Source organism: Stenotrophomonas sp. SKA14, from assembly GCF_000158575.1.
In the GTDB taxonomy this organism is placed as follows: Bacteria; Pseudomonadota; Gammaproteobacteria; order Xanthomonadales; family Xanthomonadaceae; genus Stenotrophomonas; species Stenotrophomonas forensis.
The window spans coordinates 2,809,726-2,924,038 of the sequence record NZ_DS999412.1; the positions used below are offsets into that span (position 1 = coordinate 2,809,726).

Sequence of the window (114,313 nt, forward strand, 5' to 3'; positions counted from 1 at the left end):
GAACGAGGGACTGCCGGCCAGCGGCCGGCACTCCCCGCAGCCAGGCATGGCTCTATCGATCGGGTTTCACCCGGGCCACGCGTCGTCGATAGTCATACACGTTGTCACCGCGGATGCGCTTCTCCTCGGTGCCGGTGATCCGGTCCACCTTCTGGTCCGAGCCGGTGACCGGTTGCGCCTGGATGTCGGTCTCGTGCTCGAAGGAATGCGATTTGTCGGTGTTGCGGTAATAGCGGTACAGCGCCCAGTACAGCGCAGTTGCGCCGGCCGGACCTGCCGCCAACAGCCAGAGGCCACTGTCGTCGCTCATGTCGATGCCACCAGGAAGGCAATTGCGAGGGCTTCAATGACGGTGCCGGTGGCCAGTGCCGCCAGCAGCATCTTCCATTGCTGTACGGGCACGCTGCCCATGGTTTCGCCAGTACGGCCGTTCACTGCGATGTAGTGCAGCATGCCGCCGTTCTTGCCGGGCTGATGGTAGGAGTACAGCCACACCGGCAGGTACATCGATACCCATCGGGTGCCATGCACCTCCAGCTGCTCCTGCTCCCAGCGCACGCCGCGGTTGTAGCGCTTCACCGAACCCTCCACCTGCGCGCGGGCGATCGACAGCAGCTGGTCTTCCAGCCGCGGACGCAGCTTCTCCACGTCCAGGTTGCGCTTTTCCGAGGTGAAGCCGGCCAGGTACGAGGCGTTCCACTTCACCGCGTTCTTGGTGTCGAACGGCAGGATGGTGTTGATGATGTTGTTGGTGTTGGTGCGGATATCCAGGTTGCCGCGTTCGGCCGACGATTCCAGCGGCAGGTCATCGACGGTGAAGTCGACCTGGCGCTCGACCTGGTAGACATCGGCATCGTAGAGGGTGCGCTTGTTCTTCTCGCTGCCCACGGTGTACTGCCGGGTCTGGATCTCGCCCTTGCCGGCCACGGCCGCACTGACATTGCCGTCGACGATCATGTAGGGCAGGAACACGCCCACCACGTTTTCCGGGGTGAACTCATCCTTGAACGCCTTCAGCGCGAACATCCTGCGCTTGTCGACGAACTGGCGGATGCGCGCGACCGCATCGTCCTTCTTGATATGGAAGGGAAGGACGGCATCGGGCACCGCGCCGTTGCTGATCTGCTCGTTGACGCCGAACACATGCCGGCACCAGTGGCAGCGCGCCGTCATCGTGCTTTCGGTATTGACCGTGACCTCGGCGCCACAGCCGGTGCACTTGAAGGTCATCAGCGCCGAGGTATCGGCGTCGATGTCACGCGCGCCGGAGGCGATGATGGTGCCGCGCAGCTGGTCGATGGCTTCGCCCAGCCCGAATTCCTCTTCGACCCGCGCGCCATGCCATTCGTGACGGCAGTACAGGCAGACCAGGATGTCGGTGCCGGCCTTGGGCCGGATGTCGGTGGCGCCGCACTTCGGGCAGCGGTTGAGGCCGTCCTTCAGCTCGCTGGCCGAAGTGTCGATGGCGACCGGGTCCGGGGCTTCCACTTCATCGCGGATGGCCTGCGGCAGCGTCGAGGTGTCCAGCGGGAAGCTGCCGGGCAGGGGAGGGACGTCCTGCGGCGAACCCGGTCCATTCAACGACACCGCCGGCAAGGGCGGCGGCGTCGCGGGAGCGGATCCGGGCAGCGGCGGGGGGCCGTTTCGGGGATCGGACATGTTCGTTGCGTGTCCTGCCGTTACAGGCCCAGTGCCTTGGCCTTCAGGGCGTCGTAGTCGCTCTGGGTGATCAGGCCCAGGTCCAGCATTTCCTTGGCCTTCTTCAGCTTGGCCACCGGATCGTCCGCGGCCGGCGTCACCGGCTGCTGCATGCCGCCGACACCGAACATGCCCGAGGCCATGCCGACGCCGACCAGGCCTGCCGCACCGCCGTTCTCGCCGGCCGACTGGATGCCCTGGGCGACGCTGGCCTGCAGGTTGGAGTTGCCGCGCGAGCCGGACAGCGCGTCGGCGCGCTGCACGGTCTTCAGCAGCTCGCGGGTGTTGGCGTCGTACTCGATGGAAACGATGGCGGTCTTGACGATGGCCAGGCCGCGATCGCTCTGCCACTGATACGCCTGCTCGACCGCAGCCGACAGGCTCTGCGCGAAACCGATCGAATCCTGCTGTAGCTTGGTGATGCGGTTGCCCTTGCCGGGATCGTTCGTGTACAGGCTGAACGCCGGGGCCAGCGAACCGACCACTTCATTGAACAGCTGGCTGGCGGCGGCGTTGTCCAGGTCGGTGAAATCGAACACCTGGCCCGGCTGCAGGTAGCTGGCCGGCACGAAGTTCTTCACGAACAGGATCGGGTCGACGATCTTCAGCGTGTACGAGCCACGGGTGACCGCGCCGACCTGGGTGTTGAGGAAGCCGTCGTCCCAATAGATCTCCGACTGGGTGCCAAAGCGGTTGTCCGGCAGTTCCTTCAACGACACGAAATAGGCGGCCTGCTGCGAGCCGGGCTGGCCGCCGAACTTGAAGCGTTCCCAGCTCTGCTTGATGAAGGTGCTGACCAGCCCATCACCGGCGAAGATCGACTGCGAGTTCAGATCGTCCGAACGCCACTCATAGCCGCCTGCTTCGGCAACGAACGCGGTGATCGCGCCGTCCTGGAACAGCAGCAGGCCGTAGCCTTCCGGCACGATGATCTTCGAGCCGTTGCTGATGATGTTGGACGAGCCGCTGGTGTTGGAGCCGCGGCCGGCATTGGTGCCGTGCGGCACCGCTGCGAACAGGGCCGCCGTGGACGGCAGGCCCGTGGGCACGGTGTAGAAATCCTTCCACTGGTCGGCCAGCACACCGCCTACCGCACCCTTCACCGCCTGTACCAGACCCATGTCCAACTCCCTGTGATTCGAGGGCAGGCACCGTGCCTGCCGAGCGTGGCTGAATATAGCAGCGGCCGGGGACGGCAGGAGTGCCGGAAGATGAATCCGGGTCAGCGCCGGCCGGCAGCGTCGGGCCTGGCGCGGACCACCTCCAGCACGGCGGCCATGTCCAACGCGCCCAGCCCGGCGTGCTGTGCCTGTGCGAACAAGGCATCGCTGGCCTCGATCAACGGTGCATGCATGCCTGCCTCGCGTGCAGCGGCGGCCACCAGCGCGCTGTTCTTGTACACGTCGGTGATCGAGGCCTGCACGGCAAAATCGCCACGGGCCATCTTGTCCAGCTTGATCCGTGACACGTCACTGGCCATCGGTCCGGCATTGAGCACCTGCGCGAAGCGTTCCAGCTCGATGCCGTGGGCTTCGGCGAAGTGCACGGCTTCGGCCAGACCGGTGACCAGCGTGATGAGGTACAGGTTCACCGCCAGTTTCATGCGCAGGGCGGACGGCACGCTGCCGCAGCACACCGTCTGCCGGCCCATCGGTGCCAGCAGCGGCGCCGCCACGGCGAGATCGGCATCGGTGCCGGCCAGCAGGATGACCAGCTGCGCCGCTTCGGCCTGCACCCGTGAGCCGGAGACGGGCGCTTCCACGTAACGGCCGCCCGCGGCATGGATCTGTTCGCCCAGCGCCTGCGAATATGCCGCCGAACTGGTACCCATGTTGATCAGCAGGCGGCCGTGCACGCGTTCGCCGAACGCGCTGCCCTGTCGATCGAGCACGCTGTCGATGGCTTCATCGTTGGCCAGCATCAGGATGAGGGTTTCGCAGGCTGCGAATACGTCCTCCAGCTGCGCGGCCACCTTCACCCCGCCACTGCGTGCCGCCGCGGCAGTGCGGCCGGAACGGGACCAGCCCAGCACGGGGTGGCCCGCCCGCGCGAGATGGCCCGCCATGGGCGTTCCCATGACACCCAGGCCGATGAATCCCAATGACATGGCAGGCTACCCGTGGTGGCAAGGCGCCCATCATGCCGCAGATCGCTGCGCGCAGGCCGGTGGTGTGGCGCGGGCTGGGATCACTGGAAATGCGGCGTCACGATGTCATGCCCCGTTGGGCAGCGCATGGAAGCGGTATTCACGTGATTATCATCACGATTTTCTTGAAACTGCCTTTTGATAATCCGGATTCCGCGCGTGCCGTTGGGCGCGGACGAGGCCGGATCCGTCCAACGTCCGCATCGTCGACCTGCCGACGGCAATCCCCTGGGGGCATGGGAGCGGACTGCGTGCGCGTTCACCTGCGTGTCCGGCGGCTGGCACGAGACACGGCGAGGGCGTCGCAGCATCACGCAGTAAAACCGGGACGGTAGCCACTGCGCGATCGCCTGGTGCGTCTGCACCGGGTTGCCATTCGAAAGGGGAGTTTCAATGCACAGGCAAGTCAGTGAGATGTTGCAGCGCGCCTATCGACCCCACCGGTCCCTGACCGATCTGCTGGGTGCGTTCGTCAAGGAGTTTTCGCAACACCATGCCCTGCGTGGGGGCCGTGTCCATCTGCATGGACCAGACACCGCCCCTGGCCAGGACGCTTCGCTGCCCACGCGCAGCCATCCGGCGCGGGCCAGCCAGCGCCTGCCGATCCGCTACGGCGGCGAGGTACTCGGCGAGCTGCAGCTGGAAGGCGAGGCGGGTGGACTGGACAGCAGTGCGCTGGCGCTGGGCGAAGCGTTCGCGCATCGGTGTGCACACCTGATCAAGCGCTATGAAGCGCAAGCCTGGGCCGAACAGGCCCTGAGCCGTCCGTTGCTGCTGGTCGGTGCCTGCGACGCGTTGAAGCGGATGGAGGAGTTCGTCGAGCGCGCTGCCGCCAGCCAGCTGCCGGTTCTGTTGCGCGGCGAGTTCGGCACCGAGAAGATGGAACTGGCCGCCGCCCTGCACAGCTGCGGTCCGCGGCGGCGGGGGCCATTCGTCGAGGTCAACTGCGCCCACCCACAGGACACGCCTGCGGACTGGTTCGCACGCGCCCGCGGCGGCAGCCTGTACTTCCACGAGGTGGATGAACTCCCTGTTCCCTTGCAGGCGCAGCTCTCGCATTGCATCCGCGACCTGGAGACGGCCACGGTCCAGTCCGGCCAGGCCCGCGCGATCCGGGTGATTGCCTCCACCAGTGCCGACCTTGAACAGCGTGTGCGCGAGCGGCAGTTCTCGCGGGCGCTGCTGGCCGGCCTGGAGTTCCTCACCGTGGACATTCCCCCGTTGCGCGAGCGCATCGACGACATCGACGCACTGGTGGCGCGCTCGCTGCAGATGCATGGGTTCAACCCGCAGGTCATCAGCGAGGACGTGCTGGACGCGCTGCGTGGCCATGACTGGCCCGGCAACCTGCTGGAGATGGAACGGGTGGTGGTGCGCCTGGCGGTGATGACCGGCGGACGCAGCATCCGCCGTGAGGACCTGCTGCGGCATGCGCCTGGCCTGATGTTGGGCGAAGCGGCGATGGACGCGGATCGTCCGTTGCCCGAGGTCGAGGCGTTGCAGGCGGTCGGGGCAGCAGCGCAGGCCACGGCTTCGACGGCACCTGCGCCGTCGCACGACGGCCTGCACGATGGCCTCAAGCGCGCGCTTGCCTACCTGAAGGATCATGCGGCCGAGCCGGTCACGCTGGGCGATCTGGCGCGCCAGGCGCATGTGAGCCAGTCGCACCTGGGCTTCCTGTTCCGCAGCGAACTGGGCACCACCTTCAAGCTGCTGCTGCAGCAGCAGCGCATCGAGCACGCCAAGCAGCTGCTGCGGGGCGGGCAACGCCTGCGCATCACCGATGTCGCGCTGCAGGTTGGCTTCGGCGATCTCAGCCATTTCGAAAAGAGCTTCCGGCGCCTGGTCGGGGTCAGCCCGCGCAGCTATCGGCGCATACCGGAACAATGAAAAACCCCGGCGCAGGTTCAGGCCTGCCCGGGGTGTGCGCATCACCGCAGCGGACGCTACCTGGCGTTCGCTTCGGCGGCCCTGCGTACGGCTTCCTCGGCGGCCTCATCGGCGCGCCGGGCGGCTTCGGCGGCGGCTTCGACGGCCTGCTGCGAGACCATCATCGCCTGGCGGATGCCTTCCTCGCTCGCCGCCATCGCGGCGTCGGCCAGTTCCTGCGCAATCTGCATGGGGGTTTTGCCGCCCGGACGGTCCGGCGTGGGGAACGGAGAGGGTGGGATCGGGAAGGTCATCGCAGGAACTCCTTCTGGGGCTGGGGAGGAGGAGGCGTCGTTGCGCTCCCCCAGGATGTGGCGCAATGCCGCCTGGGCATCGGCCAGGATCTTCTGTGCCTGCTGCCGCGCGGCCTGACGGCCGGCGGCCACGGCCACGTCGGCGGCCGTGGCCAGCGCGGCCGTGGCTGCCTGCACGCCATCATCGGGCCCGGGGGCGGGTGAGGGCGGGCTCACAGCGCGTCTGCCTGGTAGCCGATCTCGGCCTCATCCTCGGCGAAACGGCGCGTTCGGCGGTAGTCCTGCAGGGTGATGACGTTGTCCTCCACCTGGATGCGCGCCTGTTCCTTGGAGCCATCGATGGCGAACAGCACGCTGGCACCGTCCTGGCCCAGCTGGCCGCGCGAGACCGGATGGTTGTCGAGGAAGGCCTGTGCGCTGCGCAGCTGCCGGCGCGCGGCCTCGCGCCATCGTTCGCCATCCAGCTGCAGCCCACCGCCATCGCCCAGGAACATTGCGACCTGCTGCGCGGCCAGCGAAATGCGGGCGTAGCCGATGTGGCGGTTTGCCGCCAGTGTTTCGGCAATGGCGGCGCGCACCTGCTCGGGGGATGGAAGATGCGAAAGCTGGGGCCCGTCCAGGTAGCCGAACAGCATCGGCAGCAGGGTCTGCAATGCGTGCGTGGCGCGTTCCAGGCGCAGGTCGCTGTTGCCCCCCGGCCGATAAGCACGCAGGTAGAAGCGGAAATAGTCGGCGAATTCGATCGGCCTGCGTGCGTGCTGCAAGGCGAAACGGGCTGCTTCGGCCTGGGCCTCGCTGGGCGGGCTATGGCCGCCCTGTTCCTGCGCCAGCTGGTACAGCGCCAGCGATTCACGGAAGTCGAGCTGCTGCAGCAGCGGCGCGTCGCCGACGCCAACGGCCGCGAGGAAGGGCCGGTATGCGCCCAGTTCCTTGTTGCTCAGCAGGCCGTGCCGGACCAGCACACTCTGCACTTCATTCGACAGCAGGTTGCTGGGCGGACTCGTTTCCAGCTGGCGCAAGGCTTCAAGTTCGTCAGTGTGAAGGCTGAGCAGCTTGACCGGGCTCACCTGCAGGCCAGCATTGGGAAGCCAGGCCATGCGTGAACCATGCAGGCCCTGCTGCACGCCTTCGAGCATCGCGCCTTCGTCTGCAAAGGCGTATCGATGCTCGTGTGAATCGATGGCCCACTGCAGCCAATAGTGGCCGCCATCGACGAACGGCAGCACGCGCTTGGTTCGCGAACTGAACTGGCCGGGATGGGGAACGGGGCGACCGTCGATGAAAACGCTCATGCGTGGCTCTCCTGGCGGCCTCACTGGGCCGGAAAATCCTTGAGGACGGTCGCAGCGGCGCTGCCGACGCGGGTAAAGTCGTCGGTGGCCCCCTGCATCATGGTCTGCGCCTGCGTGAGCACCCTCGCATATTTTTCGTCTCCCGTCGCCAGGTATTGAGCCATGGCCACGCCGGCGGCGGTGGTTGCGATGGTGGAAACGTTGCGCAGCGCGTCGGCGGCGTCCTGCACGGCAATCGCCGCGGACTGGGCCACCGACTGGTAGGCCTTGCCGGCGCCACTGGTCTTGACCACGGTCGTGGCCATGGTGGCCGTCTGCACCTGGTTGATCACATCGATGACCTGGGCGTTGACGTTGCTCGGGTCCATACGGGCTCCTTGATGGGCGGGGGCGGCCGGAATGCAGCCGCGGCACGGTCACGGCGTGGCGTCGGTGCCGTCGGCGGCCGCGGTGGAGGGGGAATCTGGCGCGGGGTCGTGGGCGGGACCCGCTGCCGGTTCCGGACCGGGCGTGGAGTCGGGCGCAGGGCCGGGCGCGGGCGCCGCGCCGTCGCCTGCAAGCTGTTCGAGCGTGTGCAGGCTGGCGGTGGCGGCCGCAGCGTCGGCACTGGCACCGTGGGTCTGTGCCTGCAGGACGCTGATGGCGGTCTTTCCTTCTGCGGTAGCCGCGGCGATCACCGCCGCGGGCGAAGGCGGTGCCGGCACCGGTCCCGGCAGGGGAATGACCTGCGGCGGCGGCGGCGGCGGGGGAAGCGGAGGCGGCGGTGGCACCGGCCAGGGGGCATTGATCATCTTCGCGCAGGCGGCGGTGACCGCGGCGTTGCTGACCATGCCCGCGCCCTGCTGGCGCGCAACCGCGTTGTGCATGGCCGTGCCCAGCGTCTCCAGCATCACCATGTCGAGCATGCTGAAGGACTGCGCCGGCCCCTGGGCCACCAGCAGGGTCGAGGCGGCACTGACGCTGTCGACGATCTGGCTGTTGACGGTGTTCTCACTGCTCATGATGGAACGGCTCCCTTCTGGATGATCAGGGCCAGGACCTGGGCCAGGCTGGCGCCGGCGGTGACCTGGCCGCGTTGCTGGTTGGCCACGGCGTTCTGCATGGCCAGGCCAAGGCTGTCGGCCATCGCCAGGTAAGTGGCGGACATCGCGAATGACGGGGCGAGGGCGATCGCCAGGCCCGAGCCGGCGCTGGCAGCGTCCAGCAGGTAGCCGGTGGCAGGCGATGCGGCCATCAGACAGGGGCCCGGCGTGACGCCGCCCGGGCGGGGGCGCTGAGGGGGGCGTCACGCCGGGCCGACACGTCAGCGCAGACCCAGGATTTCGCGGGTGGCCACGCCGTTGGAGGCAGTGTCGATGGCATACAGCGTGGACACGCCCTGGGTGGTCGAGGCCTGCATGGTCACGTAGGACTGCTGCTGGTTGTTGGTGGCGTTGTGCGCGGCGTTGGACAGTGCCTGGCTGGTGGCCACGAACAGATTGCCCATTGCGATGGCCGGCGCATCACCAAGGACCTTGGTGTTGACCTGCGAAACCGAATCGGTGATCTGGCTGTTGACGGCGGTGGGAAATGCCATGGTGGAAACTCCTTGGGTGGACAGCACTACAGGAACGGAGACTGCCGGCACTTAGTGGAATCAGCCGAGAATCTTCCGGGTGGCGGCGCCGGTGGCGCCGGTATCGACGGCGTAGAGCAGTGCAACGCCCATCGTGGTCGCGGCCTGCGCCGTGACGTACATCTGCTGCTGGGCGAGCGTTGCGTTGTGGGCTGCATTCGCCAGGGCCTGTGCCGTGGCCTGGTACAGCGTGCCCATCGCCGTGGCGGGGGCCACGCCCAGCACCTGCAGGTTGGCCTGGCTGACCGAATCGGTGATCTGGTCGTTGACGGCCGTGGGAAATGCCATGGCTCAGCTCCTTGCCTGCCGGCGCATCACGCGCCGAGGATCTGCTTGGTGGCCACACCCGTGGTGGCGGTATCGATCGAGTACAGCGTGGCCACGCCCATGGTGGTGGCCGCCTGCGCGGTCACGTAGGACTGCTGCTGGGCGTTGGTGGCGTTGTGGGCGGCGTTGGCCAGCGCCTGCGCGGTGGCCTGGTACAGGTTTCCCATGGCGACGGCGGGCGCGTCGCCCAGCACCTTGGTGTTGGCCTGGGTGACCGAATCGGTGATCTGGTCGTTTACAGCGGTCGGGAATGCCATGTCGAGCTCCTTGAGGTTGGCGGATCAGCTACGGGACGACGGATCAGGAACCGAGGCCGCGGACGCGGGTGCTGAGGATTTCCTTGCTGGCCACGGCCGTGGTGGCGGTGTCGATCGAGTACAGCGTGGCCACGCCCATGGTGGTGGCCGACTGCGCGGTCACATAGGACTGCTGCTGGGCGTTGGTCGCGTTGTGGGCCGCATTGGCCAGCGCCTGTGCGGTGGCCTGGTACAGATTGCCCACCGCCACGGCGGGCGCATCGCCCAGCACCTTGGTGTTGGCCTGGGTGACCGAATCGGTGATCTGGTCGTTTACCGCGGTTGGAAATGCCATGTCCTGCTCCTGCGAAAAGGTGGAAGTGCGTGGTATCCAGTGTCACGGTGCGTGGTGCGTAACTGCGTGTGCTTCACCGTGGATGCAGAGTAGAAACAAGCGCTGCTGCTGGATTGGTGGAATCGACGGAGAATGCGGGGGAAATGGTGTGAAGAAGGCTGCGGTGATGCGGGCGGTGCCGTCACGGCATCATCGATTTCTCCGCATCCACGTCGGCCGCCTACTGCTGTTCAATGTAGCGCGCCATGCGCAGGTACCAGTCGATGGACTGGGACTCGGCAAAGCGTCGCTGCCTGCGCTCCCACGCCGCAAGGGCTAGCCCTCCGGCGGGCATCGGCACGGGCACCGGCCGCAGCGTGTCGGGAATCGAGACGGGCTGGAGTGTCCCCAGAGAGCTGCTCAGCTCGTGCTGCGCCACGGTGCAGACCGCATCCAGTTCCCAGTCCTCCACCGACCCGGCGGTCGGCCGATTGAGCCAATCGGTCTGGGCCATCAGGTTCGCGTTGATCCGTGTCACCAGGTCCGCGATGTCCTGGCCGCCGGGCAGGTCAAAGCAGACCAGGTAGAAATCGGCGCCTCCCGGCGCGGTCTGGAACAGCGTGTGGTAGGCCATCACATAACCTGCGTCCAGCTCAACCCCGGTTTCTTCCTGGAATTCCCGCCTGGCCGCCTGCTCGGCGGTTTCCGCATCCGACATGCGTCCCCCGGGCAGTGCCCACTGCCCGGCCTGGTTGACCAGGCGCGGCGATTGCGAGCCGGCCCAGCCCGAAATGCGCCGCTGTGCGGCGTTGACGGTCGCCTGCAGGTTCGGGTCCGGCCATGCGGGGATGCCTACATTTTGAAGCTGGACCCAGGCCGGCACGGCCCCTCCACCCGCGACCCAATCGGCCGCCCCCATGGCGGCGGCCCGGTCCACGGCGGCCAGTACCGTCGGCAGTGCTGCCTGTAGCTGCGCCAGGACCTGGCCGGCGTTGTTGACCGCAACGGCCGCTAGATTGATGGCATCCCGCGTGGCGACGCCATTGGCGACAGCCCCCGCAGGCCACGCAGACGTCGCTGCAAGCACGGCATTGACCAGCGACGCGTTGATGGCGGCGACCGCGCCGGCATTGACGGCGCTGCCTGCGGCAACGTTCACCACCGTGGTCAGGGCGGACGCCGCCTCGGCCACCAGCACCGGCGCGGCATAGCCGCTCCACCAGGCATTGGTGATCTGCTTGCGTGCGATCAGGTACTGATCGTCCGAGCGAAGTGTTGCGTAGACCTGTGTCATTTCGTTTCTCCGATTGGAACAGCGTCGTGCCTGTCGCAGTGGATGGAAGGGCGGCAGCGCGGATCAGGGCGATGTGTCAGTGGTTGCGATGCTCGATCAGGTAGGTGAATTCGTTCCGCGTGTTCTCACGCGGTGCAATGGGCGGGAGGAGGGTGTCGTAGCGGGCCTCCCACGCCGGGGTATTGCGCCGATCGAGGAACGGCCGATCCTTCTCGTCAGGGAGATCCGGTGGCCCGGGCTTGTCCGGGGACAGGTGTTTCAGATGCTCGGCCAGGCTTCCGGCCACCTCGACCACCTTGTCGTAGAGCACCTGCCGTCGCTCAGGCTCGGCGAACTCTTCCAGGTCGGTCCATTCGATGGTCGATCCCATCGCCTTGATCCGCTCCATCCCTTTCCAGTTCAGAAGCGCGTTCTCCCACACTTCGGTCCTGGCCAGCACCCGCGGCAGCTCGGTGACGGCCCAGGTATAGGTCTGCAGGTTCTGGGTGCGCATCACATCCATCAGCGAGGCCTTCAGCCAGATGCCGGTGAGGTCTTTCAGCGCACTGTGGTACGGGGCCCAGTCACCCAGGGCCACCTCCGGCTCGTCGGCATCGATCGCGCGGGTGGAGCCGGCATCCCAGGCCTTCTGCTGCAGCTCCAGCTGCGGCGCTTCCCCGAGTTCGGCCAGGGCGCCGGTCAGCAGTTTTCCAACCACCAGGTAGAGCAGGGCGGAGCGACCAATCGCCTCTGGCGAGAACAGCTTCCTCGCCTCCGGTTCCACACCGAGTGCACGCTGGTATCGGCACCACGCCTGCAGCAGCACATGCCGCCAGTACCAGGCCGTCAGCTTCTGCCCGGCCTTTTCGCCGCTCAGCTTCTGCTGTGTACGAACCGCTTGCGAGTAGTGCTTGTCGTGGGTCTTGTACATCATGTACAGGAAGTAGCCGCTGAGCGTCATCGGCAGGTTCATCTGCGAGGCGTAGCCTTCGGACCAGAATTTGCTGCAGCGGGCCAGGATGATGCCCGGGGTATAGCTTTCCCAGTCGAGCTTGCGCAGCTTGTGGCACAGCAGCCCGGCGGGAATGTTGATGCCATCGTCTACATTGCCGACGTTCAACCCTTCGCCCACCTCCTTCCAGCTGGCATAGTCGATGGCCTTCAGTGCCACCAGCTCCAGCTTCAGCTGGCCCGTGTTGATGTGGGTGTTGAGCAGTTCGACCAGCTTGGGTGCGAACTGTCCCGCCCAGTCGCCGAGCGTGATGGCGTTGACGCCTTGCGTCTCTGCTTTCTGGATGGACGCCTGCAGCATCGCCACAAGCTGTTCCTTGAAGGCGTAGGCTTGATCAATGGCGCCGAAGCGCAGCGGCGGCGTGACGAGTTCGAAGACGTTGCCGGAATCGGATTCGAGCTTCCATGGCTCGGTGCCGGCGATGTCGAAGCAAGCTGCGACCACGTGGGTGAACGCGAAGATCACGCTGTCGTGGGTGCAGAACTCGATCTCGATGCCATACGTGTTGTCGGGCAGCGCCTCGCCGCCCTTGCCGATGTCGATGCCCTGGACCGTCGGGCGCTTGCTGACGATCCAGCCAAGCTGGCCGTCTTCTGCGATGTTTGCCATGCGAATGCCCCTGCACGAGTGCGCGACCGGGAATGGCCGGCTCAGGGGCATGCTAGAAACGGGGAGACTGCGGGAATCGGCCGAATCGACGCGCAATGCGGTGCCAATGCGCGGATCTTCGCCGATACGGCGGAATCGACGACGGCGGGCCACAGCCGCGCCGTCGTCGCCCACGAGGCTAGAGCATGTAGGGGATCTTGAAGGCCAGGGTGAAGTCCGGGGCATCCGGGGTCAGGCCGATGCCAAGCAGGGTCACCAGGGTGGTGTGCTGGTTCAGCGCGTAGGTCACGCCAAGATTCAGTGACGCCGCGTTGGCGTCGCTGCCGATCACCTTCATCCACTTCCCCCCTTGGAAGCGGGTCGAGGCGCGGGCGCTGATGCGGTCGCTGAAGGACAGGCTGAGGCTGGTGCGTTCGTTGAACGCGAACGCCACGCCGGCGCCGAAGTACACCGAGCCGCCGAGCTTCACATCGCCAGGATTTACGGTGTCGGGATTGCTGTCGATGTCGTTGAAGCCGCGCGGGAACGAATGCACATAGCCCAGATTGGCGAACAGGATGGCCGGGTCGGCGGTCTTGACCATCGACAGGCCCACATTGGCCTGCCAGACGCCGTTGCCGGTGGGCTGCTTTTTCGGCACGGCAAAGCGGATGTAGTCATCGTCGTCGCGCTCGATCACCTTCCAGTCCAGGCCGTAGGGCGCGCGCCCGGTGGGTGCGGTCACCCCGGCGGTAAGCACGGTTTCCGGCCGCCAGCCGCGCTCACCGAACAGGCGGTAATTCGCGCTCAGGCCGATATCGCCCAGGCCATTGCCATTGGTCTCTTCCTGGGCGATGGCGGCGGCCGCACCCCCGGCACCGCCTTTCTGGTACACCGTGCGCCGTGCGAGATACGGCACGTCCAGGTTGAGCGTGAGGTTGGGGCTGACGCCCCAGCGTGCGGCCAGGTTGTAGGTGAGCGAATCGGATTCGACGTTCTCGATGGCGATGTTGCCGAGGAAGATCGCATCCAGTGCCAGGAAGCCGTTGAGGGTGAGCTGCTTGCGGTCGTAGCGGGCGTAGGTGAGGCTGTTTTCGATGGTGAAGCGGCGCGAGAACAGCGCCGATTGCTGCTGTTTCACATCATCCACGCTGCGCCGCGATTCCTGCCTGGCCTGTTGTGCTTCAGCAGCGGTGCTGGCATAGCCCTCACCACCCGGCGCTGTCTGTCCCGGCGCTGCCTGTGGAGTCGAGCCATGCTCGACTTCCGCGCCCGTGCCTGTGCCCGTGCCGGTTGCCGCCGCCGTTGCCGGCCCGGTTGGCCCCGTGCGCCCACTCAATCGCGCCTGCATCGCCTGCACCTGCATGTCGAGCTCGCGCAGGCGCCGGACTTCCTGCGCATAGTTGCTCTTCAGCTGTTCCAGCTGGTTGGCCAGGGCCTGCACGTCGGCATTGTCGTCGGCCGTCGGCGGCGCGGCGAGGGCGGTGCCCGCCAGCGCCGCCAGCGCCAACGGGGTGATCCTCAAAAGGGTATGCATGTTCGTGTCCTGCGTTGTGGAACGCGTCCCCCAATGCCGCGCCGTACTACTGGCCCGGCCCCATGCCGCGGTTCAACGCAATCGCCTGGGCCACGTTCTGGCTCAACGGCAGGTTGCCGCCCGCGGTGTTGCGTACCAGCTCCAGCCGCAGCTGGTTGCTGGCTGCCTGGCCGTCACCGGCCAGGGCAATGCCCTGGCCGACGCTGCCATTGCGTATCCATTGCTGTACCAGGCCCTGGCCATCCACCTGCAGCTGCAGGCGTGCCTGATTGCCATCGAGCACGGCGCTGGCGCTGACCCCGGCCTGCTGTGTGCTGGCCGAGTGCACGCCATCGGACTGCATCGCGGGAACGTCGCCGTCACGCACCAGCAGCGTGGTGGTGTTGCGCGCGGCGTTGCCATCGCCGGCGACCTGCACGCTCTGCACCAGCCCACTCACGTTGGCCAGGCCGCTGCTGTCGATGCTGCGACCCGGTGTGACAGGCAGCGGCGCGTCTGCGGCGGTGACATGCACTCTGGGCTGGAAGCTGAGCTTGGGTGCACCACCGCCGCGGAAATCCATGCCCAGGGTCAACGTTCCCTGCAGGGCGGTGCCATTGCTGGCCTGCCACTGCGAAACCATCGTCACCCCGAACCAGGCAACGCTGTTGCCGCCCACCGTGTAGCGGCCGCGCATCAGGTTCAGTTCGGGGTCGGGAATTTCCTTCAGGCCGCGACCCGGCGCTGCGTCTGCCGCCTGCACCGGCAGCGCAGGAAGCACCAGCAGCAGGGTCATCAACAGGGGAAGACGGATCATGGCGAAGCCTCCTTCAGAACAGGTCGGCATGGCTGAAGCCGAAGTCGACCAGCTCGGCATCGGTGATCGGCCCCTGCCGCGCATAGAGCGCGCGGGCACTGGGCCGTTCGCTGGGTTGCAGCAGTACCGTGTTGCGATCGAAATCACTGCCGATCACCACGAACACGGCGCGTGACGGCCAGGCGGCGAGGAAGTCCGGCAGTGCCAGGCTGCGGTTTCCGAGGATCGGATCGGCCACTTCGACGATGCCCTCGCGCACTTGCTTGAGGACCACGAAATGGCGGAAACCGCGCACGTCCATCAGCACCAGCCCGGGCACGCGCAGGGTACGCAGGCGGGCTTCGTCGATGCGGTAGCCGCGCCCGCGCATGCCCAGTGATTCGACATAGCGCTTGATGTCCAGCAGCGAGAAGCCGCGCTCGGCCACCAGTGCCGGGTCGGAAACCCCCATCATTCCCTGGATCACCGTCGCCTCGTCGGTGTCCAGGTGGTAGGCATGGCGCAGGATGGTGGCCAGTGCGGCCGCGCCACAGCTGTAATCGGTGTGCTGGCGCACCACGTTGCGGTAGCGCCGCTCCTGCATGCTCTCCACTTTCTGCTGCAGCAGGGCGCCATTGGGCAGTACCCCGCTGAAGCGCACCTCGCCCGCCCACGCGGGGTTGATGCCCAGCAGCAACAGGCACGCCAGCAGCCAGATTGAAGGTCGGCAGCGGAACATCGCGTTCTCCGGCAGCAGGGGGGAGCCCCTGTTCCAAGGGGGAGGAGGGACAGGGGCTCCCGGAACCCGGTCATTGGCGGATGGCCGGGGTGTTGCGCTTACTCGCCGCTGCCACCACCGCCGCCGGTGCTGGGCTGGGCGACGGCCAGGGCGAGGCTGTTGGCCTGCAGGTTGCCGGTGCCCGATGCCACGTTCACGCCGATGTTGCCGGAGGCGCCGGAGAAGGCACTGCCCGACAACGCTGAGGTGTTGGTGGCATCGACGTTGACCCAGCGCGTGGTGCTGACCGTGCCGCTGAGGCTGGCATACAGATCGGCCACGCCCAGCTCGACGAACTGGCTGGTACCGCTCTCACGCGTGTCGAAGCCCAGGCCGCCCACCCCCGGCCGGTTGGGGTTCATCGTGGCGTTCTGGATCTCGTTGTCCAGGTCGATGTGGCCGGTGCTGTTGCCACCCGGATGCGGCAGTGCGCCGTTCCAGGTATCCAGGTAGTAGTTGGCCATCTGGTAGGCATTGCCGGTGCCGCGATAGGTGCCGGCGCCGTAGCCCAGGGTCAGGCCGCTGACGCTGCCGCGCATGCCCACCTGTACGGTGTCGGTGTAGGACTGCACGAAGCCGGCGTTGCTGACGGTGTTGCCGGTGGAGACCTGGTTGGAGCTGATGCTGGATTGGGCCACGGCGGTGGTCGCCACCGAGGCGGCCAGTGCGTTCTTCTGCTCGTTGTTGTTGCCCGACGCGATGTTCACGCCGATGTTGCCCGAGGCACCGCCGAAGGCATTGCCGCCAAGCGTGGCCGCATTGGTGACGCCGGCGTTCTGGGTGACGTTGCCGAACCCGGCCTGGTTGACGAATACCTCTGCGTCGGCCATGCCGAAGCTGAAGGACGCATCCGCCGCCGACAGCGATGCGGCGTTGTCCTGCGCGTTGTTGTCGCCGGACACCACGTTGAAGCCGAGATTGCCGGACGCGCCTGCGCCTACGCTGTCGCCGATCGAGGCACGGTTGGTGACCAGGCTGTTGCTGGTGGCGTTGTTGCTGATCGACTGGCGGTTGTCGATCACCGCGATGGCCGCCGAATCAAGGTCGATGTCGCCGGTGATGGTCGGGTCACCGGAGAAATTGACGTCGGTGCTCAGGCGCAGATCCTTTTCCAGGTTCACGTCGACGCCGTGATTGTTCTTTTCCTTGCGTTCGTCGGCCTGGATGGTGCTGTGCTTCTGCACATTGACGTTGACGGTGCGGTTGCGTACGTCGTTGTCGGTGTGATTGTGGGTGTCGTTGCGGGTTTCGCTGACGGTGTGGTTGTGGTTGATGTTCGCGTTGGCGTTCTGGTTGTCCCAGCCATTGGCCGCAGCGGCGGTCGAGGCAGTGGCAATCGCCATGGCGAGCATGGTCCGTTTGACGGTCGCTTTCATGGTGCCCTCTCTCTCATCGGATGGTGCATCGGTGGGTGGTTGTCACGGGCGGTCCTGCACGACCAGGCCCAGTACGTTGGCCGTGTCGTTGCCGCTGCCCGCGATCTGATTGAGTTGCAGGACCCCGTCGAATCCCCGCAGTGCGGTGCTGGCTACACCGGCGCTGCGGGTTCCGGTCGCAGCGCCGCGATCGACGCCGTCCCGCCCCCCTGCCAACGCGGAACCTTCGGCGGCCAGGGCCGTGTCGTCGGTTTCGCGTATGCCCTGTCGGGCCAGCGTCGCGCTGACGACGTTGAGCGTCGTGTTGGCACTGCCGCTGGCCTGGTTGATCGAAGCAATGCCGCTGGCGCCTGCCAGTGCCTCACCGCCGATGTGCGCGGCGGCATGCAAGGATGCTGACAGCACGCGGTTGCCGTTCTGCAGCTGTTGCGCGCTGATGGCCACTTCGGCGCGTTCAGCGCGGGCGATGCCGCGAAGATTGGCCTGCAGGTTGAAATCGCCTGCCGCCTGGTTCACCGCGATGGCGCCGCTGGCACCAGCCAGTGCGCGGCCCTCGATGCGGGTCAGGTCCAGGTACGCGAGCATGCCGCTGTAGTCGTCGGCCGATGCGGACAGCGGCGCGGCGATCACCGCCAGCAGTGGCCAGGCCAGGGCCTTCACTTGCCACCTGCCGGGGCGGTGCCCTGCAGCGGGAACTGGCCCAGCGCGCCGCGCACCGTATCGGCGATGCCACGAGTGCTGTTGCCGACCGCGCCCAGCGGGCCACTCATTGCGCCGCCAAGACTGCTGCCGACCATGCCGTCGCCGTTGCGGCCCAGCGTGCCGCCCAGGGCCTGCTGGGTAACACGTTCAACGGTGGTACCGCCCGGTGTCGCCGTGGGAGTGCTATGGCCTGCCCCCATTCCCGCGTAGTCGGCATCGCTGAGCTCATCCATTCCGGAGGCCGGGTCACCGCTTCCGAGCGCCGCGGCGACCTCACGCTGCGGCTTCGGATCGGCGATCAGCGCGATGCCCGGTGGCGCCATGCGGTAGGCTGGCCGGGCCGCGACATCGCGCAACAGGACTATTTCGCCCGGTTGTGCCTTCACCCCCTGGCGGGCGCCGGACGCGCCTGCACCTGTGGCGACGGCCAGCAGGGCAAGGGCCAGCGATGCAGCCAGGCCACGAATCAGGGTGGTGCCGTCCATGCCGATCTCCCGCGATGGGTGCGGCGGAACCACGCATCAACCGTGCCAACTGCCAAAGGCTGGTGCAGCAACCGATGCCGGCGGTGCGGCAAGGTGGGGTGCTGCCGGGGCGTTACAGCGGCGTCGGGAAATTGTTGGGATTGCGCAACCCGCAGGCGCCACAGGGCAAGGGGACGGGCGACTGTCGCATTGTTGTTACAGGTGCCGTCGCGGACTGCAACGGTGCCGCTTCAGCCGGTGATTTCTTGACGCGCTGCTCATTGCGCCGCCGTTTAGCGCGGCGCTAGGATCCGCCCAACAAAGGCCGCCGAGGTGGCCGTGGAAGTCCCGGCGGAGGGCGGCACGCCGACGATCGACTGACAGCCCGCCGACGGTGTCCGGATGCTGGGGGAAGCATGGCGGCGGTCCCGGAAGCTTCAAGCTCGCGCTGTGTGCTGTGGTTTGGCCAGCCGCTGCCGAACGAGCGCAGTGCGCTCGCGGCCGCAGGCTGGTACGTGCGCAGCATTCAACCCGACCCTGCCATGGCGATCGGGCTGCGCGGCCGTGATCGATTGCTGGCCGTGCTCGATCTTCGCCACCTGGACGCAACGGCGTTGCAGCTGCTTGCGCCATGGATCGAACAGCACCTGCATCTGCCCTGGCTGGCAGTGCTGCCGCCAGGCGCAGGCGCCACACCGTCGGCATGGTTGCCCGTGCTGCAGCACTGTCCTGCACGGTTCACCCTGCCATTCGGCCTGCAGGACCTGGTCTGCGCGATGCGCAGCCAGTTCGAGGCGGATGATCCACCCACCGACGAGGCCTGCGCAGGGCAGGGGCCACGCGCATTGATCGGCGAAAGCCCGGCGCTGCATGCGGTGCGCACGGTACTGCACAAGTTCGCACCGGTGGAGCTTCCGGTACTGGTCACCGGCGAAACGGGCACCGGCAAGGAGCTGGCCGCGCATGCGCTGCATGCGCTGTCCGGGCGTGCCGGCAAGCCTTTCATCGCAGTGAACTGTGGTGCGATTCCGACCAATCTGGTGCAGTCGGAACTGTTCGGGCACGAGCGCGGCTCCTTTACCGGCGCCGACAAGCGCCAGATCGGCGTGTTCGAATCCGCGCAGGGCGGCACCGTGTTCCTGGATGAAGTGGGCGATCTGCCCGCCGAGGCGCAGACCAGCCTGCTGCGGGTGTTGCAGGAGGGGACGTTCGAGCGTGTCGGCAGCAGCCAGTCGCTGCGTGCCGATGTCCGCGTGCTGGCCGCGACCCACGTGGAACTGGAACAGGCCGTGGCGCAGGGACGGTTCCGTAGCGATCTCTATTACCGGCTCAACGTACTGCGCCTGCTGATGCCGCCGCTGCGCGAGCGCGGCGCCGATGTACTGCTGCTGGCCGAGCACTTCCTGCGTTGCTTCCGGCGGCGCCACACGGTGCGCGCTCGTGGCTTCTCGCCCACTGCGAGCCAGGCAATGCGGCGCTTTGGCTGGCCCGGCAATGTGCGCGAACTGCTCAATCGCGTGCAACGGGCGGCGATCATGGCCGAGGGCGAGCTGATCAGCGAGCGTGACCTTGAACTGGGCGAACCGGCAGAGGCGCTGCCCAGCGCGATGCTGCACGATGCGCGCGGCCAGGCCGAACGCGATGTACTGCTGCAGACGCTGCGCCACACCGGCTACAACGTGTCCGAGTGCGCACGGCAGATGCAGATCTCGCGGGTGACGGTGTACCGGCTGTGTCGCAAGCACCGGCTGGAGCTGCCCGCGCAGCGCTGAACCGGGTTGACGCCGCCGCCCGTACCACCCAGTCTGCGGCCAACGACCGCCGCCCTTTGCCCTGTGCGAATGAACCAGAGCCCCGAACTGCTGCGCCGCCTGCTGCGCGCCAAGGACCGGATGGACCAAGCCAGCCATGAAGACTGGCCGGTTGCCCGCCTGGCCAAGGTCAGCGCGGTCTCTCCCGCCCACTTCGCGCGCTCCTTCAAGCAGGCCTTCGGCCTGCCACCGCACCGTTACCTGCTCAGCCGGCGCATCGAACGGGCGGTGGCGCTGCTGCGCGAGACCGAGCTGGCGATCACCGAGATCGCGGCGCAGACGGGCTGGACCAGCCTGGGCACCTTCGGCCGGATCTTCCGCGACATCACCGGTGACAGTCCCGGCAACGTGCGTGATCGCGAGCGTGCAGGGCACGCCGTGGCGGGGAGCGTGCCCGAATGCCACGTGCGAGCGGCGAAGCGGCCTGACCTCAACATCGCAGTTTTGGAGAAGCGCCGCCGCCAGGCCGTTGCTAACGTGGACCGCACCTGAGGGAGGTCCCATGACGAATACCGTGAACACGGTCGGCCTGTATGTACGCGACCAGGATGAAGCACTCGAATTCTACGTCGGCACGCTCGGTTTCGAGGTGCACACCGACGTGCGCAATGGCAGCTACCGCTGGTTGACGGTGCGCAGCCCTGGCCAGGACGGTTTCCAGCTTGGCCTGTTCGTTCCCGGCCCGCCGACCCATGACGCAGCTACGGCGCAGGCGCTGCAGCAGCTGGTGGCCAAGGGGGCGATGCCGCCGTTGGTGCTGGCGGTGGACGACTGCCAGGCACGCTATGCGCAATGGCAGGCAAAGGGCGTGGAGTTCATCCAGGCACCGGTCGAGCGCTTCGGCGCCATCGACGCCGGATTCCGTGATCCGTCCGGGAATGGCTGGAAGATGATTGAAGCCCGCTCCGAAGCGAGGCGTCGTCAATGAGTCGCGGTGGCTGGGCGCGGCCGGTGCACCGTTGGACCTCGATCGTGTTCACCCTGGCAGTGATCGCCAACTTCGTGGCGCGCGCGATGGGGCAGGGTGAACCTGCGGCGTGGATCACCTACTCACCGCTACCCCCGTTGTTCCTGCAGCTGTTCACCGGCCTGTACCTGTTCGCGCTGCATTACGCGGGCAAGCGCCGCAGCGCCTCGCTGGGCGCTGCGGGCTGAGCGTGGATCAGGCGACTGCGTCGACCGCGTAGCCGGCAAGCAGGGCCGGCAGGTCTTCCATGCGCTGGAAGATGACCTGGGCGCCGGCCGCGCGCAGCGCCTCCGGCGTGCTGTGGTGCGGGCCACCTTCGCTGAAGCCGAACACGGTGGCACCGGCCGCCACACCCGCAGTGGCGCCGGTCACGGTGTCTTCAATCACCGCGCAGCGCTTCGGGTCCACGCCCAGCGCGGCGGCGGCCGCCAGGTAGACATCCGGGTGCGGCTTGGTGTTCGGCATGTCCTGGCCGCTGTAGACGTGGTCACCGAAGGCATCGAGGATGCCGACCTTGCCCAGCTGCAGCTGCACCTTGTGCAGGTCGGCGCCGGAGGCACACGCAATCCGGCCGCCGGTGGCCGCCGCGATCGCACGCACCGCCTCCGGCGCGCCCTGGATGGCCTGCAGGTCACGCTCCAGCGCGATGTTTCGCTGCAGGCGGAACTCTTCCAGCCATTCCTCGGTGAACGGCTTGCCGGTGCGTTCCTCGATCAAGCCGGCCAGATGGGCCACCGACTGGCCGAGGAAGACTTCACCCGCCTGTGCCGGCGTCAGTGCCCAGCCACGCTCGGTGAGCATCTCGGAGAGCACGCGGGCCACCAGCGGCTCGGAATCGACCAGCACGCCGTCACAGTCAAACAGCACGGCATCGAAGGGGTAGGGGGACATCAACAGCTCCTTGCAATTGCAATCATGGGGCGACAAGCCGGCTATCTTCCCACGGGGGGACGGGCAGGAACGCATCCACCAACGCATCCACCGCCGCACGTACCTTCGGAGCAAGGTCCCGGGTGGTGGGCCAGATCGCATGAATGGGTCCGCTCGGCGTGCTGTCTGCCGAAATCACGCCCACCAGCTCGCCACTGCGAAGTTCCTCTCCTACCAGCCAGGTGGTCGCCTCACCAATACCGAGGCCCGCCAGCAGAGCAGATCGCAATGCCTCGCCATCGCTGATGCGATGCCGGCCCTGGATGCGATGGCGGACGACCGTGCCGTCCGGGCCCGGCGTTGACCAGGGCAGCGCATGTCCCTGCCTGCCAAAGGTGATGCAGTCGTGTCCGGCCAGATCGGCCATGTCATGGGGTACGCCGCGCGCAGCCAGATAGGCTGGCGCCGCACATATCACCGAGTGTTGATGTCCCAGTGCGCGCGCGGACAGTGAGCTGCTCTCGGCCAGCGTTCCCAGTCGCACCGCCAGGTCGATGTTTTCCTCCAGCAGATCCACGGCGCGGTCGGTGAAGCTGACGTCCAGCTGCAGACCGGAATGACGCTGTGCCAGCGCGACCAGGATTGGCATTACCCAACGTTGGCCGAACGCAACGGGCAGGCTGACCCGCAACATGCCTGCCGGCTCCTGCCGGCGCGATGCGGCACGGGATTCGGCCTCGTCCAGTTCCGCCAGGATACGGCGGCAGACCTGGTAGAACTCCGCGCCCTCTACGGTCAATGCCAGGCGCCGGGTGGTGCGATCAAGCAGGCGCGTACCCAGCCGCCGCTCAAGGGTCGCCACACTCTTGCCCACGGCGGACTTGCTCAGGCCCATGCGGAGCCCTGCAGCGGTGAAGCTGCCGGCATCCACGGCCTGCACGAATACGCTGATGCCCTGCAGCCGCGCCGCACTGTACGTGGTCATGACGTCTTGATTGTGGAAATGATGGCTCCAGTCTAGATCGAATATTCCGCAACTGATCACTTCAGGGCGTCAATAGACTGGATGGGCGCACTTCCGCGCCGTTACGAGAAGCGCTGTGTCCACTTCAACGATGAATGCCTGGGAATTGACCGGTCCGGGAGTTGCCCGACTCCGTTGCGTTCAGCGCCCGCTGCCAACGCCCGGGCCTGGGGAGGTGCTGGTCAGGGTAGGAGCGGTCTCCCTCAACTATCGCGACGCCCTGATGGTGGACGGCGCGCTGCTTCCGGCCCCCCTGCCTGCGCACTTCGTGCCGGCATCGGATATGGCCGGAGAGGTCGTCGACGTTGGCGAGGGCGTGCGCCGCTTCAGCGTGGGCCAGCGGGTGATGGGCAATTTCTGGACGCAGTGGCTTGATGGGCCGCCGCCCGATGCGATCCTCCAGCACGGTCTCTCCCTGGGCGGACCGCTGCCGGGGATGCTGGCCGAGTATGTGGTGCTGCCGGAGGACGTCGCCGTCGCAACGCCGCCGTCGCTGTCGGATGTGCAAGCGTCCACATTGCCGGTGGCGGCACTGACGGCGTGGTTCGCACTGGTTGAAACAGGCCGGCTGGCGGCAGGGCAGACCGTGCTGGTGCAGGGCACCGGAGGTGTTTCGCTGTTCGGCCTGCAGTTCGCGCAGGCATTGGGCGCGAAGGTCATCGTGACCTCGCGCAGCGAGGCCAAGCTGGACAAGGTGCAGCGACTGGGTGCGTGGGCCGGGATCAATACCGGCAGGGACCCAGAGTGGGCCGCCCGTGCAGTGGCGTTGACCGAGGGCAGGGGCGTCGATCATGTGCTGGAGGTGCTTGGCGGCGGCAATCTGGTGCAGAGCGTGCAGGCGCTGGCCATCGGTGGCCAGATCCTCCAGATTGGCTTCCTGCAGGGACGTGATCTGCAGGTGCCGGCCCTTCCGCTGATGTTGCGATGTGGCGCGCTGAGGGGAGTTTCGGTCGGCCATCGCACAAGCTTCGAGGCGATGAACGCCGCCATCGAACGCGCAGGCATCCAGCCTGTCATTGATTCAGTCCATGCGTTTCCCGATGTGCTGGCCGCATTCGCACGGCTCCAGCAGGGGCCGTTCGGCAAGGTGGTGATCCGGGTGAACGAACCTTGATCGAGTGACAGTGCGCCTGTGCGGCGCGGGAGGCGCACGCACAGGCAGATGGGATGTCAGCTCAGGTCGCAGCCCGCCGGCTGCGGCCAGGTGGTGGCCGGCAGCATGTTCTTCAGCGAGGCCGGCGCGTTGATCGCCACGTAGCTGGCACCCAGCAGCTCTTCCAGGTCGGCGATGGTGACCAGGTAGTTGTCGAGGCTGCCGAGATTGGCTTCATTGGGGATGATCCAGCTGATCGCCTTGGCGGTGCCGGTGTTCGGGTCGCGGGTAATGATGGTCTTCCAGAAGAATTCCGGCGTCGGGATGCCATGGCTGGCCAGGAAGTAGTCGTTGGAGGCGTCGCCGTAGACCACGCCGCCGTAGACGTCCACCGGCGCGATGTCGCGGTAGCACTCGGCCACGTTCTCGGCCTTCACCCAGATGCCCTGGTTGAAGCTGGACACCTGCGGCACGATGTTGGTCATGTAGTTGGCGCGGCGGATGTAGGTCGCGTCGTAATCCATGTGGTTGGAGGTCACCAGGTGGCCGCGGTCATAGCCGGACCGGATGCTGGCATACGAAGCGGTGCTGGTCTGGCCGAGGCAACCTGCCGGCAGGTCCGGGTCCTTGTAGAAGCTGGACGGACGCGCAGCCGAGCCGGTGTCGGCGATGAGCGTGTATTCGTAGCGGGTGGCGCTGTGGATGCTGCAGTCGTAGGTCAGTACGAAGCCGCCCTTGTTGAGGGTGACGACCTGGGCCTGGGCCGCGCCGGCGAAGGCGCTGAGGACGAACGCGAAGAAGAAGCTTGCAAGACGCATTTCGGTGCTCCAGCAGAAGATTCAGGGCGCAGCCGTCCGCCACGACCAGGCCGGTGCGAGGTCGGGGAAGGAGGGTGCGGAGAGAGGTGCTGCGGACTGCGGTGAGACGTGACCGCGATGACAGGGCCGCAGAGGCCGTGCGGTGTCGTAAGCGTCACAAGCTGGCGTCTTTCGGTCAATGACGAAACGACGAAGCTGTGACAGCGCGCAAGCACTGGCAATGTGTCAGATGGAGGAGGACGTCGCTGAAACGCAGGCGTGCTAGGGCGTGGCGATGCCTGTGGCCGTTGTCAGGGGTTCGCCTTCAACAGGTAATCACCCTTGCGTGCTCCCGGCACCAGCGACCACCCCGGCTTCAGCGCCAGCGACCATCCCGGACCCTGTAGCGGCGGGTCTGCGCTTGCCGGTGCCTGCACGAATACGGCCTTCCAGTCGCCCTGCATCAGCGCGCCGTCAGCGACGTCCAGACTGCCCCAGGTGTCGGTCAGCCGCATCGTTGGATACACCGTGCCATGGCCCGGCAATGGCTGCATCGTGTTGGGGTTGAACTGGATGCGCATGCTGTGCAGATCCAACCGCAGGACCGGGCCTGTCACGAAGCGCGCACGGTTGTGTTCCAGCTGTGCAAGGCGCTGTTGTTCGCGGAGCGTTTCGGCTTCGTGCAGTAGCGGCCCGTCATGGCGCGCGGCAGCGGCGCGCAGCGCGGGCGCATCCACCTGCATGGGGATGCGTGCCGCTTCGGCCAGGTGCGTACCGAGATCCCGGGCGTGGCGGGCCAGCTCGCGGCGCCAGCCAGGCGCCGCCTGGTCCAGCAGCAGGCCATACGCCGGGCCGGTTGCATAGGCGAATGAGCGGACGAAGCTGCGATCGTCAACGTGCGCGCGAAGGTCATGCAGTGCCGCCTGGATCCGTGCCGATGGCGTTGGATTGCCGACGAACACACCGGTGTACTCGGCCAGGCCCTCGTTCAATTCCAGCGCCGCTTCTTCCTGCGCGGCCGCTGGGAAATGGCGGTATCGCTCGGCGCGGAATGCCAGCGCATCCGTCATCGCGCTGCGCAGTGCCACCGCATCGGTGGCTTCGAGTGCGTGCGCAAGTGCGCGCCATTCCAGCTGCAGCCAGTAGCGCCCTTCAAGCGTGTCCAGGTGTTCGTTTCCGCCCTCGGTCGGCGCGATGATGGGCAACGCCGGTTGCAGGCGGTGGAACATTTCGTGAGCGAGCAGCGTGCTGCGGCGGGACGCGTCCTGCGGCAACGGCCAGAGCAGCTGCGTCCAGCGTGTACCCGACCAGTCCACGGCGGTGTTGGCGACGATTGCATCCGCCGGAAGCTGGCCTGCGAACACGTTGCCACGTTCCTTCAGCATGCCCTGTGCGTCTGCATGCGAGGCGATGACCTGCCGGGTCTTTGGATCAACCAGCATCATGGGCCCGCACAGGGATTGCCCCCATAGCTGGCCCCGGTCTCCATCGCAGAGCTGTTCGGCGTGCTGGAAGACCGTGTGTGCCGCCGCGTCGGATAGTTCCTGTTCGCTGGCCATCGCGGTGCGCAGGGCACCTAGCGCCAGCGCAGCGAGAAGGAAGAGGTGTGGCCTCATGACGTCGATCCATCCTTGGTATTCAGCGCTTCTAGCATCGATCCAGAGGGTGGGCAATGCAGCAAACGTCATGCTGCGTCGCAAGGTGCCAGCCACCATTCGCACTGGTACGGTCCGAGCCGTTGCACCACCACCGACGGGGAGAGACGACGATGCGCAAGGTATTGCTGCTGTTGATCCTGCTGACCGGCCTGGCGCCTGGCGCCTGGGCCGCCACGGTCAAGACCACCCACCGGACCATTCCCAGCTGGGATGGAACGCCTCTCGGGGCCTTCGTCATCGAACCGCAGGATGCGGGCAGCGGCCGGTACCCGCTGCTGGTGATGCCCAGCAGCTGGGCCGTGCCCAGCGTCGAGTACGTGGGCGTGGCGCAGGCGCTGGCACGGCGCGGCTATGTGGTCATCAGCTACAGCTCGCGTGGCTTCTGGGAATCCGGCGGCAGCATCGACATCGCCGGGCCGGCCACGGTCGAGGATGTCAGCGCGCTGATTGACTGGGCGCTGGACAACACCCGCGCCGATCCGGCCCGCATCGGGGTTTCGGGCATCTCCTACGGCGCCGGTACCAGCCTGCTGGCGGCGGCACGCGATCCGCGCATCAAGGCGGTGGCCGCGCTCAGCGGCTGGGCCGATCTGCAGGCCTCGCTGTACAGCAACGACACCCCCAGCGCGCAGGGCATCGCCCTGCTGGTAGCGGCCGGATTGGCCACCGGGCGCCCGGGGGCAGAGCTGGCCACCATCAACCGCAATGTGCTGGTCGGCAATTACCAGGGCGCAGTGGACTCGCTGCTGCCGGTGGCGGCCCAGCGCAGTCCTGCGGCCAGCATTGACGAGATCAACGTCAACCAGCCGGCGGTGTTCCTGGCCAACGCGTTCAACGACAGCCTGTTCCCACCGGGCCAGCTGGTGGACTTCTTCAACCGCTTGAAAGGCCCCAAGCAGCTGCAGCTGCGCCACGGCGACCATGCGCTCAACGAAGCGTTCGGGGCACTGGGCATTCCCAACGAGGTCTATAACCAGGTGGGCGACTGGTTCGATCATTACCTGAAGGCGGTGGCCAATGGCATTGACCGCCAACCGGCAGTGCAGCTGAAGTCACAGAAGGGCAGCTGGAGCCGCTATCCGGACTGGAAGGCGACCAGCGACGGCGCCGTCAGCTACGGGCTGACCGCACCCTCGGGCCTGCTGCTGCCGACCGGCGGCCTCGCCGAAAAGGGCGGCACGACCGGCTGGAACTACCGCATCGGCAGCGGCCTGCTGACCGCGGCCAATTCCGGCGTGGCGATGGCCTCCGGCGCGCTGCAGATGATCAACCTGCCACCCGGTGCCTATGTGCCGTTCGTTGGACGTAGTGCCGCCGGGGTCTGGCAGGGGCCGGTGCAGTGGAGCGCGCGACGCCTGGACGGTGCGCCGGAAGTGCGCCTGACCGTCACCCCCAGCCGTGCCAACACCACGCTGTATGCCTACCTGTACGCCGAGGATGTGCTGGGCAATGGCCAGCTGATCAGCCACAAGCCGTACACGCTGCGTGGCGCCACGCCAGGGCAACCGAAGACACTCGACCTGCGCCTGGAAGCGAGCAGCTGGAACCTGCCGGCCGGCAGCCGCCTGACCCTGGTGGTCGACACCGTGGACCTGCGCTACGCCGGCATCAGCCAGCTGGGGGGAACGGTGACCTTCAGCTCGCCGGCCAACGCGCCCTCGGTATTGAAGGTGCCGTTGCATTGAAACTGGCCTGGGCAGGGATGGACCCATGACCATCGCGTGGCTGCTGCTGGCAGCGGGGCTTGTTGCGCCAGGCGCGGCAGACGCAGCGACGGATTGGCGGGGCACGCTGTTGACCGACCTGGATGCTGCCGACGCGGCGATGCGCGGCAGTCATCCCGGCTCGGTGGACCGGCAGAACCCGGGATTCGTGGTCCAGTTGCGGGACGCGCTGGCCGTTGCGCGGTCACGCGCGGACACGGTCGACAGCTTCGCCGGCTACTGGTGGGCCATGAAGGGTTACGCCGCCTCGTTCAATGATGGCCATGTCAGCCTCAACGCGCGTGCCGCAGCGCCGGAGCTGCCGACGCGGTGGCCGGGCTTCCTGACCGGCTTCGATGGCGACGCGCAGGTGGTGATGAGCGTGGACGATGGCCCGGGCCATCCGCCGTTGGGTGCACTGCTGTTGTCCTGTGACGGTGTCGATGCGGCGACGCTGGCCGTGCGCAGGGTGGGCCACTTCAGTGGACGCTGGAACCTTCAGGCCAGCCGCATCCAGAGCGGTGGCGAAGTACTGCTGGAGCAGGGCAACCCCTTCCTGCCCACACCGCGCAGCTGCATGTTCCGCACCGATGGGCGCGAAAGCACCTATGCATTGCAGTGGGCGCCACTCGATCCTGCGCAGCGCACGCAGCGGCTGGCCGATACCCGTCGCAGTTTCCGGCCGGCCAACGGTTGGCACGCTCTGCCCGGGGGCGGCTACTGGATCACCACCAGCAGCTTCAATGCCGATCCGGCGGCGCAGAATTTCAAGGAGCTGACAGCGCTGCTTGAAGCGCTTGCGCGGCTGCCCGAACCGCTGCAGCAGGCACCGCTGGTGGTGCTGGATGTGCGCGGCAACACCGGTGGCGCGTCGCAGTGGAGCATCGAGCTGGCGCGATTGATCTGGGGGCGTGCCGCAGTCGACGCGCTGCCGGACCACAGCTGGGTGGAATGGCGGACGTCGGATGCCAACATCGCGCAGCTGCGCGGCTTCCTGCAGAAGCTGGAGCAGGCGCCGGATGCATCGCCGGAGCTGGTTCGCATGCTGGAATCCGTGACAGCGGGAATGGCACAGGCACGCGGGCGGGGGGAAGCCCTGTGGCGTGAGCCGCCGGAGGCAACTGCAATGCCCTCGGAATACCAGGTCGTATCCACGCGCAAGGGCAGGGTGGTGATCGTGGCCGACGCCGCCTGTGGTTCGGCCTGCCTGGATGCGCTGGATCTTTGGAAACGATTGGGCGCGGTGCAGGTGGGCGTCGAGACGTCCGCCGACAGCCTCTACATGGACGTGAGGCCGGAAATGCTGCCAAGCGGCCTTGCCAGGATTTCGGTGCCGATGAAGGTCTTCCGGGGGCGGATACGGGGTTCGAATGAACCTCACCTGCCGGATCGAGGCTATGGCGGGGACATGCGGGATACTGCGGCACTTGAGGTATGGGTCCTGCGCGATACGGGGGCACGGGACGATTTCATCCGTTGACGGTTGACGGGCAGGAACTCCTTCTGAATGCGCTCGTTGCGCCATGCCTGTCGCGCCCGGTGTCGATCGGGCCGATGACAATGCGGTCGTCGTCCATCTTTCACTCCGGGACGGACGTGCAGGACCATCGGCGCCACGCCGATTGGACGTGTCGCTGGTACAGGGCAACCCGGGTTTCTTGATCGGCGCGTTATGGCGGCACCGCGCCCGCCAGAAATCGAGCACACCGCTGCGCCGGCAGCTGCGCGCAAGCTACAATCCCGTTGTTCAAAGCACGAACGGAATCCCAGGGGGAACAATGAAAAATGGAATGCTTGGTGCGTCCCTGCTGCTGACGGCAGCGCTGGCCGCACCTTTTGCCTGTGCGGCACAGGGCGGTTCGCTCAAGAGTGACGCAAAGGCGACTGCCAAGGAGCTGCGTGCGCTTGGCGAGCCGATGGACCGGTGCAGCCTGGCGGCCATCACCAGTGACGCATCGGTCGTCACGGGTACCTACGGTGGCAGCGTGCTGCGGCCGGGCGACCGCATCCTTTCAATCAATGGGCAGGATGTTGCCGGCCAGTCCAGCAGCGTGCTGAGCGCTGCACTGAGGCGCATCGCTCCCGATGCAACCGTCGCTGTTGTCGTGGAACGCGCTGGCACGCGCACGGATCTCTCGCTGCCCTGTGGAAACTCGAGATCACGGATGGAAGCGCTGTTGAACAGCCTGGATGCTGCGGCGCGCGGCAACTACGGCGCGTGCATCAATGCCCTCGGCGATCGCAAGGATCTGGGTGCTCAGGGCGCCATCCTGCGCGCCCGTTGCGCCACAGCTGCCAGCAGCGTGGGCCCTGCAGGGCAAGCCGAGTGGACCTATGAAGCATTGAAGCTCGGCATCGCCGAGGCCCAATGGGATGCTGGCGCTCGAAGCAATCTCATTGACGTCATGCGCCGACAGCAGGTCCAGATCAACAAGTATCTTGGCGAAGACCGCTATGCGGCGCTGGTGGCCGGTACCGAACGCTGGCCTGGCGCGGAAACCCTGTACAAGCGCACCGATGTCGACCAGGGCCAGCTGCGCCGCATCGCCCAGGATGCGGTGCGCGGCCGGCTTCTGGACCCGGATTCGGCCCGTATCGACATGCCCTACGGCTTCCTGCGCGGCAGCTGGAGGCCGATGCTCCAGAAAGAGGTGGATGGCTACTGGACCTGCGGCACGGTCAATGCCAAGAACCGGATGGGTGGCTACGTCGGTTCCACTGCCTTTGTCGTGGTGCTTGGCCAAGAGGGGCAGGTGAAGTATGTGGAGCTCGGCAACGGCCGTGATCTGGATATTCTCGGAACACAATGCGCCAAGGCCGTGGCTTATCTGCCACCGGCACCGGTTGAGCACGAGGCGCGCGCCAGCAGCGGCAGCCCAGGCTCACTGGCCGATGAGTTGAAGCAACTGGCCGAGCTGAAGGCAAGCGGCGCGTTGACCGAGGCGGAATTCGAGGCCGCCAAGCAGCGCGTGCTTTCCAGTGGCAAAACGCCCTGACGGTAGATCGGCGTTGTGCGCGTGACATGACCCACCGTCCCTGCAGGCAGGGACGGCTGGGCACGCGCGGTCAGCCCACGCGGGCACCTGCGGCCGGATCATGCAGCCCACGCAGCTTCTTCTTGTTGATCTTGCCCACGCTGGTACGCTCGATTGACTCAACGAAGCTGACGCGTTCTGGAATCGCATAGCGCGAGATATCGCCCGAGCGGCTGCGGGCGGCGACGAGTTCAATGATTTCCGCTTCCGTGACGACGCTGCCGGCCTTCCTGACCACCAGTGGCAGCGGTCGCTCTCCCCATTTGGTGTCTGTGATTCCGATCACGGCCACTTCGCTGACCGCCGGGTGCAGCGCGATGATGTCCTCCAGGGCGAGCGAGGAGATCCACTCGCCGCCGGTCTTGATCACATCCTTGATGCGGTCGGTCACGCGCAGGTAGCCGCCTTCGTCGATGTTGCCGATGTCCCCGGTATGCAGGTAGCCGCCCGCCCACAGCGCCTCGGACGCCGCCGGATGGTGCAGATAGCCTTCGGTCAGCCAGGGCGCGCGTACCACCACCTCGCCGGTGGCAATGCCATCGTGGGCAACCTCGTTCATGTCCGGGTCGACGACGCGCAGCTCGACCAGCGGCACCGGTATGCCGGCCTTGGTGCGCAGCGAGAGAGCCTCATCCGCATCGGTCACGGCCTCGGCATCGATCTGGGCGACGGTCAGCAGCGGACAGGTCTCCGACATGCCATAGCCACCGAAGATGTCGATGCCGCGTGCCAGTGCCCGTTGCGCCAGTGCACGCGGCAGGGCCGCCCCACCGATGATCACCTTCCAGTGGGCCAGATCGGTGTCCGCTGCAGCGGGATGCTCCAGCAGCATGTGCAGGATGGTCGGTACGCAGTGCGAGAAGGTCACCTTCTCGCGCGCGATCAGTGCCAGCAGGTTGGCGGGCAGGTAGCGTCCCGGGTAGACCTGCTTGATGCCCAGCAGTGTGGCCACGTAGGGCAGGCCCCAGGCATGCACATGGAACATGGGGGTGATCGGCATGTAGACATCACCGCGATGCAGGCGCCCCTGGGTGGCCGCACTGCCCAGCGCGGCCATGCCGGTCAGCGAATGCAGAACCAGTTGCCGGTGGCTGAAATGGACTCCCTTGGGCAGGCCGGTGGTGCCGGTGGTGTAGAACACCGTGGCACGGGTGTTCTCATCGAAGTCCGGGAACTGCGTGACTGCAGGGGCGGCGCGCAGGCCGGCCTCGTACTCGGTCACGAAACCCTCTGGCAAGGGGCCGGCGGTATCCTCCAGCAGGATGCGCGTGCGCAGATCCGGCAGCTGTTCGTCGATGCCGCCTAGTATCGGCAGGAACTCGCGATGGGCGAGCAGCACCCGCGCGCCGCTGTGGTTGAGCGTGTAGGCAATCTGTTCGGGGGCCAAACGCACGTTCACCATCATCAGCACCGCGCCGATCATCGGCACGGCGAAGTAGGCCTCCAGGTAGCGGTTGCTGTCCCAGTCCATCACCGCCACGGTATCGCCGTGCCGGACCCCGAGCGAGGCCAACAGCCCGGCCAGTTGGCCGATGCGCGCCTGCAGCGTCCGGTAGTCGAAGCGGACCGAATCGCCGTAGACAATCTCCTGGCCTGGGTTCACCGCCAGTGGCGTGTGCAGCAGCTGCTTGATCAGCAGCGGACAGGTGGAGGCGCCGGCAGCAGGGGGGAATGACATGGGGTGTCCTCGTGGACGACGTATCGGTGGCCGCCCTTCATACCGCCACACTAGCCGCACGCCGACGCGGCGCCAGCGTACCTAGGTACGCCTCCTCAAGGGAGAGCGATTTGCTACTCTCGCCTGCACATGCCAACCCTGCTCATCGCCGACGATCACCCCTTGTTCCGAGCGGCCCTGCATCGTGCGGCCGAAGAGGCGGTGGCCGACCTGCAGATCAGTGAAGCCGATTCACTGGGCGGCGTGCTCGACGTGCTCGAGCGCCAGCCGATCGACCTGATGCTGCTGGACCTGCACATGCCGGGCAACCACGGCCTGGCCGGACTGGCTACGCTGCGCGCGTTGCAGCCGGGGCTGGCGATCATCATCGTTTCGGCCAATGAAGAGCCGCAGGTGATCCGCCGTGCCATCGACCTCGGCGCCGCCGGCTACCTGCCCAAGAGCTCAGGCCTGAACGAACTGCAGTCCGCGCTGCAGTCCGTGCTGGAAGGCGAACGCTGGATACCTTCACTGCTGCGCGAACCGGTTGCACGGGTAGCGGCGTTCAGCAAGGACGCCGACCTGGCCGCGCGCCTGGCCAGCCTGTCCGCGCATCAGTACCGGGTGCTGAGCCTGGTGGCCGAAGGCCTGCTCAACAAGCAGATTGCCGACCGGCTCGGGGTGCAGCTGCGCACCGTCAAGGCGCACATGACACGGATCATGGAGCGGCTGGGAGTCCGCAATCGGGCGCAGGCGATCCGCGTTCTGCATGAAATGGGCCTGGCCGATCCCTCCCGGCAGATCGAAGACGCAGCAGAGCGCTGACTGCTCAGGGCGCTGCCGCTGCGGCAGAGGCCAGCAGGTGGTTGATCGCCCAGCGCAGCGCCAGTGGCCTGAAGGGCTTGCTCAACAATGACAGCCCCGCGCCGCGCACCGCCTCACGGGTCTCGGCGCCGGTGTCGGCACTGAGGATCACCGTGGGCCGTGGCCCTTGCGCTGCGGCCAGGCGCGTGAACAGTGCCACGCCGGTATCGCCGTCATCGAGGTGGTAGTCGAACAGCCACAGTGCCGCATCGTGCGCCGACGCATCGATGCCTTCGGCGCCGCGCACGGCGATGACATCGCAGCCCCAGGACAACAGCAGCTGCTGCATGGCCGCCAGGGCGTCGGCATCGTTGTCGACCACCAGCACGCGGGTGCCCCTGAGGGTGCTGCCGGCGTTGGCAGGCGGTTCGACCCGCGGTGTCGCCGGTGCTGCACTGCGCGCCACGCTGACCGAGAACACCGAACCGCGATTCACCGCGCTGCGCAACTGCAACGGTGCGTGCAGCAAGGCCGCGATGCGGTGCGCGATGGTCAGCCCCAGCCCCAGTCCTTGGCCATTGCTGCGGTCCACACGATGGAATTCCTCGAACACCACCGCCTGCTGCTCGGTTGCGATGCCGGGGCCGGTGTCGTGCACGCCGATGGACAGGCATTCGCCGTGGCGACGCACCCCCAGCAGAACGCCACCGTGCCGGGTGTAGCGTATGGCATTGGCCAGGAAGTTCTGCAGCACGCGGCGCAGCAGCAGCGGATCGCTATGCACCCAGGCGCGGGTGCGCAGGTAACGGAACTGCAGGCCGCGCGCCGCAGCCAGTACCGAAAATTCCTGCGCCAGCGGGTCCAGCACGGTTGAAAGTGCGAACGGGCGCGGATCGGCCACCAGCCCGCCGGCTTCCAGCCGCGAAATGTCCAGCAGGCCGGACAGCAGGTCATCGGTGGAATCCAGCGCACCGCGGATCTGGCGCAGGAAACTGTCCAGAAAGGAGGATTCGATGTGCTGCGACATGGCATCGGTCAGCAGCTGTGCCGCGTGCAGGGGTTGCATCAGATCGTGGCCGACGGCGGTCAGGAACCGGGTTTTGGCCGCATTCGCGCGCTCGGCATCCTGCACCGCCTGCTGCAGCCGGGCGGTACGGTCCTGCACGCGGCGCTCCAGTGTTTCGTTGCTGCGCTTCAGTGCATCCTCGGTGCGACGGAACGCGGTGACATCGGTGAAGGTGGCTACGTAGCCGCCACCGGGCATCGGGTTGCCTCGGATCTCGACGATGGTGTTGTCCGGGAAGACCCGCTCGGAGAGGTGCGGGGTGCCGCGTTGCATGTGCGCGACGCGCCGCTGCAGTGCCTGCTGCGGAGAGTCAGCGGGGCCCTCGCCGATCTTCAGCTGCGCCAGTGCCCAGGCGGTGAGGTTGACCACCGGCTGCCCGACCTGCAGCAGTTCTGGTGGAAAGCGGAACAATGCAGCGTAACGGCTGTTCCAGGCCACCAGCTGCAGCTGCGCGTCGACCACGCTGATGCCCTGGCTCATGTTTTCCAGCGCGGCTTCAAGCAGGCGCTGGTTGAAGCGCAGTACCTGGGTCGCTTCGCCGACGGCACGGGTCACCGCTTCCAGTGGCGCGGCGCCGCCGTCGCGGGCGGCCTCGACCAGCAGGCGCGCCATGCCGGCACCTACCACGGCGGTCAGCTCACGTTCGACGGCAGTGACCCGGTCGTCATCCAGCAGCTGCCCGGCATCTCCCGCCATCAACTGGCGCGCACGCTCCTGGCCGAGGAAGCGGCCGGCGGTCTTCCGCAGCGAGGCCGCTGCCACCGCGTCGCGCCGACGCGGCAGCGAAGGGCGCACCGCCCGCGATACCAGGGCAACGGTGAGCAGGTTGACCGCCAGGCTCGCGCCCATGCTGATGGCGATGTGGCCGGGCTGCATCCGCAGCGAGACCACCGTAAGCCAGTGCAGGCCCTCGACGCTGGCGGCCGGTGCAGGGGCAGGGAGCACCATCGGCAGCAGTACCAGCCACAACCAGGCCAGTGAACCCAGCACGATGCCCGCAACGATGGCCGGCGAGGGCGTGCGTGGGCGGTACACCGCCAGCAGCACCGCCGGCGCCAGCTGCGAGAGCGCGGTGAAGGACATCAGGCCGAAATCACTGAGCGCCTCGGTATCGCTCATCGCGCGGCTGTACAGCCACGACATCAGGAACACGGCCAGGATGCCGGCACGGCGGAACGCCAGCACGCGCGGACGCAGGTCGGCATGCGCCACGCCGCCCTCGAAGCCACTGATCAGGCGCGAGCCGAAGCCGTGGTTGCCGAGCATGATCGACAGGGTCAGCCCGGACAGGATCATCATGCCGGTTGCCGCGCTCAGGCTGCCCAGGTAAGCCAGCAACGCCAACAGGTGGTGGCCACCGGCCTGCGGCAAGGCCAGCACGTACAGGTCGGGCGTCACCGACGCCGGCAGCTGCGCCGCTCCGGACAGCGCCATCGGCACCGAGGGCAGGCCGATCAGCAGCAGATAGACCGGAAACATCCAGCGTGCGGTTTTCAGGTCCGAGCTCTGGCGCAGCTCCACCACCCCGACATGGAACTGGTGGGGCAGGGTGAAGGCGGAGATCGCGCCCAACGCGACCATCGTGAGGTAGTCCGGGACGATGGCCGGTGGCGGCAGCTGCGCCATCCTGTCCAGCAACGGCATGCCGGACCGGTGCACCGACAATGCCGCATACAGGCCAATGGCCAGCAGCGCCGCCAGCTTCAACAGTGACTCCAGGCCCAGTGCGACCACGATGCCTCTGTTCGGTTCGGTGGCCGATGCCTTGCGCGCGCCGAACAGCAGGGTGAAGGCCGCCATCGTCAGCGCGAACCAGAACGACATGTCCAGGTGCGCGCCGGCCGGTGCGAAGCGATCGCCAAGCAATGCACCGAGGCCCTGGCTGACGGCTTTCAGCTGCAGCGCGATGTAGGGAATGATGCCGAACAGTGCAACCAGGGTGATGGTGAAGCCGAGGCCGCGATCTGCGCGCAGCCGCGCCACCACCAGGTCGGCGATGGTGGCACTGTTGTGCTGCTTGGCCAGACGTCCCAGCCGCACCAGGAAGGGCAGGCCGAAGGCGAAGATCAGCGCCATCCCGGCCAGGGTCGGTGGAATCGGAAAGCCCCACTGCTGGCCCTGCGAAGCGGCGCCGTAGTAGGTCCATGCGGTGCAGTGCACTGCCAGCGACAGCGCATAGATGGCCGGCCAGGCGCGGGCCAGCCGGTGCCCCTGGCGCTCGCCCCACAGGGCCACGCCAAACAGCAGTACGGTCCACGCAATACAGGCGAACAGGACGACAGTAGGCGTCAACATCGCTCCAGTGTAGGCAGGGAGCCGGGCAGGCGGGTGCTACGGGGCAAGCACGATCAATGACAGCTGCTCAGCAACCAGTGCCAGCTCGCCATCGTCAACGCGTTCGACGGCCTTGCGCTGGGTGAGCAACCACTGCCCCGCCTGGCGTGCATCCAACGACACCAGTTGCGAGCGCACGCGTACGTCGGTGCCGCTGGATACCGGCGCCAGGAAGCGGACCTTGTTCAGGCCGTAATTGAGTACATGGGCAATACCGGGAAACCCGGCCAGGGCCGCCACGTCGTCCTGCACGGTGAGCGAGAGCAGCAGGAAGCCATGCGCGATGGTGCGCCCACCGGGCAACTCCGCCTGCGCGCGCCGCGGATCGACGTGGATCCAGTTGTGGTCGCCAGTGGCGTCGGAAAAGGCGTCGATCGTTGCCTGCGTGATGCGCATGCCGGCGCCCACGCGTTCCACTGCCGCCCACCGCTGCAAGGCCTGCAGTACACTGGGCAGCGCCTCCGCCACAGGCCCGGTGCTCATCGCACACGCTCCAGCAGCGCCAGGATCGCATCGCGTGCTTCAGGCTCGGACAACATCGGGGCATGGCCGACGTCGGGCACTTCAACCAGGCGGGCACGCTCCGATGTCGCCGCCATCTGCCGGGCAACATCGGCCGGCAGGATATCGGACAGCGCACCGCGCACCACCAGCACCGGCACCCGCGCGGTCAGACCGCGCACCGCGCGCCACAGCACGGGGCGCAGCAGCCACAACAGCCAGGGACGCGTGGTGCGGATCACCGCCGGGTCGTAGTCCAGTTCCAGCAGCCCATCGCTGCGCGGACGGAAGGTGCGCACCGCCATCGCCCGCCAGTCATCGGTGCCGAAGCGCGGGAAGGCGGCCTTGCCGATCGACGCCACATAGGCCGTGGCCTGCTCCAGATCCATCGGCGGCACCGGCTTGCCGGCGTACTTGCCGATCCGCGCCAGCGCCTCGCGCGGCACTTTCGGGCCGGCATCGTTCAGCACCGCCGCGGAAATCAGCTGCGGTGCGCGCGAGGCGAGGGTAATGGTCACCAGGACGCCCAGCGAGGTGCCGACGAACACCGCCTTGTCGATGTTCTGCGCGCGCAGCAGTGCCACCATGTCATCTGCATAGGTGCGCGGGTTGTAGCTGGACGGATCATGCGCACGTTCTGATCCGGCGCGGCCACGCAGGTCGACCGCGATCACGCGCCAGCCCACGGCCGTGAGCATGCCGGCGAGCGCATCGAAATCGGCGCCATTGCGGGTCAGGCCGGGGATGCAGACTACCGTGCCGCGGGCCGCCTGCCCGGCATCCGGTGCATGGTCACGCGCGTGCAGGCGCAGGCCATCGTCGCTGTTCCAGTACAGATCTACGTAGGACTGCATCATGCACGGGGCTTCCTGGAAATCGTATCGGATGCTCTAGAAATCGTAACGGACGCTGAGGCTATATTGGCGTGGCGGGCCGTAGAAGCCAATCAGCGTGCCGACCGCCGGGATGTTGTAACCGGTGGTGCGATACTCCTTGTCGGTCAGGTTGGTACCCTGCAGCGAGAAGGTCCAGGCATCATCCAGCCGCCAGATCACGCCGGCATTGAGCAGCCCGTAACCGTCCTGGCGGATCACCGGGCTCAGATCGGTGGTCGGCCACACTTCGCTCTGGTAGCTGTAGCTCACCCGAGCCGACAGATTGCTGCCGTTGGCCAGCTCGGTGCGGTATTCCACGTTCAATGCACCCGAAAACTCCGGCGCATTGGTGAACTTCATCTGCCGGGCCACGTTGATGCCGCGGTCCATATACTCGTCGTACTTCGTGTCCAGCCAGGCCAGGTTGCCGGAAATCAGCCAGTGCTGGCTGGGCAGATACTGGTATTCGACCTCCAGGCCCTTGACGGTGCCGGCGCCGGCATTGGTGAAGTCGCCGAAGAAGGAATCATCGATGCCATCGCCATTGGTATCCAGGCCGGTGAACACCGACAGCTGGATGTCCTTGTACTTGTTGTAGAAGGCTGACAGGTTCAGGAACAGGCGCTGGTCGAGGAAGGCCATCTTGCTGCCCACTTCATAGCTGTCCACGGTCTCGTCGTCGAACGGCTCGGCCGAGCGCGGCACCGCCACCGCGTTGGCGCGGATGTTGTAGCCACCGGACTTGAAGCCGCGCGTGGCCAGGCCGTAGACCATGATGTCCGGGGTGATCTGGTAGTCCAGCGAGACCTTGGGCGAGACATTCTTGAAGTTGGTCTTCTTGTCGAAATCCGCGGTCACCGCCACCGGCCGGCTGAAGCCCGGGTCGGCATAGAGGCGGTTGAGCACGATCGCGCGCTTGTCCTCGTCGGTGTAGCGGGCGCCCACGTCCAGCTTGAGCCTGCTGGTCAGGTCGAAGGTCCAGTCCGCGTACAGCGCGATGCTGTCGGTCAGCACCTTGCCCTGGTTGTCGGCGAACTGCGCGCTGAAGTAGTTGTTCTGGATCTGCCCGCCGGCCTCGCCGCTGAACTGGTACAGGCCAACCACGCCGCGCACGCGACCGCCCGCATCGTAGTTCAGCTGCACTTCGTTGCTGACCTGGTTGTCGTTGTAGGTGCCGCTGACGTCGGCCAGCTTGACCGGCGTGGTGTCGAAGTCGATGTTGGCTTCGCTGTCCGATTCCCGCTTGGCCACCACGTACTTCACGGCGATGTCTTCGTTCGGCCGCCAGTTCACCGTGGCCGAAGCGCCCTTGGTCTCCACGTTGTTGAGGTTGCGCATGCCTGAGCGGATGTCGTAGCGGCTGTCCATCGGCGGGTAGGGGCGAAGGAACGGGTTCGGCGCCAGCATCTTCGAGCCACGCATGCCGGACTGGTCGTCGATCCAGTCCAGTGCGAACTGCACGTCGAAGTCGTCGCCCGCATAGGCGCCGAGATTCAGGCGTGCCGCGTTGATCTGCTTGTCGCTGACCGGTTGGCCGTTGAAAGTGTTTTCGCCAAAGCCATCGTGATTCATGCTGGCCACCGCCACGCGCGCACGCAGGCCGCTGTCGGCGCCGCCGATCGGGCCGCCGATGGCCGCCTTGGCATCGAGCTGGCTGTAGTTGCCCACGGTGATCTGGGCGAAGCCCTCGGTCTGGGTGGGCAGGCCGCGCGAGATGTACTTGATCGCGCCACCGATGGTGTTCTTGCCGTACAGCGTGCCCTGCGGGCCGCGCAGCACCTCGATGCGCGAGACATCGAACACGTCCAGCAGGGCGCCCTGCGGGCGCGCGATGTAGACGTCATCCAGATAGATGCCCACGCCCGGGTCGGCGCCCCAGGTCGGGTCGGACTGGCCGATGCCGCGGATATAGGCGGTGACCGTACTGCTGGCGCCGCGCGCGGCGTAGATGGTGAGGTTGGGCACCTGCGCATCCAGGTCGCTGATGTCCTGGACATTCATCCTGTCCAGCGCTTCGGAAGTGAAGGCGGTGACTGCCACCGGCACTTCCTGCAGGGTCTCCTCGCGCTTGCGGGCAGTGACCTTGATGCTGTCCAGGTTGGTCGGCGAGGCCGACCGGCCGGCCGGCGGCGCTTCCTGTGCCAGTACCGGCCCCGCGGCCAGCCATGCGCCGATCATGAGACTCAAACCATTCCGCGTCATCCGCTCCTCCCCCAGGCATGTCCGTATTGATGGCCCTTGCCATCCCTGCAGCCAAGGCTAGCGGCGTCATCCGCCACCAGCGAGTGGACCTAGGTCCAGTCGGCAGTAGCCATGGGATGCGGATACTGGGGGCGCCCCCAGCCGGGAACGCTCCCCGGTACGCCTTCATCCACGACCCACGCATGAGGATCTGGCCATGAACTCCACAATCGATTCGATCAAGCGGGTGCTGCTGATGCTCTGCCTCTGCCTGGCAGCGGGCAGCGCTGCCGCTGCAGGCCCGGCCGGCCATTGGGACATCGGCCTGTACGGCAATCTGTTCGGCGCCCGCGAGTACCAGGTCTGGGTACCTGCCGGCTACGACGACGCCCAGCCGCTTCCGCTGCTGCTGGTGCTGCACGGCTGCGTGACCGGGCCGAACCTGATGGGCGAGGCCTCGGGCTTCAACGATGTGGCCGATACCGAGGGCTTCATCGTGGTGTACCCACGACAGAACGTCACCGCCAACCCGGCGCGTTGCTGGAACTGGCAGCTGCCGATCAACCAGGCGCGCGACAGCGGCGAAGCGGCGATCCTGGCCGGCATCGTGGACAAGGTGAAGGCGGGCTACAGCGTTGATCCGCACCGCGTCTACGTCACCGGCATTTCCGCCGGCGGTGCGATGACCTCGATCATGCTGGCCTGCTACTCGGACGTGTTTGCCGCCGGCGCCATCCATTCCGGCGGCATGTTCAAGGGGGCGACCACGATCTCCGGCAGCGCCTATGCACTGCTGGCCGGCAGCATCTACTCGCCCGACAGCAACGGCCGGCTGGCCTGGCAGTGCTCGGGATCGCCGTCGCCGCGACCTCTGCCGGTGCTGGTGTTCCATGGCAGCGCCGATCTCACCGTCAACCCGGTGAACGGACAACAGGCCGTGCGCCAGTTCCTGCAGACCAACGATCTGGCCGATGACGGCCAGGACAATGACTCGGTGAAGTATGTGCCGACCAGCACCTATCACGGGCAGGTACCGGGCGGCCGCGCCTATACGGTGGATACCTATGCCTACGGCGGGCGTACCCTGGTCCAGCACTATGTGGTGCAGGGCATGGGGCATGCGTGGAGCGGCAGCCAGTCGGGCTTGCCGTTCACCGACCCCAAGGGACCGGATGCCACGCTGATCACCTGGTTGTTCCTGAAGGACTACCAGCGCTGAGCCTGGTCTTCAGCGCCGGGCCCGCGCAGGCGGGTGCTCCGCTCCGCCAGGAAGCGCTTGGGCGGGGCACCCACGGTCTTGCGGAACATGGTCACGAACGCGCCTGCGCTGTCATACCCCAGCTCATCCGCAACGGCCTGGACGGTCTTCCCGCCGGCCAGCATCGGCAACGCGACCACCACGTGCATCTGCCGGCGCCAGCGCCTGACGCTCAGGCCGGTTTCACCGGAGAACAACCGGGACATGTTGCGCTCGCTCATGCCGATCCGGCCGGCCCAGACGTCCAGTGTTGCCCGCTCGGCGGGCGCGGCCAACATCGCACTGGCCAGCCGGCGCAGCCTCGGCTCGGACGGCATCGGCAAGTGGATCCATTCCGGTGGCGCGGCAATGAGTTCGTCCAGGAGCACCGCCATCAGCCGCGCCTGTGCGCCGCCATGCGGGTACTGCTGGGGAAGCTCTGCCACGCGTTCGAGCAGGGCGTGCATGAACGGGGTGATCGCCATCGTGCAGCACTGCGTGGGCAAACCCGGCACCACGTCGGGCTCCACGAAGACGACGAATCCGTGCGGTTTTCCGCTGCTGCTGGCCCGATGGGTCAGCCCGCCCGGGATCCAAACCGCCCCCTGCGGTGGAACCACCCAGAGGCCAGCATGGGTCTCCAGTGTGATCAGTCCACGCGTGGCGACCATCACCTGTGCCTTCCGGTGTTGATGGAAAGGCATTTCCCAGGCATCGGGAATGGGTTCCAGTCCAAGCACCATCACCGGCAGGTCGATCCGATCGGGGTAGTCAGGACCGACCTCGTCCTGCCCTGCAAGCGAAATCGTCACTTCGTTACCCGCCCGGCGCGCGTTGGGCGGGCACTGTAGTGCCGTTCAGGCTCCATCACGCGCCTGCTCCGGGTCGCGCCTGTGCCAGACGCAGATGAAACCCATCAGGACGTGGACGATGGGCAGGTCAGCACCTGGGGCGGCGACGGCCGCGGTGGTGTCGCTCATGTCGGCATCCTCTGTGGTCGAGGATGACAAGCGTATTCGGCAGCCGGAACGGGGTCATTCGACAGTTCCGCCAGGTGATTCATCAATCCGGCCAGATAAACGCAGCCAGATCCGATCGGGATGTCCAGCGCGCTGTGGCCAAGGCACAGCGCACGGCTACAGCAGCAGCAAGGCGCCGATCAGCGCGGGCGGCATCACCAGCGCACCAACGCGCAGGAAGTCGAGCGCGTTGACATGCTCGCCTTCGCGGCGCAGCGCCACCAGCCACAGCATCGTGGCCAACGAGCCGGTCACCGACAGGTTGGGGCCCAGGTCCACGCCCACCAGCAGCGCGGCCCGGGTCTGTGCCGGCAGATCGGCCATCTGGCCCAGCGAGCCGGCTGCCAACCCCACCGGCAGATTGTTGGCCACGTTGCTCAGCAGCGCGGCGGCGCCCCCGGCCAGCCAGCTGGCCTGCCCAGGCGATGCCTGTGCCAGGGCCTGCAACGCGCGGGCCGTGCTCTGGATGGCACCGGTCTGTGCCACGGCTTCCACCAGCACGAACAGGCCAGCCACCAGCGGCAGCACGCCCCACGACACGTGGCGCAGCATCGGCAGCGGGCTGCGGCGCTGCCGGATCGCCACCAGGGCGACGCTGAGCGCCCCTGCACAGAACGTGGCCAGGCCCAGCGGGCCGTTCAGTGCCGAGGTCACCAGCAGCACGCTGCCGGTGAACAGGACGCCCAGCGCGCTCAGCCGGCCGCCGTCGGTCAGCGGCCGATGCTCCGGTGCCGCCACCAGCGGCTGGGCGATCTCGCGCCGATGGACCCAGCGCAGCACCAGGTAGGTGGCGCCGATCGCGGCCAGCGAAGGCAGTGCGAACTGCGCCAGCCACTGCAGCAGCGGCGGCATGTGCTGGCCGTACACCACCAGATTGGCCGGATTGGAAATGGGCAGCACGAAGCTGGCCGCATTGGCGATGAACGCGCAGACGAACAGGTAGGGCAGCGGGTTGGCACGCGCCGCCCGGCAGGCGGCGTAGACCGCGGGCGTCAGCACCACGGCCGTGGCATCGTTGGAGAGGAACACGGTTACCAGCGTGCCGACCAGGAACACCAGGTCGAACAGGCGTCGCCCTGAGCCGCCCGCATGCCGCACCGCATACAGCGCCAGCCAGTCGAACAGGCCCTCGCGACGGGAAAGCTCGGCCAGCACCATCATGCCGACCAGGAACAGATAGACGTCACGGCCCTCGGCCACCGCAGCCCAGGTCATGTCCAGCGATACCGCACCCAGCAGCGGCAGCAGTGCGGCAGCCCCGAGCGCCCACACGTATTCCGGAATGCGGAACGGACGGAACAGCAGCCCGGCCGTGGCCACGGCCACAGCCGCCCAGATCAGCAAGGGTGAGTAGGAAGCGGGCATCGGGCGGGGGATCTCGGCTGCGCCGGCACGCCACCAACAGCAACGCGCCCGCTGCACTCACCGCAGTTCGGAGGGAGGCGGCATCATACCCTGCCAACTGCGATGCAGCGGGCGACCACGCCCGGGCCGGGGTCAGGCCGAGAGTTCCTCGCGCACGATCCTCGCCCCTTCGCTGAGCGCGCGCAGCTTGCCTCGAGCGACATCGCGGGCCAGCGGCGCCATGCCGCAGTTGGTGCTCGGGTACAGCTTGTCGGCATCGACGAACTGCAGCGCCCTGCGCAGGGTGCTGGCCACTTCCTCGGCCGTTTCCACCGTGCTGGAGGCCACATCGATGGCGCCGACCATCACCTTCTTGCCGCGCACCAGTTCGATCAGGTCGATCGGCACGTGCGAGTTGTGGCATTCCAGCGAGATGATGTCCAGGCTGGAGGTCTGCAGTTTCGGGAACGATTCCTCGTACTGGCGCCACTCCGAGCCCAGCGTCTGCTTCCAGTCGGTGTTGGCCTTGATGCCGTAGCCGTAGCAGATGTGCACCGCGGTCTCGCACTTCAGCCCTTCAACCGCCCGTTCCAGCGCGGCCACGCCCCAGTCGTTCACTTCGTCGAAGAACACATTGAAGGCAGGCTCATCAAACTGGATGATGTCGACGCCGGCCGCCTCCAGCTCCCTTGCTTCCTCATTGAGGATCTTCGCGAACTCCCACGCCAGCTTCTCGCGGCTCTTGTAGTGCGCGTCGTACAGCGTGTCGATCATGGTCATCGGGCCGGGCAGGGCCCATTTGATCGGTTGCGAGGTCTGCCGCCGCAGGAACTTCGCATCCTCCACGAACACCGGCTTCGGGCGGCTGACCGCGCCAACCACCGTGGGCACGCTGGCATCGTAGCGGTTGCGGATGCGCACGGTCTCGCGCTTCTCGAAATCGACGCCGCTGAGGTGCTCGATGAACGTCGTCACGAAGTGCTGCCGGGTCTGCTCACCGTCGCTGACGATATCGATGCCGGCATGCTGCTGTTCCTGCAGGGACAGGCGCAGGGCGTCCTGCTTGCCTTCGGTCAGGGCGTCGTCCTGCAGCTTCCACGGCGACCAGAGCTTTTCGGGCTCCGCCAGCCAGGAGGGCTTGGGCAGGCTGCCGGCGGTGGAGGTGGGGAGCAGTTTCTTCGTCGACATTGCGTATTGTGTCCTGGAGGCAAAAGGAAAATCGTTGGATCAGCGGGCAGCCCACTGCTCAAGCACGGCGCGGTACGGCTTGATGAAGTGCTCTTCGGTGAACCGGCCCTGCTTGACCGCCAGCTGGCTGCGCTCTTCGCGGTCGTAGACGATGCGGGTGGAGGAATAGTCCTGGTGCTTCAGGCTGGGCTGGTAGACCTTGCCGGCCACGGAATTGGCGTTGTAGATCTCCGGGCGGTAGATCTTCTGGAACGCTTCCATGGTGCTGATGGTGCCGATCAGTTCCAGGTTCGAGTAGTCGCCCAGCAGGTCGCCGCGGAAGTAGAACGCCAGCGGCGCGACGCTGCCCGGCGGCATGAAGTAGCGCACCTGCAGCCCCATCTTGTCGAAGTACTGGTCGGTGGGGGAGAACTCGCCCTGGCGGTACTCCACGCCCAGGATCGGGTGGTGGTTCTCGGTGCGGTGATAGGTCTTGCTGCTGGACACGCTGATGCAGATCACCGGCGCCTTGCTGAAGTTGGCGCGGTAGGCGTCCGACGCCAGGAAGTGCCTGAACAGCTTGCCGTGCAGGTCGCCGAAGCCGTCCGGAATACCGAAGGTGGCCTTGCCCTCGTTGCTGGCCGGCAGCACCACGCTGAAATCGTAGTCGCGCACGTAGGACGAGAAATTGTTGCCGACGATGCCTTCGGTGCGTGTGCCGGTCTGCGTGTCAACGATGGTTGGCCGCAGCACTTCGATCAGCGGGAACGGATCACTGCCATCGCCGCCGTCGATGTGCATCTCCACCGAAATGATGTCCAGCTCGACCGCGTAACGGTCGGCATTGGGGTTGTCCCAGTGCGCCAGATCGTTGAAGCGGTTGTTGATCATGCTGATCGTGTTGCGCAGGTTCTCCTGGCGGGACGCGCCACGGGCCAGGTTGGCGAAATTGGTGGTGATGCGGGTGCCATCAGCGGGCTGGTAGTCCTCGTTGAAGGGGATGCGCGTGATGCTGAAGGTAAAGTCGTCGGTCGTCATGGGTGGCGTTCCGGGCTGCGGGGTCACATCCGAATGCAGCGCTGTGGCATTCGGCATTCAAAGGGCTGCTGCGATCTCGGCGTTGGCCGGCGCGGCGCGATGGGACAGGGCAAGCAGGGGCAGCGCCCGCTGCACCGCCAGGTGCGCCCGCTGGATCAGCGCATCGTTGTGCACGCGGCCATCGGCGAAATCGCGGTCGGTGGCATAGACACCCAGCGGCAGCGTGCGGGCCTGGAAGAAGCTGAAGAGCGGTCGCAGCTGGTGGTCGATCACCAGCGCATGGCGTTCACTGCCACCGGTGGCGGCCAGCAGGATGGGGGTGTCGACCAGTGCGTCCTGGTGGATGAAGTCGAAAAAGTGCTTGAACAGCCCGGTGTACGAGCCGCGATAGACCGGCGTGGCCACCACCAGTACGTCGGCCTGCTCGACCGCGGCCAGCTGCCGCTCCACCGCCTCGGGCAGCTGTGAGCGCCACAGCGCACCGGCCAGCTGCGGCGCCAGCTCGCCCAGCTCGATCAGGTGCGATTCGCAGGCAACGTCTTCGCCGATCAGGTCCAGCAGGTGCTCGGCCAGGGTTGCAGCCCGGGAGGGGCGCTGCAGTCCGCCGGAGACGGCGACGATACGGAGGGGGCGGGTCATCGGTTTGCTTTCAGCTGGGGAGGGGCTGCTTCGGGCGGTCTGCGCGGACGCAGTCCTGCAGGCCGGCGGGGTGGCCGGGCGTACAGGCAACCGAAGGCATGAGCCGATGCTAGCCATGCACTTCCATGACGTAAAATGGTATTACTTCACCAATCCATGAGCGGGATTCATCATCATGCTGGAGCGCATCCACCTCAGCATCGTGCAGCAGGTCGAGCAGCAGGGCTCGTTGACCGCCGCTGCCGGCGTCCTCAACCTGACCCAGTCGGCGCTCAGCCACAGCATGAAGAAGCTGGAGCAGCAGCTGGGCACCGATGTCTGGTTGCGCGAAGGCCGCAGCCTGCGCCTGACCCAGGCCGGGCAGTACCTGCTGGCGGTGGCCAATCGCGTGCTGCCGCAGCTGGACCTGGCCGAGGAGCGATTGGGCCAGTTCGCACAGGGCGAGCGCGGCGCGCTGCGCATCGGCATGGAATGCCACCCCTGCTACCAGTGGCTGCTGAAGATCGTCTCGCCCTACCTGGCCGCGTGGCCGGACGTGGACGTGGACGTCAAGCAGAAGTTCCAGTTCGGCGGCATCGGCGCACTGTTCGGCTACGAGATCGACCTGCTGGTCACCCCCGATCCGCTGCTCAAGCCAGGCCTGAAGTTCGTCCCCGTGTTCGACTACGAGCAGGTACTGGTGGTGTCCAAGGGTCATGCCCTGGCCAGGGTCGACCATGTAAAGCCGCGCCAGCTCGCCCAGGAAGTGCTGATCAGCTACCCGGTGCCGTTCGAGCGCCTGGACATCTACAACCAGTTCCTGCTGCCGGCCGGCATCACGCCGCGTCGCCACAAGACCATTGAAACCACCGACATCATGATGCAGATGGTGGCCAGCGGGCGCGGCGTCGCCGCCATGCCGCGCTGGCTGGTGGAAGAGTACGCCGCGCGCATGGACGTGGTGCCGGTGCGACTGGGCGCGAAGGGCATACCCAAGCAGATCTATCTGGGTGCACGCGAGGCGGACACCGCCATCGACTACCTGCAGGCCTTCGTCGAACTGGCCCGCAACAGCACGCCCATCGCCAGCAACGTGCGCGGGGGCGGATGATGTCCGCACGTGCGCCTGCCCGTGCAGAGGCTTTCATCAACAGGTATTCGCTGGAGGTCAGCGCGAAGGCCCTGCCTGCGTTGCACGCCGAAGCAGATCGCATCGCGCCGGGCACGATCATCTCCATTCCCTACCTGGCAAGCGAAGACGACAACGCGCGGCTGGCAGCGGCGCGCATAGTGCGCCAGCTGGGTTTCGAGCCGATGCCACATCTGTCGGCGCGCCGCATCGGGTCGCGGGATGCGCTTGAGCGTTTCATGCAGCGTGCCGCGAGCGAGGCCGGGGTGCAACGATGCCTGTTGATCGCCGGCGATCTGGCGGCGCCTGCCGGGCCGTTCGCCGACAGTGCCGCGATCATCGACACCGGCATTCTCGAACGCTCCGGCATCAAGGTGGTCGCCATCGGCGGGCACCCGGAAGGCCATCCGGTGATGGATAGTGGCGAATGCTGGCAGGTGCTTGAACGCAAGTGCCAGGTCATCGAAGCACGGCGCATGACGCCGCTGATCATCACCCAGTTTGCCTTTGATGCCGACATCGTCCTGGCCTGGCTGGATGACCTGCGCTCCCGCGGCATCCGCGTTCCGGTCCTGGTGGGCGTGCCAGGGCCGGCCAGCATTACGCGGCTGGCGCGCTACGCCGCGATGTGTGGCGTGGGGGCCAGTGCCTCGATGCTGGCGCGCTACGGCATCTCGATCGGCCGGCTGCTGGGAACGGCCGGGCCGGAGGTATTTGTCGACCGTCTCGTGCAGGGGCTGACCGACGCCCATGGCGCGGTCAGTCCGCATTTCTTCCCGTTTGGCGGCATCGCAGCATCGCTGACGTGGATCGAGCGCTACCGACGGCACGCACTCGCGTCCAGCCACTCATAGGCCATCAGTCATGGCGGCCGGGCCGCGTTCGCGGCAGCCCGGCACCGCTACACTGCGGCATCGACTCATGAGGTAGGCAGATGCCCAGCGCCATCCTGCAGTTCTCCATGGAATGGAAACGGTCAGTGCTGAGGGTGGTTTCCGCAGCGGCGGGTTCGCTGGTGCTGCTGGCCGGCATCGTCGGGCAGGCGAGGGCGGCCGCTGGCCCGGCCGAGATCGCGCAGCTGGTGGACAGCTATGCAGCGAACCGTGATTTCAACGGCGTCGTGCTTGTCGCCCAGCACGGGCGCATCCTGTATCGGGGCGCCCATGGACTGGCCAACCGTGAATGGCAGGTGCCGAACGCCGAGGATGGTGTTTTCCGCATCGGCTCGTTGAGCAAGCCGATCACCGCCATCCTGGTGATGCAGCTGGTGCAGGAAAATACATTGCGGCTGGACGGCACGCTGGGCGAGTACCTGCCCGCGCTCTATGCCGGCACGCCTGCAGCTGCGGTCACGGTGGCGCAGCTGTTGAATCACACCTCCGGCATTGCCGACCTGCCGCGCAGTTACGAAGACCCGTGGTGGCAGACGCAGGCCCGGCTCTCGCTGGCGCCCGATGACTTCGCCAAAGCGTGGATTCCCGGCACACTGCTGAGCGCCCCGGGGGCCGAGTGGCGCTACAACAACAATGGCTATTTCCTGCTCGGCCTGATCATCGAGAAGGCAACGGGCACCAGCTACGAGGCCAACCTGCAGCGCCGGATCCTGGACAAGGCCGGCATGACCAACAGCGGGCTGTACCGCGCCAGCGCACTCATTCCGCGCCTGGCGACCGGCTACCAGACCCGGCCTGACTTCAGCCTGGCGCGCCCGATGCCCATCGATCCGAGCGTCTCGTTCTCGGCCGCCGGCCTGTACTCCACCGTTGACGATCTGCTGCGGCTGGACCAGGCCCTGCAGGATGATTCGCTGCTGAGCGCGCCTTCGCGGCAGGCCATGTGGACCAACCATCGCTCGGGCTATGGCTACGGCTGGGAGGTGGAGAACTGGCCCTTGCCTGCAGGTGGCACCTACCCGGTGGAATCGCATACGGGCAGCGTTCCGGGCTACCAGACCTACTGGCTCCGCGCCGGGCAGGACCGGTCGGTGGTGATCGTGCTGGACAACTATTGGCAGGGCGAAACCGCAGCGAGTCTCGGCAAGGAACTGATGGGCGTGCTGCACGGCATGCCGGTTACGCTGGCCCGGAAGAATCTGGGCACCCTGCTGGTGCCGGCCGCACTGTCAGCGGGTGTGCCGGGCATGACACGCGCCTACGAGGCACTGGGGCCTGCGGCCAGCCAGTACGACACCTCCGAGCAGGCGCTGAACTCGCTGGGCTATCGCCTGTTGAGGATGAAGCGCGTGCCGGAATCAGTGGCCGTGTTCCAGTGGAATGCCCGCGCGCACCCGCAATCGGCGAATGTGCATGACAGCCTGGGCGAAGCCTACCGGGCCAATGGCCAGCGCAAGCAGGCGATCAACAGCTACCGCACGGCGGCGGCGCTGGCACCCACTGATGCGCGCCTGCGCGCCGTATTGAAGGAGCTGGAACAGGAGTAGGGCCTGGCCTTTCAGCCCGGCAGTTCGCACTTCATCCGGCCGTCCACATAGTAGGGTTTTGGCACGTTGGGGTTCTCGCTGGTCTTCTCGAAGACCACTTCGAACGAGGCGGCATCGGGCGAGCCCTTGCGATCGGTGCACGCGTCCTGCAGTTTCTTCTTCACCGCCGTGATGCCGGCCTCGCGGTTGGCACCGTCGGCGCTGTTGGTCAGGTTCACGGTCTCGGCCAAGGCCAGCGGGCTCAGGGCGAGCAGGCCGCCGGTCAGCAGCAGGGTGTGCAGCTTGGTCATGGGTCGTGCCTCGCGGGTTTCCAATGGAGCCCCAGCATAGGGTTGGGCCGTTAACAGCATGTGGCCGCAGGGGCCCGAGTCGGAGCGCATCGCAGCGTAATCCGCGATGGCTGACAGCTGTCACTGGCCGCAGACGGGCTGGAAGCGAATAGTGAGCACCAAGGCGGAGACGCTCCGCCACCATTCAGCCGAGGGACGACCCATGAACATGATCCAGCACCTTGCCTCGCAGACGCCGACCTGGGTCTGGCTGCTTCTGGCCTTTCTGGTCACACGTGGTATTGCCGCCATGAAGCCGGGCGAAACGTCCCTGCAGAAGCTGGCCGTGGTGCCTGTGCTGTTTACCGTCTGGGGTGCTTGGTCGATCAGCCACCGCTACGGGATGTCCCTGAGTGCTTGGGGTGAGTGGCTGGCCGGCATCGGCTCGGGCGCGGCGCTGGGGTGGCTGCTGCTGGGCCACGTGAAGCTGACGTTCGACAGCGCCACCGGGAAGCTCTGGCGCAATGCGGACTACAGCGTGTTGCCGCTGCTGCTGGTCACGTTCCTGGTGAAGTACGGCTTCGAAGTCGCCTTTGCGATCTCGCCCGCATTGACCAACCATGCCGGCGCCAGCGCGGCGTACCTGCTGCTGTCGGGTGGGTTCACCGGCCTGTTCATCGGCAAGTACTGCCGCTACCTGGCCTCGTTGCGGCTGGATACGGCGGGCAAGGGGTTGGGGATCGCGGGCTGAGTTCCGCTCGAGCGTGACGCGTCACGATAATAACCCTCGGGCAGCGCAACACCTCGTCTACACACCCGATGCCAGGGCGGCGCGCCGCCCTTTGCGCCCAAGCCAGACCAGTGCCGCTGCCGCAGCCAGCAGCCACGGAATCAGCACCAGGTTCATGCGCTGCCAGCCAAGCGCATCCAACAGGCCTCCTGCACCAAACGAACAGCCCAGACCGACAACGAAGATGGTCATGTCGTTGATCGCCTGTGCGCGGGCGCGCTCGGCCTGCGTGTAGGTTGTGGTCAGCAGTGCCGTGCCTCCCACGTACATGAAGTTCCAGCCCACCCCGAGCATGACCAGTGCCGTCGCAAAGGAGCCGAATCCAGTGCCGGTGGTCGTCATCAGTACATGCCCGACGAAGATCACTGCGCCGGCCAGCATGATGCGGACAGCGCCAAATCGAGCGATCAGCGATCCGGTAAAGAACGAGGGCAGGAACATGCCCAGCACATGGAGCTGGATCACCGTCGCGGCGCTGCCAAGGGCGTGATGATGGTGAACCATGGCAATGGGCGTCGCCGTCATCGCCAGGATCATGATTCCATAGCCGGTCGCAGCGCCGAACAGTGCCACCAGGTACGCGGGCTGGAACACGATCTGCTGCCATGGGCGCCCAGCGGGCTCACCCGGCTCGGTCCTTGAGGTAGCCGGCATTCTCAATCCGGCCAGCACCCCGGTCGCCACCAGCGAGACCACGGCGAGGATGATGAAGGAGCCTTGATACTCCGCCTGCAACAGCGGCCCGCCCAGGCGGGCCAGCGATGGCCCGACCAGCGCCGCAATGATGCCGCCGGCCATCACCAGCGAAATCGCACGGGGGCGGAATGCTTCGTCTGCCACCTCGCTGGCGGCGAAACGATAGAACTGCGCGAAGGCCTGGTATGCGCCCACCAGCAGCGTGCCGGCAGCCAGCAAGGCCATCGAATGCCGGGCGATTCCCAGCGCAGCAATGCCGCCGCCGGCCAGGCCCAGCAGCGAGCCGCAGATGAATCCCACCCGTCGCCCGGCCCTGGCCATCCACATGGCGGCGGGGAAGGTGGTCAGTGCCGTTCCCAGGAACATGGTCGCGATGGGGAGGGTGGCCCACTGTGGGGCAGCGGCCAGATGAGCGCCAGCCAGCCCGCCGACGGTCATGACGATCACCGAAACAATCTGGAACAGCGCCTGGGCGCTGGCCAGCAGGAACACCTGCCGATGCATGGGGTTGTCGGGCATGGGGACGCTTCTTGGATAGGATGGATGCCGTGACGCGGGTTCAGCCAATGACTGGACTAACATTCAATCAATATGCAGAATGTTTGAATATGGACAAGGCAAAGTCAATCCCCCAGCCCAGGCAGGCGATCTATCACGCCCTGGCGGACGTCGCCCAGGCGATCGGGCATGTTCACCGGCTGGAGCTGCTGGAGGCGATTTCGCAGGGGCCGCGCAGCGTCGAGGCGCTGGCGGAGGCGACCGGGTTGAGCGTGGCCAATACCTCGCGGCACCTGCAGTTGCTGCGGCGGGCCCGGCTGGTGGAACCCGATCGCCAAGGCAAACGCATCTACTACAGCCTGTCCGGCGAGGCTGAGGTCGTTGCGCTGCTGCGGGCGCTGGGCTGCTTCGGCGAGCGCAACGTTGCCGAAGTACAGGGTGTCATGCGGGATTTCTTCGAACAGCGCGATGCCCTTGAACCCGTATCGCGCGAAGCGCTGCTGGAGCGCCTGGCGACGGATGGAGTGACCCTCCTGGATGTTCGGCCTTCGTCGGAATACGTCCTGGGCCATCTTCCCGGTGCCTTGAACGTTCCCGCCGCGGAACTGGAGGCGGCATTGATCAACCTGCCCAGGGACAGGGAGATCGTGGCCTACTGCCGAGGCCCGTACTGCGTGATGTCCTTCGAGGTCGTGGAAAAACTGAGGGCGCTGGGCTTCACTGTGCGGCGCCTGGAGGAGGGCTTTCCCGAATGGAAAGCGGCCGGTTTCGAAGTGGTCACAGGGCCGTAGCAGCCCAGTCGCGGCGTAGACAGGCCAACGGGGATGACACCGATACGTCGCTCGGTTGGAGAAGGAGCACCTTCACGGCCAATGTGAAGCCGTCATGAAGGCGTCACACCGTGCCCGTACCTTGCGGCGCACTTCAGGGGGTAGGGGCGACGCAGGTGGCCGAACAGGCAAGACGGCGCCTGGCGCGCATGTTCGAAGAGCACGCGCCACTGTTGCGTGGCTTCTTCGTGCGACGCGGTGCGCGGCAGGACGCCGAAGATCTGGTGCAGGAAACCTATCTACGCCTGCTGCGTGCGCATGAAGGCAAGGGCGAGCCGATCGCCAACCCGGAAGCGTACCTGTTCACCGTCGCGCAGAATCTGGCACGCGAGCAGGCCGCGCGCCGACGCTGGTCGACCCTGTCCATCGAAGAAATCGAAGGCCCGGGCCAAAGCCTGGCCAGCGGGGAATGCGTGGAAGATGCCGCCGAACGGGAGCAGCGCCGCCAGCGCCTGCAGACGCTGCTGGAGACCCTGCCCGAACACACCCGCGCGGTGCTGGTCATGCAGTACCGCGATGGATTGAGCTACAAGCAGATCGCCGAACGCATGGGCGTGTCAGCGCATATGGTGAAGAAGCACGTGGTACGTGGGCTTTCGGTGTGCCGCCGGGCGCTGGCCGAACCGGCAGGGAGGTCGTGAGCGTGGCCATTGAACATCCATCGGCGCTGACCCTGGCCGCCGCGCAGTGGCACGCGCTGCAGCGCGAAGGCGACCTCAGCCCTTCGCAGCAGCAGGCCTTCATGCAGTGGCTGCTGGTTTCCCCCGAACACCTGCGCGAGTACATGGCCATCAGCGAGGTGGCCGGCGCACTGGCCGATGCGCTGCGCGGCATGCCGGATGACGTCGATGCACTGTTGAAGGCTCCCGCGCCGACGCGCAATGATCACAACGTCGTGCGGTTGTCGCCACGCCCGTCCGCCACATCAAGCCAGCGACGGGCACGGCCCACACCCGGCTTGCCGCGCATCGCGGCCGCAGCGGCGCTGATGCTCGCTGTAGGCGTTGGCACCACCATGGCCTGGCCGCGCACCGGGCACTATGCAGCCGCACATGGCATGCCGCGAGAGGTCACGCTGCCCGACAGCACCGTCGTGCGCCTGGACGCTGAAAGCGAAATTTCGGTGCGCATGACCCTGCTGGGGCGGCGCGTCGAGCTTGAACGTGGCCAGGCCAGCTTCGTCGTGGCCAAGGACCGGCGCCCGTTCGCGGTACATGCCGCTGGCCTGCAGGTGACGGACATCGGCACCACGTTCGATGTTTCGCTGCTGCGCGAGCAGGCCCGCATCGGGGTCAGCGAGGGGCGCGTGCACGTGCGCGGCGATGGTGGCCGCGGCCGCATGCTGGCCGACCTCGGCGCCGGGCAGGCGGCACAGGTCGACTACCGCGACCAGCGCGTGCGCATCCGTGAGGAAGACGCTGCCAGCATGACGGCATGGTGGGCCGGGCGGGTGCTGTTCCGCGACGAGGCGCTGCGCGACGTGGCCGACCGTTTCAACCGGCGCAACACGCTGCGCCTGCACGTGAGCGATGACGCCGGTGCGCTGCGCCTGACCGGCAACCTGCGCGCGGATGACGTGGCATCCCTGCGCGCATTCCTCGACCAGCAACCCACGCTGGTCACGCAGGTGGCGCCGGACGGAATCCATGTGCGGTTGCGCGCTGGAACGCCACAGGCGCTGTAAGAAAAAATTCATCGAATAAGTGGTGCCCGATCGGCGCGCTGCGCCCTCGTAGATGGGGAATGCAGGAACACACCTGTTCCGCGACCACCGCCATTCCCTACTGGACCCTACGATGCGCCGCACCCTGTTCCTTTCCATTGCCCTTGCACTGCAGATCACCGCCACCGCCGGCGCCAACGCCGCAGAACCGGCCCGCGTCGCCAGCGAAGCGATCGCCTCGCAGCCGCTGGATGGGGCGCTCAACGCGCTGTCGCGCCAGACCGGCCTGCAGTTCGTCTACAACGCGCAGAATGCCGGCAATCCGCGCACGCCGGGCGTGCCGGCCGGCCTGAGCGCGGACGCAGCGCTGACCCGCCTGCTGGCCGGTACCGGCCTGCGCTACCGCTATCTCAATGCCACCACGGTCACCATCGAGGCACAGGACGCCAGCGCGCCGGCAGCCACCTCCGCGCTGGCAGCACCCGAGGCGGTAGTGGGCGCAGCTGCGGCAACGGCACCGGCCGGCGCTGCGAACTCCGGTGCGCAGGCGGCCAACCTGGAAACGATCCAGGTCACCGGCAGCTACAGCCGCAGCCTGGAGAAGGCCGTGGACATCAAGCGCGCCACGGTGGGCTTTTCGGATTCGATCGTTGCGACCGACGTGGCCGATTTTCCCGAACAGAATCTCGCTGAAGCCCTGCAGCGCATGCCGGGCGTGACCATCGAGCGCAACAAGGGCCTTGGCACCAAGGTCAATGTGCGCGGCCTGCCTTCGGAGTACACCCACGTTTCGATCAACGATCTGGCGACCGCCTCGGGCAGTGGCGGTCGCGACGTGGAATTCGACATGTTCGCCTCGGAGATCATCCAGCAGGTGACCGTGCAGAAGTCGCCCACCGCCGCCGACGAAGAGGGCGGCATTGCCGGCTCGGTGAAGATCTCCACGGCACGCCCGTTCGACTACAACGAACGCAAGCTGGTGTTCTCCGCCGAGGGCGCGCACAACAGCATCTCGGAGGAGGTGGACCCGCGTTTTGCCTTCCTCGCCGCCAATACCTGGGGTGACTGGGGCGCGCTGGTCTCGTACTCGCAGTCCAAGCGCACCAACCGGACCGACTCGACCTCGGGCATCAACTTCCGGCCGTCCTCGCGCTTCCTCACCGCCTCTGGTACCCGCGGCACCCAGGCGCAGGCCGTGCTGCTGCGCGATGCGGGCGTCAACATCACCAATCGCAATGATGCCGAGCAGACCAACCGGGTCGTGTTCCAGGACAAGGTGGGCGACCGCGTCTACCTCAACGAGCAGGACAAGTGGGGCGCCACCGGGTCGTTGCAGTACAAGCCCAGCAACAACTTCAGCCTGACCTTCGACGCGATGGTCGGCGGCTATGACAGCACCGAGGACGAGTACGACGCGGCCGCCTATTCGGCCTCCAGCCGCAGTACGTTCGACACCATCCATGCCTACGATGCCACTACGCTGTCCGAGTACGGCATGGTGGTGCTGCGTGATGTGTCCTACACCGCCACCCAGCACGAGATGCTGAGCAAGGAGCGGATCAACAAGACCGACTACAGCCAGTACAGCATGGCGATGGACTGGAAGGGCGACCGTTGGTACGTGGATGCGCTGGTGGGTTACTCCGGCGCGGAGAAGACCTCGGATTTCTCCAACCTCAAGCACGTGGCCTATGCGCCGTCGCGCACCCGTTGGACCGGCAGCAGCGGTGAAACCATTCCGACCGCGGCCGCCGGCAGCTTCGACATGTACAACGACCCGAGCCGGTACCTGTTCGAAGCCTACGAGACCACGCTGGAGAAGGTGAAGGACGACAAGTACGCCGCCCAGGTCAATGTCACCCGCCTGCTGGACATGGCCTTCCTGCCCGCGCTGCACACGGTCCGGTTCGGTGCGCGCTACACCGATCGCTCCAAGGAGCGCCAGTACGGCGAGCTGAAGATCACCGGGCCGAGCGCGGGCAGCAGCGCCTGGGTCAACACCCGCACGATGGCCGACAGCCCGCTGCAGTACATCGACGACATCGTTCCCGGCGGCAGCTACTCGAACAAGGGGCTGGCCTGGCAGCAGATCTCCAATGACTACGCACGCAGCGCGTTCCGCTACGCGGGCTTCCAGACCCCGTTCGATCCTGGCCAGTTCTACCAGGTCGATGAGAAGGTGATGAGCTTCTACGCGATGGCCGACTTCGCCTTCGATATCGGCAGCGTGCCGTTCACCGTCAATGCGGGTGCGCGCTACGTGGACACCAAGGTCGATTCGTTCGGCTATCACCCGATCCAGCTGCCCAACGGCAGCACCGGCTACACCGACACTCCGGTGTCGAAGGACGGCAGCTACGACGACCTGCTGCCCAGCTTCAACATGACCGCCGAGCTGTCGCACGGCCTGCTGCTGCGCGCGGCGGCGTCCAAGGTGATGATGCGCCCGGCGCTGACCGACATCGCCTACAAGCGCACCGCCAGCTGGGGCTCCTACCGTTTCACTGATGGCAATCCTGAGCTGAAGCCCACCTACGCCAAGCAGTGGGAGGTCGGCCTGGAGAAGTACCTGGACAACGGCGCGCTGTTCGCTGCCAGCTACTTCCGCAAGAACATCGATGGCGTGGTGATCAACTCGCTGACCGGCGTGGTTCAGAATGTGGCGGTATACAACGCCAACGGCAGCCTCAATGGCATCTACGATTTCGACGTCTACCAGCCGGTGAATGCCAAGGGCTCCTACCAGGTCGATGGCGTTGAACTGGTGGCACAGCTGCCACTGAACATGTTCACGCCGTGGCTGGACGGGTTTGGCATCAATGCCAACTACACCATGCTGGACAGCTCGCTGGCCGGCGAATCCAGCCTCGGCATCCGAACCCCGATGCCGGGGCTGTCGGAGAAGACCTGGAACCTAACCGCCTACTACGAGAATTCGCGCTTCGACGCGCGCGTGTCCTACAACCACAAGGGCGCCTACGTCGAATCGATCGGCTACAACCTGTACCCGATCTGGCGCGATGCGTACGGCCAGATGGATGTGTCGATCGGCTACCGCATCACCGACAACATCAAGATCAGCCTGAAGGGCATCAACCTCACCAACGAGCGGACCAGCGGCTACACCATGGACCCGTCCTTCCCGACCATGGATGAGACCTCGGGCCGTCGCATCAGCCTGGGCCTGCGCGCGGACTTCTAAGCGGGCATTTACGCACCGACGGCGTGCGGACCCGCAAGGGTCCGTGCGTCGTCCGCGCGCTTTTCAGAGGTGAATCCATGAAGAATCTTGTAATGCTGGCGCTGCTCGCAGCGGCGGCCCCGGCGTTCTCTGCCCCGGCGGCGGCAACGCCGGCAGACGACGCTGACCGCCAATGGCTGGCCGGCGACCACCATGTGCACAGCGAATGGAGCGTGGACTGGGACCGCCGCACCACGCCGCCCACGCCCGTGCGTGGTGGCGACTCGCCTTACAGCCGCAGCCACAACGCGGCACAGGCCAGGGCCTTCGGCCTGCGCTGGATGGTCCACACCGACCACGGTGGCCCCGGCCACTCCGCGGTTACCCGTGATCACGCCTATCCGGCGCTGCTGCAGGCGCGCACCGATGTTCCGGAAGTGATCCAGTTCAACGGCATGGAATTCGATGTACCTGCAGGCGAGCACGCCTCGCTGATCATCGCACCGGGCCCGCAGGAGCGGGAGCAGCTGGTCGTCGCCGAGCGCGACTTCAGCCGCAGCGAGCCACTGCAAGGCAGCCGCGATAGCGAGCAGCAGATGCAGGCGGCATTGACCTACCTGCGCGGGCTGGCCCCTGCGCCACTGATGTTCATCAACCATCCTTCGCGCACCGCGACCGGCATCGGCGAGTGGGGCGAGGTAACCCCGGACGAACTGCGCGGCTGGCATGCAGCTGCACCCAATGTGCTGGTGGGCATGGAGGGCGCCCCCGGGCACCAGGCCATCCGCAGCGAACGCGGGCTGTATCGCAACGCGGCCGCGCCGACACTGGGCGGCTACGACCAGATGACCGCCCAGGTTGGCGGCATCTGGGACCAGATGCTGGCCGATGGCATCCGCTTCTGGATCACCGCTAACTCCGACTCGCATGTGAACCTGCGCGATGGTGGGCGCGATTACGACCCGGGCGAGTACAGCAAGACCTATGCGTGGGCGCGGCCGGAGGCCGAAGACATCCTGGATGCCCTGCGCAACGGCCGCATGTTCACCGTCACCGGCGACCTGATCGATGCGCTGGAGCTGCGGGTAGCCGCGGGCGACTCCAGCGCCGCGATGGGCGGTTCGCTGGTGCTGCCGCCAGCGCAGACCATGCAGGTGGAGGTGCGGGCACGGCAGCCGGCACGCGCCAACGCGAACGGGCAGCATCCGGCGCTGAAGCGCATCGAGCTGATCGTGGGCGGCAGGGAGGAGGGCGGTGCGTTGCAGATGCAGCGGCGCGGATTCGATGCCGCAACGTGGCGGCGTGAAGGCGACTGGATCGTGGCGCGCTGGTCACTGCCGGTGCCGCCACGCGGTGGCTTCGTGCGGGTGCGGGGCAACAGCACCGGTGCGGTGGATGCGCTGGCGGACGCGCCCGGCGAGGATCCGTGGGCGGATCTGTGGTTCTATTCCAACCCCGTCTTCGTCAGGGTTGCCGAGGGTGCTGGACCGGCGCGCGAGTGACGTAGCACCGGCGCGCCTTTCGCGAGAGGGGACGGGCAGGGCGGGGGAGTTCCAATTGCAAATGACTCTCACTACACTTGCAGGATTCCTCCCCTCTGTCGCCCAGCGCGACCCATCCGCCGGCTATCCAAGTGAATGTCCCGCCCTACCTGTGCAGACCGCAGGCATATGTCCTGAGGGCGCCGTGTCCGCGCTAGGCCGGGGCACGGGCGGGGCTGCGAACCACAGCGCATCAGCAGAGGCCGGCCTGGCCGAGAGCGGCTCATCCACGGGCGGGAGCCTACTGGCCAAAGCCTATGCCCGTTGGCGGGCGCCCATCCTCCGCGGCCTTGCGCGTGCCAGAGGAAGGGACGCTGAAGACGCCCTGCACGACGGCGCAGTCAAATGGATTGCGGCAAATCCTTCGCTGGCGTCCAGCGACCAGCAGGGCGCCTACCTTCGCCGGACGGTAATGAACACCGTGGCCGATGAGTACCGCGAGCTCAGCGCAGGCCGCCGCGTGCAGACCGTGCCTCTGGCAGATGCGGAGGATGCCGGCCACCCCATGGCCAGCGATGAATCACAGTGCCCGCTGCAGCTCACCGCACAGCGCCAGCGCCTGCAACGCCTGGCAGACGCGATGGCCGAACTGCCCGAGCGCCAACGCGAAGCATTCGTGCTCTGCCGCTTCGATGGCCTGACCCAGGAAGAGGTGGCCGCCCGCATGCAGATCTCCCGGCGCATGGTGGTCAAGCACCTGTCGCGCGCGGTTGCCTACTGCCAAGTGCGGGTACGCTATGCGTCCCTGGAACAGATGCAGGAACTGCATCGGTCCACCGGGGCAGGCGGGGAGTTGGCGCCTGCCATTGATGCCGATCTTCCCTGCCGATGACCGATTTTCCTTCCGCCGCAGGTTCTGACCCGTTTGCCCTGCACGAGGCGGCGGCCACGTGGCTGCTGCGACGGCAGGATGTGGACTGGCAGCCAGATGACGAGGCGGCCCTGCAGCACTGGCTCGCCGAAAGCGAAGCGCACCAACAGGCGTTCACCGACGTGGCCCAGACCTGGCACGACCTCGGCCAGCTGCCGCGCCCCGCATTGGCTTCGGACACTCAGGCCGCGCGTGCGCCAGCGGCACCTGCCGCCCTGCGACGGGACGGCGTGACGCGCCGCGCGCGGTCGCGACGCCTTCCTCGCGTGGCGACCGCTGCGGCGGTGGCGCTCCTGGCCCTGGGTTGGGTCGGCTACGGGTGGTACACCGCGCCCAGCTACGTACAGGACGTGAGCACCGGCGCTGGCGAGATCCGTGATCTGCAACTGCCCGACGGCTCACGGATTTCGATCAACGCGCGCAGCACGCTGGCCGTGCATTTCTATCGCTCTCGCCGCGAAGTAGTGCTCAGCCAGGGTGAGGCGTTCTTCGAGGTCGCCCCGGCGGCCGAGCGGCCCTTCACCGTGGATGCCCAGCGCAGCCGGGTGACCGTGGTTGGCACTGCCTTCAACGTGCGCAATGGGCCGGGCGAAGTGCTGGTCAAGGTGCTTCATGGGCACGTGCGGGTACAGCCGGATCGCACCGAAGGCACCGCGCCGGTCAGCCTGTACGCCGAACAGGGCCTGGCCGTGACCACTGCCACAGCCACGTATCGTCCCATTTCTGCCAGTGCAGACAGCATCGGCGGTTGGCGCAACGGGCGCCTGGTGTTCCGGCGCACCCCGCTGGACGAAGTTGCGCAGGAAGTCGCGCAGTATCTGGGCCACCCGGTCACGCTGGGCCAGCCAGGGCTGAAATTCCTGCCGGTTTCCGGCTACGCCGCCACCGACGCCCCGGCCAGCTTCGTCGAGGCGCTGCCGGACCTGTTGCCTGTACGGGTGACCCGCACGGCGCAGGGCGGCTATCGCATTGACGAGCGGCCTGTCACGCGCTGACGCCGCAGGAAGAAATTTTTCCAGCACGGGTTCCCACCCCATCGCTGTTTTCCGTTTACCCCAGTGAGGCCAGTGGTGGCCAAGCATGATGGAGCGGTAATGGGGTACATGAAGATCAAGCGCGCACTTGTCGCCCGCGCGTTCTCTACCGGGGTACAGGCCACGCGGCTGCCGCTGCTGGCCGTGTGCATTTCCAGCGCACTGGCTGCGCCGGCCATCGCACAGGCGCAGCCGGCGGCGCGCATGCCGTTCAATATTCCAGCCCAACCGCTGGATGCAGCACTGCGCCGATTCTCCGAGCAGTCGCGGCAGCAGGTGTTGTTCAGTGAATCGGCAGTGGCCGGCCGTCGCGCGCCGGCGGTGACGGGCAGCTACACGCCGCAGGAAGCACTGGCGCGCCTGCTGGAGGGCAGTGGGGTACGTGTCAACGCCACCCGCCCCGGCGTGTTCACGCTGGCGCAGGACCCAGCATCACCTGCGCGGGGCAAGGATGCCCAGACCACCCTGCAGACGGTGAACGTGACCGCCAACGGCCCAGGCGATGGCTCCTACACGGCACGCGAGCTGAGCCTGGGCAAGCTGGGGCAGAGCATCCGCCAGACCCCGCAATCGGTCAGCGTGATCACCCGCCAGCAGCTGGACGACCGCAACCTCACCACGCTGGACGAGGCACTGGCGCAGACCACAGGCGTGACCAAGACCGCTCGCAACTTCGGCAACCACAAGTTCTCGATTCGCAGCTTCACCGTGGACGACAGCAACTATCTGGTCGATGGCGTGGCCGGCATCGTCTATGCCCCGGTGGGCTGGCTGCCGATCGACACCGCCGTGCTGGAGCGGGTTGAAGTGCTGCGCGGTGCCGGCGGCATGATGCTGGGCGCGGCCGACCCCAGCGGGGCGATCAACATGGTGCGCAAGCGCCCGCGCGACCAGGCCCATCTGGATCTGGCGGCCACGCTGGGCTCGTGGGACAACTATCGCCTCGAGGTCGACGGTGGCGGCCCGCTCAATGCCGCTGGCACGGTACGTGGCCGAGTCGTCGCCGCCTACCAGGACCGCGACTACTTCCAGCGCGGCACCTCATCGAAGACGCCGGTGGCCTACGGCGTGATCGATGTCGACCTGGGCCAGGACACCACGCTCACCTTCGGCCTGCGACATCAGGCCAGTGACACCGACGGCTACTGGCTGTTCGGCCTGCCGCGCTATACCGATGGCGGTGCGCTGGACATCAAGCGTTCCACCTCGCTCATCCAGGACTGGAACCGCCAGGAAGGCTCCGTTGAGGAAGCCTTCGCCGAAGCGGAGCACCGCTTCAACGAGCGCTGGAAGGCGCGCCTGTCGGTGAACCGCACCGAATCAGACCTGGACCAGCGCGTCGCGGTTCCGGTGGGCGGGGTGGACCGGGCCACCGGCATCGGTTCGCGCTTCTATGACATCTACTTCAACCAATCGCGCGTGCGCAGCGACGGTATCGACCTGCACACCACCGGCAGTTTCGACGCCTTCGGCCGCAGCCACCAGCTGCTGCTGGGCGCGATGTGGTCGCGCCAACGCACCCGCCAAAGCTCGGCGGACCTGGCCATCGACGTGCCGATCAATGTCTACGCACCGGACCACAGCGCCATTGCACAGCCGCTGCAACCCGCGTGGGACTGGTCGGAACACGCGCGTGCACAACAAAGCGGCCTGTACAGCAACCTGCGCCTGCAGCTGGCCGCACCGCTGCACCTCACGCTGGGTGGCCGGCTGAGCTGGGTGAAGTACCAGTCCAACGATGGCTTCACCGGCGCCAGGAGCCGCGAGTACGAACAGAAGCACGAGTTCACCCCGTACGCCGGTCTCGTCTACGACCTGGGCCCGCAGTGGTCGGTCTACGCCAGCTACGCCGATACCTTCCAGCCGCAGAGCTCCTACGTCACCTCATCCGGCGCGGTGCTGGATCCCGCCATCGGCGCCAACTACGAGCTGGGCGTGAAGGGTGAACTGAACGATGGCCGCCTGAACGTCTCCGCTGCGGTGTTTTCCATCCGCAAGACCGGCAACGCCGTGGTGGACGCGTCCGACCCGGGCAGCTGCCCCGGCTCGCTGGCCTCGTCCGATTGCTACCGCAATGGTGGGAAGCTGCGCAGCAAGGGCTTTGAACTGGAAGCCAGCGGCGAACTGGCGCCCGGCTGGCAGATGATGGCGGGCTATACCCACGTCACCAGCCGCGACGATGAGGGCGCCACCATCAGCGCCGAAACGCCGCGCCATCTGCTGCGCCTGTCGACGTCCTACCAGCTGCCCGGCCGGTGGAATGCGTTCTCCGTGGGCGGTGGCGTATCTGCGCAGAGCAGCTATTCCTATCCGGCCTACGACGACCCGGACTGGCGCATGGGTGCGGCCGGACGCGCGGTGTGGGACCTGCGTGCCGGCTACCGGATCAATCCGCGCTGGAGCGTGGGCGTCAACGTGGCCAACCTGTTTGACACGCGCTATTACGCGATGATCAGCCAGATCCGCCGCGGCAACTTCTTTGGCGAACCCCGCAACGTGATGCTGACGCTGCGCGGCGCGCTGTGATCCTCCGCAACCGGCGGGGCGGGGGCATGCCCGCCACGGGGATGGCATGAAGGCGGGCTTCCGGCAGAGCATGTCGTGGCTGCACACCTGGTGCGGCCTCACCTCCGGCTGGCTGTTGTGCGCGATCTTCCTCACCGGCACGCTCAGCGTGTTCCGCGAGCCGATCACGCGATGGATGGAGGCCGGCCCGGTGCCGGCCTCCCCGCAGGAAATGGATGCAGGTGCGCAGGCAGCGCGAGCGCAGCAGTGGTTGGCTGCAAACGCCGCCGATGCCCGGGCATGGCAGATCCGATGGCCTGCCCAGCACGGCTGGCCGCTGCAGCTCTCATGGGAGGATGACGGCGGCACCGCGCACGAACGCTGGGTAGATGCCGGCACCGGCATGCCGCAACCTCCACCTCGCCTTCGGGAAACCGAAGGCGGCCGCCACTTCATGTCCTTCCACTACACCCTGCACGGCGGCATGGCCGGCTACTGGCTGGTCGGCTGGATCACGGCCTGCATGCTGCTGGCGCTGGTGTCCGGCGTGGTGGTGCATAAACGCATCTTCAAGGACTTCTTCACTTTCCGCCCGGGCAAGGGGCAGCGCAGCTGGCTGGACGCGCACAACCTGAGTGCCGTGCTGACCCTGCCGTTCCTGTTCATGATCGGCTACACCGGGCTGACCTTCTTCTACAGCAGCTATCTGCCGTGGCCCGTGCAGGCGGCCTATGGCGATGCCGATGATGCCTATGCACGCTATGAAGCCGAACTGGCACCTGCGCGACCTGTCCTGGCCGGCATTCTGGTTGCGGGCGCGCAGTTGCCGGACCTGTCGGTCCTGCTTGCGCGGGCGCGGGCCATCAGCGGGCAGTCGCCGGCACTGGTGGTGATCCAGGCGCCCGGCACCGTGCACAGCGTGGTGGAAGTGGAGGGCCGCAAGACAGCGGGGAACACCGGCAAGCACCTGTTGAGCGAGGCCAGCCGGGTGACCTTCCATGCGGCCAGCGGCAGGCTCCTGCAGCAGCATGCAGCGCATCCGCAGCAACTGGGTGCCGTGCAGGTACACGAAACCATCGAAGCACTGCACAAGGCCGATTTCGGTGGCTGGCCGATGAAGTGGCTGTACTTCATCAGCGGCCTGCTGGGCACCGCGATGATCGCCATCGGCACGCTGCTGTTCTCCATCAAGCGGCGCAAGCGCAGTGAGCATGAGTTCGGCGCCGCCACGGCAGGCATCTACCGTTGCGTGGAAGCCTTCAACGTGGCATCGCTGGCCGGGGTGGCGCTGGCAAGCATCGCCTACCTGCACGGCAATCGGTTGCTGCCACTGGAAATGAGCGATCGCAGCGCATGGGAGATACGCATTTTCCTTTTGACCTGCGCGGGCTCGGTGCTGCACGCACTGTGGCGCCCACCGCGACTGGCCTGGATCGAGCAGTTGTGGCTGGCCGCCGCGCTGTGCCTGGCACTGCCCGTGGTGAATCTGGCAAGCACCGGGCAGGGGCTGCTGATGTACCTGCAGCGGGGTGCATGGCAGCAGGCCGGTGTAGAGCTGGTCGCCCTGGCCTTCGGGTTGATGCTGGCAAGAATGGCCCTGATGCTGCAGCGCCGCTGGCCACAGGCGCAGGAGGCGCCGCGCAGTGCCAAACCTGCGCCCGGGCAGGGCGCGGCCCATCGCTGGCAGGTGGCGAGCCGGGTGCTGGCTGCCTCGGTAGGGGGCTATGTGTTCACCGCACTCACCGCCACGGTACTGGCACTGTTGCTGCCCTCGCTGGTGAATATACGCGCGTCCGTTTCGGTCCTGACCAGTTCGCTGCTCGGGTTCGTGCTGTTGATTGCCGTTGCCGTGGGCATCTTCAGCGCCCGTAGTGTGGGGAAGGTGTGGCTGGTCGTGGCAGCAGGCAGCGCCCTGATGGGAGGGTTGGCGGCGATGCTGCGGCCGGGGTGAGGGTAGGGGGCACGGCTCGCCCATCACCCACATTCACCCCACAGCAGCGAAAATGCATCCCTGGGCGCGCCCTGAAGCGCGCCGCTCACTGCCTGCAGGATCGTAACGATGTCCAACACCCCCTTTGGTGAATCGTCATGCGCTGCCGCCGCCAGCGGTTGCGTCGAGGTGCGTGGTGCACGCGAGCACAACCTCAAGAACGTCGACGTCTCCATTCCGCGCAATGCACTGGTGGTGTTCTCCGGGGTCTCGGGGTCGGGCAAGTCATCGCTGGCCTTCGGCACCGTGTTCGCTGAAGCGCAGCGGCGCTACTTCGAGTCGGTGGCGCCGTATGCACGGCGCCTGATCGACCAGGTGGGCGTGCCCGACGTGGATGCCATTGACGGCCTGCCGCCGGCAGTGGCCCTGCAGCAGCAGCGCGGGGCCAGCAATGCGCGCTCATCGGTAGGCAGCGTGACCACCCTGTCCAGCCTGGTGCGCATGATGTACTCGCGCGCCGGGGCCTATCCGGCCCATCAGCCCATGCTGTACGCGGAGGACTTTTCGCCGAACATGCCGCAGGGCGCCTGCAGCACCTGCCACGGGCTGGGGCATGTCTACGAAGTGACCGAAGCGCTGATGGTGCCGGACCCGTCGCTGACGATCCGTGAGCGCGCCATCGCGTCCTGGCCGCCGGCCTGGCATGGCCAGAACCTCCGCGACATCCTGGTCACGCTGGGCTACGACATCGACGTGCCGTGGAAGAAGCTGCCGAAGAAGGACCGCGAGTGGATCCTGTTCACCGAGGAAACACCCAGCGTGCCGGTCTACGCCGGGTTCACCCCTGCAGAGACCCGCGCCGCGCTCAAGCGCAAGCTCGAACCCAGCTACATGGGCACCTATACCGGCGCGCGCCGCTACGTGTTGCACACCTTTGCCAACACCCAGAGCGCGCTGATGCGCAAGCGCGTGTCGCGCTACATGGAAGGCAAGCTGTGCCCGGCCTGCCACGGAAAGCGCCTGAAGCCGGAGGCGCTGTCGGTCACCTTTGCCGGTGTGGACATCGGTGAGTTCATGCGGCTGCCGCTGGACCAGCTGGCCGAGCTGCTGGAGCCGGTGGCGCAAGGTGATTTCAGTGCGCACAGCAAGGGCGCTCGCACCCGCAGGAGTGCGACCCCCCGCGATCGCGCGCGTCGGGCCGCGAGTGGCCAAGCGACCCACGAGGGCGCCCCCGACGTGCGGTTGACTTCGGCCCTGTCCGAAGAGAAGCGACTGGCCGCACAGCGGCTGGCAGGCGGGGTGATGGCGCGGGTACGCCAGCTGCGTGAACTGGGCCTGGGCTATCTCTCGCTGGATCGCGCCACGCCCACGCTGTCGGCCGGCGAACTGCAGCGGCTGCGGTTGGCCACGCAGCTCAGCTCGTTGCTGTTCGGCGTGCTGTACGTGCTTGATGAGCCCTCGGCGGGCCTGCATCCCGCCGACAGCCAGGCGCTGTACGACGCGCTGGACCGGCTGCGCGACGGCGGCAACTCGGTGTTCGTGGTGGAGCACGATCTGGACCTGATGCGCCGCGCGCAGTGGCTGGTGGATGTGGGCCCGGAGGCCGGCGAGCGCGGCGGGCGCGTTCTCTACAGTGGCGAGCCCGATGGCCTGCGCCACGTCCAGGACTCGCGCACGGCCCGGTATCTTTTCGACCAGGTGCCTGCGCCCGCCAGCCGCCAGCGTAGCCCCGGCAACTGGCTGGAGCTGCAAGGCATCCATCGGCACAACCTGCAGGGCGTGGACGCGCAGGTGCCACTGGGATTGCTGACCGCCGTCACCGGCATCTCTGGTTCCGGCAAGTCCAGCCTGATGGCACAGGCGCTGCCGGAGCTGATGCTGCTGCACCTGGGGCACGAGCCGGTGGACGAGGGCGCGGACAACGAGCCCACCGACGGGCCGACTGTGATTGAAGCAACACGAGGCCGCCTGGCCGGCGATGCAGATGCCATCCAGCGCGTCGTGCAGGTTGATCAGAAGCCGATCGGGCGCACGCCACGCTCCAATCTGGCCACCTATACCGGCCTGTTCGATCACGTACGCAAACTGTTCGCCGCAACACCGGCCGCGCGCCGCCGCCGTTTCGACGCCGGCCGCTTCTCGTTCAACGTGGCCAAGGGCCGGTGCGAAACCTGCGAAGGCGAAGGGTTTGTCAGTGTCGAACTGCTGTTCATGCCCAGCGTCTATGCGCCGTGCCCGACCTGCCACGGTGCGCGCTACAACGAGGCCACGCTGAAGGTGCAGTGGAATGAGCGCAACATCGCCGAAGTCCTGCAGATGACGGTGGATCAGGCGCGTGTGTTCTTCAGCGAAGAGGATGCCATTGCCCGTCCGCTGCAGTTGCTGCAGGAAATCGGCCTGGGCTACCTGAGGCTGGGCCAGCCGGCCACCGAGCTCTCAGGCGGCGAGGCCCAGCGCGTCAAGCTGGCCACCGAGTTGCAGCGCAGCCAGCGCGGGCGCACGCTGTACGTGCTGGACGAACCCACCACCGGCCTGCATGTCTCCGACGCGGACCGGCTGCTGGTGCAGCTGCAGCGGCTGGTGGACGCCGGCAACACCGTGGTGATGATCGAGCACGACATGCGCGCGGTCGCACAGGCGGACTGGGTGATTGATGTAGGCCCCGGCGCTGGCGGGGCAGGGGGCACCATCGTCGCGAAGGGTACGCCGCAGCAGGTGGCGCGGGCCAAAGGCAGCAGGACGGCGCCGTTCCTTGCGCGCGAGCTGGGGCAGGGCGGTTGAGGCGCAGGCCCAATTGAAAAAAGGCTCCGGCGAGATGCCGGAGCCTCGGTGGACTCACTTCTCCTGCAGGAACGTCAGCAGGTCCTGGTTGACGCGATCCTTGTGCGTGTCGGTCAGGCCATGCGGCGCGCCCGGGTACACGATCAGCCGGGCGTTCTTGATCAGCTTTGCCGACTGGCGGCCGGAGATGTCGATCGGCACGATCTGGTCGTCATCGCCGTGGATGACCAGCGTCGGCACATCAAACTTCTTCAGGTCGGCGCGGAAATCGGTGGCCGAGAACGCTGCGATCGAATCGTAGGTGTTCTTGTGGCCGCCCTGCATGCCCTGTGCCCACCACGCATCGATCAAGCCCTGGGACACCTTCGCGCCCGGGCGGTTGAAGCCGTAGAACGGGCCTGACGGGATGTCCCTGTACAGCTGCGCGCGGTTGTCCATCTGCGCCTTGCGGATGCCGTCGAACACTTCAATCGACAGGCCGTTGGGGTTGTCGGCGGTCTTCAGCATGAATGGCGGCACCGAGCTGATCAGCACCGCCTTCTTCACCCGGCCGGTGCCATGGCGGCCGATGTAGCGCGCCACTTCGCCGCCGCCGGTAGAGAAGCCCACCAACGTCACGTCATGCAGGTCGAGCGTGTTGATCACCGTGGACAGGTCATCGGCGTAGTGATCCATGTCGTTGCCTTCCCACGGCTGGCTGGAGCGGCCGTGGCCACGACGGTCATGCGCGATGACGCGGTAGCCGTGGTTGGCCAGGAAGATCATCTGCGATTCCCAGCTGTCCGAGTTCAACGGCCAGCCGTGGCTGAAGGTCACCACCGGGCCGTCCTTCGGGCCCCAGTCCTTGTAGTAGAGCTGCACGCCATCGGCGGTGGTGATGTAGCTGGCAGTACGCGCGACGCTGGTAATGGCCGCAGGCTTGGCCGGTTCGGCGGCCTGCGCGGACAGGCCGGCCTGGACCGAGAGGGCGAGGGTGGCAACGGCCAGGGTGCGGGCGAAGGTGTTCATGCGGGAACTCTCATGGGTGGGTGGTTAGGCGTACTTTGCGCCCGCAATCAGGCGCCTGGGTGATGCAATGTCCGGATTTCTTGATAGATCGTCTTGCATGGATGTGCGGACCCGAGGCGCTGCCAATCGCGCGTTGACAAGGTAGAACGTTCGTTCTACCTTGCAGCCATGCACAAGACCGGCACCGACACCGCGCAGAAGATCCTGGCCACCGCCGAGGCGCTGATCTACCAGAACGGAATCCATGCCACCGGCATGGACCTGCTGGTGAAGACCTCAGGTGTGGCACGCAAGAGCATCTACCGGCACTTTGAAAACAAGGACCAGGTGGCCGCTGCGGCATTGAACGCGCGCGACGTGCGCTGGCTGGACTGGTTCCGGCAGGCGTGCGACAAGGCCGACAGCCCCGAAGCGCGCATCCTCGGCATGTTCACCGTGCTCAAGGGCTGGTTCGAGTCCGAGGGCTATCGCGGCTGCGCCTTCATCAATACCGCGGGCGAGGTGGGCGACCCCGACGATCCGATTCGCCACATCGCAAAACACCACAAGCAGAAGCTGCTGGATTACACGCTGGAACTCACCACGCAGCTGGATATCGAGCAGCCGGACACACTGGCGCGGCAGCTGCTGGTTCTCATGGAAGGCGCCATCACCGTCTCGCGCGTGATGGGCGACTACAACGCGGCAGACACCGCCAGGGATGTTGCAAAGGTGTTGCTGGAGCAGGCCAGGCGCTGACGCCTGAGCCATCAAAAACTGTCGAAGCACCCCGTTCATCCACTTGATTGGAGGCCCCGCCGTGTCCACTGAAGCACCCCGTCCGCCGCTACCGCCGTTCACCCTTGAATCGGCCATCGAGAAGGTTCGTCTTGCCGAGGATGGTTGGAACTCCCGCGATGCCGACAAGGTCGCGCTGGGCTATTCGCTCGACACCCGCTGGCGCAACCGTGCCGAGTTCACCCATGGCCGCGAGGAAGCGCGGCAGTTCCTGGCCCGCAAATGGAAGAAGGAACTGGACTACCGTTTGATCAAGGAACTGTGGGCCTTCAGCGGCAACCGAATCGCCGTACGCTACGCCTATGAATGGCATGACGACTCCGGCAATTGGTTCCGTTCCTACGGAAACGAGAACTGGGAATTCGGAGCGGATGGGTTGATGGAGCATCGGTTCTCGAGCATCAACGACATGCCGATCAAGGAGAGCGAGCGCAAGTTCCATTGGCCGCTGGGGCGTCGCCCGGATGATCACCCGGGGCTGTCTGATCTGGGCATGTGAGCACGGCTGGCCGACATTCGCTTCACCCTCCATTGCGTAACCTGCACGCCACAGCACGTCATGCCTCACGGTGAGGCATGACGTGCATCGAGGCTGGAATCGAGTGCGTTCACTCGCAGAACAGGAGGCAGGACGCGACCGTGAGAGCAGTTCCCATCATCATCGCAGCAGCACTGGCCGCGCCCTCGCTTGATGCGCGCGCGGCCAGCGAAGACCGCAACACAGCGCCTCATTTCGATCTCGGTGGCGCCGTTCGATTCAACTATGGCTGGCTCGATTACGGGCCCACCAGCCGCCTGCAGCTGGAACTGCTTCGCGCCGACCTCGATGCCGGCAGTGGGCCTTTCTCCTTCTCCGCGCAGTACCGCTGGTACGACGGCTTCGATGCAGTCCATCATGCCTACGCGGGCTGGCAGTTCACCGACGCCACGCAGCTGAAGGCCGGCAACCAGCAGGTGCCGTTCGGGCTGCTGCCCACGGTCTCGCAGAGTTTCTGGTTCGGGTCCGGCTACTACCTGGGCATCGAGGACGACTACGACCCCGGCGTTGTGGTGGTCCACCAGGCCGGCAAGACTACCTGGCACCTCGGCTGGTTCTCGGGTGACGAGTACGGAACGGGGGCACGCTACGACCGCTATTCCTTCGATGTGGCACAGACCGATGCGTTGCCGTATCGCGAACGGCAGCGGTTCAATGTGCGCGTCGAGCAAACGCGCGACTGGGCCGGCGGCGAACTGCTGGTTGGCGCATCGGCCTTCGCGGGCAAGGTGCAGAACACACGCAGTCGTCGCCATCACGACCACCAGGCCGCCGCCGTGCATGCGCAGTGGAAGCGCGATGGTTGGACCACCCAGCTGCAATGGGCACGCTACCGCTACAACGTGCCCGGCGAACGCATCGCGCTGTCGGCGTTCCAGGCCCCGTTTGAAATCGCGGCCGAGGCCGATGTGCCCAGTGCCAACGTTGCCTATTCCTTTGGCCAGCGCGGCTGGCTGGACGATGTGACCTGCTACAACAACCTCAGCATGACGCGCCCGGTGGGGCACAGCAGCGGGGTGCGCGACTCCTGGCAGAACGTCACCGGTTGCAGCCTGCAGAAGGGCGTGATGCTCACCTATGTCGACTGGATTGCCGGCCGCAACATGTGGTTTGCCGGCGGCGATGGCATCGGCATCAACAACGGCGGCCCGTCGCGCTGGCATTCGCGGCTGAACCTCAATATCGGGTTCTATTTCTGAAAGGTGCCGCGCCGGCGCAGCCGGCGCCACAGTAGAGTTGAGCCATGCTCGACTACGGCATGCCACATCGCACCCCATCAGGAACCTCGCCCGCGAGCATCAGCAACACCCGATCCATCAGGACAGGCTCGGGCACGCCCGCCAGTATCTGCTCCAGATAATCCACGGGTTCCAGCTGCCATTGAAGCAGTGCACGCAACGGCAGAACCGCAGGCGCCCGCTGATTCGCATCAAGTGAGACCTGCAACAGCACATGCTGCGGCCGCTTCTCCAGCCACAGCACGGGCACGCCCCTGCAGTGAATCTGGAAGGAGGCATCTTCATGCCGTTCCACGAACTGGAAGCCGTGCCCTGGCCGAACCTCCACGAACCGGATCGCTTGCCGGCGCAGCTGTGAGAAGCGATCGTTGGAGATGCGCTGGAAGGCGATAGGCGAGGGGGCGGGTGGCTCCAACCACTACGCCTGTGCCGCAATCACGGCCCCAACGCACAGGGCCGTGGCCGCCCAACTGCACCAGGCCACTCAACCCTCCGGGCGCACTCGCGTGCTGGCGTGCGCGGTGAGTCCCAGCCCGGCCATGATCAACCCCTCCATGATGCGCGGGCCGACGTCCTGCTCCAGTTCGCCGTCCTCGCGGGCGCGCTGCGCGGCCAGCAGGATCTCCATCACCACGCGAAGGCCGGCCAGCGAGCAGTCGGTGTCGGCAAGGGCAGTGCGTCCGCCCGGCATCAGGTGGCGCTCTGGCCAGGGCTGGCCATCGGACGTGGCGCCCGAACCGATGCTGTGCAGCAGGGCAACGAGGGTGTTGCGATCCAGTACGGGGCCGTTCGCGGGCTCTTCCTGGATCGATTGCGGGGCAGGGGAGTAGCGCTTGGTCATGGCAGGGCTCCTTGCGGGCAGGCAGAAGCCGCCACCGATAGAGGTGGCGGACGGTGCGAGGTTCGAAACCCGGTGTGCAATCAGACCGGCGGGCGCAAGGCCCCCACGCACCGCCCGCCATAACCGGCCGACGGATTGCCAGTCGGCACCGCGCAAGGTGGTGCCGACTGGCAAGCGCTTTTTACGATTGCACAACCGGGGTTTCGAAGCCCGGCCACCTGTTCAAGGTGGCACAGCAATGAATACGCCCGGTTGTGCGCGATGCCAATGCAGTAAGGCCGATCCCGTCACCACATTCAACATTTTCAGAATCGTTGTATATGGCGCAACGCGACTGAAGCCTTGGGCTGCAAGGCTATCGGCGGCATGCGTGACACAGGTCTGTTTTCTGTTGTCGCTCGGTTGGCGGCGGCAAGGGCAGGGCGGATGCGACAAGCTCATGCTTTGCATGTAGATGCCTCTGGCCGTGTCAGTGGCCGCCGCGCGCGCGTGACGCGTCACGTTAATTGGGTTGAGTCCTGCTACATGCGGCGCCACATGTCACTATTCTTGGTGCTGTGCCTTGCAGGTTTGGGAGCAATTATCTGGTGGTCGAATGGATGCCGCTTCTGATAGGCGGAGCATTGGTGGGCGTATGTGCCGTAGCGGTACACCTGTCACCGGTACTGCCAGCTGCGGTGAAGGACTCACCATGGCTGGCCTATGCGCTGACAATGCTTGTTTATGTCTCGATCTCGTCAGTCTGGCTCGGATCTGAGCGTGCCAAGGCGATCACCACCGGCGGAAGCAGTTACACCGTGAGTGTGACGGTTGATGGCAAGGCGCAGGGAGGCGTGAGCCTGGTTGGCAGGCTGGGTGATAGCTACGTGCTGTGGGATCCGGCGCAGAGGCTCGCGGCGCTTGTACCTGTGGACGATGTGGGGAGGCTGGAGATTGGACGGAAAGCGGCTTCGCCTGCAAAGGCAGTTCAGTCGCGATAAGCGTGCGCTGGCAAGTGCAGGGCAAGTGGCCTGAGAGCGAAAACGGAAACTAGCTCGCGCCTATGCACCGCATCCTATGAATTGGACGGACTGACGCCAACGGTAGGCATTCCGATGGGAGAATTCGCTGACTGGCTCCGCGACGATGTCACAAGATGCCTGCGACCTGACCGGCTCTACACGAAAGATTCGAACTCGCGACTAGCTCATCTAGCGTCATTACGCTGTCAACTGGTCATCGTTCAATTGGACATGGCACCCAGAGCCGACACTCGTCACAACGGCGCCGACCAAATGGACACTCTGTCAAGGAGGAGCGGGCATGGACGAAAGAGCACTCAAGGCGGCGATCGCTCGCATCTCAATTGCTTTGGGGGCACTGGCGGGCTTTAGTGAGTGCGCGCAAGGGCAGGTAATGGAAGAGTTTGTCTACGACGGCCTTGGAAGGCTCATCAGTGTCGTTCCTGCTGATGGACGGCAGTACAAGTTTGAGTACGACAAGGCTGGGAACTGGACAGCCACAGGTCCCGCGACAGGGACTGGACCCAAGCCCGATCCGCCGACGCCCGTGGACCCAACTCCAAAGCTGTTTGAACGAACGATTACGGTCCCTGCATCTAATGGTCAACTAATCTCGCTTCGACGACTTGCAGAGTATGCGGGCTACAGCGGAAGGCAGCCGGCGCGTATCGTCTTCGAGGTCATTCCTGGTGTGAGCATCCTTGGAATTCGCGGCAATGCCGCGATTGATTCCGGAGCATGGCCCACTGATAAGTATGCAACCTCGGTAACACTGAAGGTCGCCGGCGTCGTGCAAGGGCACGGCGGTACTGGGGGGACAAGCGGCACCGATGGGCAGCCCGGCGGCGACGCAGTGATTGCTCGTCTACCGATGCGCGTCGAGGTGCTTCCGGGCGGCGCACTGATGGGCGGCGGCGGCGGCGGCGGCGGTGGGGCACCATCCCCGCGCCTGAGCGTCATCATCGGCCCCCGTCCGGGTGGAGGTGGAGGTGGAGGGTATCCAGACGGCCTTGGGGGAGCAGGATCAACGGTACAGCCAGGGCCACAGCCCGGCCTTCCCGGAAACATGGGTGGTGAAGGCGGTCTAGGCATGCCCAATCTGACGGGGCAAGGCGGTAAAGGTGGCGCCGCAGGCAAGCGAGGTGAGCCCGGGCGCCCGAGCTACCACGGGAGCGTTCCGGCCAACGAGGCCCCAAAGCCAGGAGAAGGCGGTGAGGGTGGACGGGCTATTCGCACCAACGGTCATTATGTCGAGCTCGTCGATCTGGGCGGGGCGATCGTCGGACTCAAGGAATGACACAATGAAACCCAGGATGCATGCAGGGAACTTCCGACCCACGGCCAACCAGTTGCCTAAGCCGCACTTGGCGAGTCGCGCCCGCGTGTTGGCACGATTGATGGCTGTAACTCTGGCTCCGTTTCTCGCAGGAGCCGCGCAAGCTCAGGACATCGGGATCGGTGAGTCGCACTCGCCGCCGCTGGATCAAACTCGAAATGCCAATGGCGTGGATCCGTACAGCGGACTCTTCACTCTTCAGAGCACTGACCTTTCTGTTGGCACCGGCGAATTCCCTTCACGAATTGACCTGACACGGATTCAGTCCGGTGATAAGGCTGGCGTTGCCTTCAACATTGATGGGCGAGTGATATGCAACTGCGGCCAATACACGGTACATCACGGACGCCCACCCTTCAATTTCCATCCAAGCAACTGGCCCGTCATCGACGTCGTGCTTCTGGGAAGCACATACCAGTTCGAAAGGTCATCCGGCAAGATCGTCAACAAAAGACTGGATGGTGCTACGCTCGAGCAGGATGCTGACGACAGGCGCTTCACTTTCAGAAGCCGCGAAGGAGTCGTTGCATACTTTGATTTCGTTACGAGCATGACCTGCGGTTACATCAGCGCAGGAGGAGTCACATCCGCCTCGATGGCATCCTGTGTGCAGCTGCGCTATCTGGAAATGCCCAACGGCGAGTCTTTGTCTTATCGCTACATCACTCGCCCAAGCGCGAACTATCAGGAATTCCCAGTTGCGCTTGTGTCTGAGGTCGTAAACAGCAGAGGATATGGCGTTCGCTTCTCCTATGAAGACCTTCACGACCCCCAGGTTGTGACGTCGGCGTCTGCCTTCAGGTCAAGCTGTGTTGAGCACGACACGGTCCTTTGCACAACCGGCGACCTTGCAACCGTCAGCTACATTTATGATCGCTGGAGTCCAAACGGACTGCCGCCCTATAGCGGGCGACTTCGAAAATTCGTCGACGCCAATGGTGCAGTAACCAGCTATGCGTATGACATCAACAGCAGGCATGTCGCTACCGAGCGGCGCGCCGGCGCCACCGCTGACGCATTCACCAACGTGTTTGACAACTTCGGCAAGGTCCTATCCCAGGCAGACGGGGCAGGAAAGATCACCCGATTCGAATACAGCGAGAGGATTAATAAAAACACGTTCGATACAAAGGTTACCGACCCTGTCGGCAACGTCACGCGCTACTTCTTCATGCGCGAGAATCCATACCCGATAGCCATCGAGGATGGCAATGGGGCACGGACCGAGTACACCTATGACTACAGGGGCTATCGACTCACCTCGATCAAGAATCCTGAAGGTGACAGCATCGAGAACAAGCTTGATGATCGTGGCAACATCCTCGAGCGTCGGCATAAGGCAAAGCCAGCCTCAGGCCTCCCAGACATCGTCGAAACAGCACTTTACCCTACATGCACATCAAGCAATTTTCGATTCTGCAATAGACCTGTATCCGCCAAGAACTCGCGCGGCGGCGTGCAAGTCACGCGTCACGATGCGGAACACGGCGGGGCAGCAATTCGCTTTGACGCCATCCGGGCAGATGGAAGGCGTGCAGCTACCAGGACGAGATATGCGTCATTCTCGCCGGCCGATGGCTCTTCCGCGCCATCATTGCCGGGTGCTGCTGACATTCCGCAACGTGACGTGATTCTGCCCGTCGGCCAAGACGCATGCCTTGCGAGGAGCCCCCCGGGGCAGTTCGAATTCATCTGTTCTGATGAGAACCTCATTCGAGTCGACTACCACTACATGCCGTCGACGGCAGGCTCCCGAAGCAGCCACGAGTTGAAGGAGGTGGTACGTGATCCGAATGGCGCCGCAGAGGCGACTCGGTACTACTATGATCGTGTGGGAAACATCACTGCTGTGGAGGGCGCGCGCGCCGGGGATCTAACGATACAGGTCCCTGATCGCATGCGCCGTATTGTGTCGTCAACCGGGCCGTCAGCCGAAGGGGTCTCGCAGCGCGCTCAATCCACTTACGATTCAGAAGGACGTCAAACTGCGATCTCGTACAGCTTCCAAGGCGGTTGGCTGAGCGAGACGGTGGAGTATGACGCGCGCGGGTTGCAGGTGCAAAGCACTGGGATTGATGCGGCATCCACGCGATTTGACTACGACGACGCGGGTAGAAACATCGGAACGCGAAAACGCGTAGATGGCATCGAACGAATTTCCAGAATGACGCTGGATGGCGTCGGCCGCGTGCTTTCCGTCCGCAACGGGGTGGGTACATCGTTGGAGCAGAAGACTCTGGAGATCCAGTACTCGCCCAATGGCCACCCGATTCTTCAGGTCGATGCGGAAGGGAACTACACGGCGCTGTGCTATGACGGGTTTGACCGACTGAGGGAGCGTCGATACCTCGGAAAATATTATGCCTCTGCACGATCCTGCAGCGTCGAAATGGAGGGCTTTCCTCGGGAGGCCTACGCGTACAACGGAAAGGGTGACATCGCCAGCATCACTCTGCGCGATGGTAAGAAAATCGGCTATACGTTCGACGCTGATGGCAGGTTGCTGAGAAAGGATGTTCCGGAAGCTGATCGCAGTGTTACCTACACATACGACCTGCTTGGTAGGCGATTGTCTGCTGAACTGCCCGGGGCAAACAGCGCACTTTCAATCTATTGGACGTATGACAAGCTCGGGCGCCTCAGCAGCAGCACAGGTCCATTTGGCCGCTCTGTCGGCTACGGCTACGGCCCAGGCCAGAGCTGGTCCGAAGTGCGCTGGCCCGATGGCTCGGGGGTGCGCTACAACTTCGATCAGCTTGGCCGGGTCAGCGGCATCGATGAAGCTGCCGGCGCCAATTTGGCGCGCTTTACCTACGATGAGATCTCCCGCCGTACCGGCGCCACGTTTGCCAGGAACGGAACTCGGACGGAAGTTGAGTACAAGGCCGATCAGCGCCTTTCCCTGCTCATGCATGATCTCGTGGGTGAAGATCAGGATATTGGTTTTGGCTATGCGTTCAATGAGGACGGACAGCTCAGAAGCCGTGCTGTGACGCAGCCACGATTCGCGATGGCGCCGATCTTGAGGGGCAAGGTCGAGTGGGCTGCCCGTGAGCTGAATCAGTACCGTTCTTGGAAGAGTGAGAACTCGAGCTGGCAGGACCTGCAGCACGATGCTGCAGGTAATCTACAGGCAGATAGCGTCGGAAATCCTAGCCGTTCATTTACCTATGATGCGGAGGGGCGGCTTGTGGCGGCCGGAGATTCGCGCCTCGACTATGACGCAATCGGGCGTCTCGCACGCCTTACAAAAGGAGGAGTGTCACGACAATTCCTATACAACGACTGGGAGTTGATAGGGGAGTTCGACGAATCCAATGGCAGCATGCTGCAGAAGATCGTGTTCGGGCCAAAGGGTGACGAGCCCATCGTGCTCTATGAAGGTGGACAGCGCTCATGGCTGTATGCCGATGAGCGTGGCTCCATCGTCGCGCGCGCGGGAGAAGATGGTCGACTTCAGGCAACTGCAAGATATGATCCCTGGGGACAGCAGGTGGGGGAGGGGATAGGCCGACTGGGGTACACGGGGCAACTGTGGCTGCCGGAAGTTGGCCTGCTCCATCTGCGTTCAAGAATGTACTCGCCTGCACTGGGGCGATTCATTCAACCTGACCAGGTCGGCACCGCTGGCGGGATGAACCTCTACGCCTATGCCAATAACGACCCCATTAATCTGTTCGATCCACTTGGGTTCAGCGGACAGCCCTCGGTTACGACGTTCCCCGGCATGGTGGTCAAGCCGCCGCCAACCTTGCCGGCACAGAACGGGGGACTCGATTTCGGAGGAATCAACAACACCCTCATAGACAAGATCCAGTTCGCCCTGGACATCGGGGGGCTGGTTCCCGTGTATGGGGAGCCTCTGGATCTGGTCAATGCAGGCATCTACCTGGGTCGTGGCCAGTACACGAACGCAGTCTTGTCTGCGATCGCGGTGGTGCCGGTCATTGGAAGTGGCGCGACGGTCGTAAAGTTTGGCAAGAAGACGCTAGGCAACCCCTTCAAGGGAAAGACACCCGCTCAGATCGACGCGATGTTCAGGGCCAAGGGATTCAGTGCACGCGGCCCAGACCCGGTGGGAGGGAAGGGCGGGTATGTCAACCCCTCTACCGGGCGCTCATATCACATCGACCCCGAAGTGCAGGTTTTCAGGGCCGGAACGGAAATGCCACATGTGGATGTCAACCGAGCGAAGGGCTATGACGGTATGCTTGAGAAGAAGAAGTACCCGCTAGGAGACGAACTTCATGTCAAGCCCTGAACATCTGTTGACCTTCGAGATGAACAAGGAAGGCGATGAGCTGACCGTGCACATGAATCAGCAGGGCCTGGCCCTCCTTCAGTTGGTGCTTGCGCGGCTCCAGAACGGCTCTTCGCCGATGCCGAGGCACACCCACCTGATGACGGACGACTGGGGCGGGGATGAGTTGTCCAGTCAACCGCAATCCACGGATGGCACGCTTTTCAACAAGGTTGACTTGCGGCTTTGGAGTTAGCCATGCCAAGTCCCCACACTGAGCGCGATTCAACACGCATAGGCCGGATATGGGCGGAACTAAGCCAGGCAGGAATGAACTCTGCCCGTGTGGAAGCGGCAAGAAGTTCAAGCACTGCCACGGCGGCACCAATGGCAACTACGAAGAGATGATCTCGCGAGGCGCCGAGGAAGCCAAGCGCAAGGCTGAGATCAATTGGATACAGCAGCAGCGACAGCAAGGCCTGGGTGGCCCAATCATCATCACCCAGACAGCCGATAAGCGGATCACGGCCGCCGGTAGGTACCAATTCGCCGTCAGCCGACCGCCGCTGGACGTTGTGGGTATCTTTAGATCGTGCCCAACACTAGGCGCTTGATTTAGTTGCGAAATGGCTGGGAGCGGTCGACGCACACACTCAGCCCGCCTGTTAGAGACATGATTCAGAGAAAAAGCACAGTGCAAGGACACGATCCTGCAAACACCGTAGGCGTCACTAGCCTAAGCTGACCTCATCAGGTGGTCCGAACCCATCCGCGGGCTGCTGCGCCCTATAGTCCATAGACTATAAAACACCTTTCAGATCAATGCGTTGCGATTGCGCAGCGTGTCTCTGCGTGCTAATTCTGCGAGGCCGCGCTTTGCGGAGACCTTTGATCGGCGGAGAAAACAGCCATGGCCTGACGCAAATGGATGCCTTCGGCTAGAACGACGAAAGGCCAGGGCTGCAACCCTGACCTCTCTGGACAACCGGATAATCCGCCGATTGGGGCTAGCCTTTCATGCCTCTCTACTTGTGTCAATAGTGGGGCGGGCATCTTTTGCCTCGGGTCCTGAGGACCCAAGTATGAACTCTCCAATGAGAGCCTCGCGACCTGTTAGAGACCTGGTTGTGAAATCGGGTGAGTTGGTTATGTGCAACTCGAGACTGTGCCGCATCGTGAGTTGCACAGGGCCTGACAAGATTCACATCCAAATAGAAGGGACTTCAGAGTACCAATGGGTAGGCGTCGGCGATCTTTCCTCGTACAGCCAGCACGCCACTGAAAAGAAGATTCGGCACGTCGCCAGTACGGACGCTGCTCAGGAGGCAGTAGCTTGGCAATGGGCTCAAGCGCTTGGAGCAGCACTGAGGGCGCGCGGCGCCAAGTTGTCGAAAAGCACGTGCGATGAACTCGCCGGGAAGTTCGGTGTCTCGGCGAAGACTGTCAGACGTCGCTGGAGGCTGTACTGCCACAACCCGCTACCTGCATCTCAGTTGCCGAGCCTGCCCGGTCCATCGCCGAAGACCAGGCTTCTGCCACCCCTCGTGGAGAGCTTGATCGCCGCCGCGATCGACGAGATCTATCTGGTGCGTGAGGCAAGCTCAGTTGCAGCTGTCGTTCGAAGGTGTGCACAGCTCTCGCGGGATGCGGGTGTAGCAGCCCCCAGCTACGCGGCGGTCAAGGCGCGTGTCCGAGCACGAGATCCAATGCAACTGGCTGTGAAGCGCCTTGGGAGCCATGAAGCTCGTGCAAAGCAGGCTCCATCGATCCGAGGCTTGGACACGTCATCCCCCCTTGAGGTCGTCCAAATTGATCACGCAGTCGTCGACTTGATGGTGGTTAGTCCACTGACACGGCAGGTTATCGGGCGGCCGTGGATCACGCTCGCTATCGACGTCTTCACTCGTTGCGTTGTTGGCTACTACATGAGCTTTGATCCGCCCGACCAGACTTCAGTTGCGCTGACACTTGAGCACAGCTGCCTGCCGAAAGAGCGGTGGCTTGAATCCATTGGGCTAGATGGCAAGCTCAAGTACTCAATCTTCGGAAAGATGGCTCGAATCGCGTGGGACAACGCGAAGACATTCAAAACAAAGGCGCTGCTCGCGCAATGCGAGCGCTACGGAATTGAGGTCCGTCCCAGGCCAGTCCGCAGGCCTCACTACGGCGCCTATATCGAACGCTACATCGGCACGATGATGGGCGCGGTGCATCTCCTGCCTGGGACAACTTTCTCCAACTCAAAGCAACGAGGTGACTATCCATCGGAGAAGAAGGCGGTACTGACCATCGCGGAACTTGAGCAGTGGCTCGCGCTCCAGATCGCGGGCGTATATCACAACTCTCCGCACAGTGGGCTGGGCGGAAGGACTCCATTGCAGGTGTGGGATCAGTCGTGGTCTAGCGAGCAAGGCTCCACCCGCTTTCCCCCTATGATCGGCAACCCTCGCGACTTCACACTAGGCTTCTTGCCGGCCGCCGACAGAAGAATAGGTCGGGCAGGAATTCAGCTGCACTCGCTTCACTACTGGGATCCCGCCCTTTCACCATTCATCAATGATGGTATTGAACATCGAGTGCACTATAGCCAGCGCGACCTCAGCAAGGTGTTCTTGTATGCAGCTGGCGACTACATCGATGTCCCACTGCTAGATCGTTCTAGGAACCCATTTTCGCTCTGGGAACTTCGCGACATCCGAGCTCATATGAAGGAGCAAGGCAGGAAGGCTGCTTCGGAGAGCGAACTGTTTGATGCACTTGAGCGTCAAAGGGAAATCCTGCACCAAGCTGCGACCAGCTCAAAGAAAGCTCGCCGTAAGCTGGCCAGGTTGCCGCCGGCAGTACCCAAGGCGGTCAGAGAAGAGGTCGATTATGCAGAGCCCGCTCTACCAATTCCTTCCAGTGAGGGCCTGGTGGAATGAACCTGCCTGAAGATATTGGTCGCGCCCATCCTCATCTGGAGGGCGATCTTCCGTTCGTGCTGAGTTCCCACTCAGTAAGGATTTTGAAGGCTTTGAGCCAGCTTCGCGTGGGCGAGTACCGACGCAGCCGGCCTGTGTGCCTTCACATTGCAGCAGCTGCCGGCAGCGGGAAGAGTCGGCTCCTCAACCACTACATGTCCCAAGTCTCTGCCGTTCGGGAAGCGACGGGGTCGCGTTACAGAGAGGCGATCTTGATCGAGGCACCTTATGACGGCAACTGCATGAAGATGTGCCGGTCCATCATCAATGCGTGTTTGCCCGGGTTTCCCATCCGCAAAACCCAGAACATACACGAGCAGGTCGCTGACGTGTTGCAGGCATCGGGGGTAAAGCAGCTTCTGATTGACGAGGCTGGACATATTCTCAACGCAGGAAAATCTGGCCAGCAATACACTCTTGCACTCATCAAATCCATCTGCAATCTGGGCATCACGGTATGCATCGCAACAACAAGGAACATGGTCAATGCGCTGGCTGCAGACGAGCAACTGGCATCTCGGTTCAAAAGGGTTGAGCTTCCCGTTTGGTCAGAATCCAACGAGTTCCGTCAGTTCCTGGCCGGCATTGAAGTCGAGCTGAAGCTTCCTGAGCGTTCCCACCTGGACAGCAAGACCATGATCCGCTGGCTGGCGGCCCATGACTGCTGCGTTACCTTCAGATTGTTAGAGGTTGTCCTCGGCGCAGCCCGTCTTGCCAATTCTCGCGGAGAAGGGCACATCTCAGTCGAGTTGCTCGACGAATTCTGGAAATCCGGGTTCGGTGTCGAGGAGAGATCCCATGAGGATTGAGGATCTTCCCGCAGCCGCAGAGCCCTGCATGGGCGAGAGTGTGTACTCGTGGTTAGACGCTACCAGACTACAGCTTGGTCTTGAGGAAGCTGAGTGGAGGCAATGGTGTGAGTTCGAAGCAAAAGAGCCAGAACGCCGAATCGGTGGCGCTGAATGGGGCCGACTTCCGCCTGAGCTGGGGCGAATTGAGCGCGTCCCAGCCTCATGGCGTATTGCAGCTGAGTGGAGGTCGGTAGGGTGCGCTATGTGTACTGCGCCGACCCAAAGCGGTGCTCGGTATCCGGTTCTAGTTGATTGGTTGGATGCCAGAGCTATCGCGTGCTCCCGACATCGGCTGTTGCTCAGCTACGCGCCCTACCGGGATGCAATGCCCCTCGATGCCAACGAAGAGCTGTTGTCCCTCTGGCAGTGGCTCGAGGAGTGGCGTCATGGCCGGGTGAACGGGCAAGATGCCAGGCTTCGGAGAGACCTCGTTCTAGCGTCCGCTCGCAACTGGGGACCTGGCTTTGGCGGGATTGCAAGCGCCGAGCTGGCTTGGTCAATCGAGGGGGCCGGGTGGGCACTCCCTAAACCGCACAGAACATACCAGCCGCTAGGCCCAGCAAGGGTGGGGCGCCTTACACCCAATGACAGGGCGGCAGCATTATTGGGTGCGTACAGGGCGTGGACGGCACTTGCCGCCGCTTCAGCCCAAAACCTGCCCAAGTGGCCTCTCGCCGCTTGGGAGTGGCTCGCGCGGCGGTGGCGTCATGGCGACCGACGCTTAGAGGCAATGCTCGTGGGAATCATGATCGCGAGTCGGGGCGGGTGGCGGCGTTGAACGGGATGGGCCCGCAGAGACTTGCCTGAATAGGCCAATGGTGCGTGCAATCTCTAACGCCTTGACCATCATAAGAGCCATCCTTGAGCGCACGGTTGCGAGGCGCTATGAGTGCTGCCTTGGACGCCGGCGCCGTTAGAGATTGCACGCGCCCGCCCCTGGGACTACCTTGCGGCCCGCGAGCTGGGCGATCCATGAAGTGCCCCCTATGGCGGGAACTGGTGGCCAGGCCGGTTCCGGACAACAGAACTGCCCAAACTAGGAAGCTGCTTCCATTGATGTTGTTCCGGCTCGCCCCCAAAAGTCCCAGCGCTGTTGGGCGATTCATTATTCGCCGCCTTCCCATCGCAGCGGTGGCGCTGCTGTTCTCCAGCCCGATGTGCTGCAGACCGTTCCAGTCCGCTGAGATCCGCGCTATTGGTCGCCTTTGCTGAGGCGCCGTCAGCGCCCGTACGCCTGGTTGGGTGTGGCGGAGTCCTGTGGAGCGGTCTAAGGCAGCCGGGTGGCGGTCCTGCAGGCAGAGGAGGATGCGGGGGTTACAAATGGGCTGGGAAGGGGTGGATGCTAGTGCGAACGATTTGCATTTGGTATTATTTAACGCGAAATTAACGCCGCCGCAGCTGCCGCCTAGGGCGCACTTCCTACCGTAGGCCCACAAATGAACAAGATCGCCACTACTTCCCGCGCCCCGAAGCGCTCTCTGTTGTCCGTGTCCATGGCCCTGATGCTGGCCGTCCCGCTGGCCGGTCACGCTGAAGCACCACCCTCGCCAGAAGTCCCCGATGGCAGCGCCACCACACTCGATGCGGTGCGGGTCAACGCTTATCGCACAACTACCCACACTTCCGGCGCAACCAAGACCGACACGCCGGTTGCGGAGATGGCCAAGTCGGTCTCCGTCATTGCCCGCGAGGAGCTTGATGCCCGCGGTGTGCAGAACCTCAACGAGGCGATGCGCTACGTAGCTGGTGTTGTCCTGGAGAGCGGCGGCATCGACAACCGTGTCGACGACTTCCGTATCCGTGGCTTCGATGCCGGCAGCTGGAGCAACAATGTCACCATCGATGGCATGCGTGCGCCACAGGGCGGTCAGTGGAACCGCACCATGGTGGACAGCTGGAACCTGGACCGGGTCGAGGTTTTGAAAGGTCCCTCGGCCGTCATGTATGGACAGGTGGCTCCGGGTGGCATGGTCAACCAGGTCAGCAAGACCCCAACACCCGATCAGCAGCAGGTGCTGCAATTGGGTCTGGATGGAAACGGTCAGTACAGCAGCGCGTTCGACCTGGGCGCGGCATCGGACGACAAGCGTCACCTCGGGCGCCTGGTAGGCCTGTATCGCGACGGTGACACCCAGATCAAGCACACCCAGCAGCAGCACTGGTTCCTGGCCCCCAGCTATACCTTCCAGATGGCCGAGCGCACGCGACTGACGGTGCTGGGTCTCTATCAGCGCGACGACGGCGGCTCGACCTATCAGTTCCTGCCGATGGATGGCACGCTCAAAGCCACCCCCTATGGGCGCATGAAGAACACGACCTTCATTGGCGAACCGAACTGGAATACCTACGACCGAACCATCTGGACGGCCGGCTGGCTGTTCGAACATGCCTTCAATGAGAACTGGACCCTGAGCCAGGGTGCCCGCCGGACCAACGTGGAATCGACCTTCCGCACCGTGGTGACCAATGGTGGCCTGAATCCGGATGGGCGCACCCAGAAGCGACGTGCCACCTGGGGCGAAGGGGACTCTCAGGGCGACACCATCGATACACGCATTACCGGCAAGTTCCAGACCGGCTCGGTTGAACACACGCTGCTGGTGGGCGTGGACTGGCAGAAGGCCGATTGGGATGCAGCACGCGGTGCGATGCGTGATCCGGCGCCGATCGACATCTTCAATCCGGTCTACACCGGCTACGTTCCGGTGACCAACAGCATCAGCTACTCGGGAGGCGTAAACCGCCAGACGGGTGCCTACCTGCAGGATCAGATCGCGCTGGACAAGTGGCGCTTCACCGTAGGTGGCCGTTACGACTGGACAAAGGACGACACCTGGACACAGTCGTACACCGTGGCGACAGATCGCTATGGCGCACGCGCGCCGAGCCACATCAAGAACGAGGCGTTCAGCGGCAACGCGGGCATCCTGTTCGTGGCTGACAATGGCCTGACGCCATATCTGAGCTACGCCGAGTCGTTCCAGCCGGCAGGCAGCACAGCTACACAGTCCTTCGACCGGACCCCGTTCGACCCGATCACCGGCAAGCAGTGGGAAGTGGGCGTGAAGTATCAGCCGTCTGGATTCGATGGCCTGATCACGCTTTCGGCCTACGATCTGCGCCAGCAGAACATCCTCACCAACGACCCTGATCCCAGCCACAACACCTGCGGCACGACGGGGTCCAGCCAGTGCCAGGTGCAGGATGGCGAGGGCCGCGTGCGTGGCGTGGAACTGGAAGGCCGCATCACCCCCCTCGATGGCTTCAGCGTGATCGGTGCCGCATCGTGGATGGACTCGGAAGTCACCAAGAGCAACAACGGCTACCAGGGCAAGCAGCTGGCGATGGTTCCGGACTGGACCGCTGCGCTGTGGGGTGACTACACCTTCCAGGGCGGGGCACTCGCAGGTCTGAGCGTTGCCGCAGGCGTCCGCTACAACGGCGAAAGCTACGGGGACAGCGCCAACGTCTACCTGATTCCGTCCTACACGATGTGGGATGCAGCTATCCGTTATGACGTCGGTGCGATCGGGAGTGTGGGCACGCAGTTCGCACTGAACGTCAGCAACCTGACCGACAAGCGATTCGTGACCACGTGCAGCGGTGTCTCGTCATGCTTCTTCGGCACGGGACGCACCGTCACGGCTACTGCCCGGTTCACCTGGTAACCCTTCCGCCCCGTGACAGGCCAGCCAGGTCACGGGGCTTTCCTATGAGACTTCCAGAATGTCAGTCGTGATGGCGGTGCTGGCCTCAGCCACGGGTGTGCTTGGGGCATGGCTGTTCTATCTTGCGTCGCCGAAACAGCAGTGGCGGCGCGCCGGACCCTGGCCTGTCCGTGGAAAATGGATTCCCGGCAGCACCTCGTCGCTGGTCTCGCTGGCCATGTTCCTGTCCTTGATGGGAAGCGGTGCGGCGTTCTTCACCTGGTTGACGATTCTGATGCTGGTCTGGTCGGTCGCGCCCTTCCTGGGCGTCTGGCGCGCTCGACAGCGTGGAGGTGCCCATGGCCGGCCCTGACAAGCTGCAGAGCCGGCACTGGTTCGGGAAGACGTGTGCCGGAGTACTGCTGGGCTTCGGGCTCTCCCTGGCCTTGTCCGGCCTGTTCGCGTGGTTCGGGCCCGGCGGCATCGATGGCGGGGGCGGCAAGGCCCAGTTCAACATGTGGCTGGTCGCGCTGCTGTGGGCCCCGATCCTGTCATTTGTTTTCCTTTTTCGTAGCAGCGCAAGCGCCTGGCTATGGCTCGGTGCTGCCAACGTGGTTGCCTTTGGCGCGCTATGGCTAGCACGCAGCCATCTGGGCTGACTGGACCTCACATGAAGATCCGCAACGACATCATCAAGGTCTACAAGGACGTGCACATCTGGGTCGGCATCTTTGCTGGCCTGATGCTGTTCGTTGCCTTCTATGCCGGCTCGATCACCATGTTCGAGAAGCCGTTGGAGCGATGGGCAACCCCCCCGTCTGCGCTGTTTGCGCCGGTCCCAATGGAACGTGCACCTGAACTGCTTGCCGCGGTGCTCAAGGCGCATCCCGAGGCGGCGAAGAACTACAGCGTGATGGTGCAGACGTCGCCTGAAGCGCCTGCCCGCGTGATCTGGCGAGTACGTGGCGACAAGCCACGGCAGTTCACGGAGTTTGGCGCAAGCTTTGACGAGAAGGGCCACCTCCAGGTGGAGCAGCTGCGAAAGGCACCGGTGGCGCAGCTTGTCGACACCTTGCATCAGTTCGTCGGCCTGCCGTTCCCCGATGCGATTTCGCGCCCCATCATGGGCATCGTTGCGCTGATGTATGCCGTCGCATTGATCTCCGGCGTCATCGTGCTGTTGCCGACGTTGGTGAAAGACTTCTTCGCCGTGAGGGTAGGCAAGAACATCAAGCGCATGTGGCTGGATGTGCACAACGCTCTGGGCATTGTCAGCTTGCCATTCCACCTGATCATGGCCGTGACCTGCGTGGTATTCGCGTTCCACGATCAGATCTACGACATCCAGGACAAGGTGGTTTATCCCAACGGCATCCAATGGGGCGAAGAGCACGATGCCGGGCCCGCTCCGGGCGCCCAGCCTCTGCCTGCTCCTGCACTGCTGGAAAAGGTAAAGGCACAGCTTCCAGGTTTCGAGGTCTACAGCCTGGGCTTCCAGCAGAAGGGCAGTGTGGTCGAGGGGCGTGTCACCGGCCTGGATATCCGTTACGGGACCCGTGCCCGCACCTACATGAGTACCCACCTCAATCCGTACACTGGCGTAGTGGACACACATGACCTGCCAGGAAACATGGGCGGCTGGGATACGGCGGTCAATGCCTTCTTCATGCTGCACTTCGGCAGCTTTGGCGGAAACCCCGTGCGCTGGATGTACCTGCTCCTGGGGCTTGGCGGTGCGATCGTGTTCTACACCGGCAACCTGCTGTGGATCGAGTCACGACGCAAGAAGCAGCGCGATGCCAACCTTCCCGAGCAGAAGCGATCCACCCGGGTGCTGGGATCGCTGACCATCGGTGTGTCCCTAGGCTGTGTCATCGGCATCTCGGCAACACTGGCAGCTACCAAGTGGCTTCCTGGGCTGATTGCCAATGTCCCAGCATGGCATGAAGGCATCTACTATGGGGCCTTCCTACTGGCAGTGGCCTGGGCATTCATGCGTGGGGCCGCGCGCTCCGCTTATGAGCTGCTGTACGTTGGCGCCGTAGTGACGGCACTGATCCCGGTCGGCAGCCTTGCGGCTTTGGCCGGCGTCCCCGGCACCTGGAACCATTCAAGTGCGGAGGTGGCCGTGGACGCGACCGCGTTTGTCGCTGCTGCCATTCTCTGGCAACTGGCGAGGCAATCCAGGAAGCGCGCAAAGGTCGGCCACAAGGACAGTGTCTGGGCCATCGAAGGGAATTCTCCCTAGGGCAGGGCATCAAGAAGCCGAGTATTAGATCGGCCTTCGGAACTACCTCCGAGGAGGGCAGGACCGTTCTGCGGCCGCTTCTATCTGCTCAGTGACGAACTTGAGGCCTTGGCGTAGACCATCGAGGTAGTCATTGGCCGCTTCTCCACGCTCGTCGGCATGGCTCTCCACGACCATCGGAATCAATTGCGCCCACGCGGCGCACAAGGCCGAGGGATTAGAAGCACTGGCGACAACCGCCCGCATGGCGCATTCCAATGCCCTGGTTCGGCCATCGGACTTTGCAATACGGCGCTCGCACTCCCTTACACGCAGCTCCAGCACCAGGAACGCGTCTTCCCCTCGCTTGAACATGGCTCCACTCCCCGTGGCGGGGCCGACAGGCCCCTACACGATTGTCGCGCTAGGCGATAGGAAATGTGAACCACGTCTCGTTCAGTTTCGAGGATGACGGATATTTGATGGACAGCCAATCAGGCGGGCGTTGCTAATTGCTTGGCGCTTACCGCAGGCGCGGCAGGACAGCACGGCCCCACTTACATGCCGAGTGGTAGAGTGTGAATAGGTGCCGACGTGGCCCTCTTCCAAGGCAAAGACATGCCCATCCGGGCCGTTGTATACGCAAGCGAAGCAGTTCAAGATCTTTCGATTGAGCAGCTAGAGGCACTTGTGGCGGATGCTGCCAGGTTCAACAAGGTGGCAGGCGTAACGGGAGTTTTGCTGTACGACGGAGCAAGATTCGTGCAGTACTTTGAAGGCCCGGAAGATGGAGTCGCCAGCGTCTATGAGCGCGTGCTGCAATCGACGAGCCACACGGGCGTCGTAGAACTGGCGAGAGGCCGCATATCTACGAGGCAGTTCCCCTATTGGTCAATGCATCGACTTCCGGCCGATCAGCTGCTCGTGGGCAAGCTGGCAAGGGCCGATTGGTCGCGCTTCAAGAAGAGTGAGCCTGACGAAATTGCTGGATCGGTATGGGGAATTGATGTGCTGGCCGCAGCTGTAGCGCCCTACGTGCAAGCTGCATAGCTTCGACTCAGATCCGATCACGACGATGCCCTTTCGGGGCGTCAGCAGCGATGGGTGTGAACACCATCAACCGTTCGGTTGCACTGAGTGGGGAAGGCTCGTGCGTGTAACAGTCGTCTTTCGTCTTGCTACGCCATTCCTCGGCGCGAATACATAGTGGAATAGGTGCCATTCACGGATCAGTGAATGGCTCGTCGCCATTGTGTGATTTGGCCAGGACAGCGGCGGCATCAGCTTGCACAGGAGTGCCGTAGAGCCATCCTTGGCCTACAGCAGAAGGCGCGATCTGCTGCAGCAATGCATCCTGTTCCGCAGTCTCCACTCCTTCCACGATCACCTCCAGGCCGAGCTGGCGGGCGATCAGGTACATGCCCGGCAACACCGGGCGCAAGGGTGATTCCTCGGTGATGGCCGATACGAACATGCGGTCAATCTTGATACCGATGAAGGGAGACTGGGCAAAGTGTGAGAAGTTGGAGCTGCCAGTTCCGAAGTCATCAATGAGGAATCGGAATCCCAATGCTGCCAACGCTGCCATGTGTGCGGTTACGCCAGGGCAGACCAGTTCCTCACGTTCGGTGATCTCGATCCTGACCTGATCCGGTAGAACACCGGCCTGCTGCGTGACGCTTACGACGAAACGAACAGTATCCTCCGAAGCCATGTCAACGGGCTCAGCGTTTATGCTCAGATATGGTGCATTCTCGCCTGCGAGGGCCGGTGCCATCTCTCTCAGCGCCTTCGACAGTACGTACCGGAAAAGATCTGAACTCAGGCCAAGTTGGCGGGCCATTGGTACGAAGATGCCAGGAGATATTTCGCCTTCGCCAGCTGGGCTCCAGCGGCTTAGCACTTCGAACCCGACAAGGCGCCTATCCACAACGGTGTATAGAGGCTGATACACCAACTCGATCTCGTTTCGGCGCATGGCAAGGCTGAAACGCTGCTGGAGCGTCTGCCTTGCGGTCCTGTTTCGGCGAATTAGGAGGTACGAGAAGGTAATGCCAAGCGCGGCACCTATGCCGATGATGGTGTAGAGCAGAGATGGGGCAAGGTCCCAGATGCCCCGCCGGGGCCGTGATACGAATGCACAGACGTTTGCCTTGTTGCTGCATCGGCTCAGCCGTATGCGGGATGATGCGGCTTCACTGGCGTCCGTTGCAGGTTCCACACTCCGGAACACATAGGAGCGATCACGCGTTTCGACAGTGAATGTGCTGGTTCTCGCGGGGTCCAAGCCATCGAAGGACGAGGGCGATGACACCGTGAATGTCTGGCCCTGGGCGATCAGGTTGGTGCCTCCGTAAGGCGAGCCAACGAGATCGGACGTATTCCATAGCTTGGTCTCGCCCGATGAATAGTGCGGCGCAGGAAGCTTGAACGGAACGATCCTTCCCCAGAGCGCGCTGCACAGCAGGTGACCCTCCTGGATGCGTCCCACGTCGCTCATATAGCTCGAGTTGAACGCGATTTCCTTGAGTGCTCGAACGTCTTCGTCGGAGCACGCAATGACAGCAGACTTCAGCGCTGCATCTGAAGCGACGCGTCGGGCTCGAGAGACAGTCTCTGCTCGAGCTACCACCGCTTCAGCGATGGTCTCTGTGGACTCACTATCCTCAACAAACAAGACGGCTTGAGCAACTATCAGCATCGCCAGCATGGACAGCGCTGCAGAACCCAGAATCGTCGACAGAAATCGCGCGCGGTTGCCAGAGACGGTCAATCAGTTCCCCCTGAAACGGATTTGTACCTAACTCAGAGTCAGAGTCGCATTGCTTGTCCCGCATTTATCGGCATTTGGTCACACAACTGGAGTGATCGACTCCGCTTGCTGGATGGTTCAATATGAATGGCTTATCTGCACGGCATTCGTCTGGACTGGCGGCCATCCACCCTTCGATCAGGCCATCCTGCAGCCCCCGACATGCTTTAGTGGAAGTTGGCGGACACTCCGCCCCCTAGGGCCACTGTCATAGCTCTGCAGAAAGACGTAGGAGGCTGCTCAGGATGGCATGTCCTGTATGTTGAGTGTGGCGATGATCTGCCCAGCAACCTCCGCATCTGCGCAGAGGAAGAAGACTGCATCCTTCTCAGCTGCTTGAGAAAGGAAATGGTGGACGGTGATCAGTGCCGCTGTGGCGTTTCGGACGAACACCTCGTGGCACTGCGAAAGCCTAACGTGCGCAAGCTGTGCAGCAAGCGCCTGCTTGGTTGCGTAGATCTCGGCTTGTTGATCGCTCTCAATGCGCCCGGGCAGGCCGACTCCGCAACCGGTGTAGACACATTTGTCCTTGAACCTGGTTTTCCACACGAACTGAGGGGAGTTTGGCTCGAAGGGCGGTGCGTTTAGGGGATTGCTCTTGATCATTCAGGGGCGACGGTGTCAGGGCTGATCGCTTCCTGCGAATTGCGCGCAGCGGCCTGATGCCGCTCACGACCGCTCAGTCTTGAGTGGCGTGCGGAGAGTAGTTGTGCCAGCGTGAAAGTTCCGCAACTGTGCGCCACTTCTTCCTTTGCTTCTTGCACGCGCTGAGCACAGGGCTGGGCATACGATCGCTTCTGAATTCGAGGTTGTGCCGCATGCTCAAGTGTTCAGTCGTGTTCGTAAGCTCTGCTGTAGAGGAAGTAGGTGAAAGTCGGCTTGCCCAACTAATGACCGCCGGGGCTAGGTTCAACGAGGCGTGCGGGTCGCGTGCGGTTGTGTGCTTCGATGGAAGCCGCTTCTTCACCTACCTCGAGGGCGCCGCCAGCTCGGTAGCTGCAACTTTGGTCTACGTCGAGTCGCTGGCTATCCATTCGGAACTGGTGCAACTCGCTCGAGGCAACGTCCAGCAGCTTCGCTTTCCGGAACAGCCATTGCTATTCATGCGGGTGACCACCCCTCAGCTTAAGTCCTTGGTCCGGGCCGACTGGACCAATTTCGCTCAGCGCCTCAAAGGCCGGTTTGATCCCGTTACGGGTATGGAGCTACTCGCCGACCTGGTTGCGCAACGCCGCGAGCCGGCGGCAGCCTGAATTGATGCGGCGCTCCCGGAGATTACACCCTGTGCTGTGCCCGGGTGTATAAGCAATCAAGGGCGGCGGGGGACAGATCGATGCGCTTTGAGTTCACGCATACCCACATCTATCCCGGGGCTACCGCCGATCTCTCTGGCAGACTGCCGGAAGCTGAGGGCGAGACCACATGCCTGGTGGAGTTGAGTGATGGCGTAGTCCTCTCGACCAGTTGCTCGGTAAGGGGGGAAGAGGTTCTTCTTTCAATGCCGGAGTACCTCACGGCCCGTGGTGCAAAGATACCCGCCAAGACGTGGGCGCTACGCAGGGACGTTGAGACAGGAGCATGGCGGGCGAAATCTCGGGTACCCACCTAGGGGATGGGTTGGCCCCTTCATCGCATCACTTTGTGATCGCTACCTTCTGCTCCCACACTGAGATCTATAGATGCACGAGTTTCAAGATTGGACATTCAGCGCCAGGGGCAGAACCGTAACGGCCAGGGTGCAGGTGGATGGCCGTGGGGGCGGCACTATTACGCGGTTTGAGACCAGGCCCGGCCCGTCGCAAAGCGGTCTTTCGATCAAAGTGGGCTCCCAGCAGGAGGCCGCCGCCGAGCTTGAGCGAATCCTTACTGGTCTGCTGGGCGCTGATTGGTAGCCCTGGGAGCGATCGAGGAGATCTGATCGGTCAGCATCCGAAGAGACTGCTGAAGGGCAGCGGTGAAAACAGGGCCGTTGCTGCCCGCGTGAACGTCCGCCGCTTCTACCAGCATCAGGTCCCACATGCGGGCCAGTGATGGCGGATCGTTATGGGTGGCGATGGTGGCGCCAAGCGCGTATTCCATTGCCTTGAGGTACGCCCGATGGGCTTCCAAGTCGACCTCGCACGCGCGCAGTCGCTCAGCAATCTGCTCCAAGGTGAGTGTCATATTGGGCTCGACTTGCGCATGAATAGGATGGATAGTTTGTGTGGGCCACCGGGCGTACACAATGAGCATCCTCAACGTTTTGCTGCGTGCTGACCAGCTCCTCGTTGCTGTTGACACCTTGGCAGAGGATGCCCAGACCGGAGCCCGTTCCTCTGGCGCGAAGTTGCTGCTGGTTCCGCAGCACAACCTTGTGATGGCCGCGCGCGGCTCCACGCAGTTCTTCATTCGCGTCTATGAGCTGGCTCTGCAGGCGAGCTTCCGTGCTGATTTCACGATGGAGCAGCTCTCCGCCGAGTTGGGCCTGCTAGTGGATCAACTGTGGCCGAACTACGTGAGGGCTGCAGCCGAGGCTCGCTTGCCGGTCGAAAAGCTTGGGACCGAGCTGGTGCTGGGTGGCTGGTCGCCGCAGAGAGGCCGGATGGTGGCCACAGCCTATGCGAAGAGCGACAGCTCCAGGCCAACGATAGTGCAGCCCCTCGATGGGGGCTTGGCTTCACCTGGGGAACCGCTGGCCGGCAGGCCGGATAGCTTCGCTCCAGCCGACGTTCTTGCGGCTGGCAAGGTCCAGGCTACCTGGCTCAATGAACGCGTAGGGCGACAGGTCGCTGGAGGACGGCTGTTAGCTGGTTTCCTGGAGAAGGGGCAGGCCTTGATCAAGGATCTTGGAGAGATATAGGTCGTTGGCGTCAATCGGGCTAACGCCAAAGCGCGCCCGCACCTTATCTCTCATCTCCATGGGATCACAGTAGGCCCAAGGTCAGTCATGGATAAGGGATGTTTATCAGGGGTAGGACAGGTGGCCACTTCTGGGCAGTGACAATCGCATGAAATACTGCCATGGTCAGGGGCTCAATACTGGGGACTTGATCGAGCCAGAGTTCTATCTGCTACATCTCATCCGCTCGACCTCACTCAGGACTTGCTTGTCTAATGAACTGAAGTCGTTCGGAACTTCCTTCTCTGTGACAAAGGAATAGGTCACAGCAAAGTCGTCCCCATGAAGTACACGACTGCAGGAAACATTGCCCAACGTGTCACAGGATGCCATTAGCTCATCGTCATCCAACGGTTGTGTGGTGGCACGAGCACTCGGGCGCCATACGAAAAAGTGGCTCTTGTCGCCACCGTCGGGAACGGCAAGCAGTCCCTTCGCCAGCATCTTCGCTTCTTGCCAGCCTTCAATAGCGCTCGTACGCAGATGGGATCCTTGGGGGAGGTCGCCAAACCTTCTGCCAGGAAAGTACGATTTGGCTACCACCGCTACCGCGATCAAATTATCGGGGCCGATACAAGCCTCGCTATGGGTGGAGTAACAGCCATGCAGCGTAAAGCCGCCGACCACAGGATCCTCATTACTCCGCCGGGACGGCGTCGCATCTAGGTCGCTAGGGACACAAAAATCGGTCTTTGCACCTTCCACGCGGTATGAAGTAGGCGAATCTACACACCCAGATCCAAGAACTGCCACGACACACACCAAGAATCTAGTTGCTGCAACTCGGTTGAGGGCAATAGTCATATACGTCTCGCGTCGTTGAGCCAAGAACATTGATTACGGCCTCCAAGGCATCCGTCTTGTATCCGCCAAACACCTTGGGATCAGCTCCATTTCTCTCGAAGACTCGCTCGTGGAATTCTCCGATGACACTCCTGTCTAACATCACCGGGTTCTTCTCGGTGGCGCCCGCCTGATCCAGCGCCTGCACATGCGCCTTTGCAAGACCAACTCTTATCGCCTCCATTCTGAACTCGACCGCAATTGCCTGTGTGCTTGTCATAGTCCTGGGGTCGGCGCCCATGTTTCTAGCAATGGAATCTGCGAGAAATTTGTTAGTAAGCTCTGAAAGCCGACCATTCAGAGGGGTGGCGCCACTGTTGCTGGCCACTTCGCCCGCGCGTACTGCATATCTGTCGCCACCCGATCCCGCCAACTGATAATACGCCTTCCAATCGCCCGACACGGCGGCCGCTCTTTCCTCAACAGTGACCCAGCAGCCCTTGCCGCTACACTCGCGGCCGTCGGGATCTCGGTTTGTGTAGGGATTGCTGTTGGCATACCAATAGCGATTGAAATTGTCCCCGCGTGGTCGAGCAGCCACTGGGTCGACCGATAGAAAGCGCCCGATCGTAGGATCATAGTAGCGCTGCTGCATATAGTTGAGTCCTGTTTGCGCATCGGACACTTGGCCGGTGAAACCTGGCTGATCATCGCTACCTGCAACGAGCATGGCCCCATATGGGTCATAGAATGAATCAGCTATCAAATTTCCATATGCGTCCGACTCAGCCACTGGGGTTCCCAAGGCATCGGTATGAACGTATGTGACTGTCGCCTGTGCATACACCTCAGGACTGAGCGCCCCGAAGATCAGCATCAATGAGGTCATGTGGCGGGTAGCTATGCCGGCTCGGTTCATTCGTACTACCCTCCAGTTGCGGAAACGGCGGGTGCCCAGGCCGAGCACCCTATGGGCTTGCATGCTCTCACCTGGAACGTGGCGCCTGCAGGAACGCCCGTGTAGTCGATCTGCACCGATGTGGCAGGTCCCGAATAGGTTCCCCTTCCTGAAACTTCGTACCAGGCGGCCCCGGCCACTGCGTTCCAGCTGACGAAGTAGCGCACCTGCCACGGCGGGAATGCATTAGTAACGACGAAGCGCGCGGTGAGTCCGGTTGGTGTTACGGGCGGAACATTCACTGCCACCGCAACTGAGCCGCTGTAGCCGCTGCAACCGCCTTGATTGCATGCGGCGACCCGGTATGCATAGGTGCCGTCGCCGCGACCGGAGATGACCGCAGAAGTGCTCCCGCCGCTATAGACCGCCGTCCACCCTCCACCATTCGCGCTTTCTTCAACTACATAGCTACTGGCTCGATCAACCGCGTTCCAGCTGATCGTGTAACTGCCGGTGCCGGAGCTACCCGGCCCCGATAGCGCCGGCTCTGACGGTGGTCGCATCACTACCACGTTCAGCGCCGGGCCCTGCGGCCCGCAGCCTCCATCGTTGCAAGCGGCAACGCTGTAGCTGAGGCTTCCATTTGCGCGCCCAGTCAATGTCGCGCTGGTGCTGCCGCTATTGAGGATGGCATTCCACCCGCCGCCGGATACGCTTTCGAAGAGCCTGTATGTCGTCGCAAGGGGAATCGGCGACCAGCTCAGAGCGACACTTCCATCATTTGATAGCGCCGGGCCGGAAAGGCTTGAAGTGCCTGTCGGAGCACGAACCACCCGCACAGTCGCGGGGCCGGTGCTCGGCCCGCATCCGCTGCTGTTGCAGGCGGACACACGGTAGGCGTAGCTTCCATCTGGCTTCTGTGAGAATTCCCTCACTGTCGCCGGGCCTGTTGCCGCCACGATCCAGGTGGAGCCACCGCTGCTTTCTTCCAGTCGGTAGTTGCTCGAGCCGGAGACTGGAGACCAGGAGACGGTGTAGACACCGTTCGCAGACAGTGCAGGAGCACTCAATCCAGCGGGTGATCCTGGGACGCGCAGGACCTGCACCGACGCCGTTGAACCATAATCACCGCAGCCGGCGGCGTTGCAGGCGCGTGCGCGGTAGGCAAATGTGCCATCGGGCTTGCCGACAAAGGAGCGGGAGAGGATGGCGTCATTCTGGATCTCGGCCCATCCACTTCCTGCGGCGGACTCCTCCAATCTGTAAGTTTGGGCGCCGGCTACTGCTGGCCACGAGACACTGTAGTTGCCGTCTATTGAGAGCCCAGGCGCGTTTACGGAGGGCCCAGCTGAAGGAAGCGACTGGACCGAAGTGATAGCAGTGGCACTCCAACCACCGCAGGCAGTAGCACGACAGGCTCGCACACGATAGCCGTAAGACCCGCCAGCCCTGCCGGTCACTTCTCTCGTCCGGTCAGGTCCGGAATACATGTTGGACCACGCGCCAGCGCCTGCTTGCTCTTGCAGATCGTACCGGCTGGCTTGGGCCACCTCTGACCAGGAGACAGTGTAATTTCCGCTAGAACTCTGGGCGGGCGCGCTGATCACCGGGCTGGCGGGTGCCGTCGATGTGGCGGCCTTCGCGACCAGACTTCCATTTAGGTAGATGTACTCCACGCTGCTCGCGGTACGATCATTGTCTTGTCGACGAAGCACCCCGTCATTTCCATAGAAAGATGCGATGGTACCGGAGTCGGCCGAGGACAGGACTCTTCGTCCGCTACCGTCGTATCGATAGCTTTCCTTGCCGACCGCTGTGCGAAGTCGGTTGCCGTAGTCGAACTGAAATCCTTGACCGTTCTTGACAGAGAGGTTTCCCTGCACGTCGAAGGCGAGCCCGACTACCGTCGAGCCGTTGCTGTTGATGATGTTGGTCAGGCGATTGTTGGCGTCATACCAGTAGGAAAGATCCTTAAGGCCTTCAAGTCTGACCGTACGGATGTTGTCCAAGGCGTCGTAGCTATAGCTTAGCTGTCCATTGCCGCCGAAGGCGGTTGAGTGGGTGGATAGCAGGCGATCCTGCGAGTCATACGTCATCGAGCGAGTGCGCGCTGCGTTCAAGCCATCGGCGATCTGCGCTACGTTGCCGGCGGCGTCGTAGCCATAGGTGTTGTTGAGAATCCCCGCATCGGAAACACTGGCTGGAAGCTGTCTTCCGTTCTGTTGCATTGTGTGCACTATCCCGTTGCCGTACACAAACCGGCTCATGCCACCATTAGGGAAGTACGTGACGCTGGATACGAAGGTGCCCGCGCGTGTTGGCTGGCCCAGCGCGTTGGGAGCGTAGTCAACGCTAAGCCCGCTTGGATAATGAACACCAGACAAGGACGCGTGCGGATCGTAGACGTACCCAGCGGACCGTATAGGCATCCCCGTCTGTTCGATCGATTCTCCGGTAACAAGGCGACGCTTGTTGTAGCTGTAGGTATTCACCACCTGGCTACTACCAGCATCATTACGCGTGGTGACCTGGGCAACTTTTCCGTCGGCGGTGTAGCTCCAGATCTGGTCACCATTGCCGTCCGGGAACGACAAGGCGAGCAGGCGATTTCGCGCATCGTACGATCTGGAAACGCGTCGCGGAGCAACCGACGCCGAGCTGCCGTCTGGCTCGCAGCCGGTACTACTCGGGAGGCCGGACGCAGACCAGGCGACGTTCCCAGCGCCGTCGTAGCCGGCGAGTGTTGCTCCTGTCTCAGGCTCTACTGTCCGGCACAACTCTTGGGCCGCGTTGTACGAATAGGCTCGCGTAACCTCCAGGCTGCCATCCGCGCTGCTGCGGCGAATGCTCAGCGGCTTTCCGAAGGCGTCGCGATCAATGACTGTCAGCCCGCCTTCCGGTTGAAGGATCCGCGTAGGACCGTCGAAGGAGGGCTGATCCAGCATGCGATACCACGTCCGGGTCTCGGCACCCCTGGGATTGCGGGCAAGGGTGAACACGCCTGACGCGTCTCGGAGATAGCTGAGCGAGGTGGTAAGGTCACCCAACTCGGAGTTCTGGGTAACAGAAGTGGTACGACCCAGTGCGTCATAGACGGTCCAAGTGCCACGGTCACTATTGGCTGTTGCCGCCGGATAGGAGGAAAACACCGTCCTGCCTTCGTTGTCGTACTCCTTGCCGGTGAATCTGATGGTGCCTGGGTCGGTGGCGTCATACTCCGAGACAATCAGCGGACGCCACAGTGCGTCGTAGTACGCGATGGAAACCCTGTTGCCGGTGATGGTTGTTTTTCGCCAATGGCCGGCCGCGATGCCGTACTCGTCACCCATGACCTGAACAAAGCTCTGGTTCAGAGGGCTCCAGGCGGTGCTATCTCCGCTCGGGTAGTCAATACCCGCCACCCGCCCCATCGCGTCATAGCGATATCCGGTCGAGAATCCGTTCTGATCGGTGACTTGGCCAATCCAGCCGTGATCATCCACGACAGCGGTTTGCGTTGTGCCATCAGGGAAGCTGATCAGCTGCGGAACACCACGTTTCCAAGAACTCAGCCCGATAGTGTTCCCATTTCCATCGCGCACATATGCGACGGTGCCATCAGTGTTATAGCCAAGCGATTGGGTCAACTTCCCAAATGCCCAGAGCTGCGCGGGCCGAGAGGTGACAGGATCGAACGCCACCTGATCGGCAAGGACGCCATTGATCGCTCTGGTGGCAACTTGGCCCAGAATCCATGAGCTTTCGTTGTCATGGTAGCTCAGGGTTTCCAACGTAGTGGCGGCCAAGGCTTGAGGAGGGCAGGCCGTTGCGATCAGGGCAGCTGTGAGAAGCGTCTTGTGCGAGCATGTGCTTCTACGAGGAGGTTTACGAGCCATACGCTTCCCTAAATTGTGCGCCGCAGCGCTGGAGCACTGCTATTCGACTGCCTGTCGTAGCTCACCCTCAGGGCGAGCTGGATCGCGTGATCTTCAGCGGCCTTGCATAGGTATCAAACTGGTCCACGCGATAGAGAAATGTAGTCCCATCCTGCGTAGTGGTCCGCGACTCCAGTGGCTTGGGTAGCTCTTCTTCCTTTGAGCATGACCAACAAGGATTGCTGCCAATCCGTCCGTAGCTGCCGTCCGAGCTCCGCCGGTACTGGATGTCTATCCGTCGCAGCACGCCCTGCGTATTGCCGCGTTCCTCGCTCAGCAGCTGGCCTTCGAGATCGCCGTACTTTTGACTGAAGGTGAACCGATCCCAGCTGCCGTCCTCCCGGGTTACGGTGAGTGCGCGCGTTTCGGGGCACGGCGTAGTCGAACAGTACACTTGTTGTCCGGTGTCCAAGCTCGCAGCAAGCGGCGTGTACTGGTAGTTCCAAGTCATGGTGGCGAGCCCTGCCCCTGAGATAACCTTACGATTCAGTGCCAGCACGGTCAGAAGGTGGGACTCAACCGGATAGAAGATCTGCGTGAACGGCCGGCAGGTGTTCGGTGCATTGGTTCTGCCATGAAGTCGGTAGCTCATTTCAAATGTGCCCCTGGCTCCTGAAGGGTGAGTCATGACCACCGTTGCGGATGAGCTTGGGCCTGGTGTGAACGGCACAAAATCAGCACAGTTCCTCCAGCCGCCGATGGGGCTATCAAACGCAGCTCCGGCATCAAATGACCAACTTGAGCCATCTGGAAGAACCACACGGGTGAGCTTGCGATCGACAGTGCTGCCGGCGTACTCATAGTTCCAAGTGCGGCCGTTGGCGACGACACTCTCTACGCCGTCAGTGCCAAAATTCACGGTAATGGAGCGACCGTCGCTCGCGCTCATCACGACCTGATTTGGGGAGTAGGTGAATGTAATGTAGTTGCCGTTCCTGTCTTCGATACGGGTCGGCAACGCGCGGAACTCGCGTAGCCCCATCGTACTCGTGTAATTGAAGAAGCCATTACCGTAGTTCGCGGTCATGGTCCCGCGGGAGAAAGCCACAATGCGGTCGAACCAGTACCTGTCCCCATTGGGAGCATGCGCCATGAAGGCCTCCCCGCTCTCGCCGTTACTAGTGCTCGGGAGGCAGGAAAATACCCAGCGATCGGCGGTGGTCCAGTGATAGGCACGACCGTCGGTTGGTTGCTTGCCACCCGCAGCCATGATGATCATAGGCTTGCTGTCGCTCCCAGGAAGGCTTAGGGAGAGCCCGCCCCAGAAGAAGTGAGGGTCAAAAGAGAAACCTACGTTTCCTTGCCCGCTACTCACATACTCGGATGGGGCGCTGGCCTGTTGGGGCGAATTCAGCGGGATCGAACAACGACGTAGTGGCTCGCCCGGCACCATGGATACCCAGCCACTGTTCCCAAACATGCCTGAAATGTATGGGAGGTCAAAATCCCAGTCCCTCATTGATCTGGGGGTGTCCCGGCGCCCTCCCATCCTCAATGTGCGCGAGAACTTCATTGGCAACGCGTTGTTTCCAGGCAGATCAACGTCGACCTGGGTGAACTGGATGCCGCCCGTATAGAGACTGACCTTGTCACCGAACAGGTCATTACCTAACGCCGTAAGTTCGCTCAGGCCCTTGAGCTTGTCTTCGTAGAAGACGCCCGCCTGCGATGAGGTCAGTGGCGCGCCAGTCTGTGCTTGAGCAGCGGCAGCGAGTGTCAGCAAAAGTAGATTGAGGACAGTGCTGATGACTTTCGAATGCAATGACACGTACGTCTCCATGTAGCGCTGGCCGAGCGGCCAGACATGATCCGGTGACTACTACGTCTGCAACGAGACAACTTCAGGACTTATCGGATAGCAACGAGGCATCGTATGGACAAACGCTGCCAAGAGAGCATCACTTACTGCGCTTTACGCACGAACTGCCGTCGCTGCGATAGCGGCGCTTGAGAATGACAGTTACGTTCCCCTTACAATGCGGCGGACACTAGCTCAAGAAGTGACGGCGCGCAACTGGCTTCGGTTTGCTCCTCCAACCACGATCAGGGATATGCAAAGAGTGACAGCCTGTACCCATGCGTGGTCCAACCCGATCGGGGTCGATCTGGCGTTCTCAAGGCAACCGTGGCCCAGACAGAACTTCTGCGCCATGTGCGCGTGCTGGCTACCTCAGCGATTGGGGGGGGGGGCGGGCAGAGCGACTGCTGGCTTGGTTTACGCAAAAAAGGCGGTGCGTGTTCAAGTGTCCAGGAGAGAATTGGGACCTTGAAGCCGATCGGGCTGGCACTATGATTCGAGCCCGGCCTATCTTCCATCTCGGGACTGCGGCACGCTCAAGATCATCCGCTGATTAGGAAGATTTATCGGGGGTAGGGCAGTGGGCCGCTCGTGACCAAGGGCGGCTCGGGTATTTGCGACGGCAACTAAGAACTGGGGGCTCTTCCAATCCATACGAGGTGCTCTGACATGCCGGACAGCACGTCCGCCGCAATGAGCCCTCTAAGCAATCCGATCCTGGTGTGCCCCTCGACAAGATGCAATCTTGGGGCTAAGGGAGCAATGGCCCCACTCAGAAGGATAGGAGGCCTGATCCAAGTCCGCTCGCCTTCCCAACTCCGGCGGACGTCGGAGCGAACATCGATGCAGTTCCAGCCCTGGCTGGGAAAGGCATTGACTCGCGCAGCCACACTATCGAACCAATCCTGAAATTCCCGCCACAAGGTACAGGCGACAATCTCCTCGGCGGGAACAAGCTCCAACTGCCACATTATGCGACTAATGTCGAGGTGTCCATATTGCTTCTGGAATGCGCAGTTACGTCCGTGGTCTGCATAAACTTGCTCGAGAACATCCTCAGGAGTGGAGGGGAGTGCCTGGCGTAGCGCATCGAGCTCAATTCTGCCGGATTCGGCGTAGCTCAGATTCATCAGCGAGGAGAAAAGCATGTCAACCACGCTCCTGAAAATTTAATACAAAATGACTATGGCGCCAGCGCTATCGCCCAGATTTTCGGCCTCGCTGGAAATACCGGTCACCGTCAGTACTTATTGCCGTCCCGCATGAGACCATGGTAACGACGGGATACTTCACACAAGAGATCGAATGCCATGTCACGAACCTTCTGCCCTCGTCTGCGGGAAGGGCGATTGCTGATTTCGAATTAACGCCTCTTCGACAAGGAACCAAGGAACCCTATCGGGAAAGAGGAGTGAAGTAGCCACGACAGCGAGCCGCTGGACGAGGTCAGAGGGAGAGGCAGATATATCTACGTCAGCCAACTGGGCGATTCGAAAGACATCTCGACCAATCTCAAATGTGCAATTTCTCCCCTGTGAAATTCTCTCAGCTGAGAACTCAGCCCAAGCATCGGTAACGAAGAGCACACCGGCAGCTCCGTCTAGCTGCCAAAGATAAGGATCAAAGAAGTCATCAAGATTCGCGACGTGACCTAGTCGCAGAACCACCGCCAATGCTTCGCATGGATTCGCCGCGCCTTCAAAGAGTGACTCATCCGCACGGCCCTGTACGGAAGCAAGGCAGCTCAAGGCAGCCTTCCCATCTGTAGAACTCGCGGCGATCCGCGATCGAGAGTCGGTCAAGGAGGAGAAATAGTAGCCAAGCGCCTCTTCTGCTAGAGCTTGATTTCCCGTCAAAAGGAGCATCGAAACAGTCACAGCAATGGTGGGCGCTTGCTCCTCGCAAACAACAGTGATACATGCCGGGTAAGCCTTCAAGAGCTCTTCAACGCATGCAGCAAAACTCGCCACACTCTCCGGGCCTGCCTCCTCACCCGAGGCGAGAACCGGCAATGCTGTCCAAGCCATCAGGGCAGATATTCTTATTGGGTGGTTGAATAGATCCGCCAACCCGCCCCCAGGATGCCGGAGCATGGCAAGCCTATCTTCGGATACAATACTCCTTATACTCAGTTGCGCTGAGGAACATTCTGCCACCAAGTCATCGCACACATCGCGAGCAAGCTGATAGCACTGCGCGTCATGCAGCCAAGGTAGGAGAGCCGCCAGCATCGCTGCACAGACCTCCGATCGCAGCATGACCTCGCTGCTTCCGACTATTCGAGAACAAGTGGCTTCGTAATATGTCCTAGCGAGCATGCCCCTTCGACTGCCATCTGAGCCAAATGCCTCGAGGCATGCGCTAAGTGCGTCAACAAAAACTCTGGGTTCCCAAACTTCGGGGAGGGTGTAGTGAATTTTCCACAAGTCTGATATTTCACGCTGAGTGGGCTGGTCATATGTGTCGCCGCCTGTCTTCAGCGCCTGCCGCAGCTCGCTATCATTCAAAGAGTAGTTGGGATTGATGCAGAACTGCGGTGGACCGTAGAGGTTCAGGCCCCACATTACAGGGCTCTGTCCGATCACGCTCAGGCCCTCGTGAATTCTTCTACCTACCTCCAGCAGATCCAGTGTCTGACTATCGTCTCGAAGAAATTTCTCCCCCGTTATGTACGACACGAGCGCCTGAGTTGCAAACCCTCCTTCGGCAGTCTCCTTGGCAACCTGATTACTTGCAGACGCAGCGAACAAGGTGATACCCGGTGTTCCAGCCTCTCCGTACAAGGTTCCCTTGAGAAGAACGTTCAGATCCTCTATTAGGCCGCCACTTTCACAGGCATCTATCACGATGTTTGTCTGGGCAGGCTTGGCTTCGTTGATGTAACGAAACAAGTCCCCTAACGACAAAGAAGTTACAGACAGTGCACCAAGTCGTGTATCGCGCAGGCAAATGAAAAAGCCCCCATTCGCCACCTTGCCATGTCCGGCGAAGTAGATGGTTAATACGTCAAGCTTAGGACCATCGAAAAGGAGCTCCTTCAGAGCCAGCCGAACGACGTCGGTGCACGGAGAGCGAAGTAGAACCGATCGATTCGCATCATAGAATGGAAAGTTTGCATTCAGAAGGGCATTGAAAACTCTATCGGCATCCCTTTCCGCCCCCGAGAGGGAAGTCACATGATCATAAGTGTCACAACCAATTGCCAGAAGAGCCCTCATCATCATTCTGCTCCGTAGCTCACGAAGCGTGCCTTTCGTTCCATTTCACGCCGGAGAGCCTCCTGAGTTTTCCTCTCTTTTAGTTCTTCAAACTTCTTCTTGAAATCATCCGGCGCGGTCTCAAGGGCATGGAGCATTTTACCAATCACTTCTTTGCCTGCATGGAGAGCAGGGAGTTGCACGTTGCCAAACCTATCGACGCCGAATTCCACCTTGTCAATTGTTTCATAGAATGTCTCTGCCAAGGATGTCTGGGAACCCGCCGAGACAACGTTCCCGGACGACTCACAGGTATCACTGATAACGCCATAGAAGCTCACTGCGAACTGCGCCTCCATTTCTTCTTTTGCCCGTCGCATAGCGGTTGCTAGGCCCTCAACACTGTGATCCGCTATGTCTTCGAGGCTGGTCTGTATCTCCGTCGAGTGGACCTTAAACGAATCGCTATCTGATCTCTCGCTTGCACTCCAGAGCCTCCATCCAGCGCCGTGCCGTAGGTGGTGCACATTCTTGCCAGACACAAATTTCTGCGTTGCCTCGCGGTGCGCTTCTGCCAACGTCTGAGTGAACGCGTCCATAAACTCCTTGGCACCGCGCTTCATGGAAAAATAAAATCTATCCATACATTATTCCAGATAAGAAATTTGCGTCACAGAATGCTTGCTCGACTCAGCCTTCAAGCAGCCGAGCGCCTGGGTTTGCTGCAGCGCCGCCTGTTTGAAAGTACCCAACCACACTCGACACTGACCGGTGCTCGGTCAACTGCATGATGGCAGGCAGCGCCACGCCTTGGCGACTCGCTTCGGTCACGAACCCTGACCGCAGGCTGTGTCCACCAAAATCCCCCTCCAGCCCGGCCTGGCGGGCCCGCCGTTGCACGATCTCACCCACCGCAGCGGGGGACAGGGCAGGGCCGACGCGCTGCTTCCAGAGCCGCCGGAAGATGGCCCCCTCGGTGATCCTGGACGCCTCCAGCCAGTCCTGCAGGGCGAGAGCGGCCCTGTCCAGTACCGGCTTGTCTGGCGTCGAGGTGGCGGTAACGCCGGCCTGTTGGGTCTTGCTGTGCTCGAGCCGATAGATGTAGCCTGCCTCGCCGATCCGACGCAGGTCGCGCAGGTCGGCTGCGGCGATCTCACTACGCCGACGGCCACCGCTGGCGAATCCAAAGGAGAGTAGGGCGCGATCCCGAATGCCTTCCAGGCTATCGTTGCAGGTGGCCAACATGGCCTCCAGCTCGGCCAGGGTGATTGCAGTCTTTTTGCGTGGGCGTTCGCCGCGCTTGACCGCGGCCCGCGCGGCGCGACTGAGTACGGTGCGGATTGCCGGCTGCTCGCAGGGATTGGCCACTTGCTTCAGGCGGTGCGCGGTGGACAGGACGGCAACGCGATGGCGCACGGTCGCCAAGGTCCACGGGCCGACCTTAGCCTTGAGGCCAGCGGCCACCAAGGCCTGATCGACGGCTGGTGGAAGTTCCCAGGCCAATTCGCCGTCGGTCGAGCGGCGCTGTACGTGATCGACTACGAACTGGAGCACGATGGCTTCGGGTACCGGCAACGCCAACTCGATGCCGTAGCGCGCTGTATGCCAGCCGGCCCAGTAGCGCAGAGCACTGGTGTAGCTGCGAGTGGTGTTCTCGGCTGCGGCTTCGGCCAGCAGCTCGCGGACCGCATCGGCAGCCTGTTGGGCCAGCTGTTCGGGCAGGACCAAGCTGGTGGCCGTCGCGGCAAGTGTGGGAACTGTAGAAATATCTTTCATACTATGTAATGTAGGCTACGCTTGGAAGATCATACCCACGATAATCATCACTTATCGCGAGTACGTTATCAGCAGAGTGGGGCATCAGTACAGGAGACTTCGTATGGCTCGCGGCATCACCGAATCTGACGTCCACACTGCCGCCGACGAACTGGTGGCCAAGGGCGAGCGCCCAACCGTCGAGCGAATCCGGGCTCACTTGGGGACCGGCTCACCGAACACAGTCACTCGCTGGCTGGAGACGTGGTGGAACCGACTCGGCACGCGCCTGCAGCCACGGCGTCCGGACTTTGATGACGCACCAGCTGTGCTGGCAGAACTTGCTGGGCAATGGTGGGAGCTGGCGCTGAAGCATGCCAAGGATGCGGCTCTTCGTGAGTTCGCAGAGACTGAGCAGACACTGGCCACCCAACGTGATGCGCTGGATGCCAGGTCACAGGCGGTGGATGACGAACTGAGTCAAATGCGTTCTGAGCGCGGCGCCGCCGTCGCCAGAGAACGCGTTGCTACTACGCAAGCCGCAGAACTGGAGCGCCTGGTCAACCATCTGAACGTGCAGATCTCAGAGCTCACGGAGCAGCGGGATCTCGGGCTTCGGAGAGCCGATCGAGCCGAGGCAGCAAGACAGCAACTTGATGCCCGGCTTCATGAAGTGCTGGAAACGGCGAAATCTGAGCGAGAGGACTGGACCGAGTACGTCAGATCTGTTGAGAATCGAGCGCTCAGCGACGTGGACCGATCTCGCCAAGAGGCGAAAGATCTCCAGGCTCAACTCAACAATCAGGCCAAAGCCCAGAGGGCAATTGAGGAGCAGCTACGCAAGGAGCTGCATGCAGCCCAATCTGCAGCGATCTCGGCCGGTCAAGCTGCTGATGTTCTCCGGGGCAGATGCGAGGCCCTTGAGAAGCAACTCAGCAGCCTGCGAGAACTTCCGGCACAGCTGGAGGCAGCCTTTAAGCGGAACACACCGAAGGAGGCAGCCCCAAGGTCGCGCGCACAGCGGCAGAGCCCGAAGTCGACGTGAGCGTAACCGCCTAGGGGTTCGTGAAGAAATGCATCAATCTTCTGCAGCATTCCGACGGATCCTGGCCGCATCAATTCTCGCCCGCACACGCGCCACCACTTGATCGTGAGGAATCGCCGGTCGCGTATCGGCAATTGCGCGCTCAATTTTTGCTCGGAGCCACTGGTTGTAGCTCTCGGCTACTTCAGCTGACTCAGATCCGGGACTGCTGGAATTGGGCTTGACCATGGAAAGAGCGTACTCCAACTGTTTGATGCATAGAATCGCAGCAGATCTAGTGGCAGGCAGAGGGAGTGGACGTTAGGAACAGGAGCGAAGGCAGCGACAGTCGACAAATGCTTGCATACTCAGGATCGTGTCCCTGAGCGCCTCAAAATTCCTAATAGAATCAACAACGGGCACGATCCTAAGCAAAAGGACACGAATCAAGAAAACTGACACCATTGCCATGCGGAGGACACGAAAGCCACAGTGGCCCGATACAGCATTTCGCATAATGTATATTATGTTCAAGCTGCTGCGAGGCTGGTTGGCACGCCGCTTGCCTCGCCCCCTGATCCCACTGCGGCATGGAGCCTGATTGTGCGTGATCGGAACCTGACCGGCCCTTGGGCCGGTTTTTCGTTTAAGGCTGGCCGACTGGTCACCCCCGAAGGCCGCGAGCTGGAACCACAGGATCTGGCGTGGCTGTCGCTCACCGCTGCCCAAGCACAGGAATGGCGTCGGATGATGGAAAGCGACCGTGCGATCGGCAAGCCCCGAAAGCCCTTGTCCTTCAACGCCGCCAGCGTGGTGAAGCTCTCCGATGCCTTGGCGCAGCGCCGGAAAACGCGGTCATCGGTGGCGATGGCTGGCCCCGACGCCGAGCCTCCCGCAGCAGTCCTGCCGGTGCCGGGGCCGAAACGCCGCCAGCGCGTGTGAGGCGCTTCCGTAGGGGCGCTGCCCCTACACCCCGGCTAGAATGCGCGCAGGACGATCAGGGGGGCGCATGGACAAGGCTGGATGGCAGGTGGCAAGCGGTATGCTCGCAATGGCCCTGATAGGCACAGGCTTCGCCCTGATGGCGACACGTGGTGTCCTGGCGCAAGAGAGAAACGACCGTCGGGTGTGCCCAACGGTCGAGCCCGAGACTGTGATCGTTCGGGAACACACCCAACCCGTAACAGTGCAGCTCGACGGGATGCCAGTGCCTGACAACGTCAGCTGCCGGGGCGGCGTCTATCTGGTCCGTACTGAGCAAGGGATCGAATCGCTCACCAAAAACGGGCGCGCCATTTCCTGCCGCAGCCCCTGACTTGGCCAGCTACAGCCTTGTCGGAATTGTGGGGGTCGTCATGTACGAAGACGTCTGATGCTGCGGTGACTCAGGGAAACTACCCATCGCCCTGTCGCCGCGCTGCACTGCCACCCCTTGCACGGATGCTGTGGCCTGCGGTTGCGCAGCCGGAACATGCCTACCCTCGCCCTCCGGCTGATCCGGCCTTGGCCGCCCATCGCCCTGGCGCGCAATCTGCGGATCTTTGAACGGGTTGTACGACTCACCCCAGCGTGCAATGTCGCGGCAGATGTCATCCCGCACCGGCACAACCGGCCGAGTGTTCTGTTCCGTCACGCACCGGCAGCTGTTCTCCGTCGACATGCAGAAGATGTGCGGATCACTCCGGAATTCACGACCGGAATACCCCGGCGCTGACCATGCAACGTCGGCCACCTGCGGCGTAATCGCTTGGACGTATTCTTCTGCCGACCGGCTTTCAGACCTACCACCGGCATTGCGCGACGGCCGACCGGCCGGGTCAGTCGGCGGCGCCGAAGCCGCCGCCTCCTTCAACCCGGCCGCTTCGTCCTTCTTTTTCAGCCCTGTGTAGGCCATGTAGCCGAAGGGCAGCGCGAATAGCACCAGCGCGATTGGGGCGATGATGAGCGCCTTCTTCAACAGCGCGGGCATCCGGTACTTAACCGTGTGGATCTCCGCACTCTTGTAGTACTGGAAGTACTTCGCCGGTAGCGTCCACATCTCATGGTCGTACAGGCTCTTGATGCGCTTCAGGCCCTGTCGAACCTCATCCATCACCTGATGGTTGCGGAAGATAAAGGTCTTTTCCTTGCCTGACTGGCGCAACAGATGCTCATGGAAGCCCACCAAGCCGCGGAGATGCGTGTCCAGGTAGTTGGGCTGCTGGGTAGCCAGCACCAGCCGCACACCACTATGCCGAATTGTCTCCATAGCGCTGATGTACTCGGGCGGGTCGCCACCACGGCGCGCACGAAAATACTGCTGAGCCTCATCAACGAACAACACCGCACCGGCTGGCAACGAACGCCAATCCGTAGGGTCCGCCCACTGCGTAATGCCCGGCACGTTGATACCGTTGATGTTCGTCGTAAAGACGTGCTGCCCCTGCTCTACCAAGTCGGCGATACGCTGCACCATGCGCAGCGACTTCCCGGAGCCCGGCAAGCCTGTCAGCAACGAAATTGAGGCGGTATCACCGATCACGTCGGGCTCTCATATTTCCGCGAAAGGAAGATGCGTGACGCGCCCTGAATTCCGTAGGCGCTCAGGCACAGCGACACGAAAACATCGATGCCGAGCGCATGCACCCAATTGGCGATGTATCCCGGCACGGAATTCCACGCCGTTATCGCCTGCTGAATGATCGGCTCATAGATGAATTCTTGCGCGGCAAAGCCTAAGCCAAGCGTCGAAAGGATCTTCGCCACCCACAGCCCAGCACGCAGCTTGATGAGCTTGTTGAGCATCCCGGCCAAACCGCCGAGCATCGGACTATCGAACGACAACCAAGCCATAGAAGTCACTTCCTAAAGAGGATGTACATCGCTGCCAGCGCACCGGCCGCAATGACCAATTGCCGGATCATCTGAAGCACCGAGTACAGCTGCGCTGGCGGTGCCCAGGAGGTGCCCATAATGTCAATCGCAGGGAAAAGCTCCCCGCCGCCCAAGGTCAGCTTGTTTCGGTCAAGGCCCTGCCCGTCTTGTCCTGGCCCCTTCTTCCATAGATCGGAAACGGCGGAAGCCTCGTTATCCCCGGCCGCATCTGCCGCGCCGGCCGCAGCATCGCTAGAGAGCTTTGCGCGATCGTTCTCCGCAGCGCATCGCCCTCGCCACTGCTGGAGAAGTGATGCGTATTCCTGCGCCTTGCAGCCCTTTCCGATGCACACAGGAACGGCCGAGCAACTCTCGCCACCCGCAATTTCATCCTTAGTGGTGTTGCACTGGCTCTTCCACGTGTATCGCAGATGAAGACACTTCAACGTGTCTCCAGTGCACAACGGGGGCGTATCGCAGTTGCCGCTGTCGCTCGCTGAATCCCCCTCGCCGTCCTTGCCGCCGCTATTGCCACTGCCCTTCCCCGGCGTGCCGTTGCCACTCGTGTTGCCGCTGCCGTCAGGAGTGTTGTCACCGGATGAGTTCTTGGCGTTCCCCTTGCCGGTACTTCCGAAGTTGGTCACGTTGTAGGTGACACATGTGTTGTTTATGCACGCCTCCTGCTGGTGACCCTCGGTCCGCTGCCAATCTTTGTCAGGCGCGGGTGGCGTGGTCGGAGGCGCGACAGGTTTGCCCTTCTCATCGCGAGACTGAGCGTCAGGTCCGTCCGCTTTCTTGCCCTGCTCATTCGGGGTCCAGCAGAACGTTTTACCGGTTGAGGAAGTTGCGCAATAGTCGCCGTTCGGCTTTTGGCAACCAGTCTGGCCGTTGCCAAGAGCAGTGCATTCCGGCTCCTTGGGCTTTTTCTCTTCCTTGTCCTTGCCGGATTCGCTGGGCTGATTGATTTCGTTGGCGTTGATGTTCTGCGCCTGGCATGTGTCGCCGGTATACGTCCGGTTACGCATCCCGTACAGCTTCACGCCGCCTGTTTGTGACGTGAACGGATCACCCTGAACCTTGCAACCGCTGATGCAAGTTGGCGACGGCGAATAGGCCAACGCGGCGTCTGCAAGCTTGTTCCCGTTTCTCGCAGCGCAGCTACCTGCGAAGTAGAAGTATTGGCCGTCAACATCACCCGCCGCGTTATAGCAACGAACAACGCCGCCGTTCTGGCCCTCCCTTACTGCGCATGTGTAGATGCCCTGCCCTTGTGCGTCAGGTGTGCCGCCCGTGCAGTCGTTCAGCACCTTCGGCGTACCCCATTGATTGGAGCCGCTACTGAAATTCGCAACCGTCCTTGCCACTGCCGCCTTACACATCGTCAGAGCGACGCCTTGATCACATACTCGGCCACTCTGACCGCCACTAGCCGTAGGACAATCGGAAGCCGCATGCGCGTCGGTGGACACCGCCATATGAGCAATCAAAGCCGCAATGACGACATACGCAATGCGGCGAACAATTGCCCTGGCGAACATGCGAGCGAGCCAACGCATTACCGCATTCCGTCCGCTAGAACTTTCGCGCCAAGCAACCACACGATCAGAAGAATCAAGCCTTCCATTTCGTTCCCCTTTTAAACAAGGGGGGAGGCGCCTCCCCCCGGCCGCACAGATGCGGGTTTACTTCACGATGCCGAAGGCCTTCAGCGCCCACTTGGCCGCCACCCACGCGGTATAGATCAGGATGCCGGCCGCCAGCATTGCGGCGATGCCGGCCAGCACCGATGCGGGGTCGAACGTTGCGGTCTGCTGGGCGAAGGCGAAGCCCGGCAGAGCCGCAGCAGTGGCAACAGCCGCCACAACTCCGGACTTGATGGACGATGCCTTGTGCTTGGCGCGCAGGATCAGGGATTCACGGTTGCGCTTGTTCATACGTCATCACTCTCTCTTGGATTGATCAGGCGAAAGGCTGCCAGCATCGCGAGTGCGCAGAAGATGGCAAAACCGACCGTGTTCGCCTGTTCCACGGTCGGCAAGTAGTCAATCCACGTGGCTTGATCGATCCACGCGGATTGGGCGCAAGAGCCGTCGCTTGCTGGCGACGGATCTATACAGGTGAGGACTCGGGCCATGCTCAGTGCTCCCTATGCGCCTTATTCGCCGCACGCATTGCGGCAATGCCAGTGCCCACGCCGAGACAGAAGCCAATGGCTAGCAGCGCGTAAGGGTTCGTGGTGTAGATGAGCAGGCCCACGGTTTAGGCCTGCGACGGGGCGCGCGGTGCCACCTTGGGCAGCTGGCGCAGCACAGTGAACTTGCTCAGCGAAGCCACGCCCTTGTTGACCTGGAGCATCGACTCGATATCGAGCTCGTAATCGCCCTGCGGGTAGCCCGGCTGGCCGTCCTGCAGGCGCACGTCGAAGGGATAGGCGAAGCCATCCG

103 protein-coding genes (1 of these 103 cut by a window edge) are annotated in these 114,313 nt (G+C 63.9%); 45 read left to right on the forward strand and 58 right to left on the reverse strand.

What is annotated here, in order from left to right; genetic code table 11:
• Window positions 1-52: 52 nt before the first annotated feature.
• The 4 genes from SSKA14_RS12705 to SSKA14_RS12720 all read right to left on the reverse strand — a co-directional run bounded on the left by SSKA14_RS12705 (window position 53) and on the right by SSKA14_RS12720 (window position 3,805).
• Window positions 53-310, reverse strand: a complete 258-nt coding sequence (locus tag SSKA14_RS12705; protein WP_008266636.1) for a hypothetical protein — start codon at window positions 308-310, stop codon at window positions 53-55.
• Entirely contained in the window at window positions 307-1,659 is a 1,353-nt protein-coding gene (locus SSKA14_RS12710) for a membrane protein (RefSeq protein WP_040007660.1), read from the reverse strand. Before SSKA14_RS12710 ends, SSKA14_RS12705 begins: the two co-directional genes overlap by 4 nt.
• Window positions 1,660-1,679: 20 nt before the next feature.
• Window positions 1,680-2,819, reverse strand: coding sequence for an SPFH domain-containing protein (locus tag SSKA14_RS12715; protein ID WP_008264873.1), 1,140 nt, complete (start codon window positions 2,817-2,819; stop codon window positions 1,680-1,682).
• Between the two features lie 101 nt (window positions 2,820-2,920).
• The gene (locus SSKA14_RS12720) at window positions 2,921-3,805 is read right to left on the reverse strand and encodes an NAD(P)-dependent oxidoreductase (protein ID WP_083797348.1); all 885 of its coding nucleotides are present in this window, start codon (window positions 3,803-3,805) and stop codon (window positions 2,921-2,923) included.
• A gap of 432 nt (window positions 3,806-4,237) precedes the next feature.
• Here SSKA14_RS12720 and SSKA14_RS12725 point away from each other — a divergent pair, with 432 nt between their 5' ends.
• Entirely contained in the window at window positions 4,238-5,734 is a 1,497-nt protein-coding gene (locus tag SSKA14_RS12725) for a helix-turn-helix domain-containing protein (protein ID WP_040007662.1), read from the forward strand.
• A 56-nt stretch (window positions 5,735-5,790) separates the two neighbouring features.
• On the opposite strand, the gene SSKA14_RS24140 is transcribed toward SSKA14_RS12725, so the two are convergent.
• The 17 genes from SSKA14_RS24140 to SSKA14_RS12810 all read right to left on the reverse strand — a co-directional run bounded on the left by SSKA14_RS24140 (window position 5,791) and on the right by SSKA14_RS12810 (window position 18,357).
• Complete coding sequence (locus SSKA14_RS24140) at window positions 5,791-6,204, reverse strand: hypothetical protein (RefSeq protein WP_008268550.1); 414 nt, start codon at window positions 6,202-6,204, stop codon at window positions 5,791-5,793.
• A 35-nt stretch (window positions 6,205-6,239) separates the two neighbouring features.
• On the reverse strand, window positions 6,240-7,319 hold the full coding sequence (locus SSKA14_RS12735) for a hypothetical protein (protein ID WP_008268661.1): 1,080 nt from the start codon (window positions 7,317-7,319) through the stop codon (window positions 6,240-6,242).
• Window positions 7,320-7,339: 20 nt separating this feature from the next.
• Entirely contained in the window at window positions 7,340-7,687 is a 348-nt protein-coding gene (locus SSKA14_RS12740) for a hypothetical protein (protein WP_006479484.1), read from the reverse strand.
• A 48-nt stretch (window positions 7,688-7,735) separates the two neighbouring features.
• Entirely contained in the window at window positions 7,736-8,320 is a 585-nt protein-coding gene (locus SSKA14_RS24270; RefSeq protein WP_008268234.1) for a RebB family R body protein, read from the reverse strand.
• On the reverse strand, window positions 8,317-8,553 hold the full coding sequence (locus SSKA14_RS12750) for a RebB family R body protein (RefSeq protein WP_008265905.1): 237 nt from the start codon (window positions 8,551-8,553) through the stop codon (window positions 8,317-8,319). Before SSKA14_RS12750 ends, SSKA14_RS24270 begins: the two co-directional genes overlap by 4 nt.
• Window positions 8,554-8,622: 69 nt before the next feature.
• Window positions 8,623-8,895: a RebB family R body protein gene (locus SSKA14_RS12755; protein WP_005416651.1), complete on the reverse strand. Its 273-nt coding sequence runs from the start codon at window positions 8,893-8,895 to the stop codon at window positions 8,623-8,625.
• Between the two features lie 60 nt (window positions 8,896-8,955).
• On the reverse strand, window positions 8,956-9,222 hold the full coding sequence (locus SSKA14_RS12760) for a RebB family R body protein (RefSeq protein WP_006446865.1): 267 nt from the start codon (window positions 9,220-9,222) through the stop codon (window positions 8,956-8,958).
• Between the two features lie 26 nt (window positions 9,223-9,248).
• Complete coding sequence (locus tag SSKA14_RS12765; protein ID WP_005416649.1) at window positions 9,249-9,518, reverse strand: RebB family R body protein; 270 nt, start codon at window positions 9,516-9,518, stop codon at window positions 9,249-9,251.
• A 43-nt stretch (window positions 9,519-9,561) separates the two neighbouring features.
• Window positions 9,562-9,852, reverse strand: coding sequence for a RebB family R body protein (locus tag SSKA14_RS12770; RefSeq protein WP_005416648.1), 291 nt, complete (start codon window positions 9,850-9,852; stop codon window positions 9,562-9,564).
• A gap of 220 nt (window positions 9,853-10,072) precedes the next feature.
• A complete protein-coding gene (locus SSKA14_RS12775) occupies window positions 10,073-11,125 on the reverse strand; it encodes an NUDIX domain-containing protein (RefSeq protein ID WP_008268298.1) in 1,053 nt (350 codons plus the stop codon).
• Between the two features lie 76 nt (window positions 11,126-11,201).
• Entirely contained in the window at window positions 11,202-12,725 is a 1,524-nt protein-coding gene (locus SSKA14_RS12780; RefSeq protein ID WP_008266189.1) for a hypothetical protein, read from the reverse strand.
• Between the two features lie 178 nt (window positions 12,726-12,903).
• Window positions 12,904-14,241 carry a transporter gene (locus tag SSKA14_RS12785; RefSeq protein ID WP_040007671.1) on the reverse strand — a complete coding sequence of 446 codons (1,338 nt, stop codon included), beginning with the start codon at window positions 14,239-14,241 and terminating at the stop codon, window positions 12,904-12,906.
• 46 nt (window positions 14,242-14,287) lie between these two features.
• Window positions 14,288-15,037, reverse strand: a complete 750-nt coding sequence (locus SSKA14_RS12790) for a hypothetical protein (protein WP_008265880.1) — start codon at window positions 15,035-15,037, stop codon at window positions 14,288-14,290.
• Window positions 15,038-15,050: 13 nt separating this feature from the next.
• Window positions 15,051-15,755, reverse strand: a complete 705-nt coding sequence (locus SSKA14_RS12795; protein ID WP_008264928.1) for a C39 family peptidase — start codon at window positions 15,753-15,755, stop codon at window positions 15,051-15,053.
• Window positions 15,756-15,853: 98 nt separating this feature from the next.
• Window positions 15,854-17,170 (reverse strand): hypothetical protein, encoded by a 1,317-nt coding sequence (locus SSKA14_RS12800; RefSeq protein ID WP_040007673.1) that lies wholly within the window; start codon window positions 17,168-17,170, stop codon window positions 15,854-15,856.
• 42 nt (window positions 17,171-17,212) lie between these two features.
• Window positions 17,213-17,830, reverse strand: a complete 618-nt coding sequence (locus SSKA14_RS12805; RefSeq protein WP_008267481.1) for a hypothetical protein — start codon at window positions 17,828-17,830, stop codon at window positions 17,213-17,215.
• Window positions 17,827-18,357 (reverse strand): hypothetical protein, encoded by a 531-nt coding sequence (locus SSKA14_RS12810; protein ID WP_040007675.1) that lies wholly within the window; start codon window positions 18,355-18,357, stop codon window positions 17,827-17,829. Before SSKA14_RS12810 ends, SSKA14_RS12805 begins: the two co-directional genes overlap by 4 nt.
• Before the next feature lie 395 nt (window positions 18,358-18,752).
• Between SSKA14_RS12810 and SSKA14_RS12815 the strand changes: the two genes are divergently transcribed.
• The 4 genes from SSKA14_RS12815 to SSKA14_RS12830 all read left to right on the forward strand — a co-directional run bounded on the left by SSKA14_RS12815 (window position 18,753) and on the right by SSKA14_RS12830 (window position 21,302).
• Window positions 18,753-20,108: a sigma-54 dependent transcriptional regulator gene (locus tag SSKA14_RS12815; protein ID WP_040007677.1), complete on the forward strand. Its 1,356-nt coding sequence runs from the start codon at window positions 18,753-18,755 to the stop codon at window positions 20,106-20,108.
• Between the two features lie 69 nt (window positions 20,109-20,177).
• Entirely contained in the window at window positions 20,178-20,639 is a 462-nt protein-coding gene (locus SSKA14_RS12820) for a helix-turn-helix transcriptional regulator (RefSeq protein ID WP_008266537.1), read from the forward strand.
• 10 nt (window positions 20,640-20,649) lie between these two features.
• Window positions 20,650-21,075 carry a VOC family protein gene (locus SSKA14_RS12825; protein ID WP_040007679.1) on the forward strand — a complete coding sequence of 142 codons (426 nt, stop codon included), beginning with the start codon at window positions 20,650-20,652 and terminating at the stop codon, window positions 21,073-21,075.
• Window positions 21,072-21,302, forward strand: coding sequence for a hypothetical protein (locus SSKA14_RS12830; protein WP_040007681.1), 231 nt, complete (start codon window positions 21,072-21,074; stop codon window positions 21,300-21,302). Before SSKA14_RS12825 ends, SSKA14_RS12830 begins: the two co-directional genes overlap by 4 nt.
• Before the next feature lie 7 nt (window positions 21,303-21,309).
• Here SSKA14_RS12830 and SSKA14_RS12835 read toward each other — a convergent pair whose 3' ends face one another.
• Both SSKA14_RS12835 and SSKA14_RS12840 read right to left on the reverse strand, forming a co-directional pair.
• Complete coding sequence (locus SSKA14_RS12835) at window positions 21,310-22,005, reverse strand: HAD family phosphatase (protein WP_008267172.1); 696 nt, start codon at window positions 22,003-22,005, stop codon at window positions 21,310-21,312.
• Window positions 22,006-22,027: 22 nt separating this feature from the next.
• Window positions 22,028-23,029 (reverse strand): LysR family transcriptional regulator, encoded by a 1,002-nt coding sequence (locus tag SSKA14_RS12840; protein ID WP_198283604.1) that lies wholly within the window; start codon window positions 23,027-23,029, stop codon window positions 22,028-22,030.
• Between the two features lie 70 nt (window positions 23,030-23,099).
• On the opposite strand from SSKA14_RS12840, the gene SSKA14_RS12845 reads away from it, so the two are divergent.
• On the forward strand, window positions 23,100-24,122 hold the full coding sequence (locus SSKA14_RS12845; protein WP_040007683.1) for an NAD(P)-dependent alcohol dehydrogenase: 1,023 nt from the start codon (window positions 23,100-23,102) through the stop codon (window positions 24,120-24,122).
• A 56-nt stretch (window positions 24,123-24,178) separates the two neighbouring features.
• Here SSKA14_RS12845 and SSKA14_RS12850 read toward each other — a convergent pair whose 3' ends face one another.
• Together SSKA14_RS12850 and SSKA14_RS12855 are read right to left on the reverse strand one after the other, a co-directional pair.
• A complete protein-coding gene (locus SSKA14_RS12850) occupies window positions 24,179-24,919 on the reverse strand; it encodes a DNA/RNA non-specific endonuclease (RefSeq protein ID WP_008266327.1) in 741 nt (246 codons plus the stop codon).
• A gap of 290 nt (window positions 24,920-25,209) precedes the next feature.
• Window positions 25,210-26,514: a hypothetical protein gene (locus SSKA14_RS12855; RefSeq protein ID WP_040007684.1), complete on the reverse strand. Its 1,305-nt coding sequence runs from the start codon at window positions 26,512-26,514 to the stop codon at window positions 25,210-25,212.
• 152 nt (window positions 26,515-26,666) lie between these two features.
• Between SSKA14_RS12855 and SSKA14_RS12860 the strand changes: the two genes are divergently transcribed.
• The 3 genes from SSKA14_RS12860 to SSKA14_RS23980 all read left to right on the forward strand — a co-directional run bounded on the left by SSKA14_RS12860 (window position 26,667) and on the right by SSKA14_RS23980 (window position 31,255).
• A complete protein-coding gene (locus SSKA14_RS12860; RefSeq protein WP_008266682.1) occupies window positions 26,667-28,241 on the forward strand; it encodes a CocE/NonD family hydrolase in 1,575 nt (524 codons plus the stop codon).
• Between the two features lie 25 nt (window positions 28,242-28,266).
• Window positions 28,267-29,739, forward strand: a complete 1,473-nt coding sequence (locus tag SSKA14_RS12865) for a hypothetical protein (RefSeq protein ID WP_008267075.1) — start codon at window positions 28,267-28,269, stop codon at window positions 29,737-29,739.
• 148 nt (window positions 29,740-29,887) lie between these two features.
• Entirely contained in the window at window positions 29,888-31,255 is a 1,368-nt protein-coding gene (locus tag SSKA14_RS23980) for an SHOCT domain-containing protein (RefSeq protein ID WP_198283605.1), read from the forward strand.
• A gap of 70 nt (window positions 31,256-31,325) precedes the next feature.
• Here SSKA14_RS23980 and SSKA14_RS12875 read toward each other — a convergent pair whose 3' ends face one another.
• Window positions 31,326-32,972, reverse strand: a complete 1,647-nt coding sequence (locus SSKA14_RS12875; protein ID WP_008267041.1) for a fatty acid--CoA ligase — start codon at window positions 32,970-32,972, stop codon at window positions 31,326-31,328.
• A 129-nt stretch (window positions 32,973-33,101) separates the two neighbouring features.
• Between SSKA14_RS12875 and SSKA14_RS12880 the strand changes: the two genes are divergently transcribed.
• Window positions 33,102-33,776: a response regulator transcription factor gene (locus SSKA14_RS12880; RefSeq protein WP_040007687.1), complete on the forward strand. Its 675-nt coding sequence runs from the start codon at window positions 33,102-33,104 to the stop codon at window positions 33,774-33,776.
• A 4-nt stretch (window positions 33,777-33,780) separates the two neighbouring features.
• Here the strand turns inward: SSKA14_RS12880 and SSKA14_RS12885 are convergent, their stop codons facing one another.
• Genes SSKA14_RS12885 through SSKA14_RS12900 form a run of 4 tightly spaced genes read right to left on the reverse strand, consistent with a single transcriptional unit; the run spans window position 33,781 to window position 40,709 of the window.
• The gene (locus tag SSKA14_RS12885; RefSeq protein WP_008265883.1) at window positions 33,781-37,116 is read right to left on the reverse strand and encodes a PAS-domain containing protein; all 3,336 of its coding nucleotides are present in this window, start codon (window positions 37,114-37,116) and stop codon (window positions 33,781-33,783) included.
• Window positions 37,117-37,152: 36 nt separating this feature from the next.
• Window positions 37,153-37,638 carry a MaoC/PaaZ C-terminal domain-containing protein gene (locus SSKA14_RS12890; protein ID WP_040007689.1) on the reverse strand — a complete coding sequence of 162 codons (486 nt, stop codon included), beginning with the start codon at window positions 37,636-37,638 and terminating at the stop codon, window positions 37,153-37,155.
• Window positions 37,635-38,513, reverse strand: coding sequence for an alpha/beta hydrolase (locus SSKA14_RS12895; RefSeq protein ID WP_008266149.1), 879 nt, complete (start codon window positions 38,511-38,513; stop codon window positions 37,635-37,637). The genes SSKA14_RS12890 and SSKA14_RS12895 overlap by 4 nt, the downstream gene beginning before the upstream one ends.
• Window positions 38,514-38,546: 33 nt before the next feature.
• Window positions 38,547-40,709 (reverse strand): TonB-dependent receptor, encoded by a 2,163-nt coding sequence (locus SSKA14_RS12900; protein ID WP_040007691.1) that lies wholly within the window; start codon window positions 40,707-40,709, stop codon window positions 38,547-38,549.
• Between the two features lie 220 nt (window positions 40,710-40,929).
• Between SSKA14_RS12900 and SSKA14_RS12905 the strand changes: the two genes are divergently transcribed.
• On the forward strand, window positions 40,930-41,931 hold the full coding sequence (locus SSKA14_RS12905) for a PHB depolymerase family esterase (RefSeq protein WP_040007693.1): 1,002 nt from the start codon (window positions 40,930-40,932) through the stop codon (window positions 41,929-41,931).
• Here SSKA14_RS12905 and SSKA14_RS12910 read toward each other — a convergent pair.
• The 6 genes from SSKA14_RS12910 to msuE form a co-directional block, all read right to left on the reverse strand.
• Window positions 41,919-42,761, reverse strand: a complete 843-nt coding sequence (locus SSKA14_RS12910; protein ID WP_008265504.1) for a helix-turn-helix transcriptional regulator — start codon at window positions 42,759-42,761, stop codon at window positions 41,919-41,921. The genes SSKA14_RS12905 and SSKA14_RS12910 overlap by 13 nt on opposite strands.
• A 45-nt stretch (window positions 42,762-42,806) precedes the next feature.
• Window positions 42,807-42,929, reverse strand: a complete 123-nt coding sequence (locus tag SSKA14_RS24275; RefSeq protein WP_269724177.1) for a hypothetical protein — start codon at window positions 42,927-42,929, stop codon at window positions 42,807-42,809.
• A 156-nt stretch (window positions 42,930-43,085) separates the two neighbouring features.
• Window positions 43,086-44,333: an arsenic transporter gene (locus SSKA14_RS12915; protein ID WP_040007695.1), complete on the reverse strand. Its 1,248-nt coding sequence runs from the start codon at window positions 44,331-44,333 to the stop codon at window positions 43,086-43,088.
• A 132-nt stretch (window positions 44,334-44,465) separates the two neighbouring features.
• Window positions 44,466-45,500, reverse strand: coding sequence for a methionine synthase (locus SSKA14_RS12920; RefSeq protein ID WP_008264597.1), 1,035 nt, complete (start codon window positions 45,498-45,500; stop codon window positions 44,466-44,468).
• Window positions 45,501-45,539: 39 nt separating this feature from the next.
• Entirely contained in the window at window positions 45,540-46,517 is a 978-nt protein-coding gene (locus SSKA14_RS12925; protein ID WP_040007697.1) for a DUF1852 domain-containing protein, read from the reverse strand.
• Between the two features lie 57 nt (window positions 46,518-46,574).
• Window positions 46,575-47,156, reverse strand: a complete 582-nt coding sequence (msuE, locus tag SSKA14_RS12930; RefSeq protein WP_040007703.1) for an FMN reductase — start codon at window positions 47,154-47,156, stop codon at window positions 46,575-46,577.
• Window positions 47,157-47,331: 175 nt separating this feature from the next.
• On the opposite strand from msuE, the gene SSKA14_RS12935 reads away from it, so the two are divergent.
• The 3 genes from SSKA14_RS12935 to SSKA14_RS12945 all read left to right on the forward strand — a co-directional run bounded on the left by SSKA14_RS12935 (window position 47,332) and on the right by SSKA14_RS12945 (window position 50,704).
• Window positions 47,332-48,246 carry a LysR family transcriptional regulator gene (locus tag SSKA14_RS12935; RefSeq protein ID WP_008265957.1) on the forward strand — a complete coding sequence of 305 codons (915 nt, stop codon included), beginning with the start codon at window positions 47,332-47,334 and terminating at the stop codon, window positions 48,244-48,246.
• On the forward strand, window positions 48,246-49,118 hold the full coding sequence (locus SSKA14_RS12940; protein WP_040009653.1) for a methylenetetrahydrofolate reductase: 873 nt from the start codon (window positions 48,246-48,248) through the stop codon (window positions 49,116-49,118). The genes SSKA14_RS12935 and SSKA14_RS12940 overlap by 1 nt, the downstream gene beginning before the upstream one ends.
• A gap of 80 nt (window positions 49,119-49,198) precedes the next feature.
• Complete coding sequence (locus SSKA14_RS12945) at window positions 49,199-50,704, forward strand: serine hydrolase (RefSeq protein WP_008267202.1); 1,506 nt, start codon at window positions 49,199-49,201, stop codon at window positions 50,702-50,704.
• A gap of 11 nt (window positions 50,705-50,715) precedes the next feature.
• On the opposite strand, the gene SSKA14_RS12950 is transcribed toward SSKA14_RS12945, so the two are convergent.
• Complete coding sequence (locus tag SSKA14_RS12950) at window positions 50,716-50,994, reverse strand: hypothetical protein (RefSeq protein ID WP_008266582.1); 279 nt, start codon at window positions 50,992-50,994, stop codon at window positions 50,716-50,718.
• Between the two features lie 202 nt (window positions 50,995-51,196).
• Here SSKA14_RS12950 and SSKA14_RS12955 point away from each other — a divergent pair, with 202 nt between their 5' ends.
• Complete coding sequence (locus SSKA14_RS12955) at window positions 51,197-51,724, forward strand: DUF6622 family protein (RefSeq protein ID WP_008268355.1); 528 nt, start codon at window positions 51,197-51,199, stop codon at window positions 51,722-51,724.
• Window positions 51,725-51,781: 57 nt separating this feature from the next.
• Here SSKA14_RS12955 and SSKA14_RS12960 read toward each other — a convergent pair whose 3' ends face one another.
• A complete protein-coding gene (locus SSKA14_RS12960; protein ID WP_198283606.1) occupies window positions 51,782-52,951 on the reverse strand; it encodes an MFS transporter in 1,170 nt (389 codons plus the stop codon).
• A gap of 116 nt (window positions 52,952-53,067) precedes the next feature.
• Here SSKA14_RS12960 and SSKA14_RS12965 point away from each other — a divergent pair, with 116 nt between their 5' ends.
• From SSKA14_RS12965 to SSKA14_RS13010, 10 genes are all read left to right on the forward strand, one after another.
• Window positions 53,068-53,748, forward strand: a complete 681-nt coding sequence (locus tag SSKA14_RS12965) for a metalloregulator ArsR/SmtB family transcription factor (RefSeq protein WP_008264670.1) — start codon at window positions 53,068-53,070, stop codon at window positions 53,746-53,748.
• A gap of 155 nt (window positions 53,749-53,903) precedes the next feature.
• A complete protein-coding gene (locus tag SSKA14_RS12970; protein WP_008265143.1) occupies window positions 53,904-54,428 on the forward strand; it encodes a sigma-70 family RNA polymerase sigma factor in 525 nt (174 codons plus the stop codon).
• Window positions 54,429-54,430: 2 nt separating this feature from the next.
• Entirely contained in the window at window positions 54,431-55,471 is a 1,041-nt protein-coding gene (locus SSKA14_RS12975) for a FecR domain-containing protein (protein ID WP_198283607.1), read from the forward strand.
• A gap of 112 nt (window positions 55,472-55,583) precedes the next feature.
• Entirely contained in the window at window positions 55,584-58,652 is a 3,069-nt protein-coding gene (locus tag SSKA14_RS12980) for a TonB-dependent receptor (protein ID WP_008267152.1), read from the forward strand.
• Window positions 58,653-58,729: 77 nt separating this feature from the next.
• Window positions 58,730-60,133: a hypothetical protein gene (locus SSKA14_RS12985; protein WP_040007704.1), complete on the forward strand. Its 1,404-nt coding sequence runs from the start codon at window positions 58,730-58,732 to the stop codon at window positions 60,131-60,133.
• A gap of 61 nt (window positions 60,134-60,194) precedes the next feature.
• Window positions 60,195-61,004, forward strand: a complete 810-nt coding sequence (locus SSKA14_RS12990; RefSeq protein WP_232281395.1) for a sigma-70 family RNA polymerase sigma factor — start codon at window positions 60,195-60,197, stop codon at window positions 61,002-61,004.
• Entirely contained in the window at window positions 61,001-62,038 is a 1,038-nt protein-coding gene (locus tag SSKA14_RS12995) for a FecR domain-containing protein (protein WP_008266507.1), read from the forward strand. Before SSKA14_RS12990 ends, SSKA14_RS12995 begins: the two co-directional genes overlap by 4 nt.
• A gap of 108 nt (window positions 62,039-62,146) precedes the next feature.
• Window positions 62,147-64,603 (forward strand): TonB-dependent receptor, encoded by a 2,457-nt coding sequence (locus tag SSKA14_RS13000; protein WP_008266912.1) that lies wholly within the window; start codon window positions 62,147-62,149, stop codon window positions 64,601-64,603.
• Between the two features lie 46 nt (window positions 64,604-64,649).
• The gene (locus SSKA14_RS13005) at window positions 64,650-66,533 is read left to right on the forward strand and encodes a PepSY-associated TM helix domain-containing protein (RefSeq protein WP_008266142.1); all 1,884 of its coding nucleotides are present in this window, start codon (window positions 64,650-64,652) and stop codon (window positions 66,531-66,533) included.
• 108 nt (window positions 66,534-66,641) lie between these two features.
• Window positions 66,642-69,293, forward strand: coding sequence for an excinuclease ABC subunit UvrA (locus SSKA14_RS13010; protein WP_008264522.1), 2,652 nt, complete (start codon window positions 66,642-66,644; stop codon window positions 69,291-69,293).
• Window positions 69,294-69,347: 54 nt separating this feature from the next.
• On the opposite strand, the gene SSKA14_RS13015 is transcribed toward SSKA14_RS13010, so the two are convergent.
• The gene (locus SSKA14_RS13015; protein ID WP_008264453.1) at window positions 69,348-70,301 is read right to left on the reverse strand and encodes an alpha/beta hydrolase; all 954 of its coding nucleotides are present in this window, start codon (window positions 70,299-70,301) and stop codon (window positions 69,348-69,350) included.
• A gap of 168 nt (window positions 70,302-70,469) precedes the next feature.
• Between SSKA14_RS13015 and SSKA14_RS13020 the strand changes: the two genes are divergently transcribed.
• From SSKA14_RS13020 to SSKA14_RS13030, 3 genes are all read left to right on the forward strand, one after another.
• Window positions 70,470-71,039, forward strand: coding sequence for a TetR family transcriptional regulator (locus SSKA14_RS13020; RefSeq protein WP_008267522.1), 570 nt, complete (start codon window positions 70,470-70,472; stop codon window positions 71,037-71,039).
• Between the two features lie 61 nt (window positions 71,040-71,100).
• Window positions 71,101-71,577, forward strand: a complete 477-nt coding sequence (locus tag SSKA14_RS13025) for a nuclear transport factor 2 family protein (RefSeq protein ID WP_008265320.1) — start codon at window positions 71,101-71,103, stop codon at window positions 71,575-71,577.
• 140 nt (window positions 71,578-71,717) lie between these two features.
• Window positions 71,718-72,815, forward strand: a complete 1,098-nt coding sequence (locus SSKA14_RS13030; protein ID WP_008267483.1) for a hypothetical protein — start codon at window positions 71,718-71,720, stop codon at window positions 72,813-72,815.
• A 52-nt stretch (window positions 72,816-72,867) separates the two neighbouring features.
• Here SSKA14_RS13030 and SSKA14_RS24150 read toward each other — a convergent pair whose 3' ends face one another.
• Both SSKA14_RS24150 and SSKA14_RS13040 read right to left on the reverse strand, forming a co-directional pair.
• Window positions 72,868-73,269 carry a hypothetical protein gene (locus SSKA14_RS24150; RefSeq protein WP_232281396.1) on the reverse strand — a complete coding sequence of 134 codons (402 nt, stop codon included), beginning with the start codon at window positions 73,267-73,269 and terminating at the stop codon, window positions 72,868-72,870.
• Between the two features lie 69 nt (window positions 73,270-73,338).
• Window positions 73,339-73,695, reverse strand: a complete 357-nt coding sequence (locus SSKA14_RS13040) for a hypothetical protein (protein WP_008265327.1) — start codon at window positions 73,693-73,695, stop codon at window positions 73,339-73,341.
• Between the two features lie 587 nt (window positions 73,696-74,282).
• Between SSKA14_RS13040 and SSKA14_RS13045 the strand changes: the two genes are divergently transcribed.
• From SSKA14_RS13045 to SSKA14_RS13095, 11 genes are all read left to right on the forward strand, one after another.
• Complete coding sequence (locus SSKA14_RS13045; RefSeq protein ID WP_232281397.1) at window positions 74,283-74,675, forward strand: hypothetical protein; 393 nt, start codon at window positions 74,283-74,285, stop codon at window positions 74,673-74,675.
• A gap of 322 nt (window positions 74,676-74,997) precedes the next feature.
• Window positions 74,998-75,993, forward strand: a complete 996-nt coding sequence (locus SSKA14_RS24280) for an RHS repeat domain-containing protein (RefSeq protein ID WP_083797354.1) — start codon at window positions 74,998-75,000, stop codon at window positions 75,991-75,993.
• A gap of 4 nt (window positions 75,994-75,997) precedes the next feature.
• Window positions 75,998-80,293, forward strand: coding sequence for an RHS repeat-associated core domain-containing protein (locus SSKA14_RS13055; protein WP_040007708.1), 4,296 nt, complete (start codon window positions 75,998-76,000; stop codon window positions 80,291-80,293).
• Entirely contained in the window at window positions 80,280-80,528 is a 249-nt protein-coding gene (locus SSKA14_RS13060; RefSeq protein WP_157635942.1) for an Imm32 family immunity protein, read from the forward strand. Before SSKA14_RS13055 ends, SSKA14_RS13060 begins: the two co-directional genes overlap by 14 nt.
• A gap of 49 nt (window positions 80,529-80,577) precedes the next feature.
• Window positions 80,578-80,886, forward strand: a complete 309-nt coding sequence (locus SSKA14_RS23990) for an SEC-C metal-binding domain-containing protein (protein WP_087944934.1) — start codon at window positions 80,578-80,580, stop codon at window positions 80,884-80,886.
• A 939-nt stretch (window positions 80,887-81,825) separates the two neighbouring features.
• Window positions 81,826-83,193, forward strand: a complete 1,368-nt coding sequence (locus SSKA14_RS23425; protein WP_198283608.1) for a Mu transposase C-terminal domain-containing protein — start codon at window positions 81,826-81,828, stop codon at window positions 83,191-83,193.
• The gene (locus SSKA14_RS13075; RefSeq protein WP_083797360.1) at window positions 83,190-84,041 is read left to right on the forward strand and encodes a TniB family NTP-binding protein; all 852 of its coding nucleotides are present in this window, start codon (window positions 83,190-83,192) and stop codon (window positions 84,039-84,041) included. Before SSKA14_RS23425 ends, SSKA14_RS13075 begins: the two co-directional genes overlap by 4 nt.
• A 1,478-nt stretch (window positions 84,042-85,519) precedes the next feature.
• Window positions 85,520-87,751, forward strand: coding sequence for a TonB-dependent siderophore receptor (locus SSKA14_RS13080; protein WP_157635943.1), 2,232 nt, complete (start codon window positions 85,520-85,522; stop codon window positions 87,749-87,751).
• Between the two features lie 58 nt (window positions 87,752-87,809).
• Complete coding sequence (locus tag SSKA14_RS13085) at window positions 87,810-88,103, forward strand: hypothetical protein (RefSeq protein ID WP_040007712.1); 294 nt, start codon at window positions 87,810-87,812, stop codon at window positions 88,101-88,103.
• Window positions 88,090-88,389 (forward strand): hypothetical protein, encoded by a 300-nt coding sequence (locus tag SSKA14_RS13090; protein WP_040007713.1) that lies wholly within the window; start codon window positions 88,090-88,092, stop codon window positions 88,387-88,389. Before SSKA14_RS13085 ends, SSKA14_RS13090 begins: the two co-directional genes overlap by 14 nt.
• A gap of 11 nt (window positions 88,390-88,400) precedes the next feature.
• Window positions 88,401-89,978, forward strand: a complete 1,578-nt coding sequence (locus SSKA14_RS13095) for a PepSY-associated TM helix domain-containing protein (RefSeq protein ID WP_008265701.1) — start codon at window positions 88,401-88,403, stop codon at window positions 89,976-89,978.
• Window positions 89,979-90,020: 42 nt separating this feature from the next.
• Here SSKA14_RS13095 and SSKA14_RS13100 read toward each other — a convergent pair whose 3' ends face one another.
• Window positions 90,021-90,332 carry a hypothetical protein gene (locus SSKA14_RS13100; RefSeq protein WP_040007714.1) on the reverse strand — a complete coding sequence of 104 codons (312 nt, stop codon included), beginning with the start codon at window positions 90,330-90,332 and terminating at the stop codon, window positions 90,021-90,023.
• Window positions 90,333-90,575: 243 nt separating this feature from the next.
• On the opposite strand from SSKA14_RS13100, the gene SSKA14_RS13105 reads away from it, so the two are divergent.
• On the forward strand, window positions 90,576-91,007 hold the full coding sequence (locus tag SSKA14_RS13105; RefSeq protein ID WP_040007715.1) for a BLUF domain-containing protein: 432 nt from the start codon (window positions 90,576-90,578) through the stop codon (window positions 91,005-91,007).
• A gap of 172 nt (window positions 91,008-91,179) precedes the next feature.
• Here the strand turns inward: SSKA14_RS13105 and SSKA14_RS13110 are convergent, their stop codons facing one another.
• The gene (locus SSKA14_RS13110) at window positions 91,180-92,667 is read right to left on the reverse strand and encodes an EAL domain-containing protein (RefSeq protein ID WP_157635944.1); all 1,488 of its coding nucleotides are present in this window, start codon (window positions 92,665-92,667) and stop codon (window positions 91,180-91,182) included.
• A gap of 342 nt (window positions 92,668-93,009) precedes the next feature.
• A complete protein-coding gene (locus tag SSKA14_RS13115) occupies window positions 93,010-93,375 on the reverse strand; it encodes a hypothetical protein (protein ID WP_157635945.1) in 366 nt (121 codons plus the stop codon).
• Window positions 93,376-93,587: 212 nt separating this feature from the next.
• Here SSKA14_RS13115 and SSKA14_RS13120 point away from each other — a divergent pair, with 212 nt between their 5' ends.
• Window positions 93,588-94,022 (forward strand): BLUF domain-containing protein, encoded by a 435-nt coding sequence (locus tag SSKA14_RS13120; protein WP_040007717.1) that lies wholly within the window; start codon window positions 93,588-93,590, stop codon window positions 94,020-94,022.
• A gap of 610 nt (window positions 94,023-94,632) precedes the next feature.
• Here the strand turns inward: SSKA14_RS13120 and SSKA14_RS13125 are convergent.
• Window positions 94,633-94,932, reverse strand: coding sequence for a hypothetical protein (locus SSKA14_RS13125; RefSeq protein ID WP_040009666.1), 300 nt, complete (start codon window positions 94,930-94,932; stop codon window positions 94,633-94,635).
• Window positions 94,933-94,993: 61 nt separating this feature from the next.
• On the opposite strand from SSKA14_RS13125, the gene SSKA14_RS13130 reads away from it, so the two are divergent.
• A complete protein-coding gene (locus SSKA14_RS13130; protein WP_040007720.1) occupies window positions 94,994-95,608 on the forward strand; it encodes a hypothetical protein in 615 nt (204 codons plus the stop codon).
• Window positions 95,609-96,416: 808 nt separating this feature from the next.
• Here SSKA14_RS13130 and SSKA14_RS23435 read toward each other — a convergent pair.
• From SSKA14_RS23435 to SSKA14_RS13160, 6 genes are all read right to left on the reverse strand, one after another.
• On the reverse strand, window positions 96,417-97,349 hold the full coding sequence (locus SSKA14_RS23435; protein ID WP_232281398.1) for an RHS repeat-associated core domain-containing protein: 933 nt from the start codon (window positions 97,347-97,349) through the stop codon (window positions 96,417-96,419).
• A gap of 5 nt (window positions 97,350-97,354) precedes the next feature.
• Window positions 97,355-101,098 carry a wall-associated protein gene (locus tag SSKA14_RS23440; RefSeq protein ID WP_157635946.1) on the reverse strand — a complete coding sequence of 1,248 codons (3,744 nt, stop codon included), beginning with the start codon at window positions 101,096-101,098 and terminating at the stop codon, window positions 97,355-97,357.
• Between the two features lie 172 nt (window positions 101,099-101,270).
• Window positions 101,271-103,010 (reverse strand): hypothetical protein, encoded by a 1,740-nt coding sequence (locus SSKA14_RS13145; protein ID WP_157635947.1) that lies wholly within the window; start codon window positions 103,008-103,010, stop codon window positions 101,271-101,273.
• A 1,343-nt stretch (window positions 103,011-104,353) separates the two neighbouring features.
• Window positions 104,354-106,258, reverse strand: a complete 1,905-nt coding sequence (locus SSKA14_RS23445) for a caspase family protein (protein ID WP_157635948.1) — start codon at window positions 106,256-106,258, stop codon at window positions 104,354-104,356.
• Between the two features lie 2 nt (window positions 106,259-106,260).
• Window positions 106,261-106,881 carry a hypothetical protein gene (locus SSKA14_RS13155; protein ID WP_040007724.1) on the reverse strand — a complete coding sequence of 207 codons (621 nt, stop codon included), beginning with the start codon at window positions 106,879-106,881 and terminating at the stop codon, window positions 106,261-106,263.
• A gap of 46 nt (window positions 106,882-106,927) precedes the next feature.
• On the reverse strand, window positions 106,928-108,013 hold the full coding sequence (locus SSKA14_RS13160) for a site-specific integrase (protein WP_040007726.1): 1,086 nt from the start codon (window positions 108,011-108,013) through the stop codon (window positions 106,928-106,930).
• A gap of 103 nt (window positions 108,014-108,116) precedes the next feature.
• Here SSKA14_RS13160 and SSKA14_RS13165 point away from each other — a divergent pair, with 103 nt between their 5' ends.
• Window positions 108,117-109,037, forward strand: coding sequence for a DNA-binding protein (locus SSKA14_RS13165; RefSeq protein ID WP_040007728.1), 921 nt, complete (start codon window positions 108,117-108,119; stop codon window positions 109,035-109,037).
• A 33-nt stretch (window positions 109,038-109,070) separates the two neighbouring features.
• On the opposite strand, the gene SSKA14_RS24335 is transcribed toward SSKA14_RS13165, so the two are convergent.
• Window positions 109,071-109,265: a hypothetical protein gene (locus SSKA14_RS24335; protein ID WP_083797428.1), complete on the reverse strand. Its 195-nt coding sequence runs from the start codon at window positions 109,263-109,265 to the stop codon at window positions 109,071-109,073.
• A 354-nt stretch (window positions 109,266-109,619) separates the two neighbouring features.
• Between SSKA14_RS24335 and SSKA14_RS13170 the strand changes: the two genes are divergently transcribed.
• Both SSKA14_RS13170 and SSKA14_RS13175 read left to right on the forward strand, forming a co-directional pair.
• Entirely contained in the window at window positions 109,620-109,958 is a 339-nt protein-coding gene (locus SSKA14_RS13170) for a DUF3653 domain-containing protein (RefSeq protein ID WP_008265067.1), read from the forward strand.
• A 67-nt stretch (window positions 109,959-110,025) separates the two neighbouring features.
• Entirely contained in the window at window positions 110,026-110,331 is a 306-nt protein-coding gene (locus SSKA14_RS13175) for a hypothetical protein (RefSeq protein ID WP_040007729.1), read from the forward strand.
• Between the two features lie 9 nt (window positions 110,332-110,340).
• On the opposite strand, the gene SSKA14_RS13180 is transcribed toward SSKA14_RS13175, so the two are convergent.
• The 6 genes from SSKA14_RS13180 to SSKA14_RS13200 all read right to left on the reverse strand — a co-directional run.
• Window positions 110,341-111,537, reverse strand: a complete 1,197-nt coding sequence (locus tag SSKA14_RS13180; protein ID WP_040007731.1) for a zonular occludens toxin domain-containing protein — start codon at window positions 111,535-111,537, stop codon at window positions 110,341-110,343.
• Window positions 111,534-111,848, reverse strand: a complete 315-nt coding sequence (locus tag SSKA14_RS13185; protein ID WP_006445348.1) for a DUF2523 domain-containing protein — start codon at window positions 111,846-111,848, stop codon at window positions 111,534-111,536. Before SSKA14_RS13185 ends, SSKA14_RS13180 begins: the two co-directional genes overlap by 4 nt.
• A gap of 5 nt (window positions 111,849-111,853) precedes the next feature.
• Window positions 111,854-113,425 carry a hypothetical protein gene (locus SSKA14_RS13190; protein WP_008266001.1) on the reverse strand — a complete coding sequence of 524 codons (1,572 nt, stop codon included), beginning with the start codon at window positions 113,423-113,425 and terminating at the stop codon, window positions 111,854-111,856.
• Window positions 113,426-113,551: 126 nt separating this feature from the next.
• Window positions 113,552-113,803: a hypothetical protein gene (locus tag SSKA14_RS13195; protein WP_008264943.1), complete on the reverse strand. Its 252-nt coding sequence runs from the start codon at window positions 113,801-113,803 to the stop codon at window positions 113,552-113,554.
• A complete protein-coding gene (locus tag SSKA14_RS23455; protein ID WP_083797365.1) occupies window positions 113,800-114,003 on the reverse strand; it encodes a hypothetical protein in 204 nt (67 codons plus the stop codon). Before SSKA14_RS23455 ends, SSKA14_RS13195 begins: the two co-directional genes overlap by 4 nt.
• A 125-nt stretch (window positions 114,004-114,128) precedes the next feature.
• A protein-coding gene (locus SSKA14_RS13200) for a single-stranded DNA-binding protein (protein WP_008267421.1) crosses the window boundary here: on the reverse strand, window positions 114,129-114,313 show its 3' portion. The gene runs 118 nt beyond the window's last position; the window shows 185 of its 303 coding nt (coding positions 119-303); its start codon lies beyond the right edge, outside the window — the gene reads right to left on this strand; it ends in the stop codon at window positions 114,129-114,131.

What these genes read in the sequence shown, in the direction of transcription:
- SSKA14_RS12705 (WP_008266636.1), bottom strand. Translation starts at nt 310, where the DNA reads ATGAGCGACGACAGTGGCCTCTGGCTGTTGGCGGCAGGTCCGGCCGGC.
- SSKA14_RS12710 (WP_040007660.1), bottom strand. Translation starts at nt 1,659, where the DNA reads ATGTCCGATCCCCGAAACGGCCCCCCGCCGCTGCCCGGATCCGCTCCC.
- SSKA14_RS12715 (WP_008264873.1), bottom strand. Translation starts at nt 2,819, where the DNA reads ATGGGTCTGGTACAGGCGGTGAAGGGTGCGGTAGGCGGTGTGCTGGCC.
- SSKA14_RS12720 (WP_083797348.1), bottom strand. Translation starts at nt 3,805, where the DNA reads ATGTCATTGGGATTCATCGGCCTGGGTGTCATGGGAACGCCCATGGCG.
- SSKA14_RS12725 (WP_040007662.1), top strand. Translation starts at nt 4,238, where the DNA reads ATGCACAGGCAAGTCAGTGAGATGTTGCAGCGCGCCTATCGACCCCAC.
- SSKA14_RS12735 (WP_008268661.1), bottom strand. Translation starts at nt 7,319, where the DNA reads ATGAGCGTTTTCATCGACGGTCGCCCCGTTCCCCATCCCGGCCAGTTC.
- SSKA14_RS12740 (WP_006479484.1), bottom strand. Translation starts at nt 7,687, where the DNA reads ATGGACCCGAGCAACGTCAACGCCCAGGTCATCGATGTGATCAACCAG.
- SSKA14_RS24270 (WP_008268234.1), bottom strand. Translation starts at nt 8,320, where the DNA reads ATGAGCAGTGAGAACACCGTCAACAGCCAGATCGTCGACAGCGTCAGT.
- SSKA14_RS12750 (WP_008265905.1), bottom strand. Translation starts at nt 8,553, where the DNA reads ATGGCCGCATCGCCTGCCACCGGCTACCTGCTGGACGCTGCCAGCGCC.
- SSKA14_RS12755 (WP_005416651.1), bottom strand. Translation starts at nt 8,895, where the DNA reads ATGGCATTTCCCACCGCCGTCAACAGCCAGATCACCGATTCGGTTTCG.
- SSKA14_RS12760 (WP_006446865.1), bottom strand. Translation starts at nt 9,222, where the DNA reads ATGGCATTTCCCACGGCCGTCAACGACCAGATCACCGATTCGGTCAGC.
- SSKA14_RS12765 (WP_005416649.1), bottom strand. Translation starts at nt 9,518, where the DNA reads ATGGCATTCCCGACCGCTGTAAACGACCAGATCACCGATTCGGTCACC.
- SSKA14_RS12770 (WP_005416648.1), bottom strand. Translation starts at nt 9,852, where the DNA reads ATGGCATTTCCAACCGCGGTAAACGACCAGATCACCGATTCGGTCACC.
- SSKA14_RS12775 (WP_008268298.1), bottom strand. Translation starts at nt 11,125, where the DNA reads ATGACACAGGTCTACGCAACACTTCGCTCGGACGATCAGTACCTGATC.
- SSKA14_RS12780 (WP_008266189.1), bottom strand. Translation starts at nt 12,725, where the DNA reads ATGGCAAACATCGCAGAAGACGGCCAGCTTGGCTGGATCGTCAGCAAG.
- SSKA14_RS12785 (WP_040007671.1), bottom strand. Translation starts at nt 14,241, where the DNA reads ATGCATACCCTTTTGAGGATCACCCCGTTGGCGCTGGCGGCGCTGGCG.
- SSKA14_RS12790 (WP_008265880.1), bottom strand. Translation starts at nt 15,037, where the DNA reads ATGATCCGTCTTCCCCTGTTGATGACCCTGCTGCTGGTGCTTCCTGCG.
- SSKA14_RS12795 (WP_008264928.1), bottom strand. Translation starts at nt 15,755, where the DNA reads ATGTTCCGCTGCCGACCTTCAATCTGGCTGCTGGCGTGCCTGTTGCTG.
- SSKA14_RS12800 (WP_040007673.1), bottom strand. Translation starts at nt 17,170, where the DNA reads ATGAAAGCGACCGTCAAACGGACCATGCTCGCCATGGCGATTGCCACT.
- SSKA14_RS12810 (WP_040007675.1), bottom strand. Translation starts at nt 18,357, where the DNA reads ATGGACGGCACCACCCTGATTCGTGGCCTGGCTGCATCGCTGGCCCTT.
- SSKA14_RS12815 (WP_040007677.1), top strand. Translation starts at nt 18,753, where the DNA reads ATGGCGGCGGTCCCGGAAGCTTCAAGCTCGCGCTGTGTGCTGTGGTTT.
- SSKA14_RS12820 (WP_008266537.1), top strand. Translation starts at nt 20,178, where the DNA reads ATGAACCAGAGCCCCGAACTGCTGCGCCGCCTGCTGCGCGCCAAGGAC.
- SSKA14_RS12825 (WP_040007679.1), top strand. Translation starts at nt 20,650, where the DNA reads ATGACGAATACCGTGAACACGGTCGGCCTGTATGTACGCGACCAGGAT.
- SSKA14_RS12830 (WP_040007681.1), top strand. Translation starts at nt 21,072, where the DNA reads ATGAGTCGCGGTGGCTGGGCGCGGCCGGTGCACCGTTGGACCTCGATC.
- SSKA14_RS12835 (WP_008267172.1), bottom strand. Translation starts at nt 22,005, where the DNA reads ATGTCCCCCTACCCCTTCGATGCCGTGCTGTTTGACTGTGACGGCGTG.
- SSKA14_RS12845 (WP_040007683.1), top strand. Translation starts at nt 23,100, where the DNA reads ATGAATGCCTGGGAATTGACCGGTCCGGGAGTTGCCCGACTCCGTTGC.
- SSKA14_RS12850 (WP_008266327.1), bottom strand. Translation starts at nt 24,919, where the DNA reads ATGCGTCTTGCAAGCTTCTTCTTCGCGTTCGTCCTCAGCGCCTTCGCC.
- SSKA14_RS12855 (WP_040007684.1), bottom strand. Translation starts at nt 26,514, where the DNA reads ATGAGGCCACACCTCTTCCTTCTCGCTGCGCTGGCGCTAGGTGCCCTG.
- SSKA14_RS12860 (WP_008266682.1), top strand. Translation starts at nt 26,667, where the DNA reads ATGCGCAAGGTATTGCTGCTGTTGATCCTGCTGACCGGCCTGGCGCCT.
- SSKA14_RS12865 (WP_008267075.1), top strand. Translation starts at nt 28,267, where the DNA reads ATGACCATCGCGTGGCTGCTGCTGGCAGCGGGGCTTGTTGCGCCAGGC.
- SSKA14_RS12875 (WP_008267041.1), bottom strand. Translation starts at nt 32,972, where the DNA reads ATGTCATTCCCCCCTGCTGCCGGCGCCTCCACCTGTCCGCTGCTGATC.
- SSKA14_RS12880 (WP_040007687.1), top strand. Translation starts at nt 33,102, where the DNA reads ATGCCAACCCTGCTCATCGCCGACGATCACCCCTTGTTCCGAGCGGCC.
- SSKA14_RS12885 (WP_008265883.1), bottom strand. Translation starts at nt 37,116, where the DNA reads ATGTTGACGCCTACTGTCGTCCTGTTCGCCTGTATTGCGTGGACCGTA.
- SSKA14_RS12890 (WP_040007689.1), bottom strand. Translation starts at nt 37,638, where the DNA reads ATGAGCACCGGGCCTGTGGCGGAGGCGCTGCCCAGTGTACTGCAGGCC.
- SSKA14_RS12895 (WP_008266149.1), bottom strand. Translation starts at nt 38,513, where the DNA reads ATGATGCAGTCCTACGTAGATCTGTACTGGAACAGCGACGATGGCCTG.
- SSKA14_RS12900 (WP_040007691.1), bottom strand. Translation starts at nt 40,709, where the DNA reads ATGATCGGCGCATGGCTGGCCGCGGGGCCGGTACTGGCACAGGAAGCG.
- SSKA14_RS12905 (WP_040007693.1), top strand. Translation starts at nt 40,930, where the DNA reads ATGAACTCCACAATCGATTCGATCAAGCGGGTGCTGCTGATGCTCTGC.
- SSKA14_RS24275 (WP_269724177.1), bottom strand. Translation starts at nt 42,929, where the DNA reads ATGAGCGACACCACCGCGGCCGTCGCCGCCCCAGGTGCTGACCTGCCC.
- SSKA14_RS12915 (WP_040007695.1), bottom strand. Translation starts at nt 44,333, where the DNA reads ATGCCCGCTTCCTACTCACCCTTGCTGATCTGGGCGGCTGTGGCCGTG.
- SSKA14_RS12920 (WP_008264597.1), bottom strand. Translation starts at nt 45,500, where the DNA reads ATGTCGACGAAGAAACTGCTCCCCACCTCCACCGCCGGCAGCCTGCCC.
- SSKA14_RS12925 (WP_040007697.1), bottom strand. Translation starts at nt 46,517, where the DNA reads ATGACGACCGACGACTTTACCTTCAGCATCACGCGCATCCCCTTCAAC.
- msuE (WP_040007703.1), bottom strand. Translation starts at nt 47,156, where the DNA reads ATGACCCGCCCCCTCCGTATCGTCGCCGTCTCCGGCGGACTGCAGCGC.
- SSKA14_RS12935 (WP_008265957.1), top strand. Translation starts at nt 47,332, where the DNA reads ATGCTGGAGCGCATCCACCTCAGCATCGTGCAGCAGGTCGAGCAGCAG.
- SSKA14_RS12940 (WP_040009653.1), top strand. Translation starts at nt 48,246, where the DNA reads ATGTCCGCACGTGCGCCTGCCCGTGCAGAGGCTTTCATCAACAGGTAT.
- SSKA14_RS12945 (WP_008267202.1), top strand. Translation starts at nt 49,199, where the DNA reads ATGCCCAGCGCCATCCTGCAGTTCTCCATGGAATGGAAACGGTCAGTG.
- SSKA14_RS12950 (WP_008266582.1), bottom strand. Translation starts at nt 50,994, where the DNA reads ATGACCAAGCTGCACACCCTGCTGCTGACCGGCGGCCTGCTCGCCCTG.
- SSKA14_RS12955 (WP_008268355.1), top strand. Translation starts at nt 51,197, where the DNA reads ATGAACATGATCCAGCACCTTGCCTCGCAGACGCCGACCTGGGTCTGG.
- SSKA14_RS12965 (WP_008264670.1), top strand. Translation starts at nt 53,068, where the DNA reads ATGGACAAGGCAAAGTCAATCCCCCAGCCCAGGCAGGCGATCTATCAC.
- SSKA14_RS12980 (WP_008267152.1), top strand. Translation starts at nt 55,584, where the DNA reads ATGCGCCGCACCCTGTTCCTTTCCATTGCCCTTGCACTGCAGATCACC.
- SSKA14_RS12985 (WP_040007704.1), top strand. Translation starts at nt 58,730, where the DNA reads ATGAAGAATCTTGTAATGCTGGCGCTGCTCGCAGCGGCGGCCCCGGCG.
- SSKA14_RS12990 (WP_232281395.1), top strand. Translation starts at nt 60,195, where the DNA reads ATGACTCTCACTACACTTGCAGGATTCCTCCCCTCTGTCGCCCAGCGC.
- SSKA14_RS12995 (WP_008266507.1), top strand. Translation starts at nt 61,001, where the DNA reads ATGACCGATTTTCCTTCCGCCGCAGGTTCTGACCCGTTTGCCCTGCAC.
- SSKA14_RS13000 (WP_008266912.1), top strand. Translation starts at nt 62,147, where the DNA reads ATGAAGATCAAGCGCGCACTTGTCGCCCGCGCGTTCTCTACCGGGGTA.
- SSKA14_RS13005 (WP_008266142.1), top strand. Translation starts at nt 64,650, where the DNA reads ATGAAGGCGGGCTTCCGGCAGAGCATGTCGTGGCTGCACACCTGGTGC.
- SSKA14_RS13010 (WP_008264522.1), top strand. Translation starts at nt 66,642, where the DNA reads ATGTCCAACACCCCCTTTGGTGAATCGTCATGCGCTGCCGCCGCCAGC.
- SSKA14_RS13015 (WP_008264453.1), bottom strand. Translation starts at nt 70,301, where the DNA reads ATGAACACCTTCGCCCGCACCCTGGCCGTTGCCACCCTCGCCCTCTCG.
- SSKA14_RS13020 (WP_008267522.1), top strand. Translation starts at nt 70,470, where the DNA reads ATGCACAAGACCGGCACCGACACCGCGCAGAAGATCCTGGCCACCGCC.
- SSKA14_RS13040 (WP_008265327.1), bottom strand. Translation starts at nt 73,695, where the DNA reads ATGACCAAGCGCTACTCCCCTGCCCCGCAATCGATCCAGGAAGAGCCC.
- SSKA14_RS24280 (WP_083797354.1), top strand. Translation starts at nt 74,998, where the DNA reads ATGGACGAAAGAGCACTCAAGGCGGCGATCGCTCGCATCTCAATTGCT.
- SSKA14_RS13055 (WP_040007708.1), top strand. Translation starts at nt 75,998, where the DNA reads ATGAAACCCAGGATGCATGCAGGGAACTTCCGACCCACGGCCAACCAG.
- SSKA14_RS13060 (WP_157635942.1), top strand. Translation starts at nt 80,280, where the DNA reads ATGTCAAGCCCTGAACATCTGTTGACCTTCGAGATGAACAAGGAAGGC.
- SSKA14_RS23990 (WP_087944934.1), top strand. Translation starts at nt 80,578, where the DNA reads ATGGGCGGAACTAAGCCAGGCAGGAATGAACTCTGCCCGTGTGGAAGC.
- SSKA14_RS13075 (WP_083797360.1), top strand. Translation starts at nt 83,190, where the DNA reads ATGAACCTGCCTGAAGATATTGGTCGCGCCCATCCTCATCTGGAGGGC.
- SSKA14_RS13080 (WP_157635943.1), top strand. Translation starts at nt 85,520, where the DNA reads ATGAACAAGATCGCCACTACTTCCCGCGCCCCGAAGCGCTCTCTGTTG.
- SSKA14_RS13085 (WP_040007712.1), top strand. Translation starts at nt 87,810, where the DNA reads ATGTCAGTCGTGATGGCGGTGCTGGCCTCAGCCACGGGTGTGCTTGGG.
- SSKA14_RS13090 (WP_040007713.1), top strand. Translation starts at nt 88,090, where the DNA reads ATGGCCGGCCCTGACAAGCTGCAGAGCCGGCACTGGTTCGGGAAGACG.
- SSKA14_RS13095 (WP_008265701.1), top strand. Translation starts at nt 88,401, where the DNA reads ATGAAGATCCGCAACGACATCATCAAGGTCTACAAGGACGTGCACATC.
- SSKA14_RS13100 (WP_040007714.1), bottom strand. Translation starts at nt 90,332, where the DNA reads ATGTTCAAGCGAGGGGAAGACGCGTTCCTGGTGCTGGAGCTGCGTGTA.
- SSKA14_RS13105 (WP_040007715.1), top strand. Translation starts at nt 90,576, where the DNA reads ATGCCCATCCGGGCCGTTGTATACGCAAGCGAAGCAGTTCAAGATCTT.
- SSKA14_RS13110 (WP_157635944.1), bottom strand. Translation starts at nt 92,667, where the DNA reads ATGCTGGCGATGCTGATAGTTGCTCAAGCCGTCTTGTTTGTTGAGGAT.
- SSKA14_RS13115 (WP_157635945.1), bottom strand. Translation starts at nt 93,375, where the DNA reads ATGATCAAGAGCAATCCCCTAAACGCACCGCCCTTCGAGCCAAACTCC.
- SSKA14_RS13120 (WP_040007717.1), top strand. Translation starts at nt 93,588, where the DNA reads ATGCTCAAGTGTTCAGTCGTGTTCGTAAGCTCTGCTGTAGAGGAAGTA.
- SSKA14_RS13125 (WP_040009666.1), bottom strand. Translation starts at nt 94,932, where the DNA reads ATGACACTCACCTTGGAGCAGATTGCTGAGCGACTGCGCGCGTGCGAG.
- SSKA14_RS13130 (WP_040007720.1), top strand. Translation starts at nt 94,994, where the DNA reads ATGAGCATCCTCAACGTTTTGCTGCGTGCTGACCAGCTCCTCGTTGCT.
- SSKA14_RS23435 (WP_232281398.1), bottom strand. Translation starts at nt 97,349, where the DNA reads ATGAACCGAGCCGGCATAGCTACCCGCCACATGACCTCATTGATGCTG.
- SSKA14_RS23445 (WP_157635948.1), bottom strand. Translation starts at nt 106,258, where the DNA reads ATGAGGGCTCTTCTGGCAATTGGTTGTGACACTTATGATCATGTGACT.
- SSKA14_RS13155 (WP_040007724.1), bottom strand. Translation starts at nt 106,881, where the DNA reads ATGGATAGATTTTATTTTTCCATGAAGCGCGGTGCCAAGGAGTTTATG.
- SSKA14_RS13160 (WP_040007726.1), bottom strand. Translation starts at nt 108,013, where the DNA reads ATGAAAGATATTTCTACAGTTCCCACACTTGCCGCGACGGCCACCAGC.
- SSKA14_RS13165 (WP_040007728.1), top strand. Translation starts at nt 108,117, where the DNA reads ATGGCTCGCGGCATCACCGAATCTGACGTCCACACTGCCGCCGACGAA.
- SSKA14_RS24335 (WP_083797428.1), bottom strand. Translation starts at nt 109,265, where the DNA reads ATGGTCAAGCCCAATTCCAGCAGTCCCGGATCTGAGTCAGCTGAAGTA.
- SSKA14_RS13175 (WP_040007729.1), top strand. Translation starts at nt 110,026, where the DNA reads ATGGACAAGGCTGGATGGCAGGTGGCAAGCGGTATGCTCGCAATGGCC.
- SSKA14_RS13185 (WP_006445348.1), bottom strand. Translation starts at nt 111,848, where the DNA reads ATGGCTTGGTTGTCGTTCGATAGTCCGATGCTCGGCGGTTTGGCCGGG.
- SSKA14_RS13190 (WP_008266001.1), bottom strand. Translation starts at nt 113,425, where the DNA reads ATGCGTTGGCTCGCTCGCATGTTCGCCAGGGCAATTGTTCGCCGCATT.
- SSKA14_RS13195 (WP_008264943.1), bottom strand. Translation starts at nt 113,803, where the DNA reads ATGAACAAGCGCAACCGTGAATCCCTGATCCTGCGCGCCAAGCACAAG.
- SSKA14_RS23455 (WP_083797365.1), bottom strand. Translation starts at nt 114,003, where the DNA reads ATGGCCCGAGTCCTCACCTGTATAGATCCGTCGCCAGCAAGCGACGGC.